Source organism: Allobosea sp. FW305-C-101 (assembly GCF_058783685.1).
The window spans coordinates 387,552-499,144 of the sequence record NZ_JBYSYT010000004.1 but is presented as its reverse complement, the minus strand read 5'-3'; the positions used below and the strand labels follow the sequence as shown (position 1 = coordinate 499,144).

Genomic DNA, 111,593 nt, shown 5'->3' with positions numbered 1-111,593 from the left:
ATGCGGCATGTCCTTCGAGAACTACCAGGACATGCGTGCCGGCGACGTGATCGAGTGCTATCGCGTCGAAGAGATCAAGCGCAGCCTCTGAGAACGGGGTGGGGCCGCCCGGGCTTGACCCGGGCAGTCCACTTCTGTTTATCGGCTCTTCCAGAGAAATGGCCGGGCTTCGTGCCCGGCCAATGACGTTAACCGTCCATCCGGTCCGATCCCGGAGAACGAGAACGAATGTTGGTATATTCCCCACGTCCGCCCCTTACGGGAGCGCTTGTCGCCGGTACGTTGCTTGTCAGTGTGTTGACGGCATCCGCGGCGTTAGCGGAGGTCTGCGATAAGATCGCAGGCGAAGGATGGACCAGAGAGAGTGGGCCGATCGGACTCTCGTTCACCTCCCGAGTCCTGCTTTTTCTTGCTTTGATCGGTTTTGCATACAAGGCAAACCGTTGGTGGCTTTCCTGGGCGCTTTTCGGTGGAACCGGTCTCCTCGTCGCGTTGGCTGTGATCGAGGGGTATGACGATCCAATAGCGCGCGCGGCGATCCTAGAGGGCTGTTTGCGCCCGGCAAAGGGAACGGATTTTATTGTGCCAGCTCTGGCCATGGTCGCCTTTGGCTGGATCGCGCTGCGCCAAAACATATCAACCGATATCAAGTCGAAAACCTGAGATATGGCTAAACCTGCAAAACCTTCCGGCCCGTCCCAGCGGCAATTGCGCGTCGGCGAATTGATCCGCCACGCGCTCGCCGAGATGCTGGCGCGCGGCGACATTCATGACGACGTGCTGGCGAAGCATGTGATCACCGTGCCGGAGGTGCGCCTCTCGCCGGATCTCAAGCTCGCGACCGCCTACATCATGCCGCTCGGCGGGCAGGATATTAAGCCTGTGCTCAAGGCGCTCGAGGCCAACAAGCGCTATATGCGCGGCGAAATCGCCCATCGCGTGAACCTGAAATACGCGCCGGATATCCGCTTCCGTGCCGATGAGAGCTTTGCCGAGGCCGAGCGCATCGACGCTTTGCTCGATACCGACGCGGTGCGCCGCGACACGCAGGTCCAGCGCCTCAGGATCGACCAGGACCACGAAGACGAAGCCCCTGAAGACGACCGCCGTGACGATGACCGCTGAGAATTCCTCCGAAACCGCCCCGAACCAGGATGCCGCGCCGGCGCCGCGCCCGAAGAAGCGCGACGTCCATGGCTGGGTCATCCTCGACAAGCCGATCGGCATGACCTCGACCCATGCGGTCAGCGTCGTGAAGCGTGCCTTCGGCGCCAAGAAGGCCGGTCATGCCGGCACGCTCGATCCGCTCGCTTCCGGCCTGCTGCCGATCGCGCTCGGCGAGGCGACCAAGACGGTTCCCTTCGTCATGGACGGCCGCAAGGCCTATCAGTTCACCGTCGCCTGGGGCTCTCAGACCAATACCGACGATACCGAGGGCAACGTCATCGCGACCTCGGATGATCGCCCCGACGAAGCAGCGATCATCGCCCTGCTGCCGCGCTTCACCGGCACGATCCTGCAGACACCGCCCAAGTTCTCCGCGATCAAGATCGCCGGCGAGCGCGCCTATGACCTCGCCCGCGACGGCGAGGAGGTCGAGCTGGAGGCGCGGCCCGTCGAGATCGACGCGCTCCGCATCGTCAGCCATGACGGCGCCACCACGACTTTCGAGGCCGAGTGCGGCAAGGGCACCTATGTCCGCGCCATCGCCCGCGATCTCGGCCTCGCGCTCGGCTGCCTCGGCCATGTCGCGCATCTGCGCCGCACCCGCGTCGGGCCGTTCACGGTGGCGGACGCCGCAAGCGTCGAGACCCTGCGCGAGAGCCCGGAAAGCGCACTGACGGCGCTGCAGCCGGTCAAGGCGGCGCTGACGCTGATCCCGGAGATCGTGCTTCACCGCGACGCCGCCGCCCGCCTCAAGCGCGGCCAGAGCGCTCTGCTGCGCGGGGCCGGCGCCCCGATCGAGCTGGAGGCCGCCTACGCCACCTGCGCGGGCACGCTGGTCTCGACGGGTTCGGTCCAGAACGGCGAGTTCGTCCCCCACCGCGTCTTCAATCTCTGATTCACAAGCGCCGTCATGCTCGGGCTTGACCCGAGCATCTCGTGCCGGAAGGGGCAACCGGCGCTTTCTCGTCCGGAGATTCTCGGGTCAAGCCCGAGAATGACGCCTTGGACGACCCTCAGGCCGCCCGCTTCAGCCCGTCCCGCGCCCAGATCGCACTGAGCGCCGCCACCAGCGCGTCGATATCGGCGTCGGAATGGAAGGGCGAGGGCGTGATCCGCAACCGCTCCGTGCCGCGCGGCACGGTCGGATAGTTGATCGGCTGGACATAGATGTCGAAGCGCGCGAGCAATTCGTCGCTGATCGCCTTGCAGGCCTTCGCCTCGCCCACCATCACCGGCACGATATGGCTGGGATTGGCGAGATGCGGGATGCCGGCCGCGTCGAGCCTGGCTCGCAAGGCCGCGACGCGGTCCTGCTGGCGCTCGCGTTCGACGGAGCTTTCCTTGAGATGCCGGATCGCGGCGATCGCGCCCGCCGCCACGGCTGGCGGCAGAGAGCTGGAGAAGATGAAGCCGGAGGCGAAGCTACGGATGAAGTCGCAGAGCGCGGCCGAGCCGGTGATATAGCCGCCGATCACGCCATAGGACTTCGCCAGCGTGCCCTGGATGAGGGTGAGCCGGTCGGTCAGGCCCTCGCGCTCCGAGATGCCGCCGCCGCGCGGGCCGTACAGCCCGACCGCATGGACCTCGTCGATATAGGTCATCGCGCCGAATTCGTCGGCGATATCGCAGAATTCCTTGATCGGCGCGATGTCGCCATCCATCGAATAGACCGACTCGAAAGCGATCAGCTTCGGCCGGCTCGGATCGAGCGCCGCAAGCTTGCGGCGCAGGTCGGCCGGGTCGTTATGGGCGAAGATATGCTTTTCGACGCGCGAATGGCGGATGCCCTCGATCATCGAGGCATGGTTCAGCCCGTCGGTCAGCACGATGCAGCCGGGAATGCGCGCGGCCAGCGTCGAGAGCGAGGCCCAGTTCGAGACATAGCCGGAATTGAAGATCAGCGCGGCTTCCTTGCCGTGCAGGTCGGCAAGCTCGCGCTCCAGCAGGACATGGTAGTGGTTGGTGCCGCCGATATTGCGCGTCCCACCAGCGCCGGCACCGCTGCCGTCGAGCGCCTGATGCATCGCGGCCAGCACCTTCGGATGCTGGCCCATGCCGAGATAGTCGTTCGAGCACCAGACGGTGACGTCGCGCGGGCCGCTCTCGCCATGATAGGTCGCGAGCGGAAAGCGGCCAGCCTGGCGTTCCAGATCGGCGAAGACACGATAGCGGCCTTCGCGGCGCAATCCGTCCAGCTCTTCGCGGAAGAAACTCTCGAAATCCATTCCAGCCTCCTGCGGCGCGCCTCTCCTAGGCCTTTCGGGCCCCTGGTGGAATGGTGCGCGGTGTCGCGGCTGGAATCGTTCTACTGTGAGTGCCCGGCCAGTTCCAGAATCGTTTCGATGAGGACGCGGATGGCGATGCCGGCATCGGCCTCGGTCATGTTCTCCAGCGGCGAGTGGCTGATGCCCTTCTCGTTGCGCACGAAGAGCATGGCGACAGGCGCGACCTGCGCGATCGCCATGGCGTCATGCCCTGCACCGGAGGGCAGGCGCCGGCCGGCGAGATTGCTGCCGCTGCGGGCGATGCCGGCGGCGAAGGCATCCTGCAGCCTCGGCTCCATCGGCACGGCTGCGGCTTTGGCATAGGGGATGATCTCCAGCCCGACGCCGCGTCGCGCCGCGATCTCGGCGAAGCGGCTCTGAATCTGCGCCTCCATCGAAGCGAGCGTCGCGTCCTTCGGTGCGCGGTAGTCGATGGTGAACTCGGCTGCGCCGGGGACGACATTGGTCGCGCCGGGCTCCGGCCGGAGCACGCCGACCGTGCCGACCGCGAGTTCATGCGCGCCCGCGATCTGCTCCAGCGCCAGCGCCATCTCGGCCGCGGCGGTCAGGGCGTCCTTGCGCAGCGCCATCGGCACGGTGCCGGCATGACCGGCCTCGCCCGTGACACGCACCCGTGCGCGACTCTGGGCATTGATGGCAGTGACGATGCCGACCGGCTCGTTCTCCGCCTCCAGCACCGGCCCTTGCTCGATATGGATCTCGAGATAGGCCTGGATCGAGCCGGGCTTGCGGGCGAGCGCCGCGATCCCGGCCGGGTTGCCGCCGAAGGCGGCGAGGGCCTCGCCGAGCTTCACGCCCTCGCTGTCGCGCGCCTCCAGCCAGGCCGGGTCATAGGCGCCCGCCAGCGCCTCGGAGGTCGAGAGATGCGTGGGAAAGCGGACATTTTCCTCGTCGCCGAAGCCGATCACCTCCACCGGGAAGGGCAGGCTGATCCCGGCATCGCGCAGGGCCTGCACGGCCAGGATACCGGCGACGACGCCGAGATTGCCGTCGAAGCGCCCGCCATCCTTGACGGTGTCGATATGCGAGCCGATCAGCACGGCAGGCGCGCCCGGCACGGTGCCTTCGCGCCGGCCCTGGACCGAGCCGGCGGCGTCGATGAAGGCGGTCAGCCCCGCGACCTCCATCGCGCCCTTGACCCATTCCGCCGCCTGCCTGTGCGCCGGTGAGAGATAAAGCCGCGTCAGCTTGCCGGGCTCGTCGCTGAAGCGATTGAGGCCGGCCAGCGCGGCGAAGGCGCGGGCGCCGAGGACGGCGGCGGAGGGAAGCGTCTGCGTCATGCCATCAAGCTAGATCAGGGTTTCGAAAACTGCGACGGGCAATTTCGCCAAGCAGCTTCTCCTTGGCAGCATTGGTGGCAGGCTCGGAATGCGCCGCAAGCGCTCAGCCGTCATGCTCGGGCTTGACCCGAGCATCTCTGACCGAAAAGGGCTCCTCATCCTGCGAGAGATTCTCGGGTCTGCGCTTCGCTTCGCCCGAGAATGACGCGCCTAGGCACTGGGTTTGCCCGGCATGACAGCGAGATGCGCGCCGGCAGTTGCCTTCAATAGGTCGCGCGGCCACCCGACAGGTCGAACACGCCGGCCGTGGTGAAGCTGTTCTCGGCCGAGGCCAGGAAGGCGACCATCGCGGCGACCTCGTCGGGCAGCAGGAAGCGCCCGCGCGGGATCTTCGCCAGCATGTAGCCGATATGCTCCTCGCTCATCTGGTCGAAGATGCGGGTGCGCGCCGCCGCCGGCGTGATGCAGTTCACCGCGATGTCCTTGTCGGCGAGTTCCTTGCCGAGCGACTTGGTCAACGCGATCACCGCGGCCTTCGAGGCGGAATAGGCGGAGGCGGTGGGGTTGCCCTCCTTGCCGGCGATCGAGGCGACCAGGACGATGCGGCCGTAATTGCGCTTGACCATGCCGGGGATCACCGAGCGGCAGCAATGCAGCGTGCCGTCGACATTGAGCTTCATGACGCGGGCCCAGTCCTCCAGCGGATATTCCCAGGTCTTGTGATTGGGGCCGGCAATGCCGGCGCTGGTGACGAGGATGTCGATGCTGCCATGCTGGGCCTCCAGCGCATCGCTTGCCTTCTGGACGGCCTCGGCATCGGTCACGTCGACACCGACGCCGATCGCGCCATGGCCGATCTCGCTGGCAGCCTTGGCAGCGAGTGCCGCGTCCACATCCCAGATCGCAACGGTCGCCCCGCTCTGGGCGAAACGCTCCGCGACGGCGCGGCCGATGCCTTGCGCCCCGCCGGTCACGATGGCGACGCGCTTCTTTAAATCGATTTGGTTCATGCCAGCCCTCCCGAATTTTATGCGGGCCACCCTAGCCGGGCGGATCGGCGCCGGCCAAGGGGGCATGGTCGTTTCGGTGCAAGGCGCAGGGCCGCCATGCATTTCGTTAAGGATGATGACAAAAAAATCGGCGAGGGATGGCCGCGTTCCTGTGTCGGATCGGGGCGTTTTGGGAGGGGGCTGTGCCGGGGTGGAGCGACGCTCGGGAGGGGGGGGCGCGATCACCGGCGCTTTCGTTCCGGTTCGGCACAAGGCCTTGTTGCTGCAAGAGGATTGCCATTAACGCGCCTTCGCGGATCACGGGAATAAGCCATTCACCTTTCAGCCGGCTTTGCCTTGACCCCGGGCCCGGATCGACCAAGGAATGGCGGCATCCGGAATGGGCCTTGTGCCCCTCATCGAGATCGCCGTGCCCGCAACCGCCTCCATCACGATCGCCAGCGAAGCCGGAAGCCGGAAGCGGCCGGGCTATGCCAAGCGCGATATCGGCGGCATCGGCATCGCGGTGATGGAGCGCGACGTGGCGATCGCGGAGGTGGTCGACGCAGTGTCGACGGGAAGCCATATGAAGATGGCTTTCTGCAACGCCAACCTGGTGAACGTCGCCGCCGGGAATGCCGCCTTGCTGCGCAGCCTTTCGACCTTCCTCGTGCTCGCCGACGGCATCGGCGTCGATGTCGGCAGCTGGATTCTCTACGGCAAGGCTTTCCCCGCGAACCTCAATGGCACGGATTTCTTCCCGTCGCTCTTCGCCGGGGCCCGGCGGCCGATGCGCGTCGCCTTGCTCGGTGGCCGCCCGGGTGTCGCGGATCGCGCCGCGGCGAACCTGACGCAACGCTATCCCGCGCATCGTTTCAGCGTGGTCTCGCACGGCTATTTCACGGCCGAAGAGGAATCCCGCCTTCTCGACGGTCTGAAGGCGGAGCGCCCCGACCTGCTGCTGGTGGCGATGGGCAATCCGCTGCAGGAGCGCTTCATCGCCGACAAGCTCGGCCCGCAGCATTGCTCGGTCGCGGCCGGCGTCGGCGCGCTGTTCGATTTCTTCGCCGATGAGGTGCAGCGTGCCCCCGAGTTCGTGCGCAAGGCACGGCTCGAATGGATATTCCGCCTTTGGCTCGAACCGCGCCGGCTCTGGCGGCGCTATGTGCTCGGAAATCCCGCTTTCCTCCTGCGCATCGCGCGGCAATATGCCGTGGGCGGTCGACGGAGCGGGTGAGTCCAACCAATTGAACGAAACTTTTGCCCTGGCGACGCCGAGCTACAGGGGCGACATCGAGCGTTGCCGGTTGCTCTGCGCCAGCATCGATCGCTTCGTCACCGGCCACGCGGTCCATTATCTTCTCGTCGAGGATCGCGATGCCGCGCTCTTCCGGGACCTTGAAGGGCCGCGCCGGCGCATCCTGACGGAATCGCAATTGCTGCCGGGCTGGCTGAAGCCGCGCCCCGATCCGCTGAGCCTGGGCAAGCGGCGCCTCTGGACGGGATTGCGGGCCCTGGCGCGCGGCATCCCGCCGCTGCGCGGCTGGCATGCCCAGCAGCTCCGGAAATTCGCCGTGGCCAAGGTCTGCGCCGAGGATGTCATCCTCTTCGCCGATTCTGACATGCTGTTCCTGCGCCCTTTCGACGTGACCAGCCTGTCGGATGACGGGGCTATCAGGCTCTATCGCAAGCCGGACGCGATCACGACAGGCATGGCGCGGCATATCCCGTGGTGCACGCATGCCTCGACCCTGCTCGGGCTCGACGCGCCGACCTTTCCGAGCCCCGACTACATCAACAATCTGGTGAGCTGGCGGCGCGACCATGTGCTGGCCCTGCTCGACCATGTCGAGGGCGTGAGCGGGCGTGACTGGGTCTCGGCCATCGCCCGTGATCGCCAGTTCTCGGAATACATGATCTACGGCTATTTCGTCGAACGCGTGCTCGGGCTCGAGGCTGCCGGCCACTGGCCCGATGAGCGCGAACTCTGCAAGGTCTACTGGTTCAGCGAGGATGTCGCCGGCATGGAGCGACTCGCTTCCTTCGAGGAGGTTCTGGAACCCTGGCAGGTCGCCGTCGGCGTCCAATCCTTCATCGGCCAGCCGCTCGACCGCATCCGCGCCCTGTTCGAGCAGCAGGCCTCAGCGTGACGGCTGTCGCGCCAGCAGGCCGTAGGTGAAGCCGGCCGAGGCGAGATAGACCGCGCCGAAGACGAGGTTCATCCAGGCGGCCCAGCTGCCGGCCTCCGGGAAGCGCGTCATCACCACCGAGATCAGCCCGGCCTTGATTGCCGTGAGCAGGCACAGGAGCGCGATGCGCGAGCCCGTGCGCTCGCGCGCATAGAGCAGCTCGGCGTGATACTCGACGAGATTGCGGAAGGCCGGGACCAGCAGCATCGGCGCGAACAGATAGGCCGCTTCCGAGACATTGCGCCCAAGCAGGTTCGGGAAGGGCATGAGCGCGACGATCACGGCGACGAGCCCGCCGACCGAAACCAGCGCGATGCCGGCCTCGTAGGCCGCAAGCCGCCTGAAGCCGCCGACGCCGCGATCCTTCATGATCTTCTGGACAAGCATCTGGTTGAAGCTGCGCACCGGCATGGCGGTGAGGTCGATCACCCTGAGCGCGATGGCATAGAGGCCGGCGGTGCGCTCGCCGGCAAGTCCCAGCACCAGCAGCTTGTCGAGTTCCGACTGGACGTAGAACACGATATCGGCCGCGCCGGCGAAGACCGCATCCGCCATGCGGCGCGGATAGAGGCTGCGCACGAAGCGCCAGCGCGCCCTCGGCAGGAAGGCGAGGAGCGCGATCAGGGCGCTCGCCATCGTGGCCCCGCAATAGGCTAAGGCCCAGATCTCGAGGTTGGCATGGCCGAAACCGGCGAAGAGCAGGGCCGCTATCGTCCGCAGTCCGGAGCCGATGATGACGAGCAGCGCCGCCTGCCGGAAGCGCCTCAAACCGTTATTGACGATGGCGACGGCCTCGACGAGCCGCCAGCCCAGCACCTCCGCGACGATGATCACCGCGAAGGGCAGGAGCGCGAGGCGCTCCGCGAAGAGCAGCAGATAGGCGCCGCCGGCCGCCGCGACGATCAATGGCAGCGACAGGGCGGAGAGGCCCGCGAAACCGGAGAGATAGGCGCCGAGCAGGCGCGGCTTGACGGTGGCGACGCGGTAGAGCGGCGAGATGAAGCCGAAGGCGAGCAGGCGCGACAGGATGAGCCCGGTCGAGGACGCCGTGGCGAACAGACCGAATTCGCCGAGGGTCAACGTATTCGCAACGATGAGGAAGTAGACAAGAGAGATCACGAGCCGGCCGGCGGAGCCGCTCAGGATGGTGAGGTAGGCGAAGATGGTGGCGCGATCCGGCAGCATGACCCGTTTCCGCGGCGGCTGGCCCGGCGCGTGCCTTTGCATTGCAACGTGACGATCACCTCTTAGACCAGAGGCGTTGAACGACCCTAAACGACACGGAAGCGTCCCGATTGACCAAACGGAAAGCTGAAACGGACCGGAATGAGGCAGCGCCGACGCGCCGCGGCGTGCTGCGTGGCGCGTCCGCTTGCCTGATGACCGGGGCCATGACCGGGACCGGCACCGCCGCTGTGCGGCCGATCCCGTTCGGCTCCGCGGCGGAGATCGGCGCCTTCCGGGAGGATGTGCGCTATCGCGACGCGCTGAAGCGCTATTGCGATGTCATCGTCCCCATGAACGACCTGAAATGGGAAGCGCTGCGGCACGACCAGCCGCGCTTCGACTTTTCCGGCGCCGATGAGCTCGTCGCTTTCGCCGAGGCGAACAAGAAGACGCTCCGGGGCCACACGCTGCTCTGGGGCGAGGCGCTGCCCAATTGGGCACGGGAAATGACGACGCGGGCCGAGGCCGAGCGCGAGCTTGTCCAGCACATCGAGACCGTTGTCGGCCGCTACAAGGGCCGGATCGCGACCTGGGACGTCGTCAACGAGGTCATCAAATACGACCCGCTGGAGGGCGGGCCGTGGCGCGATACCATCTGGCAGCGCCTGCTCGGGCCTGAGCATGTCGACATCGCCTTCCGCACGGCGGCGCGGGTCGATCCCAAGGCCAGGCTCGTGCTCAATGATTTCCATTTCGAGGAGCCGGTTCCCGGCGCCGCAGCCCGCCGCAAGGTCGCGCTCGATATCTGCCGCCGCCTCAAGGACAAGGGCATCCCGATCCATGGCGTCGGCATGCAGGCCCATCTCTATGCCGACAAGGGCATCGATGTGGAGGGCGTGCAGCGCTTCATGCGCGATCTCGACGCGCTCGGCCTCGATGTCGAGATCACCGAGCTCGACGTCATCGACTGGAAGCTGCCGGCCGATGCGGCGCAGCGCGACAAGACCGCCGCCGCCCTGGTCTCGACCTTCCTCGAAGCGGTCGTATCGGCCAAGCGTCCCAAGGCGATCATCGCCTGGGGGCTGACTGACCGCTATTCCTGGGTTCATGAAACCTTCCCGCGCAAGGACAGCGCTCGGGCCCGGCCCCTGCCGCTTGATGCCGACTACCGGCCCAAGCCGATGATGGCCGTGCTCGAACGCTATCGGCGCGGGGTCGCGTGATGCGGGACAGTGAAGCGTAGCGTCATGTTCACCACCGGGCCCGCCGCGAGCGAAGCACAGGACAAGCCGGACCGGCCGGAGCGGCCGGCCCCGGCCCTGCCTGCCCAGCTCGCGCGGCTGGCCGATCCCGTCTGGATCATCGGGACGCTCTGGGCGCGGCGCTGGCTGATCGTGCTCATGGCCGTGCTCGGCCTGGCCTTGGCGATTCTCGGCGGCCTGCTGATGACGCCGAAATACGTTTCGACCGCGCAGCTTTTCATCGACCCACGCGACCTGCGCGTGCTCCAGAACGATGTCTCCCCCAACAATGTCGGCAGCGATCCGACCTCGATCACCGGCTATCTCGAAAGCCAGGCGCGCGTGATCGCCTCCGACAGCATCAAGTCGCGGGTCGTCGAGCGTCTCGGCCTCGATCGCGATCCGGATTTCGGTGGCCCTTCGAGCAGCTTCCTCTCCCGCCTGCTGGGAACCGATACCGGCCCCTCGCCGAAGGCGACGCTCTACGCGCTGGCGGCGCTCGACCGCACGGTCACGGTGCGCCGCGGCGAGCGCACCTTCGTCATCGACATCTCGGCGACGGCGCAGGACCCGGACAAGGCCGCGAAGATCGCCAATGCGCTGGCCGAGGGCTATCTGGAGGACCAGACGGCGGTGCGCGCCGAAGCCGCGCAGAAGGCGACTGCCGCGCTGACCAGCCGCCTCGAGGAATTGCGCAACCGCCTGCGCATCGCCGAGGAAAAGGCCGAGAAATACAAGGAAGCCAACAATATTGTCGGCGTCGGCGACCGTTCGCTCGGCGAGCAGCAGCTGTCGCTGAACAGCACGCAGCTCGTCGCGGCCCGGACCCGTGCCACAGAAGCCAAGGCGAAATACGACCAGATCGCCGGTACCCGCACCTCCAGCATCGAGGCCGGGGCCATTCCGGAAGCGGTCGCCTCCAACACCATGACGGCGCTGCGCGCGCAGCTGGGTGCCGCGCTGGCGCGCGAGGCCGATCTCGTCTCTTCGCTCGGCGCCCGGCATCCGGCGCTTGCCTCGGCGCAGTCGCAGGTGCGCGATGCCAGGCGCCAGATCAATGAGGAACTCGCCCGCATCGGGCGCGCCGCCAAGGTCGAATATGACCGCGCGGTCGAGGCCGAGCGTCAGCTGGCCCGCCGCGTCGACCAGCTCACGACCGGGCAATACGCCGCCGGCCGGGCCTCCGTGCAATTGCGCGAGCTCGAGCGCGAGGTCGAATCCTCCCGTGCTATCTATGACGCCTTCCTGAGGCGCGCCCGCGAGACCGGCGAGCTCGGCGGCATCGACACCACCAACGCCCGCGTCATCAGCCCGGCCATGCCGCCGCTGGAGAAGAGCGGCATGAGTCGCCGGACGCTGGCGCTGCTCGGCGCTTTCGGCGGCGGCGGCGCGGGCGTCCTGCTGGCGCTGGGTCTCGCCGTCTTCGCCGTACCACGTCCACCGGAGCCGCCGCCGGCTCCGAAACGCAAGCCGTTCTGGCGCCGCGCGCCGCGCCCGGTCGCAACCGAGCCGGTCGAGAACGAGCGCGTAGAACCAGCCCCCGCACCAGCTGTCGCAGTCACCCCGCCTCCGCCCAGGCCGGTGACGCCAGCGGCCGCGCCTGCAGAGCCGCCTCCGCCGCCGCAGCCCGCTCAGACAGGCGCGAGGTCAGCGAACTGGCGGCGCCTGATGGCGATCCCGGGCGGCTCCGCGAAGCGCGCTGCAAGTCCTCCGGAGGCCGCGCCCATTCCCGAGGCCACCTCCGAACCTGTGTCCGAACCGGCGCCCCTGCCGATGCTCGGCACCATCCCGCAGGTGCGCAACCGCCGTTGGCGACGCGACGTGGCCGAGGCACGCTCGGTCTTCCAGGGCCAGGCCCATCTCGTCGATGTCATCGACAAGCCGCAATCCGGTTTCGCCACCGCCGTCGCCGCGACCCGCCGCGAGCTGGCCAGGGCTGCGGGTGGCGAGCAGCGTCGCCGTATCCTGGTCGTCGGCCTGGAGCCACAGGCGGGGGCGACGACGCTCGCGCTCAATCTGGCGCTCGATGCGGCCCAGTCCGGCCTGCCGGCGCTGCTTGTCGATGCCGCTGAAGGTGCTCATGGCCTGACGCCGGTCTTCGCGGCGGATGCGTCGGTCGGCCTCGGCGATGTCATGTCCGGCGAGGCGGCACTGGGCCGCGCGATCATGAAGGACGAGGGCACCGGCCTGACCTTCATGCCCTGTGCGGGGGCGATTCCGCCGGCCGGTGCGGGCTCGCTGCGGACGGGCGCTTTCGCCGCGACGCATCGCTTCGGGCCGATCATCGTGGATGGCGGCCATCTGGCGGCGGACAGCCTGCTCGGGCGCTTTGCCGAGGTGGTGGACGACATCGTGCTGGTTGTGCGTGACGGCAAATCCGCCAAGGCTGGAGCCGAACGCCTGAAGGCGCAGCTCGGGACGCATGCGGGCAAGCTGCGCGGCATCGTGGTCAACGTGGCCTGAGCAGCCCCGGTCAGTTCTTCTCGGGCTTGCGATACTGCTCGTTGGCGACACCGAATTCGGACATCAGCCGGCCGATCGCGACCTGGGCATGGTAAAGCCCGATCAGCCCGGAGCGGGTGCGGAGCCCCAGGGCAAACCCGCGCGGGACCGACGCGGCAAGCAGGGCGAGCGATTTCGCGAGCACGCGAAGCCTCCCGCCCGGTCCCGGCTTCTGCCGCCTTTCGATCGCCGCCGAGATCGCGCCGTTGCGCAGGCCGCGCGCATGGATCCAGTCGAATTCGCTGCGCCGTTCCGGCATGGTCTCGCGCTGCGCGGCCTCCTGCACCCACCAGAAGCGGAAGCCGGCCGCCTTGGCGCGGGTGAAGAAATCCGTGTCGCCGCCACCGGTGAAATCGAAGCTTTCGTCGAGGAAGGGAAAGCCCAGCTTGTCGAGCACATTGCGCCGGATGAGGTAATTCGCGCTCGAATAGAGCATCGGCACCGGGCCGCTCACGCCGTAATGCGAGCGGAATATCGGATGCGCCGAAAGCCAGGCGCGCGAGGCATCGGCAAAAACGGCCGTGACCGAGCCGCCGAACAATTCGGCAGGCGCCGTGCGGGCGGCCGTGACGAAGGCGTCGAGCCAGCCGGGCTCGGCCTCCTCGTCGTCGTCGATGCCGAGGACATGCTCTAGCGCCGGAAAGCGCGTCAGTGCGCAGCGCCAGGCCGCGTTATAGGCCTTGCAGTTGCCTTGTCGCGGTTCGACGATGACGAAGCCCTTGAACAGCCCGGCTGCGTGCAGGGCGCTGGCGCGGGCCGCGCCGGCCCGCTCTATTCCCTCGTTCTCGACCACGATCACCGCGAAATCATGCCCGCCCTGCTGGCCGGCGAGCGAGCGCAGCGTCGCTTCCAGCATGTCCGGGCGCTTGAAGGTCGGGACGCAGACGACGCTCGTGATTCCGGCCAGTGCCTCCGGCGCCGAGCCGGCCACGATCTCGAAGCTTTCGGGAACGGCGAAGACCGGGAGGGCAGAGCGGCCTCGTTCGCCCCCCGGCGCATCGTCTCTGGTCTGGCTGGCCATCGTCATCACCCGGAAAGCTAGGCCGCGGCAGCTTAAGGTTCCGTGTTTGCCGCTGTCGAAACAAGGGCGGGTCCGGCCAGCCCCCGTTGATCATAGTCAAGGACGCCGCTTGACCTGCCCGGCCAATGAGAGGAGTGGAATATCACCTGCCGACGAGCTGTCCTCCTTGCGTCTCGCTTTCCTGACCTCGCTGATCCCGGTCGCCCGGCCGGATACCGGTTTCGAGATCGCCAACGCGGCGATCCTGAAGGCGTTGCGCGATGCCGGGCATGACGTCACCGCGATCGGTTTCCTGCGTCCCGGCGAGGTTCCGGCCGATCCCGATCAGGCCGTCGTCGTCGCCGAGGCCGATATCGAAAATGCGGTCGTGACCGCCGGAGAGAAACTGCGCTGGCTCTCGGCGGCCCTGCGGCTGGGAATGCCGGTCGCCTGCGCGAAGCTCCGGCTGATCGGGGAAGGGCGCCTCGTCGAAACCGTGATGGCGCATGGACCTTTCGATGCGCTGGTCCTGAACTCGGTATTGCTGCCCGGTGCCTTCCCGGAGCTCATGCGGATCGCCCCCTGCATCCTGGTCGAGCATAATATCGAGCATGTCTCGGCCGATCAGAACGCCGACCATGCCGGGAACCCGATGCTGCGCTGGCTCTACCGGCGTGAGGCGCGATTGCTGGAACGGCTGGAGCGCGGGCTCTGGCACGAGGCGCGCTTCATCTGGACGCTCGCCGAGGAGGATCGCCAGGCACTCGGGGCTTCCTATCGGGAGAAGTCCTGCGCCCTGCCGCTGGTCTCCGGCGAGACTGCCGCTTCCATGCCCGATGATCGCGACGAGGTTCCAGCCTTCGATGTCGGGATGATCGGGACCTGGACCTGGGGCCCCAATCTGATCGGCCTCGAATGGTTCCTGCGCGAAATCTGCCCGCTATTGCCCGATGATATCCGCATCGCGGTCGCTGGCCGCGTGCCGCCGGAGCTGCGGCCGCCGCTCAGCGTGACGCTGGTCGGGCGCGTGCCGTCGGCCGAGCATTTCCTGCGCTCCTGCTGCCTCGTGGCGCTGTCGAGCCGGGCCGGCACCGGGGTGCAGCTCAAGACGATCGAGGCGATGCAGTTCGGCCTGCCGGCGGTGGCGACGACGCTGTCCTGTCGGGGGTTCACGGCCGTGCCCGCGAATTTCACGCTGGCCGATACGGCGGCCGATTTCGCCCGGGCCGTGATGGAGCGGGTCGCGGCGATCCGCGCGGGCGACTGGGAGCGCATCGATGGCGCCGCCTTCATGGCGGAGCAGCGCATCGCGCTTGCGGAAGGGCTCGCGCGGGGGCTTGCCGCCGCGCTGGCATGAGGGTTATTCCGCCGCCGCTTTGCGGTTGTGGCGGCCGATCAGGCCGAAGATCGGCCCGGCCGACACCATCACGAGGAAGACGCGGATGATGTGGTGGGCCGCCACGAAGGCGACCTCGGTATGGAGCGCCAGCGCGATCAGGCTCATCTCGGCAAGGCCGCCCGGCGAATAGGCCAGGATCAGCGGGATATGGCCGTGCACGGATACCAGCGCGACGAGCCAGGCGAAGCCCAGCGTCAGCGCTAGCAGGATCACGGTCGAGCCGACCGAGAGCAGGAGCACGCGCAGGATGATGCGCGGCGCCGTGCCGACGAAGCGGCAGCCGATCGTCACGCCGAGCACGAGCTGCGCCGCATTGACGATCTCCGAGGGCGGCATCGCGGAGCTCAGGCCGGTGACATGCACGATCGCGCTGACCAGCATCGGCCCGAGCAGGTATTTCGCGGGCATCCGCAGCCAGTGGCCGACGATCACGCCCACGATGCCGCAGCCGATCAGCCAGAGCTCGGAACCGAGTGGCGTCTGCGTGATCGACGGGCCGGCGACGCGCCCGCCGCTTAAGCTGACGCCGCCGATCCACTGCACGATGAAGGGCAGCGTCATCACGACGAGCAGGATGCGGGCCGAATGGATCAGCGCGATGATGCGGGCGTCGCCGCCCTTTTCCTCGCCGACCGTCACCATCTCGATCAGCCCGCCCGGCATGCCCGAGAAGAAGGCGGTGACGGGGTCGAACCCGGCGACGCGGCGGAAATAGCTGACGCAGCACAGCCCGCAGGCGACCATGAACAGGATGAGCCCGGCCAGAGTCGGCAGCCAGTTCGGCAGTTGCGCGACGACCTCCGGCTTGAAGGAGGCGCCGAGCATCACGCCGATCACGGCCGTCATCGGCGGGCGGATCACGGCTGGTGCGGCGACCGGCAGGCTGATCAGGGCGGCGAAGGTGCAGAACACCATCGAGCCCAGCATCCAGGGCAAAGGCAGCCTGGCCTGCACGAAAAGCCAGCCGCCGAGCCCGCCGAGCGCCAAGGCCAGCGCGAAGCGCCGGTACGGGAAGCGGCTGGGAGCCAGCGCCTTCAGGCCACCGATGAAATCGTCGAGCAGGACCTTCATCGGATCGTTCCGCCGCGCACGGTTCGGCCGCATGCGCCGGTCGGGTTGGCTTCCGCAGCGCGGCGGCAGGGATATGGGCGGTCTTGAAGCGTCAAGCGGCAGGTCCCTCTCGGGCTCGTCCTAGAATCTGTTCGCGTCCTTGCACAGCCCGCGCCGGGTATGCCGCCCCTGCGCGTCGCGCGGCCGGGACAATGCGGCCATGTGACTTTGTCATTGGCCGAATTGCCGCGTTTCCTCAATGATTTGCATCAGGGAATGAAATGCCGGGCCGGTCATCGGCCGCGACCACTGGTTGAGGGTGATGAGCGAGGATCGGCAGTCCGGCCGTCAGGAGCGGCCGGGTCTAGAGGGCGAAGTCCCGGCGTGGCATGAGCCGGCCGCTTCCGCTCCTCCCGAGTCTGGATCGCATTCCTCCGTTCCGATCGTCGAGGCTGCACCGCCGAGCGGTTCGAGCGAGGGCTGGATCGCGAACCGCCGCGGTCGCTTGCGCTATTGGTGGCGCGGCGCGAGCCCGAATCTGCGCGGCTCGGTGTTCATGTTCGCCTCCATGCTCGTCTACGCGGTGATGGTCGCCGGCATCAAGCATGTCGGGCAGGGCATCCCGCTGGTGCAGATCCTGCTGATCCGGCAGGTTATCATGACCGCGATCCTGCTGCTCTTCGCCGCCGGCAGCCTGCGACTGGCGCTGCATACCGATCGGCTCGGCCTGCAAATCTTCCGCAGCGTGGTCACATTGCTCTCCATGCTTTGCGGCTTCACGGCGGTCGTCAAAATCCCGCTCGCCCAGGCGACCGCGATCGGCTTCAGCCAGGTGCTCTTTGTCACCATCGCGGCGGTGCTCGTCCTCAAGGAAGTCGTCGACGGCCGGCGCTGGGCCGCGACGGTGATCGGCTTCGTCGGCGTGCTGATCATGCTGCGCCCGAGCTCGGAGGGACTGGACATCTACGCCCTGCTCGCGGTCGCCGGTGCGGTCTGCGGCGCCGCGATCACGGTCAGCGTCCGCAAGCTCGCGGCGAGCGAGCGCACCGATACGATCCTGCTCTACCAGGGCATGGTGCTGATCGTGCTTCTGGCCGTGCCGACCTTGCTCTGGTGGCAGACGCCGACACCCAACCAGTGGTTCTGGCTGATCACGCTCAGCCTGTTCGGCACGGCCGGGCAATGGCTGATCACCCGTGCCTATCAGGTCGGCGAGGCGGCGGCGCTGGCGCCGCTCGATTTCAGCCGCCTGCTGCTGGCGAGCTTCACCGGCTTCGTCTTCTTCGCCGAGATTCCGGCGCTCACCACCTGGGCGGGGGCGGCCATCGTGATCGGCGCGACGCTCTACACGATCCGCAAGAACGCCCGCACGGTGGCCCCGCCGCCCGCAACCGCCTGATCGCGCCCGGGATTGCGCCCGCCCCATCGCGGGCGCTATGAATCGGCGCACGCCTCTCCGCATGCGTGCCGCCGGGCCCTCGCCCGGCGACATCGACAGCCAGAGGCCGGATCATGCGCATCGAAAACGACCCGAAGCTCGACTTCCGCGACGTGCTGATTCGCCCGAAGCGCTCGACGCTGGGCAGCCGCGCCGAGGTCGATGTCGAGCGCAGCTTTCGCTTCGCCCATACCGGCAAGGAGTGGAAAGGCTTCCCGCTGATCGCCGCCAACATGGACGTGGTCGGCACGATGGCGATGGCCCGTGCGCTCTTGAAGCACGGCGCCATGGTCGCCCTGCACAAGCATTACAGCGCCGAGCAGCTGATCGCCTTCTTCCGCGAGCCGGGCTCCGCCAATGCCTTCTATTCGCTGGGCACGACCGATTCCGACCATGACAAGCTGAAGGCCGTGCACGCCCAGTCGCCGATCACCAAGATCTGCCTCGACGTCGCGAACGGCTATACCGAGAAATTCGTCGACACGGTCAAGGCGACGCGCTCGGCCTTCCCGGATGCCGCGATCATGGCCGGCAATGTCGTGACCGGCGACATGACCGAGGCGCTGATCCTCGCCGGGGCCGATATCGTCAAGGTCGGCATCGGGCCGGGCTCGGTCTGCACCACCCGCAAGATGACCGGCGTCGGTTATCCGCAGCTCTCCGCCATCATCGAATGCGCCGATGCCGCCCATGGCCTGAAGGGCTTCGTCTGCGGCGATGGCGGGCTCACCGTGCCGGGCGATGTCGCCAAGGCCTATGGCGGCGGCGCCGATTTCGTCATGACGGGCGGCATGCTCGCGGGCCACGACGAATGCGAGGGCGAGATTCGCTACGAGGAGCGGGACGGCAGGAAGGTGCCGGTCGCGATGACCTTCTACGGCATGTCCTCGGACACGGCGATGAACAAGTATTCCGGCGGTGTCGCCAAGTACCGGGCCTCCGAGGGCAAGACCGTCGAGGTGCCCTATCGCGGCCCGGTCGAGGGCACGATGCAGGAACTGATGGGCGGCGTCCGCTCGGCCATGACCTATATCGGCGCCGTCCGCCTGAAGGAGATGCCGAAGCGCACCACCTTCATCATGGTCGGCAGCCAGCTCAACACCATCTTCGGCAATTGAGGATGGTCCGATCTGCCGGCCCCTGACAGGAGCCGGCAGGGGCAACCGGGCTGGCCCTCCACACGCCTTTCGATGCGCTATCGCTTTCCCCGCGCCTGTTGCATAGTCGCCTTGCAACACAGAAAGCCGCCCGACGGCTTCGGGGAGACGGATATGACTTTCAGGATTTTGGGTGCGGCGGCTCTGCTCGCTGCGGGGGCTTCGATGGCGCAGGCGCAGCAGCTGGCGCCGAGCCCGACGCTGGACGCCGTCAAGGCGCGCGGCAATCTCGAATGCGGCGTGCATCTCGGCCTGCCCGGCTTCTCCTTCGCCAATGACAAGGGCGAGTGGAGCGGGCTCGATGTCGATTACTGCAAGGCGCTCGCCGCCGCGGTGCTCGGCGATGCCAACAAGGTGAAATACACCCCGACCTCGGTGCAGCAGCGCTGGCCGATCCTGCAATCGGGCCAGGTCGACGTGCTCTCGCGCAACTCGACCATCACCTTCTCGCGCAACGCGACGCTCGGGCTGAATTTCCAGGGCATCAATTTCTACGAGGGCCAGACCTTCATCGTCCGCAAGTCGGCCAATGCCAAGACGGCGGCCGATCTCGACGGCGCCTCGGTCTGCGTCGCTGCCGGCTCGACCGAGGAGAAGAACGCCGCCGACTGGTTCCGCGAGCGCAACCTCAAGACGACCATCACCAATTTCCAGAAGAACGACGACGCCATCGCCGCCTATGACGCCGGCCGCTGCGACGCCTATACCGCCGGCGTCGGCGCGCTCGCCGGCCAGCGTGCCAAGCTCAAGACCCCCGAGGATCACGTCATCCTGACCCAGCCGATCTCGAACGATCCGCAGGGCCCGGTGACGCGCTGGGGCGACGAGCGCTGGCAGCTGATCGTGCGCTGGGTGCTGAACGGCATGATCGCCGCCGAGGCGCTGGGCGTCACCTCCAAGAACGTCGACGACATGAAAGCGAACTCCAAGAACTCGGAAGTCCGCCGCCTGCTCGGTGCCGAGGGCGGCTTCGGCGCGATGATGGGGCTCTCCAACGACTGGATGTACAACGCCATCAAGCAGGTCGGGAATTACGGCGAGAGCTTCGAGCGTACCGTCGGCATGGGCTCGAGCCTGAAGATGGAGCGCGGCCAGAACCAGCTCTGGACCAAGGGCGGCCTGCTCTTCACCCCGCCCTTCCAGTGAGAGCGGGTTAAGGCTCGTCATGGCCGGGCTTGGCCCGGCCATCTCGGAATCCAGCCCAAGCGTCACGAGATTCCCGGGTCAAGCCCGGGAATGACGTCCGCGAACCTCGATCGAGGTGGTCGTGAGCAGCTTCCTATCCGTCATCAACGACAAGCGCGTCCGCGACTGGTTCTACCAGATCGCCCTGATCCTGCTGCTCGTCGGCCTCACCGTGTTCTTCGTGCGCAATGCTTCGGAGAACATGGTCAAGGCCGGCATCGCCTCGGGCTTCGACTTCCTCTGGCGGACCTCGGGCATCGAGGTGCCCTTCGTCCTGACCGGCTACACCCAGTCCGACGACATCTTCGCCCTGTTCTGGGTCGGCGTCGCCAACACCATGCTGGTGACGGTGATCGCGATCGCGCTGGCGACGCTGCTCGGCTTCGCGCTCGGCATCGCACGCCTGTCCTCGCACTGGCTGCTGTCGACCATCGCCGGCGCCTATATCGAGTTCGTCCGCAACATCCCGCTGCTGTTCTTCGTGCTGTTCTGGTATTTCGGCGTCATCGCCGCCCTGCCGCAGCCACGCCAGAGCATCGGCCTGTTCGGCGTCGCCTTCCTCAACAATCGCGGCCTCACCATCCCGCTGCCGGATGCGCCCGGCAATTTCCGCTGGGCGGCGCTGGCGATCCTCGTTTCCTGGCTCGGCTACTGGCTGGCCAGCGCCTGGGCGCGCCGCCGCAAGGACCGCACCGGGCAGGATGCGCCATTGCTCGCCATCGGTATCGGCCTGATCGTGGTCGTTCCGGCGCTCGCCATCGCCTGGGCGAGCCTCGCTACGCGCTGGGACATTCCCGTGCTGCGCGGCTTCAACTATCGCGGCGGCTTCGTCGTCATCCCTGAATTCGTCGCGCTGCTCGCGGCGCTCGTCACCTATACCGCAGGCTTCATCGCCGAGATCGTGCGCGGCGGCATCGAATCCGTGGCGAAGGGCCAGAGCGAGGCCGCATCGGCGCTGGGCCTGCGGCCGGGCCGAATCTTAAGCCTCGTCGTCATTCCGCAAGCCTTGCGCGTCATGACCCCGCCATTGACCAACCAGTATCTCAACGTGCTCAAGAACTCGTCCTTCGGCGCGGCCATCGCCTATCCAGATGTGGTCAGCCTGTTCATGGGCTCGGCGCTCAACAATACCGGCCAGGCGATCGAGATCATCGCCATGACGCTCGCGGTCTACCTCGTCATCGGTCTTGCCGTTTCGGCGCTGATGAACTGGTACAACGCCCGCATCGCCCTGGTGACGCGATGACCCGCACCTCCTCCCTCTCGATCTGGCGCGAGCGCCTCTTCGGCACGCCCTTCACCGGCTTCACCTCGGTGGTGCTGGTCGCGCTGATCGCCTGGATCGCGATACCGCTGATCCGCTGGGCCGTGATCGATGCGACCTGGATCGGCTCGACGCGCGCCGATTGCGCCCCCGGCGGGGCCTGCTGGGTCTTCATCCGCGCCCGCTTCGGCCAGTTCATGTACGGGCTCTATCCCATCGACCAGCGCTGGCGCGTCGACATTGCAGGACTTCTCGTCCTGGCGGGCGTGCTGTCGGTGGTCTTCGCGCCGCAGCGCTTCAGGCTGAAGCTCGCGCTCGCGCTGCTGATCATCCTGCCGCCGCTCGGCATCTGGCTGCTCTCCGGCGGTTTCGGCTTGCGTCATGTCGAGACGCGCGAATGGGGCGGGCTGACGCTGACCCTGTTCATCTCGATCTATTCGAGCCTGATCGCGATCCCGCTCGGCATCCTCTTCGCGCTCGGCCGGCAGTCGGAACTCAGGATCATCCGCCTGATCAGCGTCATCTTCATCGAGTTCTGGCGCGGCGTGCCGATCATCGCGGTGATCTTCCTGGCGTCGCTGCTGCTGCCGCTGATCCTGCCCGGCGGCATCGGCATCGACCGTCTGGCGCGCGCCGTGATCGGCCTCGGCTTCGTCATCGCCGCTTATATGGCTGAAGCGGTGCGCGGCGGCCTGCAGGCCCTGCCCAAGGGCCAGCGTGAGGCGGCGACCGCGCTCGGCCTCACCTACTGGAAGGCGACCGGCCTGATCGTCCTGCCGCAGGCGCTGCGCATCTCGCTGCCGGCGATGACCAACGAGTTCATCGCGCTGATCAAGAACACGACGCTGGTGCTGGTCGTCTCGATCCTCGACCTGCTCGGCATCGCGCAGGCCTCGCTCGCCGATCCCAACTGGGTCGGCATGAACATGGAGGCCTATGTCTTCTCGGGCGCGATCTACTGGCTGATCTGCTTCGCGCTCTCGCGCTGGAGCCGCTCGCTGGAGAAGAAGCGGAGATTGTGAGAGGTGGCCGTCATTCTCGGGCGAAGCGCAGCGCAGACCCGAGAATCTCTTCCAGGATAAGGCGCTGGTGCCTGCTTTGTCATGAGATGCTCGGGTCAAGCCCGAGCATGACGCACTCTTCCATCGGGCAACAAAAAACCGGCCTTTCGGCCGGTTTTCCTTATTCAATGCTCCGAAGCCTGATCAGGCCCGGACCTTGCTCCGGTCGCGCCGGCGATCGGCGGCGGGCTGGTAGGCGATGCGGGCGTGGTGGCTGCAATAGGGCAGGCCGGTCTGCGAGCGCGCGCCGCAGAAGCGGAACTCGGGGGTCGTCGGGTCGCCCATCGGCCAGCGGCACATATACTCGCGCAGGTCCATGATGGTGACGCGCTCCGAGAACGGGATCACCACGTCCTCGGACGGCAGCGGGGCGGCTTCCACCTCGATCTCCGCCTCGGGGGCGAATTCGGGCGCCAGCGCATGGGCGCCGCGCGTCGGGGTGGCGGCCGCACCGGCCATCGGGTGGCTCGGCGAGCGGGCCGGCGCCTTGCGCGGGGCGTTGTTACGCGGCGCGGCGGGCTGCGCCGCGCTCTTGGCCCGGCCCGAAAGGCCGAGGCGGTGGACCTTGCCGATCACCGCGTTGCGCGTGACGTTCCCCAGCTCGGCGGCGATCTGGCTGGCGCTCAGCCCGTCGCTCCAGAGCTTCTTGAGCTGCTCGACGCGCTCTTCCGTCCATGCTCCGGCTTCGTTCATCCGCATCACCTGTCTTGTCCGGCCGGTCCCTCGCGGGTCCCGCCTTTAAGGGCGCTTCGTGACGGAATCCGGGACCGGCGGCTTTGTCGCAGGGACAAGGCCGTTGCTGCCGCAACAGACGGTACAGGAGGCGCCGCACGAAATGTCGTATCTGACGAAGCCGACCATACAAGCTGCGGTGACTCGCGAACAAGAGTCGGCGAATCCCAATTCGGCTTTTCCCCAGACGATTCGCGATTGAGCGGTCAAGCGAATCCTTTCGGCAACACTGTCCCTGCGGCACTGAATTGACAGCCGCGGCCGCCTTAAGCATATTTATCCACAAGGTGACGCCGCCCCCGATCGGGCGGCGCTTATGTTTGGCGGATCAAGGCCCCGACGATGCGGATGACGGCGCGACGAGAGATCAGGAGCTGGGTGCGACGATAACGTCGTCACCGGGTCTTATCGTGGCTGCATGCCTGCAGCATCTATCCCGGATCGTCGTTCTCCGTTCAGCGCCAATCCGTTTCTCACCCGTCCCCCTCGCGAGGATCTTCGTCTCATGGCTCCCGCCCCTGTTTCCGCCAGCCAGTCCGTGCTTGTACCGACCTATGCCCGCGCCCCCGTCGCCTTCGAGCGCGGCGAAGGCCCCTGGGCGATCACGGCCGACGGCACGCGCTATCTCGATTTCGGCGCCGGCATCGCGGTCAACGCGCTCGGCCACGCCCATCCGCATCTCGTCAAGACGCTGACCGAGCAGGCCGGCAAGATCTGGCACACCTCGAACCTCTATGGCGCGCCGGATGGCGAGCGGCTGGCCCGCCGCCTCTGCGAGGCGACCTTCGCCGAGCGCGTCTTCTTCACCAATTCGGGCGCCGAGGCGAACGAGTGCGCCATCAAGATGGCGCGGAAGTACCATGCCGCGAAGGGCCATCCCGAGCGCTACCGCATCATCACCTTCGAGGGTGCCTTCCACGGCCGGACGCTGGCGACCATCGCCGCCGGCGGCCAGCAGAAATATATCGACGGCTTCGGCCCCAAGGTCGACGGCTTCGACCAGGTGCCCTTCGACGACGAGAAGGCGCTGCGCGCCGCGATCACGCCTGAAACCGCCGCGCTGATGATCGAGCCGATCCAGGGCGAGGGCGGCCTGCGCTCCGTGCCGGCCCGCTTCCTCAAGCTGCTGCGTGAGCTCTGCGACGAGCAGGGCCTGATGCTGATCTTCGACGAGATTCAGACCGGCGTCGGCCGTACCGGCAAGTTCTTCGCCCATGAGCAATACGGGGTTGCGCCCGACATCATGTCGATCGCCAAGGGCATCGGCGGCGGCTTCCCGATGGGCGCCTGCCTCGCGACCGAAGAGGCGGCCTCGGGCATGACGCTCGGCACGCATGGCACCACCTTCGGCGGCAATCCGCTCGCCATGGCGGTCGGCAATGCCGTGCTCGACGTGGTGCTCGCGCCGGGCTTCATCGATCGCGTCAGCCAGATCGCGCTCCGGCTCAAGCAGTCGCTGGCCGAGCTCAAGGACAAGCATCCCGAGGTCATCGCCGAGATCCGCGGCGAGGGCCTGATGCTCGGCCTGAAGCTGCACACGCTCAACACCGATTTCGTCAATGAAGCCCGTGCCCACGGCCTGCTCGTCGTCGGCGCGGGCGACAATGTCGTGCGCCTGCTGCCGCCGCTGATCATCACCGAGGCCGATGTGGTGGAAGCCGTTTCGCGCCTCGACAAGACGGCGGGCGCGATCGAAGCCGCGCTGAAGCGCCCGGCTGCGGAATAAGTTCACCCTCAGACCCCACCAGCGAAGCGAAGGAAGCGCCCGTGACGCGCCATTTCCTCGATCTCTCCGATTTCTCCGGCAGCGAGCTGCGCGCGATCCTGCGCACGGGCGAGGAGATCAAGGCGCGACGCCGTACGCCCGCAGCCGTTGGTGACCGCCTGCTCGAGGGCAAGGTCGTCGCGACCATCTTCGAGCAGCCATCCCTGCGCACCCGCGTCTCCTTCGATGTCGGGATCCGCGAGCTCGGCGGTTCGCCGATGATGGTCGCCGGCCATGAGATCGAGCTCGGCGAGCGCGAAACCATCGCGGACACCGCCCGCGTGCTCTCGCGCTATGTCGACGCGATCATGATCCGCATCCTGGATCATGACTCGCTGGTCGAGATGGCGAAACACGCCACCGTCCCGGTGATCAACGGCCTGACCAAGCGCCAGCATCCCTGCCAGGTCATGGCCGATGTCATGACCTTCGAGCAGCGCAAGGGCGCGATCGAGGGCAAGCGCATCGCCTGGACCGGCGACACCAACAACGTGCTGACCTCCTGGGTCCACGCTGCCGGCCGGCTCGATTTCGAGTTGTCCGTCGCGACGCCCGAGGAGCTGGCGCCGCCGCCGGCCCTGATTGCCTGGGCCAAGAAGCAGGGCGCCCGGATCAAGCTGACCCATCGCCCCGAAGAGGCGGTCGAGGGCGCCGATTGCGTCATCACCGATTGCTGGGTCTCGATGGGCGACGATGATGAAGGCACCCGTCACAACCTGCTGCGGCCCTATCAGGTCGACGACCGGCTGATGGAGCGCGCCGAGAAGGACGCGATCTTCATGCATTGCCTGCCCGCCTCGCGCGGCGAGGAGGTCACGGACGCGATCATGGACGGCCCGCAATCGGCCGTCTTCGACGAGGCCGAGAACCGCCTGCATGCGCAGAAGGGTATCCTCGCCTGGTGCTTCGGCGGAGTGGCGGCCTGATGGCCGTAGACGACACCATCGGCACCGCCGGGCTCGACGACCGGGTCATCCCCTTCGCCGTGCCCGATCTCGACGTGCGCGGCCGCGTCGTGCGGCTGGGCGCCTCGATCGACACGATCCTCGATCGTCATGGCTATCCCGAGCCCGTCTCGCGGGTGCTCGGCGAAGCGGCTGCGCTCACCGTCCTGCTCGGCACGGCGCTGAAATTCGAGGGCCGTTTCCAGCTCCAGACCAAGAGCGACGGCGCCATCCCGATGATGGTGGTCGATTTCAACGCGCCCGACAATTTCCGCGCCGTCGCCCATATCGACGAGGCCAAGCTCGTCGAGGCGATCGCGCTCGACAAGGTCTCGACGGGTGAATTGCTCGGCGAGGGCCATCTCGCCATGACCGTCGATCAGGGCTCGGCCACGACGCGCTACCAGGGCATCGTGCCGCTGAAGCGCCAGAGCCTGGAAGAGGTCGCGCACCAGTATTTTCGCCAGTCCGAGCAGATCCCGACGCGGGTCCGGCTCGGTGTCGGTACCGTCACCATGGGCGGGCGGCCGCAATGGCGCGCCGGCGGCATCCTCGTGCAGTTCATGCCGCATTCGCCGGACCGCCTGCGCGCGGCAGACATCCATCCCGGCGACGTCCCGGAAGGCCACGAGATTCTCGCCAATGCCGATCCTGACGGCATCGCCGACGATGCCTGGGCGGAGGCGCGCTCGCTGGTCGAGACGGTCGAGGATCACGAACTGCTCGACCCGACGCTGGAGAGCGAGCGGCTGCTCTATCGCCTGTTCCACGAGCGCGGCGCCCGCGTCTTCGAGCCGGTCACCGTGCACGAGGCCTGCCGCTGCTCACGCGAGCGCGTGCTCTCGATGCTGCGCGGCTTCGCCCCGGAGGATCGCAGGGCGATGATCGCCGATGATGGCAAGCTCGGCGTCACCTGCGAGTTCTGCTCGCGGCGCTACTCGTTCGATCCGGCCGAGGTCGAGGACGGGCTCTCGGCGGATTCGGAATAGAGCCTTCGTCATTCTCGGGCGCCGCGAACCGGCGACCCGAGAATCTCATGCAGGAAAAGCGCGGGAAGCTCCCTCGTCACGAGATGCTCGGGTCAAGCCCGAGCATGACGCGCTTTACCCCGCCTGGCACTCCGCCATCAGCTTGCGCATGAAGGCCTCGCCGGCCGCCAGTTGCTCCAGCGTGATGTATTCGTCCGGCTGGTGCGCCTGATCGATCGAGCCGGGGCCGCAGACCACGGTCGGAAGTCCCGCCTGCTGGAAATGCCCGGCTTCGGTCGCAAAGGCGACGGCGATCGTATGGTTGCGGCCGGAGAGCCGCATGGCGAGCCGCTCGGCCTCCGAGCCCGGATCGGGCGCCAGTCCCGGCACGTCCGAGGTCATCTGCGTCTCGATGGCCGAACTCGGCGCGGTCGAGCGCATCCGCGCCAGCACCTTGTCGGCCACCTTCGCGAAGCGCGCCGGGCCGGCTTCCGGATCGGAGCTCGGGACCGTCCGGATCTCCCAGAGGATTTCGCTGCGATCGGCCAGGATGTTGCGGGCGATGCCGCCATGGAAGGTGCCGATATGGACGGTGTCATAGGGCGGGTCGAAGCGGCCGCTCGTGTCCGGCCGCTGCTTGGCATCCTCCGCCATATGGTCGAGCTCTGCGGCGAGCAGCGCCCCCGCATGGACGGCGCTGGCGCCGAGCTGCGGCTTGGAGGAATGCGCCGCGAAGCCCTTCACCACGGTCTGGAAGGTCCGCACGCCCTTATGCGCGTCGCAGATGTCGAGCATGGTCGGCTCGCCGACGATGACGGCGCGCGGGCGCGGCAGGGTCTTGCCCATGGCAGCGATGCCGTCGACGACGCCGAGGCAAGTGACCTCCTCGTCATAGGACAGGAAGAGATGGATCGGCGTCTTCAGGTTCGCCGCCAGGAAATCCGGCACCAGGGCCAGCCCCAGCGCCAGAAAGGCCTTCATATCGACGGCGCCACGGCCATAGGCCTTGCCATTCTCGACATGCAGCGTGAACGGGTCGCGGCTCCAGGCCTGTCCCGCCACCGGCACGACATCGGTATGGCCTGAGAGCACGATGCCGCCGCGATCCTGCGGACCGACGGTCGCGAACAGCGCTGCCTTGTCGCCGGTCTCATTCGGGAAACGGACGGAGGAGACGCCCCAGCCGGTTAGGTAATCCTCGACGAAATCGAGCAGGGCGAGGTTGGACTTGTCGCTGACCGTGTCGAAGGCGACGAGGCGGGCGAGCATCTCGAGCGGCGTATAGCGCTGCCCGGCTTGAGCGGAGGCGGTCAATGCAGAACCTTCTTCACATAGGGGGAATCGAGCGGGAAGAGCGGCACTTCGACATCGAAGATCGTGCCGTTCTCGTCCTGCATGGCGTAGAAACCGTGCATCGAACCGTCCGGCGTCGTCAGCGGGCAGCCCGAGGTGTAGTTGAAGCTCTCGCCCGGCCGCAGCACCGGCTGCTTGCCGACGACGCCCTCGCCGCGGACTTCATGCACCTCGCCGCGCCCGTCGGTGATGAACCAGTGCCGGGTCATCAATTGCACGGTCTGCGTCGAGAGATTCACGATCTCGATCGCATAGGCCCAGAAATAGCGGCCCTGCGCATGCGAGGATTCCGCATCCATGAAACTCGGCGCCGCGGTCACACGCACGCCATGCGTCTGGGCCTGATACATCGAAGGCTCCGCCTTGGCCGGTCGCGGCTTCGCCGCTGCTGATGTGTTACCGGCCGGCCGGCGCCAGCGTCAATGCGGCGGTGCGGCGATTCTGGCGTGGACAACCCTATGGGCCGCGCATGCCCGGCATTCGCCATGCTTGGCCTTGGAGGCCTCGTTCGTTAGCTATGACCGATCGTCCCCTGCGGAACGCGCATGCTGACCTTCAAGCCTGGCATCCAGCCCGACAGCTCCATCCGCGCCTTCATCGAGGCCGGTGCGATCACGCTCGCCCGGCCGCCGGCCGAAGGGCAGATCCAGCCGGCGAGCCTCGACCTGCGCCTGGGTGCGCGGGCCTACCGCGTCCGCGCCTCGTTCCTGCCCGGTCCGGAGCGCACCGTTCGCAGCCGGATCGACGATCTCTCGCTCCATGAGATCGACCTGACGCAGGGCGCGGTTCTGGAGACGGACTGCGTCTATATCGCCGAACTGATGGAAGGCCTGCGCCTGCCCAAGGGCCTGCGCGCCGCCGCCAATCCGAAGAGCTCGACCGGCCGGCTCGACGTCTTCACCCGCGTCATCACCGACCGTGCCCGCGAGTTCGATCTGGTTGAGGACGGCTATGAAGGCCCGCTCTTCATCGAGATCTCGCCGCGCACCTTCCCGGTGCTGGTCCGCTCCGGCTCGCGCCTCTCGCAGATCCGCTTCCGCGCCGGCGAGACCCGCCTCGATGACCGCGCGCTCGGTGAGATCCATCAGCGCGAGACGCTGGTCAGCGCGGCCGAGCCCTCCTTCCAGGGCGGTGTTGCCGTCAGCGTCGATCTCTCCGGCTTCGACGGCCTGCTCGGCTATCGCGGCAAGCATCACACGGCGTTGATCGATGTCGACCGCGTCGGCGCCTACCGGCCCGCTGATTTCTGGGAGCCGATCCACAATGACGGCTCGGGCAGCATGATCCTCGATCCCGGCCAGTTCTACATTCTCGCTTCGAAGGAAGCGGTGCATGTCCCGCCGGACTATGCTGCCGAGATGACGCCCTTCGACGCGCTGGTCGGTGAGTTCCGCGTCCATTATGCCGGCTTCTTCGATCCCGGCTTCGGCCATCGCGCCGCCGGTGGCCAGGGCGCCCGGGCCGTGCTCGAGGTCCGCTCCCGCGACGTGCCCTTCATCATCGAGGACGGTCAGATCGTCGGGCGTCTGGTTTATGAGACGATGGCGGCGAGGCCGGAAGCGCTCTACGGCGCCGATCTCAAGTCGAACTATCAGGGCCAGGCCCTGAAGCTCTCCAAGCACTTCAAGGGCTGAGCGGATACCCGCTCCGTCTTCCCGCGATCGCCCGCGATTCCCGGATGACACCTGGGCCCGGACCCGCTATGAACGCGGGCCTGCCGCGCGTTGCTTCGCCAGCGTGAAGGGCATGCGGGCGTAGTTCAGTGGTAGAACGTCAGCTTCCCAAGCTGAATGTCGTCGGTTCGATCCCGATCGCCCGCTCCAAACTCTTTGAAAATTCAGCTTGTTGTCGTGCCGTGGCCTGTGGGTGACGGCGTGGTCGTGGCCGCCATGGCCTGTGCCGCTTTCGCGCCGTCGATCACGATCGGCGTCCAGCCGCGCTCCGGTGATTTCAGCCAGTCGGCGATATGCTCGAAGATGATGCGCTGGAAGGGCTGGATCGGCTGGCCGCTCTGCTCGGCAATGTCGATGATCCGGCCGAGTTCATCGACGAAGTCGCGCCTGATCTCGCTGCCGAGTCGGTTCTCCAGATGCTTGAACAGGATGCCGAACAGGCTGATCTGGGCGCTGGCCAGCCCGGCGATGCAGGTGCTGAGGTCATCTTGCTTCATGGTGTGGGTCTCGTCATGGCCGGGGGCATGCCGTCGCTATCGTGGCGTCGCGGCATGCTCCTTGATCGAAGGGAACAGGGCTCGGCGGCGGAGGTCAGAACTCCGACCAGTCGCCGTGGCCGCCGTTCATCGCGCGCAGAACCTTGCGCTGCAGCCGGGCGGGAGCGGTGGGGGCCGGCTCGGCATCCTCCGGGGCTGGCCGCGTGAAGGCGACCGCACCGGCCCTGTCGCTCAGCCGGTCCAGCGGGATCTGGAACGAGGTGACGAGCGTCTGGAGGCGCTTGGCCGAATCCTCCAGCGTGCCGGCGATCCCGTGGCTCTGCTCGACCATCGTGGCGTTCTGCTGCGTCATCTCGTCGAGATGGGCGACGACCTTGGCGACCTCCTCGATCCCGTTCGCCTGCTCGTGCGAGGCGGTCGAAATGTCGGCCAGCGCGTCGGAGACCTGTCGCGACGACTGCACGATCTCGGTCAGCGCGGTGCCGGCTTCCTGGACCAGCTTCACGCCGGCCGAGACCTCCTCGGCCGAGTCCGTGATCAGCTTCTTGATGTCGTTGGCCGAATCGCTGGAGCGCTGCGCCAGGGCCCGCACCTCCGAGGCCACGACGGCGAAGCCGCGGCCCGCCTCACCGGCTCGCGCCGCCTCGACGGCTGCGTTGAGCGCCAGCAGATTGGTCTGGAAGGCGATCGTGTCGATGACGTTGATGATCTCGGCGATATTGGCGGAGGCGCGCTCGATGCGCTCCATCGCGGCGATGGCCGCGGTCACGATGTCACCGCCCCGATTGGCGATGGCATTGGCGGTCTCGCCGAGGACGGTCGCATCCTGCGCCCGTGCCGCGCTCTGCTTCACCGATGCGGCGAGTTCCTCGGTCGTCGCTGCCGTCTCCTCAAGGCTGCTTGCCTGTTCCTCGGTCCGCTGCGCGAGGTTGCGGCTGTCCCGGTTGATCGCGGATGAGCCCCTGGCGAGCGTGTCCGAGATATCGGCCGTCGTCGTGACGACCTCGCACAATGTCTCGATCAGCGCGTTCACGCCCTCGCAGAGATTGCGCAGGTCGCCGGCCTTGCCGGTCATCTCGATGCGCGGATTGAGGTTCTTCTGCTTGGCTGCCGCGACGACCTGCAGCGTTTCCGCGACCGCGCGCTGGAGGGCTTCCTGCTCGCGGCGGCGGTCCGTGATGTCGGACGCGAATTTCACGACCTTGAACGGCTGGCCGGCCGAGTCGAGGATCGGATTGTAGGTGGCCTGGATCCAGATCCGGCGCCCGTCCTTGCCGATCCGCAGATACTGGCCTTCATCGTATTCGCCGCGGCTAAGCTTGGCCCAGAAGCGCTTGTAGTCCTCCGAGCTGTTCTGTTCCGGGGCGACGAACAGCCGGTGATGCTGGCCCCTGATCTCGTCGAGGCGATAGCCGACGGCGGCGAGGAAGTTCTCGTTGGCGTCGAGGATGGTGCCGTCGAGGGCGAACTCGATGACGGCCTGCGACTTCCGGATCGCGGCGATCTGCGCCTCGGAATTGGCGATCTCGGCCTTCTGCGCCGTGATGTCGGTGGCGAATTTCACGATCTTGACCGGCTTGCCGCCGCGCCCCAGCACCGGCGCATAGATCGCCTGCAACCAGAGCGGCGCGCCGTCCTTGCCGATGCGCAGGAACTGGCCCTCCTGCGGCTCTCCCTGGCGCAGCGCGTTCCAGAAGGCCTTGTAGTCGGGCGCTTCCGCCAGGTTCCGAGGCAGGAAGATCGCATGCTGGCGCCCGGTGATCTCCGCCAGCTGGTAACCGGTTGCCGCAAGGAAATTGGCATTGGCGAAGAGGATCTTGCCTTGGGTGTCGAACTCGATCACCGCCTGAGACCGATGGATCGCATCGATCTGTGCGGAAGCGTTGTCACTGCTGAAGAGGTTGAAGGCCATTGTTCGTCCCTGACGCGATGCGACGTAGGGCAGAAAAGCTCTGGCCAAGTTAAATAACGAGCCGGCGCGTCAAATCAGGTGATCAACGGTTTCTTAACCAAGGTGAACACCCGGGTTGAGATTAACGAATCATCGAGGATTTTTGCGGATTTGAGGCCGTTATTCTGGGAACCATGAGCGCTTTCTGGGAGATGGCGGCAGCGGCGAGTTAACGTGTTAAGAGGTGTAAACGCCATATTAACGCGCTGGACATAGTTTTGTTGTCGTTTGATAACTATAAGATACTATCGATCGTCGTCATCAGGAGCATCTATTCTGCCGGATAAGGTGAAATGCTGAGCGCAGCGCTCTGGGAAGACGAAGATTTCACGCAACTGAAGGTTGAGATTTCAACTTTGAGCGGTAATGTTCCACCGTCAGTGCGCGCTATGGTGGCAAGTACCGTCAAGCACTTCGCGGTGGAGTTGGTGGACGATCTCTGGCTGGATCTCGCTCGCCATGCGCGGGTCCAGGCCCTGTTCGACGACGATGTCATCGCCGGTCGGTTTCGGGGCGCCCTGTCGCAATGGCTCGTCGATGTCTTTCCGAAGGACGCGATCGACGCGACGGCCTTCCTCATGCGCCAGTCCGAAATCGGATCGACCCATGCCCGCATCCAGATTCCGACGGCGCTGAGCATGCTCGCGGCGCGGGTGCTCAAGCGCGGCATCTACAACAGCCTCAAGCATACGCGGCTGTCCCGCGACGAGTTCGTCCAGGCGGCGCTTTACGTCTCCGGGGTCATCGATGTCGCGGCTGCCGCAATCGCCGCCGCCCATATCAGCGGGCTCGACCGCAACCTGCGGGCAGAGGAAGCGCTGCGCCAGGTCTCGATAGATCACGACTTCCGCGCCGAGCGGGAGAAGCAGAAGGCCTCGCTCGCCGAATGGGCGCAGGCCGTCTTCTTCGGCTCGCATATCGTTGGCGAAGCCGATGGCTCGTTGCCGTTGAGCCGGTCCGAGTTCGGCCTCTGGTTCTCCCACCGGGCGAACCTGCTGTTCGGCCGCTCCGCCGAATATGCGTCGATCGCCCTTCTCGTCGCCGAGGCCGACGAGCATGCCCGGCAATTGCGTGACAGTGGTGAGGCGGCCCTCAGCCAGGGCCATCTCCGGGAGATCAGGCAGATCGTCAGCCAGATCAACAATCTCCTGAGCGTCCTGTTCAGCCATTCCTTCGACGTGGGCAGCGCCCGGGATCCGCTGTCGCGCCTGCTGAACCGGCGCTATCTCCGGGCCGCGATCTCCCGCGAGGTCGCCTTGCGGCGGCGGACGAGCCGGCCCTTCTCGATGATCATGCTCGAGATCTCGCAATTCGACGGCTTGCGGGCGCGCCTCGGCGAAGGCGGTGCCGACACGGTCGTCCAGCAGACGGCGGCCATGCTGCTCAACGCGGCGCGGTCGAGCGATACGGTTTTCAGCATGGGCCGCGAGACCTTCCTGATCATTCGCGTCGGGACCGATGCAAGGGAGGCGGCGGTGTTTGCCCGCAGCATCGTCGAGAGCTACGCGGCGACTCATTTCTCGATCGACGGCCAGACGGTGCTTCAGAACAGCCTGAATGTCGGCGTCATCGAATATGACGGCCACCCCGACCCGCGCCGCCTCGTCGACCAGGTTGCCAACGCCCTGCGCAACGAGAAGAGCGGCAGCTGACCGGCCCTCTGCCGCGCCTCGCGACCGGCGGGGACATGGCAATCCTGCGATCCCGCTCATGCCGCGGGATCGAATCCGCGTTTCGCGGGTTGATGCCGCGACGCCGCCAATTCGGCGCAAGGAGCAGGATATGATCACGATCAGGCAGACAGCCACCACCATCGCCGCCGTTCTGATGCTGGCTTCGCCGGCCATGGCGCAACAGCGCTCGCTCGGCCCCTCGACGGGGACCGTGCGCCTCGAGCAGGTCCAGGCCGGCTTCATCGCCTCCGGCGAGGCGGGTGGCGGGACCTTGCGCTACCAGGGCCGATCTTACCCGATCACGGTCGGCGGCCTCGGCATCGGCTCGATCGGCGCCTCGCGCTCGGTCGCCTCGGGCACGGTCTATGGCCTGCGCCGCGTCTCCGACTTTGCCGGACCTTATGTCCAGCTCAAGGAAGGCTGGGCCGTGGGCGCGGCCGGCCGCGGCACGACATGGCTGCGCAACGACAAGGGTGTGACGCTCAAGCTCGCCACCCGCCGCCAGGGGCTCCAGCTCCAGCTCGGCGCCGATGGCGTGCTGATCGGCTTCCGTAACTAGAGCATTTTCGAGCGAAGCGGACACCGGCTCGCGGAAAGAAAACGTGTTAAAACAAAGACCTGGAGCAATTCCACTATTCGGAGAATTGAGGAATTGCTCTAGCCCGGAGCCGCTTCGCGCGGATAAGCCAGGCTAGCCTCTAGGCTTTTGCATTGCCTCGACTATGGTGCGGGCACTTTGGAAAACGTGCTCCACCCCCTGATGATCTGTGCCGCCGCCGCCGTTCTGGCGGCGGTGCTCTGCGTGGCCTTGCGCCCGCTTCTCCTGCGCTATGCCCTGGCGCGGCCGAATGCCCGGTCCAGCCACAAGGTCCCGACCCCGCAGGGCGGCGGCATCGCCGTGCTGGCCGGAGCTTTCATCGCGCTGGGCGCGGCGCTCTGGCTCGCGCCGGTCGAGGGCGAGGCGACCCGTGCCGTGCTGGTGCTGGTGCTGGCCGTGACGGGGCTCGGCATCGTCGGCGCCTGGGACGACATCCGGCCGTTGCCGGCGGGCATCCGGCTCGTGCTGCAGGCGGCTTGCGTCGGCTTCGTGCTGTTTCGTGCCGCGCCGGAGCTGCGCCTCTTTCCCGAATTCCTGCCCTTGGCGGTCGAGCGCGCGATCGCGCTTCTGGCAGGCGTGTGGTTCGTCAATCTCGTCAATTTCATGGATGGGCTCGACTGGATAACCGTCGCCGGCATCGTGCCATTGACGGCCGCGCTGGCGTTCGCCGGCATGGCCGGTGCGATCGATCCGGTAACGGGCTGGCTTGCCGCCGCGCTCTGCGGCGGCCTCCTCGGCTTTGCGCCCTTCAACCGGCCGGTTGCGCGCCTCTTCCTCGGCGATGTCGGCTCGCTGCCGATCGGGCTCGCCACCGCCTATCTGCTCTATCGCCTGGCTGGGGAAGGTGCCTTCGCCGCCGCCCTGATCCTGCCGCTCTATCACATCAGTGACGCGACCATCACGCTGCTGCGCCGCCTCGCGCGCGGTGAGAAGGTTTGGGAGGCGCATCGCTCGCATTTCTACCAGCAGGCGACGACGAACGGCTTCAGCGTGATCGCAGTGGTCGGCCGCGTCGCCCTGCTCAATCTCGCGCTGGCCGTGATCGCCGGTGTTTCATTGGCCTGGCCGGCGCTCCCGGTCCAGTTCGCTTGCCTGGCAGCGGCGGCCTTGCTCACCGGCCTGCTGCTGCGCCGCTTCGCGACCGGTCCGCGCCATGGCTGAGGAACGCATCCTCGTCACTGGCGCGAGCGGCTTCGTCGGGCCGCATGTCGTCGCGGCGTTGATCCAGGCCGGCTATCGCCCGCGCCTCGCCCAGCGCAGCCCAGGGCCTGTCCCGGCCGGCGCGGAGGCGGTCGTGACCGGCGATCTCTCGGCGCCCGTCGACTGGCGCGCCGCGCTGGAGGGCGTCGACCATGTCGTGCACATGGCTGGCCTCGCCCATGCCGGACCGGGGCTCGACGAGGCGCTCTATCGCCGCATCAACACCGAGGCGACGCTGGAGCTCGCCCGGGCCGCCGAAGCGGCCGGCGCTCGCCGTTTCGTCTACCTTTCATCGATCAAGGCGCTGACCGACGCCTTCGACGGCCCGCCTTTGCGTGAGGATGGGCAGCCCGCGCCCGGCGACGCCTATGGCCGCTCCAAGCTCGCGGCGGAGCAAGGCCTTGCCGCCCTCGATCTCGATTGGGTCGCGCTGCGCCCTGTCCTGATCTACGGGCCCGGCGTGAAAGCCAATATGGCGGCTCTGCTCAAGCTGGCGCGCTTGCCTGTGCCGCTGCCTCTGGGTGGGTTGCAGGCGCCGCGCTCGCTGCTGGCCGTCGGGAATCTCGCCAGCGCCATCCGGTTCGCGCTGACGCCGGCCTGTCCGGCGCGAAAAAGCTATGCGTTGTCCGACCCCGAGCCCATCAGCGTCGCCGACATGCTCGTGGCGATGCGCTCGGGGCTGGGCCGCGGTCCCGGTCTGTTGCCCGTCCCTAAACTCTGGCTGCGCCGGCTGGCGCGCCTCGCAGGCCGCGAGGAGACATTCCTGAAGCTGGCGGGAAGCGTCGTCGCCCGGCCGGAGCGCCTGCTCAGTGCTGGCTGGCAGCCGCAGGCAGAGACGAAGACGGCGCTGGCACAGCTGGCTGCTGCGAGTCGCGCCGGCTGAAATCCGGGATCGCTTCGTCGAGCACGGCATTGGCCGCACCCTGGTCATTGGCCTTCACGGCGGCCTGGAGCTGCGTCAGCCAGGCCTCGATCCGGTCACGGCCGGCGAAGATCGGCTTGGCGGCCATGATGCCGTCGAGCCCGGTTTCCGCCATCGGCTCGTCGCGCGCGAACAGGATCTCGTTCAGGCGCTCGCCTGGCCGGACGCCGGAGACGACGATCTCGATATCCTCGCCCGGCTCGAAGCCGGCGAGGCGGATCATCCGCTCGGCCAGGTCCATGATCCGCATCGGCTGGCCCATCTTGAGCACATAGACGGCCGCCCGCTCGGCTTCGGCGTCGCTTGCGCGTGCATGGGAGGCCGCGGTCAGCACGAGGTCGCAGGCCTCGCGGATCGTCATGAAATAGCGGATCATGTCGGGGCTGGTCACCGTGACCGGCCCGCCACGGGCGATCTGCGCCTTGAACTTCGGTACCACCGAGCCGGCCGAGCCCAGCACATTGCCGAAGCGCACCGCGACGAGGCGAATGCCGGAATCGGCGGCGACGAGCTCGGCATCGCGCGACTGCGCATAGATTTCGGCGAAGCGCTTGGTCGCGCCCAGCATCGAGACGGGCTCGATCGCCTTGTCGGTCGAGATCATCACGAAGGTCTGGGCACCGGCCGCGACGGCGGCGTCGATGACGTTCACCGAGCCGAAGATATTGGTCTTGATGCCCTCGCTCCAGTCGGCCTCCAGATAGGGCACATGCTTCAGCGCCGCGGCATGGACGACGATGTCGGGCTTGAAACCGGCGAAGAGCGGCATGATCCGCTCGCGGTCGCGCACATCGGCCAGCACGCCGGAGACGGCGGTGTCCGGCGCCTGCACCGAGAGCTGCTCGCTGATCTGGAACAGGGCCGGTTCCGAGCTCTCGACGACGAGCAGCTCGGCCGCGCCGAAGGCTGCGCAGCGCAGGCAGATCTCGGAGCCGATCGAGCCGCCGCCGCCGGTGACGATGACGCGCTTGCCCTTCAGGAAGGAACCGAGTCGCTCGCGATCGATCGCGACGGTCGAGCGCACCAGCAGGTCCTCGATTTCGAGCGGCGCGACTTCGGTGTCGCGCACGCCCTCGCCGAGGCTGTCGATGCGCGAGATCGGCAAGGCGAGCTTGCGCGTGCGCGCCAGCCATTTCTCCGGCTGCGCCTCCGGCAGCAGGGCCGATGGGGTGGCGACGATGCGGCGGAAGGCCTCTCCGCGCTCGATCGCCTCGCCGGCGATCCGCTCGATATCCCCGAGCAGGCCGAGCACCGGCACGCCGCGGATCGACTGGCCGAGATCGTCAGGGCGCGGCGACAGGATGCCGGCGGGCCTGAGCCGCCGCATCGTGCCGGCTTCCATGGCGCGGATCACCATCTCGATCTCGACGCCGCGCCCGAGCAGCAGCGCCGGCAGGTTCGCCTCGCGGACCGCGCTGGTGCGGGAGCGTGCATATTTGAAATAGCGATAGGCCAGCCGCGGCCCGCCGAGCAGGGCGACCTGCACGAGCCAGTAGAGCGCGATCGAGATCTTGCCGAAATAGAAGGCGCCGTAGAAATTCGGCGCAACCAGCACATAGTCGACTGCGAGCAGCGATACCGTCAGGACGGAGACCGCCTTCACGATGTTCGAGAGGTCGGGCAGCGAGGCGAAGCGCCATTTCGAGCGGTAGAGCGAGAACAGCCAGTAGATCAGCCCGGCATAGGCCACGAAGAAGGGCAGGAAGCGCGGCAGGTAGCGCAGATGCTCGACGAGCTGCGCGCCCTCGAAGCGGACGACGAAGACGAGCCAGATCGCCAGCGCCGTGACCGCGAGGTCATGCAGGATGACGGCGAGCTTCTTGAGATTCTGTTTGGGCAGGATGGCCATGTCCGCGCGGTATCCCGCTCCCTCGGCGGCTTGTCAACGCGCTGGAGCATCGGCCCGAAAGGGGAAGCGCGGTTTTCGGCGCAGCCGATACGCGGCGCCGGGCCGCTCAGCGGGCCTGGGGTTTGGCTTCGAGCGCGCCGAGCACGAAGGCGATCATCTCGTCCGGCGTCGGACCGGGAATGCATTCGCATTGCGTGATCAGCAGCGGATGCATGAAGCGGATCATCGCCGTGCGGATGCAGCCGGTGGCGTGCGCCGGCTCCATCGGCCGGAACTCGCCGCGCGCGATGCCGTCGGCGACGACGCGGCGCAGCACGACATCGAAGCGCTCGATATGGGCGATGATCGCGTCCCAGCTTTCCTCCATCGCGGCGCAGACCATTTCCTGCATCCGGGCGTGGCCGGCGAAGCGCGCGGCGTTGAGGCGATAGGATGTCGCGAGGATGTCGCGCAGGCGCTCGGCCGCAGGCCGGTCCTCATCGGCGATTGTGGCGATCGCCTCTTCCTGCTCGCGCTTGTAGCGCTCCAGCACGGCCTCGTTGATCGACTTCTTCGAATCGAAGAAACGATAGACGTTGGCGGGGCTCATCCGCAGGGATTTGGCGATGTCCGCCACAGTCGTCTTCTGATACCCGATGTCGCGGAAGAAGCGCTCGGCGGTGTCGACGATGATCTGCCTGGTATCGCGTTCGGGATTGCTCACGGCGCCGTTGGCTGGGTTTGTTTTAAACGAAAGCGGTGAAGAATTGATCGTTATGACGAATTTCGTCATTCGTCAACATAATGGCGAATAAAGACTTTTGCCTTGATGTGCATCAATCTCCGGACGGAACCCTGCTGAAGGAACAGATCAGGGCGCTCGATGTTCCCGACCGGCTCAGGCTGCGGAATCGCGGTTCTTCGCGAGATTGAACAGGGTTTCCGTATCGAAATGATCATTCAAATGCATGGCGAGCCGATCCAGGGTCGCCTCGATCGCATCGCCATAATGCAGGCCTGACGGCTTTCGGCGCTGGCCATCGATCGCGGCGAGCCAGGTCCCGCGCACCGCGTCCGAAGCAAAGATACCATGCAGATAGCTGCCGGCGACCCGGCCGTCCGGGCTTGCGGCGCCTTCCAGCCGGCCTTCGACGCGGAACGGCGCGCGGATCGTATCGGCACCGTCCGTCCGGCCGAGATGGATCTCATAGGCCCGGCCTGCGGCCGCGCAGCCGGCATCGATGAAATCGACCTCGCGAACGGTCTTCTCGGCGTCGAGCGTGGTCTCGACATCGAGCAGGCCAAGGCCCGGCGCCTCTCCGGGCGGGCCTTCCAGTCCCAGCGGATCGCGCACCACCCGCCCGAGCATCTGGTAGCCGCCGCAAAGACCGAGGACGCGCCCGCCCCTGCGGCGATGGGCGAGGATATCGATGTCCCAGCCTTCCCGCCGCAGCGCCGCGAGGTCGCGCAGCGTCGTCTTGGAGCCCGGCAGGATGATGAGGTCGGCATCACCCGGCAGCGGCTGCCCCGGCCCGATCATGGCAAGGTCGACATCCGGTTCCAGCTTCAGCGGATCGAGATCGTCGAAATTGGCGATGCCCGGCAGCACCGGCACGGCGACCTTGAGGCGCGCACCCGCTTTCCGCCCCGATCGGATATCGAGCCCATCCTCTGCCGGCAGCCTGACCGCATCGGCAAACCAGGGCACGACGCCGAGGCAGGGCCAGCCGGTCGCCTCGGTGATCGTCGTGACGCCGGGCGCGAACAGTTCGACAGCGCCTCGGAAGCGGTTGATCGCGAAGGCGCGAATCATCGTCCTGTCTTCGGCATCGAGCACCGCATGGGTGCCAACCAGGCTCGCGATCACGCCGCCGCGGTCGATGTCGCCGACCAGCACGGCCGGGACGTTCGCCGCGCGGGCGAAGCCGAGATTGGCGATATCGCGGGCACGCAGATTCGTTTCCGCCGGCGATCCCGCGCCCTCGACGATGACGAGATCGGCGCCTTCGCTCAGGCGCGTGAAGCTGTCGAGGACCTGCGGCATGAAATCGCCGCGCCGGGCGAAGTCGCGCGACGCAAGCCGGCCGGCGACGCGGCCCTGCAGGATGATCTGGCTGCCCTGCTCGCCCTCGGGCTTGAGCAGCACCGGGTTCATATCGGGATGCGGTTCGATGCGGGCGGCGCGAGCCTGAAGCGCCTGCGCCCGGCCGATCTCGCCGGCCCCGGTCGCCGCGGCATTGTTCGACATGTTCTGCGGCTTGAACGGGCGCACTTTCAGGCCGCGATTCGCGAAGATCCGGCACAAACCGGCGACGATCAGCGACTTCCCGACATTGGAGCCGGTGCCGAGGATCATGATCGCGGGGGCGGGGGAGCGGGCCATGCGCCTGCTTAGCGCGGTTTCCGCGAGTGCGGAAACCGGTCGCGGCAATCTTCAGGCAAGGGCGCTGGGAGAGTGTGGCGCGGATTTCGCGCGCCCCGAGATGGTTCGCACCATCCTGACAAGGTTCGCCGGCCTTCTGCGGCATCCTGCTGCGCCAAAGGGGCGAAGTCGCAACAGGCGTCCGCCGAAGGCCGGCTGAACTGAATAAACACTGACCGCTGACGAATGTCAACATTCATCATTCGCTATTTTCTACCCCTCAGCCAGATCGTTTCTCCATCGCGTGCGCAGGTCGGTCCGGCATGCTAAAGCCACGGCTCCCGCCTTTGCCGAGCTGATCCGACCGCGATGAATCCGATCCTCTCCGCCCTCCCCACGACCGTTTTCGAAGTGATGTCGCAGCTCGCCCGCGAGACCGGCGCCGTCAATCTCGGGCAGGGTTTTCCGGATGATCCCGGCCCGCTCGATGTCCGCCGGAAGGCGGCCGAGGCGGTGGTCGATGGCTGGAACCAGTATCCGCCGATGATGGGCCTGCCCGAGCTGCGCGAGGCGGCGGCGAAGCATTACAGGCACTGGCAGGGTCTCGATCTCGATCCGACGACGGAGATCATGGTGACCTCGGGCGCGACGGAGGCCATCGCGGGCGCGCTGATGGCCCTGATCACGCCCGGCGACGAGGTTGTGCTGTTCGAGCCGATGTACGACGCCTATCTGCCGCTGGTGCGACGGGCCGGCGGCATCCCGAAATTCGTGACGCTGACCCCGCCGCATTTCGGCCTGACGGAGGAGGCGCTGGCCAAGGCCTTCTCGCCGAAGACGAAGGTCGTGCTGTTCAACAATCCACTGAACCCGACGGCGACGATCTTCGGGAAGGCCGATCTCGACCTGCTCGCCGATTTCTGCGTCCGCCACGACGCGATCGCGATCTGCGACGAGGTCTGGGAGCATGTCGTCTTCGACGGCCACCGCCATGCCTCGGTGCTCGGGCGGCTCGACATGCGCGAGCGCACCGTCAAGATCTCGTCCGCTGGCAAGATCTTCTCGCTGACCGGCTGGAAGGTCGGGCTCGTCATGGCGGCACCCGCGATCATGCGCGTGCTGTCCAAGGCGCATCAGTTTCTCACCTTCACCACGCCGCCGAACCTGCAGGCTGCGGTCGCCTACGGGCTCGGCAAGGAGGACGGCTATTACGAGGGCATGCGCGCCGATTTCCAGCGCTCGCGCGATCGCTTCGCGGCCGGCTTGCGCGATCTCGGCTTCGCGGTGCTGCCGAGCGCCGGCACTTACTTTCTCAATGTCGACATCGCCCCGCTCGGCGAGAGCGACGATGTCGATTTCTGCCGCAGGCTGGTGACCGAGAACGGCGTCGCCGCGATTCCGGTCAGCGCCTTCTATGCCGAGGGCGCGGTCAGGAACGTCGTCCGCTTCTGCTTCGCCAAGCGCGATGCGACGCTGGATGCGGCCTTGGAACGGCTGGCGGCACGCCGCCCGCGCTGACGCTCCGAGCCGGCTGTTCAGCCGGCGATCAGCTTGGCGGCCGTCGCGCCGGCCGCTCCGAGCCGCTTCTGCAGATCGGTGGCGACAGCGCTGCCATTCGGCGCCTGCTTGGCGGCTTCGGTTGCCGCCATCAACTGGGCGAGCGCCTGCTGCGCCAGCGTCTTGTCCTTGCTGCGCCGCGCGAGCTGAAGCATCGCCTCGGCTTGGTTGGCCCGCGTCTGCGCCCAGAGCAGCGGGGCGCGCTCCTGGCGATATTCCTCCAGCGCTGCGGCGAAGGCGGCGATCGCCTCCTCGATCACGACGGGCTCGCTGTAGCGCTCGCCCATAGCGGCGAGGACGCCGCCCATTTGGTCCTGGAGTTCGGCCCAGCGCATCGGCGTGCGGCTGCGGTCGGTCGCCTGCGAGACGCGGTTGAGCCCGTTGAAGGCGCGCTCCAGCAGGGAGAGGTCGCTGCGGCGCCGGCCGAGCGTGGCGCGGGCGCGGGAGATCATATACTCGGCTTCGAGCCAGCGGGCCTCGTCGTCGCTGCGCTTCCAGACGGCGAGCGCCGTGGCATAGGTCGCGACCGCTTCTTCGAGCAGGTTGTCGTCCTTCTGCGAGACGCCGAGATTGACCGCGAGCTTGCCCAGTCGCAGCTTCAGGGCGCGCCAGAGCGCAGGCGCCTCATCGTGGCGCAGGTCCTCGATGCCGGCCCGGCAATGAATGAGGGCCTCGTCGAGCAGCTTGGCGTCGCCGGTCAGCACGGCCAGTTTGTCGAGCGCCGAAGCCAGTGCTTCCTGGGCTCCGGCGAAGGCGATGGTATCGGCGAGGCTGTCGAGCCCTTCGAGCAAACGGCGCAGGGCGGCGATCGAGCCGTCATAGCCTTCGCGGCCGCCGAAATCCTCGCTGATCCGCGCCAGCACCTTCGCCTGTTCGAGCGCTGCCTCGCGGCTGCGGTCGATAGCGGCGAGGCCGATCAGAGCGGAGGCCTCGCCATAACGGGCGGCAGATTCGCGATAGGCCTCGGAGGTCGTGCGCAGGAAGCTGAGCGCAGCGCGATCCGCGCGGTTCTCGCCGATCAGCAGGCGGCGTTCGAGCGGCAGTGCGGACAGGTCGGTGGAGCCGCCGATGGCATGCAATTCGGCCTGGGCGAGGCTCTTGTCGGCCTCGGCGAAGCGGCCTTCGCCGATCGCCGTCGCCGCTTCATCACGCAGGCGCTTGATCTCGGCATCCCCGAGAGGCACGGCAAGGCGGTTCGACAGCGCGAGAAAATCGTTGGCCTTGCGGTCCAGCAGGTGCTCGCTCGGCAGGCCGGAGCCGGCGCGCCGCAGCCAATCCGCCATCATCGCCGCCATCGCCATCGGCGACAGGCCGCGGCGTCCGGCGACGCGTGCCAGGAGCGGAGCGATCTGGTCGGCTTGGCTGATGGTGGCCTCCCGCTCCGGTCCGGCTGGACTACAGGGATTGCCGCGCACCCGTCCGGGCGCGCGGCAATCGAAATGGACTTACTTCGCGGCGATGACCGCGATCTCGACCGTGAACTGCGGCGCGGCCAGCTTGGCCTCGACCGTGGCGCGGCCCGGCGTGGCGCCAGCGACGACCCACTTGTCCCAGACGGCGTTCATCTCGGCGAAGGTCGAGATGTCGGTGAGCCAGATGTTGACCATCAGCAGCTTCGACTTGTCGGTCCCGGCCTCGGCCAGCAGGCCGTCGATGATGCCGAGGATGTCGGCGGTCTGCTCGCCGACGCTCTTGCCGGCAGCCTTGTCCGCGACCTGGCCGGCCAGATAGACGGTGTTGCCGTGCACGACGGCCTTGGACATGCGCGGGCCCACGCCGATACGCTGAATGCTCATAGTCTGATCTCCTTGAACGGACGCTTCGCTGGTAGCCCGGCCCGGCCGCTTTCGCAAACGATATGCGGCTACCCCAGGGGAAGAGAGCGCCGAAAATCATCCGCGAGCCGCAGAGGCTCAGGCGAAACTCGCCCAGCCTGCCCAGAGCGCCGCATAGCGCCCGGCCTTGCCGATCAGGACGAGGATCGTGAATCGCCAGAACGGGTAGTTCAACGTGCCCGCCGCGAAGGTCAGGGGATCCCCGACGATCGGCACCCAGGCCAGCAGCAGGGACGGCCAGCCGAAGCGGGCGAACAGGCCCTGTGCCTGGACAAATCGCTTAGGATCGGGCCGCAGGCGGGCCGGCAGCCTGTCGACGCCGTGCCGGGCGATCATCAGGCCGAGCCACCAGTTGAGAATCGAGCCGGCGGTGTTCGCCACGCTCGCGGTCAGGAACAGCGCGAGCGGATCGACGCTCTTCGCCGCGAGCAGCCCGACGAAGACGGCTTCCGACTGTGCCGGCAGCAAGGTGGCGGCGACGAAGGCCGCGAGCGCCATCGCGCCCAGCGAGGACAGGCCGGCCATCACGCGAGCATGGCCGCCAGCGCCTTGACCGTATTCGCGTTGCGCAGCGTCCCGATGCCGAGCTTTCTGGTCGTCAGATGCGAAAGCAGCCTCGCCTCGCTCGGCTCGCCCGCGAAATCGATCCAGAGATCGCCATCCCTGAGGGCGAGGCGCATATCCGGCGTCGCGATCGCCTCCAGTTTGGCGAGGGTATCCGGGCCGAGTGGCGCCCGCATGACGCGGATACCGACATGGGCGCTATGTCCATCCGGAAATGGGTTTTGCGCAGCGAGTCGCAGCCAGCCCGGCGCCGTGCGCAGGATGATGTCGACGGGCTTGCCGAAGCGGGCATGGAAACCCGTCTCAAGCCGGGTTTCGATTTCGGCGAGCGGGGCATCCTCGTTCTCGAAGATCAGGTTGCCGGTGGCGACCCAGGTGCGCGGATGGGCGAAGCCGAGCTCCGCCGCCATCGCCTTCAGGTCCGCCATGACCAATCGCTTGCCGGGGCCGAGCACGATCGAGTGCAGCAGGGCGACATAGGTCGTCATCCCCCGGAACCCGCGCTACAGCCGCCGCAGCGCGACCTGCTGGATGCGGTGGCTCGCGCCCTTGGTCAGGATCAGGCTGGCGCGCTGACGCGTCGGCAGGATGTTCTCCTGCAGGTTCGGCAGGTTGATCCCGGTCCAGAGCTTCTCGGCGATGGCGAGCGCCTCTTCCTCGCCGATCTCCGCATATTTGCGGAAGAACGAGCGCGGATCGCGGAAGGCCGTCTGGCGCAATGTCATGAAGCGGTTGACGTACCAGCGGTGCAGGTCGTGCTCGTCGGCATCGAGATAGACCGAGAAGTCGAAATAATCGGACACGAAGGGGATGGCCGTGCCGTCCCTCGGCATCCGGCTCGGCTGCAGGACGTTGAGCCCTTCGAGGATCAGGATGTCCGGCCGCTCGACGGTCACGGTCTCGCCGGGCACCACGTCATAGACGAGATGCGAATAGACCGGCGCCGTCACCTGCGGCTTGCCGGCCTTGACGTCGGAGAGGAAGCGCAGGATCGCGCTGCCGTCATAGCTTTCCGGGAAGCCCTTGCGCCCCATCAGCCCGCGCCGTTCCAGCTCGGCATTGGGCAGGAGGAAACCGTCGGTGGTGACGAGCTCGACCTTCGGCGTGTTCGGCCAGCGTGAGAGCAGCGCCTTCAGCACGCGCGCCGTGGTCGACTTGCCGACCGCGACCGAGCCCGCGACCCCGATGACATAGGGCACCTTGGGTTCGGATTCGGCCAGCAGGAAGCGCTTCGTCGCCTTGAACAGCCCCTGCGTCGCCGCGACATAGAGCGACAGCAGGCGCGAGAGCGGCAGGTAGATCGCGACGATCTCGTCGAGCGAGATCGGGTCGTTGAGCGATTGCAGCTTGACGAGGTCGTCGACCGAGAGCGTCAGCGGCGCATCGGCGCGCAAATGCGCCCATTCGTCCCGCGAAAAGGCGCGGTAGGGCGAGACGAGGTCGCGTTCCGGGGGAGTGGTGATCAGGCGCTGGTCCATGACGCGACCCGCAATCCAGGCTTCGAGGTTCAACGCGGGTCCATCCTCGCCGTACTCAACTCAACGGGCAAGCTACCCGGGCCTTGCCGCCTTTTCCGCCAGTCCGGAGCGGGCCGTGCGAGCCTCAAGCTGGCTCAAGACGTCCTGCAATGCAACATCGCGGGCCCGAAGCACAACCAAAAGATGATAGAGCACGTCGGCACTTTCGGCGATCAGCTCGGCCCGGTCGCCCTTCACGGCGGCGATGACGGCCTCGACCGCCTCCTCGCCGAATTTCTTGGCGGCGCGCTCGGGGCCGGCGGCGAGGAGCTTCGCCGTCCAGGATTCCTCGGGCGAGGCGGCGGCGCGCTCGGCGATGCGGGCTTCGAGGTCGGAGAGAGTGAAGCCTGCCATCTCAGTCCAGCCTCATCCTGAGGCCGGCTTCCGCCATATGCGCCTTGGCCTGCCCGATCGTGTAGGTGCCGAAATGGAAGATCGAGGCGGCGAGCACGGCCGAGGCATGGCCTTGCGCGACGCCGGCGACGAGATCGTCGAGATCGCCGACGCCGCCGGAGGCGATGACCGGGACCGAGACCGCATCCGCGATCGCCCGCGTCAGGCCGAGATCATAGCCGACCTTGGTGCCGTCGCGGTCCATCGAGGTGACCAGCAATTCGCCCGCACCGAGCGAGACGACCTCGCGGGCGAAGGCGACGGCTTCGATGCCAGTGGCGTTGCGCCCGCCATGGGTGAAGATCTCCCAGCGGCCGGGCGTGGCCTGCTTGGCGTCGATGGCGACGGTGATGCACTGCGCGCCGAATTTCTCGGCGGCTTCCCTGACGAACTGGCGGTTGGTCACGGCGGCGGTGTTGATCGAGACCTTGTCGGCGCCCGCGAGCAGCAGCGCGCGGATGTCCTCGACCTTGCGCACGCCGCCGCCGACGGTGAGCGGCATGAAGCAGGCTTCGGCCGTGCGGGTGACCACGTCGAACAGGATGCCGCGATCCTCGTGGCTCGCGGTGATGTCGAGGAAGCAGAGCTCGTCCGCGCCGGCCGCGTCATAGGCCTTGGCGGCCTCGACGGGATCGCCGGCATCGACGAGGTCGAGGAATTGCACGCCCTTGACGACGCGGCCGTCCTTGACGTCGAGGCAGGGGATGATGCGGGTCTTCAGGGTCATCGTCGGCAACACGGTCCTGCGGGCGCAGGGCGGATTGATCGCAAACGGCAACCCTGCTCTGCTGGCGGGGACTGATAGCAGTCCAATGAGGGGAGTTCCATGGCTATTGCATCGATGATTCGGCGGGCCGGAATCGCGGCCGGCCTGGCTTTTGCGGCAACGACGACCGTCCTAGCGCAGACGGCGCCGAGCCTGCTCGACACCATCCAGAGCCGCGGCGCGCTGCAGATCTGCACCACCGGCGACTACAAACCCTTCACCCTGGCGAAGGACGGCTCCTTCGAGGGCATCGACATCGAATTGGCGAAATCGCTCGCCAAGGCGCTCGGCGTCGAGGCGAAGTTCGTCCAGACGAAATGGGCCGACCTGCTGACCGACATGGGCTCGGGCAAATGCGATGTCGCGATGGGCGGCATCTCGGTGACGCTCGACCGGCAGAAGAAGGTGTTCTTCTCCTCGCCCTATCTCGTCAACGGCAAGGCGCCGATCGTGCGTTGCGCCGACAAGGCGAAGTTCCAGACGGTGGCCGATATCGACAAGCCGGAGACGCGCGTCATCGTCAATCCCGGCGGCACCAACGAGCGCTTCGTGCGCGCCAACTTCAAACAGGCCAAGATCGAGGTCTATCCCGACAACGTCACGATCTTCGACCAGATCCTCGCCGGCAAGGCCGACATCATGGTCGCCGAGTCGATCGAGGTGAAGGTGCAGGAAAAGGCCAAGCCCGGCCTCTGCGCGGTCAATCCCGACGAGCCGCTGCAATATGGCGAGATGGGCTACATGCTCCCGCGCGGCGATGCGACCTTCAAGGCCTTCGTCGACCAGTGGCTGCATCTCGCCAAGGCGACCGGCGAATTCGCGAAGATCTACGACCAGTTCGTGCGTTGAGCGCGGCTGCCGTCATTCTCGGGCGCCGCAGAGCGGCGACCCGGGAATCTCGTGCAGGATGAGGCACCCTTCCGTCCTGAGATGCTCGGGTCGAGCCCGAGGATGACGGCGGTGGTTCAGGCCGCCAGCCGCTTCAGCGCAGCAGCCGGATCGATCCGCCCGTCATAGAGCGCCCGGCCGGTGATCGCGCCTTCGAGGATCGCGGCATCATCGGCGCAGAGCCGCTCGATATCGGCCATCGAGGCGAGCCCGCCCGAGGCGATGACCGGGATCGAGACGGCTTTCGCCAGCGCGATCGTGCCCTCCCAGTTGATGCCCTCCAGCATGCCGTCGCGAGCGATATCGGTGTAGATGATCGCGGCGACGCCGGCATCCTCGAAGCGCTTGCCGAGATCGGCCGCCGCCAGCGAGGAGGTCTCGGCCCAGCCTTCAACGGCCACGAAGCCGTCGCGCGCGTCGATGCCGACCGCGACCTGGCCCGGAAATTCCTTGGCCGCCTCGCGCACGAAGCCGGGATCGCGCACCGCAGCCGTGCCGATGATGACGCGGCGGATACCCTTCTCCAGCCAGCCGGCGACCGTCTTCATGTCACGAATGCCGCCGCCGAGCTGCACCGGAAACGCCACGCGCTTCAGGATCGCCTCGACAGCAGCCGCGTTCATCGGCTTGCCGGCGAAGGCGCCGTCGAGATCGACGACATGCAGCCAGTTGAAGCCCTGGCGCTCGAATTCGGCCGCTTGCGCGGCGGGATCGTCGTTGAAGACCGTGGCCTGCGCCATGTCGCCCTGCTTCAGGCGGACGCAGCGGCCTTCCTTCAGGTCGATCGCGGGAAAGAGGATCATGGTGCCCAGCTCAGGAAATTCGTGATGAGCTTCAGCCCCAGCTTCTGGCTCTTCTCGGGGTGGAATTGCGTGCCGGCGACGTTGCCATGCGCGACCATCGCGGTCACCGGCCCGCCATGCTCGGTGAGCGCCAGCACGTCCTGCGGGCGAGACGCCGCCAGCGCATAGGAATGCACGAAATAGGCATGCAGCCCCTGCGGACCGGTCTCGATGCCGTCGAGCAGCGGGTGCTCGTCCTGCTTGTGCAGGGTGTTCCAGCCCATATGCGGAATCTTGAGGGCGTCGTCCTTCGGCTGGATCAGCGTGACGTCGCCGGGAATCCAGCCGAGGCCCTGCGTCACCGTGTATTCCAGCCCGCGCGAGGCGAGCAGCTGCATGCCGACGCAGATGCCGAGGAAGGGCCGGCCCTTCTGGCGCACGACCTCTTCCAGCGTCTCGACCATGCCCGGCACGGCATCGAGCCCGCGCCGGCAATCGGCGAAGGCGCCCACACCCGGCAGCACGATGCGATCGGCTGCGCGCACCACGTCGGTGTCGCTGGTGACATGGATGGTCGAGGGGATGCCGGCCTCGGCCGCCGCCCGCTCGAAGGCCTTCGCGGCCGAGTGCAGGTTGCCCGAGCCGTAATCGATGATCGCGACGCTCTGGCTCATCGTCCCTGGGCCTCCGGAAACAGCCCGATGATCGGCAGCGGCCCGCTCGGCCGCGCTGCGGGCGCGGCCGGCGACGCTTCCACGCGCGGCGGCACGGCTTCACCGGCCAGCGCCCGCTCGAAATAACGGCGCTCGGCCTCGGCGAGGTTGCGGGCCTCGACGACATCGGCGAGCCGCCAGCCCTGGCGGGTGAGCTTGCGCATAACGAGGTTGTTGCCCTCGACGCCGAGGAACAGCGCGGCCGCCCAATAGACCAGCGAGAGCGCGCTGGCATGCAGGCCGAATCGGCTGTTCAGCCAGATCAGCACGCCCCAGAACAGCACGAAGAGCAGCGTCGCCAGCCAGAGCCGCTTGCCCAGTAGCCACAGGCCCGTGAGCAGGAAGGCCCCCGTGGCGAAGCTCTCGGGGATCAGCCGCGCCTGCTCGATTTCCTCGCGCCGGTCGCCTTCCGGCGGCGGCGTCATGACGGTGTAGAATGCCATCGAGACCTCCTACAAGGCGCCCTTGGTCGAGGGGATGCGGTCGCCCTCGCGCGGATCGACGTCCAGCGCCTGCCGCAGCGCCCGCGCCAGCCCCTTGAAGCAGCTTTCGGCGATGTGGTGGGCGTTGTCGCCATAGAGTGTCTCGACATGCAGCGTAATGCCGGCATTGATCGCGAAGGCCTGGAAGAACTCGCGCACCAGCTCGGTATCGAAGGTGCCGATCTTCTGCGCCTTGAACTCGGTGCGGAAGACCAGGAACGGCCGGCCGGAGACGTCGACGGCGACGCGCGTCAGCGTCTCGTCCATCGGCAGGTGCACGTCGGCATAGCGGCGGATGCCCTTCTTGGTGCCGAGCGCCTGCTTCAGCGCCTCGCCCATGGCGATGCCGGCATCCTCGACCGAGTGATGGTCGTCGATATGGGTGTCGCCCTTCACCTTGACCGTGAGATCGATCAGCGAATGGCGGGCGAACAGGTCGAGCATATGGTCGAAGAAGCCGACGCCGGTGGCGATATCGGCCTTGCCGGTGCCGTCGATCAGGAGCGAGACCGCGATATCGGTCTCGTTGGTGCGGCGCTTCACTTCGCCCGAACGCATGCTGGCCTCTCAAGCCTTTAGCGGGAAACGGCCCCGCTTTAGCAGGGGCGGGCGGGGATGGCCACTGGGGTGGAAACCTCAGCCGTCATGCTCGGGCTTGACCCGAGCATCTCTTGCCGGATGAGACTCTGGCGCTTCCCTTGCCGGAGATTCTCGGGTCTGCGCTACGCTTCGCCCGAGAATGACGGCGGGAACCGCCTTAAACCTTCGCCAGCGCCTGCTCCAGATCGGCGATCAGGTCGTCAGGATGCTCCAGCCCGATCGAGAGGCGGACCAGCCCGTCGCTGACGCCCATCGCGGCGCGCACTTCCGGCGTGAAGCGCTGATGCGTCGTCGTCGCCGGGTGGACGATCAGGCTCTTGGCGTCGCCGAGATTGTTGGAGATGCGGATCAGCTTGCAGGCGTCGAGCAGGCGATAGGCGCCGTCCTTGCCGCCGGGCACCTCGAAGGCGATCATCGTCGAGGGGCCGCTCATCTGGCGCTTGATGATCTCGGCCTGCGGATGGTTCTTGTGGCCGGGGAAGATCACCTTGGTCGGCTTGCTTTGCGCCGCCAGCCAGTCGGCGACCGCCGTCGCGTTCTGCGCCTGCTTGGCGACGCGCAAAGGCAGCGTCTCCAGCGCCTTCAGCATCACCCAGGCATTGAAGGGCGAGAGGATCGGGCCGGTCTGGCGCAGGTAGTTCTGGATATCGGCCTCGATCAGCTCCTTCGAGCCGAGGATCAGCCCACCGAGGCAACGGCCCTGGCCATCGATATGCTTGGTCGCGGAATAGACGACGATATCGGCGCCGAGTTCGAGCGGGCGCTGGTAGAGCGGCGTGGCGAAGACATTGTCGACGACGAGCTTGGCGCCGGCCTCCTTCGATATCTTGGCGATCGCGGCGATATCCAGCACTTCCAGCGTCGGGTTCGACGGCGATTCCAGGAAGAACAGCTTGGTGTTGGGGCGAACCGCCTTGCGCCAGGCGTCGAGATCGGTGCCCTCGACCAGCGTCGTCTCGACGCCGTAACGCGGCAGATGGTCCTCGATGATGTAGCGACAGGAGCCGAACAGCGCGCTCGCCGCCACGACATGATCGCCCGCCCGTACCGGCGCCATCATCGCTGCGGTGACGGCGGCCATGCCGGTCGCGGTGGCGCGACAGGTCTCGGCGCCCTCGAAGGAGGCCATGCGGGCCTCCAGCATCGCCGTCGTCGGATTGCCGAGCCGGCCGTACTGGAAGCCGGGATCGGTGTTGAGGAAGCGGCCCTCGGCCTGGGCGGCATTGTCGTAGACATGGCCCTGCGTCAGATACAGGGCTTCCGAGGTCTCGCCGAACTGCGAGCGCTGGATGCCGTCATGGACGAGGCGGGTCTCGGGATGCAGCTTGGCTGCGGCTTTGTCCGGTGACGGCATGGAACTCTCGATCCGTTCTTTATAACGGACAGGAGCAGTATCAGCTCCCAAGGAGTTCGTAAAGAAGAACGGAATTTCCTTTTTTAGGGAACCCCGGCGGGAGGAAACGCCTCCTGCTCAGCCTTGCTGTTCGTTCGAGCGCCCGAGCGGCTTCAGGAAGCCGGTGAGGTCGGCGGTGACGTGATGGACATGACCGGCCTCGATCGCGACCTGCTCCCAGGCCTCGCGGAAGGGGTCGGGCGTCTGCGGCACGATCAGCACGGTCTTCATGCCCAAGTCGCTTGGGACGATCAGGTTCTTCTCGATATCCTCGAACATCGCGGCCCGGCCGGGATCGACCGAATGCTTGGCGAGGAAATTCTCGTAGGTCGCGCGCTCGGGCTTCGGCAGGAAGCCGGCATGCACGATGTCGAAGATGTCCTCGAACTGGTCGAGGATGCCGAGCTTGCCGGCAACGTTCTTGGCGTGCCCGACCGAGCCGTTGGTCAGGATCAGCTTGCGACCGGGCAAGGCCGCGAGCGCCGCGCCGAGCTCCGGATTAGGCTCGAGCAGCGTCAGGTCGATGTCATGGGCGAAGTCGAGGAACTGGTCGGGATCGATCCGGTGCTCCTCCATCAGCCCCTTCAGCGTCGTGCCGTAGCGGTGATAATAATATTGCCGCAGCGCATGCGAGGACAGGCCGTCGAGGCCGAACAATTCCTGCAGGAACAGCGTGATGCGCTCGTTGACCTGCGGCCAGACGCGGCTCTCATGCGAGTAGAGCGTGTTGTCGAGATCGAAGATCCAGTGGTCGACATGCGCGAAGCCTTCCGCCGTCAGGGGCGGGGTCGCGGCAGGTGTGTCTGCGAGTATTGTCATTGGACTCCGAGATGTGGCGAGCCGGAGTCTGCGCCGCAAGTCCTTGGCGGGGGCTTAATCAGGGCGCTGCTTCACGCCGTCATGGTCGGGCTTGACCCGACCATCTCGGAAACGAGCGCCTACGTGTCGTGAGATTCCCGGGTTGGAGCGTCGCTCCGCCCGAGAATGACGTGCCAATCAACGCCGGATGATCGTGCCGGCGCCGGTATCGGTGAAGAGCTCGATCAGCGCCGCATGCGGCACCTTGCCGTCGAGGATGACGACCGCCTCGACGCCCTTTTCCAGCGCGTAGATGCAGGTCTCGATCTTCGGGATCATGCCGCCGGAGATCGTGCCATCCGCGATCAGATGGCGGCATTCCTCGACCGTGAGCTCCGGGATGAGCTGCTTGTCCTTGTTGAGCACGCCCGGCACGTCGGTGAGCAGCAGCAGGCGCTTGGCGTTGAGCGCGCCCGCGATGGCGCCGGCGAAGGTGTCGGCATTGACATTATAGGTCTGGCCATCGGCGGCGGCGCAGACCGGTGCCAGGACCGGAATCAGCTCGGCCTTCAGCACCGCGTCGAGCACGGTGGTGTTGACCGTCTCGGGCTCGCCGACGAAGCCGAGATCGAGGATTTCCTCGATCTTGGAATCGGGGTCGACGATGGTGCGCGTCACCTTACGGGCAGTGACCATGTTGCCGTCCTTGCCGCAGAGCCCGATGGCGCGCCCGCCCTCGCGGCTGATATAGCCGACGATCTCCTTGTTGACCGAGCCGGCCAGGACCATCTCGACGACCTCGACGGTCGCCTCGTCGGTGACGCGCAGGCCCTGCTTGAACTCGGACTGGATGCCGAGCTTCTTCAGCATTGCCGCGATCTGCGGGCCGCCGCCGTGGCAGACGACCGGCTTCAGGCCGGACTGCTCGAGCAGCACGATGTCCTCGGCGAAATCCTCGGCGGTGGCGGCGTCACCCATGGCGTTGCCGCCATACTTGATGACGATGATCTCCTGGTCGTAGCGCTGCATATGCGGCAGCGCCTGCACGAGTAGCTCGGCGGATTGCGACGGCGTCAGATGGGGATGGTCGGTCATTCGGGCAGGCTCCGCGCGGCCGCAGGAAAGGTGCGGTCGCGCTTCTACCCGAACTTGCGCGGCGGCGGAAGAACGCCGCGTGGCTGTCAGCTGCGCTTCGCGGTCACAGCCGCGACGGCCAGTCCTAGCCAGCCGCCGAGCATGAACCAGCCGCCGATCGGCGCTGCACGCGGAAACAGCGCCTCATTGGCGAAGCCGCGCCGGGCGAGATCGGCCGCGAACAGGGCCGCACCCACGATGATCGCCGAGAGCGCGATCCGCGCCAGCAGATCATGGAGATGTCCGCCCCTGCGCGCCGCAGTGGCGCCGATGATCACGGAGGCATGGAACAGCAGCATCTGCCCGGCCGTCTGGACATTGGCCGTGCCGGTGATGTGGGCGGCCGCCGCCAGCAAGGCGACGCCGGCGAAGCCCATCAGGGCGGCGAGAGCCAGATGCAGGCGCGTCGCGGTCATCGGGGCTCAGCCATGCTCGGCCAGCACGCGGCCGATCGCGGCGCGGAATTCCGGCATGCCGGCGCCCGTCTCGCTGGAGGTCAGCAGCACCTCGGGGAAAGCCGCCGGGCGGCGCTTGATCTCGTCGAACGTGGCCTCGGTCATGAATTTCTGGTCGGCCGGCTTCAGCGCGTCGCCCTTGGTCAGCACGACCTGGTAGGACACGGCGGCCTTGTCGAGCGTCTCCAGCACGGCACCGTCGACATCCTTGATGCCATGGCGGGCGTCGATCAGCAGGTAGACGCGCATCAGGTTCGAGCGGCCGCGCAGATAATCGTGGATCAGCCGGGTCCAGGCCGCGACCTTCTCCTTGCCGACGGCGGCATAGCCGTAGCCGGGCATGTCGACGATGGTCGGCGCATGGGGCGAATAAACCGGAACCGGCTTTTCGCGCGAGCGCTTGCTGCCTTGAGATCCCGCCCCGACGGGTTCCTCGTGCTCGACCTGCCGGAAGAAGTTGAGTTGCTGCGTCCGGCCGGGCGTATGCGAGGTCCGCGCCAGCGCGTTGCGCCGCGTCAGCGCGTTGATCAGACTGGATTTGCCGACATTGGAGCGCCCGGCGAAGGCGATCTCCTGGCCGACCATCGGAGGCAGGTCGTCGATCTTGGTCGAGGCCCAGACGAAGTCCCACGGCCCTTCGAAGAGCTTGCGGGCGGCCTCGATCTCCTCGGCGTCATAAGGCTTTGTCGTGGATGTGGTCATGGAGCCCTGCCTACACGGCTGCGCGCAATGCGTCGATATCGGCGCCCTGGATCGCGTCGATATGGCGCGCGATCCTGTCGGCCTCCCAGTCCCACCAGCGGATCGCGAGCAATTCGGCCACGATCTCGGGCGGAAAGCGCATCTTCACGATCCGGCCGGGATTGCCGGCGACCACCGCATAGGCAGGCACGTCCCTGGTCACCTGCGCCCGCGTGCCGATGATCGCGCCGTCGCCGATCGTCACGCCCGGCATGATCACCGCCTCGCGCCCGATCCAGACATCGTTGCCGATCACCATGTCGCCGCGATTGTTCGGGCCGGGGCGCTTCAGGCTCTCGGGATCGCCGAGGCCGAACATCTGGAAGGGGAAGGTCGAGAACCCGCCGATCGGATGGTTGGCGCCGTTCATGATGAACTGCGCCGCCTGCGCGATCGCGACGAACTTCCCGATGATCAGCCGGTCGCCGATGAAGTCGAAATGATAGCGCACGCAGCGGGCGACGAAATGCTCCGGACCGCGCGAGTCGTCATAGTAGCTGTAGTCGCCGACCGCGATCAGCGGATGGTCGACCACCGCCTTCAGGAAGGCCGTGCCCTTCCAGCCGGGGATCGGGTGGCGCGTGCTCGGATCGGGTAGCGGCATCGTTTCGATGGCCTTGGCGTCAAAAGCGAAGGGCGGGAAACCCCGCCTTTCGCTCACTCATTTCTTGTTGCTGTTGGCGGGGTTGGGTGCGCCGCCTGCGGCTGCCGGCTTCTTGCCGAACATGCCCTTGATGTTGTCGAACAATTCGATCTTCACCCCATGCTTGCGCATGATGTAGCCCTGCTGGATCACCGAGAGCAGGTTGTTCCAGCTCCAGTAGATCACCAGACCGGCCGGGAACGAGCCGAGCAGGAAGGTGAAGAACACCGGCATCCAGGTGAACATCATCTTCTGCACCGGGTCCGGCGGCTCCGGGTTCATCTTCATCTGGATGAACATCGTGATGCCCATGATGATCGGCCACAGGCCCAGATGCAGGAAGGCCGGCGGGGTGAACGGCAGCAGCCCGAACAGGTTGAACAGGTTCGTCGGGTCCGGCGCCGCGAGATCGTGGATCCAGCCGAAGAACGGCGCGTGCCGCATCTCGATGGTGATGAAAAGGATCTTGTAGAGCGCGAAGAACACAGGGATCTGCAGCAGCACCGGCCAGCAGCCGGCGACCGGGTTGATCTTCTGTGTCTTGTACAGCTCCATCAGAGCCTGCTGCTGCTTCATCTTGTCATCCGCGTAGCGTTCGCGGATCGCCGTCATCTCCGGCTGCAGCGCCTTCATCTTCGCCATCGAGGCGTAGGACTTGTTGGCGAGCGGGAAGAACAGGATCTTCAGCAGCACCGTGACCAGCAGGATCGCGACGCCGAAATTGCCGACATGCTTGTAGATCCAGTCGAGCACGAAGAAGAGCGGCTTGGTGATGAAATAGAACCAGCCCCAGTCGATCAGCAGCTCGAAGCGCTTGATGCCGAGATTCTTCTCGTAGCCGTCGACGGCCGCGACTTCCTTGGCGCCGGCGAAGAGCCGGGCATTGGCGGAAGCCGTGGCGCCCGGCGCGACGGCGACGCTCTCGCCGAGGAAATCGGCCTGGTAGGTATGGCCGGTGCCGGTCTGGACCGCGGAATAGCGGCCGTCATATTTGCGCTGCTGGTCGGGTATGACCGCGGCGGCCCAGTACTTGTCGGTGATCCCGACGAAGCCGCCGACGGCGTCCTTCCAGACCTTGCCGGTGGTGCCCGGCGAGAGCAGCGGCTCCTTGTCGAGCTTGTCGTAGGTGTATTCCTGCAGGCCCTGCTCGCCGAGATTGCCGACGAGGCCCTCGTGCAGCACGTAATAGCCGAGTGTCGGCGGCTTGCCCTGGCGGACGATCTGTCCGTAGGGGAACAGGTTCACGGCGGCGCTGCCCTTGTTCTCGACCTCGTCGCGGATCGTGAACATGGCGTTGTCGTCGATGCTGATGACGCGCCGGAAGGTCAGGCCCTGGCCGTTGTCCCAGCTCAGCGTCACCGGCTTGGCCGGGGTCAGCACCTGGCTGTCGGCGGTCCAGACCGTCGTCGCATTCGGCAGCGCCACATTGCTGCCTGGCGCCGCGACCCAGCCGAAATCGGAATAATAGGCGTTCGGGCCGCCGAGCGGCGAGAGCAGGACGATGTTCGCGCTCTTCGGATCGACGGTCTCGCGATAGGCCTTGAGCGAGACGTCGTCGATGCGCGCACCGGTCAGCGAGATCGAACCGGAGATTTTGGGCGTATCGATCCGGAGGCGCGGGCTCGCCGCCAGCGCCTGCTCGCGGGTGCCGAGGGCTTGCGCGGCAGCGGTGCCGGGCGCGGCCGAGCCGGCGGGCTGGCCGGGAGCGGGGACGGAGCCGGGAGTCGCGGGCGCCTGCTGGCTCTGGGCCTGCTGGTTCTGCTGCGCGATCTGCTTCTGCTTTTCCATCTGCGGCACGCCGTAGAAGAACTGCCAGCCGAGCAGCACGACCACGGACATGACGATCGCGAGAAGCAGATTGCGGTTGTCTTCTTTCATCATGGTCGGAAACGGATCTCGCTTGGTCCGGTAAAGGCGCGGCGGGGTCAGGCTTGCGAAGGCGTGCCGCGCTTGGGATGCGGGCGGCGCCTGTCGGCATGCGGCTTGTGAGGCTTTGCCCGGTCGATGGCAATCGAAAGATCGGCGACGAGCGTCTGAAATTTGGCGCCGAGCACGTCGGAGCGCGCGACGATCACGACGTCGCAGGGCCGTCCGGTCTGGCTGGCGAGCGCCTGCTTGGCCGCTTCGCGCAGGCGCCTGCGGATACGGTTGCGCTTCACGGCATTGCCGGTCTTGCGCGAGGCGGTGAGGCCGAGCCTCAAGGCCACGGGCTCGCCGCCCTTGCGGGGCTCGTCGGGCGCGGCATCGCGCACCTGCGCCATGAAGGCGGACGAACGAAAACGGCGGCCGTGATCGGCCGCCGCCAGGAATTCTTTGCGTTGCGTCAGACGGGCGAGGCGCATGGCGATTGGCCTGTCTTCCGAAACCGGCGCGCTATCGTGACGCGCCAGGGCTCGTCAGGCCGACAGGCGCTTGCGGCCGTGGGCGCGGCGAGCGGCGATGACCTTGCGGCCACCCTTGGTCGCCATGCGAGCGCGATAGCCGTGGCGGCGCTTGCGAACCAGCTTGCTGGGTTGATAGGTTCTCTTCACGGTCCGTCTCCGGGGCCTTTATGAGCACGACGGCCGCGGCTTTCCGGGGAAAGCATGGCCAACCGAGCCTGTCATGCGATAAGGGTCGGCGCCGCCTCTCGGCAGCGCAGGTCGCGGGCTTATGACGGATGGACGACACCAAGTCAACGCCAAACTGGCAGATGTGACGCCGGCTGCGACGAAGCTTCGCGGCCCTGCGATGCCGGCTTGCGATTCGCGCGGACATCCCCGATATAGCGGGCGGGAGGTTGGCGAGGGACGTCTCACTCGCCAACCGGGTCAGGTCCGGAAGGAAGCAGCCCTAACGAGACCGAACGGGTCTTCGTCCAGCCTCCCACCTCATGCGCGTCTAAAGCGCCGGACCGAACCACGGGACCGGCGCTGCGCCATTGACCCTCGCCTCCCGATTGGCGAAACCAGTTTCCATGACCGATCCGATCGACGCCGCCTCTGCTGACGAACCGGGATTTGCCGGTTTCGATCCGGTGCCCGCGCCGCAAGCCGCCGCCACGGGAGCGCCCGCGCCCTATCGCGTGCTCGCGCGAAAATACCGCCCGGCGCATTTCGGCGACCTGATCGGCCAGGAAGCGATGGTGCGCACGCTGACCAACGCCTTCGCTGCCGGCCGCATTCCGCAGGCCTGGATGCTGACCGGCGTGCGCGGCGTCGGCAAGACCACGACCGCCCGCATCCTGGCGCGCGCCTTGAACTTCCAGACGCCGGACGGGCAGGGCAGCCCGACGACGGACCTCCGCGATTTCGGCATCCATTGCCGCGAGATCATCGAAGGCCGCCATATCGACGTGATGGAGATCGACGCGGCCTCGAACAACAGCGTCGACAACATCCGCCAGATCAACGACGCCGTGCGTTATGCGCCGGTCTCGGCCCGCTACAAGGTCTATATCGTCGACGAGGTGCATATGCTCTCGACCGGCGCCTTCAACGCCTTCCTGAAGACCCTGGAGGAGCCGCCGCCGCATGCGAAGTTCATCTTCGCGACGACGGAAATCCGCAAGGTGCCGATCACGGTGCTGTCGCGCTGCCAGCGTTTCGACCTGCGCCGCGTCGAAGCCGATATGCTGGTCGACCATCTCGCCCATATCTGCCGGGCCGAGAGCGTCGATGCCGAGCAGGAGGCTCTCGCGGCGATCGCCCGCGCCGCCGAGGGCTCGGTCCGTGACTCGCTCTCGATCCTGGACCAAGCCATTGCGCATGCGGCCGGCCGCATCACGCTCGACGATATCCGCTCGATGCTCGGCCTTGCCGACCGGGCCCGCGTCATCGACCTTTTTGAAGCCGTGATGAAGGGCGACATCGCCGCGGCGCTCGGCGAATTGCGCGCGCAATACGATGCCGGTGCCGATCCGGTGGTGGTGCTGAACGACCTCGCCGAATTCACCCATCTCGTCACCCGCCTCAAGCTCGTGCCCGAGGCGGTGAAGGATAACAGCCTCGCCCAGGCCGAGCGCGTGCGCGGTGGCGATTTTGCCCAGCGCCTTTCGGTCCGCATCCTCGCCCGCACCTGGCAGATGCTGCTCAAGGGCCTTGCCGAGGTGAAGCAGGCCGACCGGCCGGTCATGGCCGCCGAGATGGTGCTGGTACGCCTTGCCCACGCCGCCGACCTGCCGACCCCCGACGAGGCGCTCAAGATGCTGCGCGACGGCATGGGCTCCGTCCCCGCCGGCAACGGTAATGGCGGCGGCAATGGCATGGGGATGCCGCGTCCGCCCTCCGGTGGCGGTAATACCGCACTCGCCGCCCGCCCGATCCTCGCCAGCGCCAATCCGGCCCCCACTCCGGTCGCGCGTGCCGTTGCCGCGCCCATGGCGATCGTCGCGACGCTGGAGGATGTCGTCGCGCTCGCCTCGCAGCACCGCGACATCACGCTCAAGATCGCGCTGGAGCGCGATATCCGCCCGGTGCGTTTCGAGCCCGGCCGCATCGAGTTCTCGCTGGCCGAAGGCGCCTCGCGCACCCTCGCTCAGGACCTCTCTCGCCGCCTCAAGGAATGGACCGGCCAGACCTGGATGGTCGCCGTCGTCAATGACGAGGGCGGCGCCACGATGCGGGAGCAGGCGGCGGCCGCGAAGGACCAGCGCGAGAGCGACGCGGCGGCTCACCCGTCGGTCAAGGCGGTGCTGGAGCGCTTTCCCGGCGCGCGCATCGTCGATGTCCGCGATCCCCGCGCCATTGCCGCGGCCGAAATGGCCGCCTCTGCGCCGAGCGAAGACGAATACCTGCCCGATGCCGAGCCCCTGTTCGACGATTCCGAACCGGATTTCGACGGCATCGATTTCTGACGATTTCGAGGAGGATTTCCGATGCGCGACATGATGGGCCTGATGAAGCAGGCGCAGCAGATGCAGCAGAAGATGGCCGACATGCAGGCCGAGCTCGACAATATCGAGGTCGAGGGCGGCGCCGGCGGCGGCATGGTCACGGTGACGATGACGGCCAAGGGCGCGCTCAAGGGCGTGAAGATCGATCCGAGCCTGATGGTGCCGGACGAGCGCGAGATCCTCGAGGACCTGATCGTCGCCGCCGCGAACGACGCCCGCACCCGCGGCGAGCGCGTCATGCAGGAGCGCATGGCCGAGATCACCAAGGGCCTGCCGATCCCGCCCGGCATGAAACTGTTTTGATGAAGCGCCGTCATGCCCGGGCTTGACCCGGGCATCTCATGCCACGAGGGCTTTCCGGCCAGAGATGGTCGGGTCAAGCCCGACCATGACGCTTCCATCGACGAGTTCAGATGTCCCGCGCGATTGCCGGTCCCGAGATCGAAAGGCTGATCCAGCTCCTGGCCAAGCTGCCGGGGCTAGGGCCGCGCTCGGCCCGGCGTGCCGCGCTGCATCTCGTCAAGAAGCGCGAGCAACTGCTCGGCCCGCTGTCCGAGGCGATGGCGGTGGCGCGCGAGCGCATCGTCGTCTGCGCCCGTTGCGGCAATGTCGATACCAGCGACCCCTGCGGCCTCTGCACCGATCCGCGCCGCGACGATTCTCTCATCGTCGTCGTCGCCGATATCTCGGACCTCTGGGCGCTGGAGCGCTCGGGTGCGGTCTCTGGCCGCTACCATGTGCTGGGCGGCGTGCTTTCGGCGCTCGACGGTATCAGGCCCGAGCATCTCTCGCTCGACGCGCTCGTGGCGCGCGCCTCCGATCCGGTGGTGAAGGAGGTCATCCTCGCGCTCAACGCCACGGTCGATGGCCAGACCACGGCGCATTTCATCACCGACCTCATGGCGCATCTGCCGGTGAAGGTGACGAAGCTCGCCCATGGCGTGCCTGTTGGAGGCGAGCTCGATTATCTCGACGACGGCACGCTGGCCGCCGCCATCCGTCAGCGCACGGGCTTCTGAGAACGCACGTCATTCTCGGGCGAAGCGAAGCGCAGACCCGAGAATCTCAGGCCGAAAGATGCGCGGAAGCCTTCTTGTCACGCGATGCTCGGGTCAAGCCCGAGCATGACGGCCAAGCCGAAGCGTCTTCAGAACTTGTAGGCGACGCTGGCGCGGGCGCTGTGGGTCGAGAGGTCCTGAGAGCCGGTCAGGCCCGGGAAGGCGCCCGAGCTGGCGAAGCGGTTCCGGCCAAAATCGGTATAGCGGTATTCGGCGCCGAGGATCAGGTTGTCGGTGAAGGCGAAGTTGACGCCGGCGCCGACATTCCAGCCGGTCCGTGCGCTCGTCAGCCGCTCGCCGAAGCCGCCGCCGGGCGTGAAGACGCGCCGCTCGTATTCGGTGAAGGAGACGCCGCCGGTGCCGTAGACCATCCAGCGGTCGAAGGCGAGGCCGAGGCGGGCGCGGGCCGAGCCCTGCCAGTCCTGGCTGACGCGGGCGGAGAGCCCGATGCCGTCGAAGCGGCTGCGGTTGTCGAGCGCTTCGACATCGCCCTCGACACCCAGCACGATGCCGCCGAGCTGGTAGTTGAAGCCGGCATGGGCGCCGCCGAAGGCCGTATCCTCGCCGGCACGGAAGCTAACGGGGGCGAAGGCGCCGCCCGGTGCATTGATCCGCACCCGGCTGTCGTCCCAGGCATAGCCGCCCTGGAAGCCGGCATAGAAACCTGTCCAGGAATAGAGCGCCGGCAGATCAGGGGCCGGCGGCAGGGCGACCTTGCGCAGGTCGGCTGCTCCGGCCGTGCCCGACAGCAGGATCGCAAGGCCCGTCAGGCCGGTTCTGAGCAGCTTCGTCATCGGGCGTATCCGGAAGGACAGACAAGCGCCTGCCGCTCGCGGCCGCGCCCCGCCATAACGAAGCATTAAGGTTAACAATCGGCTAAGTGGCGCCCTCGCAGGTTCCGCATCGGAACGATTGCGGCCGGATGCGGTTGCTCGCATGCTTGCAGGCGTGAACTGGCTGCGGAGAAACGGGTCCGACATGGCTTTCCTGAAACGGATCACGGGCGCCGCCGGGATCGGGGTCGCGCTCGGCTATCTGTCGGGATTGGTGTCCGACAAGCTCGGGCGGCGCCGGGAGGAAGCTGTACGCGGCCGTCTGGCGAGCACGCCCCTGCAGATGACCTGGCTCGGCTGGAAGGACGTGCTGTTGCGCTTCGCCGGCAATGTCGCCGAGAACCGCCTCTCGTCGCTGGCGGGTGCGGTTGCCTTCTTTACCTTGCTCTCGCTCGTGCCGGCCCTGTCGCTGATGGTCACGCTCTATCGCTACTTCACCGATCCCGCGACCATCGCCGAGCAGCTCGACACGGTGACGACGATGTTCCCGCAGGCCGCACGCGAGCTCATTCACGAGCAGGCGGTCAGGCTGTCGGCACAGTCCGGCTTCGTCCTGTCCACCACCTTCTATGTCAGCCTGCTCGTCGCGGCCTGGTCGGCGAACGCGGCGGTGAAGGCGATCTTCGATGCGCTCAACATCATCTATCGGGAGACCGAGAAACGCAGCTTCCTCAAGCTCAATGCGATCTCGCTCTTCACCACGGTCAGCGGCGTGGTCCTGCTCACCGCCGCGCTGATCGCCATCGCCAGCCTTCCGGTCGTGACCGCGCTGTTTCCCTTCCATTTTGAGCTGGAGCGCCTGATCGGGCTGGTGCGCTGGCCGTCTTTCTTCGTCGTGGCGACGTTCTCGATCGCGATCCTCTACTGGATCGGCCCCAGCCGCGAGCGGATGCGCTTCATCTGGGTGATGCCCGGCGCCATCGCCGCGGCCCTGCTCTGGGGCGCGGCCTCCTATTGCTTCTCCTGGTATGTCTCGACGCTCGGCAACTACACGGCGGCCTATGGCTCGCTTGCGACCGTCGTGGTGTTCATGACCTGGCTCTGGCTCTCGGCGATGATCGTGCTGGCCGGTGCCGAGCTCAATGCCGAGCTGGAGCACCAGACGGCGCATGACACCACCACCGGCCGGCCGAAGCCGCTCGGCCAGCGCGGCGCCACCATGGCCGACCGCGTCGGCCCGCCAAGGGCGGAGTGATGCTGGACCCACAGGCCACGCGCCAGGACGATCTGCGCACCGGCAAGGGGCCGTGGCGTCCGGCTTTGGAGCGGCCCTCGGGGCGGGCGATCGAGGCCGACATGCGTTGCGACATTGCGATCGTGGGCGGCGGCATCACCGGGGCCCTCGTCGCCGAGCATCTCACGGCGATGGGCCGCGACGTCGTCCTGATCGACCGCGAGCGGGAAGGCTTCGGCAGTACGGCGGCTTCGACCGCGATGCTGCAATGGGAGATCGATCTCCGGCTGTCGGAACTCGCTGGGCTCTACGGCTTCGCCGCAGCTGCCGAAATCTACCGATTGAGCTTCCAGGCGGTCACGGGCCTGCGCGGGCTGGTCGGTGAACTCGCGCTCTCCTGCGGGTTCTCAGCCCGCCAGACCGTCTATCTCGCGGCGGGCGAAAGCGGCCCGCGCGAACTTCGGGAGGAGGCCGCCTTACGCGAGCGGGCGGGACTTCCCGGAGATTTCATCGAACACGCTGCGCTGCGCGAGGCCTTCGGCTTCGATCGGGCGGCGGCCATCGTCTCGCCCGGTTCGGCCGAAGCCGATCCACTCAGCCTCTGCCATGGGCTGCTGGGAATATCCGTGCAACGCGGAGCGAGATTGATCCGCGACGAGGCGGTGAGCTTCGATGGCGCCGGCCGTTCGGCTGCCGTCACGCTCGCCAGCGGCCGGGTCGTCGAGGCCGACAGCATCGTGCTCGCCACGGGCTATGTCATGCCGGATATCGTCAGGGACGATTTGCATCGCGTGGCCTCGAGCTGGGCGATCGCGACGGTTCCGCAAGTGCCGCAGGCGCTCTGGCCCGGCCCCGCGCTCGTCTGGGAAGCGTCGGAAGATTACTGCTACTGCCGCACGACCACGGACGGCCGCATCGTCTTCGGCGGCGAGGACGAGGATTTCGACGATCCCGACCGGCGCGAGGCGCTCGGCCCCGAGAAAGCCAGGGCCTTGCAGGAGCGCCTGCATGCGCTGGTCCCGCAGGCCGGCCTCGACCTCGATCATGCCTGGTCCGGCGCCTTCGGCCAGACCGAAGACGGTCTGCCATTGATCGGGCGCGTGCCCGGTCATCCGCGCCTGCTCGCGGCTTACGGCTATGGCGGAAACGGCATCACCTTCAGCTTCATGGCCTCGCGCCTGATCGGGGCGCTGGTCAGCGGGCGCGAAAAACGCTGGTTCCGCCATTTCGCCATCGACCGGCCGCGCCCCGGCTGAGGCGCGTCATTGCAACCATGCAATCGCAGTCTTGCCGGCCGGGTGGGCGACAAGATCAGGCGGAAGCGCCATTTTAGCGGTGGCTGGCCGGAACGGCCGCCGCGAAAGGATTTCCCTATGGTCGCAACTGCCGAACGGACGGCTTCAGCCGCCACCCTTGAAGCCCACAAGGCGCCCGTCTTCATCGGTGCTGTGACGCTGCGGGCGCATGATCTCACCGCGCTGACCGCCTATTATCATGACGCGATCGGCCTGCGTGTCATCCGGCAGGATACGACGAGCGCCGATCTCGGCGTTGGTGAGCGCGTGCTGGTTCGTCTGGAAGCCGGCGCGGCCCGCCCCAGTTCGGCCGCCGGCCTGTTCCATCTCGCCATCCTGCTGCCATCACGACGCGATCTCGCCAACTGGCTGAGGCATGCCGCCGTGACACGCATCCCGCTCGAAGGCGCCTCCGACCACCTCGTCAGCGAGGCGCTCTATCTCTCCGATCCCGAGGGCAACGGCATCGAAATCTATCGCGACCGCAAGCGGGAGGAATGGCCGCGCAAGCCCGATGGCGGCATCGCCATGGCGACCGAGCGGCTCGATCTCGACAAGCTGCTGAGCGAAGCCGACGAGGCGACCTATGCCGGTATGCCCGAGGGCACCGGGATGGGCCATATCCATCTGCGCGTCGGCGATACGAAGGCAGCTGAAGCCTTCTACCGCGACCTGCTCGGCTTCGACCTGATGGTGCATTATCCCGGCGCCAGCTTCCTCGCCAGCGGCGGCTATCACCATCATATCGCCGGCAATATCTGGGGCAGCCGCGGCGCCGGCCCGCGTCAGCCGGGCGAAGCAGGGCTCGACCGTTTCGAGCTGGTTGCCCGCTACGAGGCCGATTTCGCGGCGATGCGCCAGCGCATCCTGGCGGCGGGCGGCAACGAGGCCGATGGTGCGCCGGCGGTCGCCGATCCCTGGAACAACCGGCTGGTTCTGGTGCGCGGATAAGACCGCCGTCATGCTCGGGCTTGACCCGAGCATCTCGGAAACCAGTGCCTTTTCGTCACGAGATTCTCGGGTCTGCGCTTCGCTTCGCCCGAGAATGACGCGCAGCTCTCAGCGCGTCAGCAGATGCGAGCGGCGCGTTCCGCTTGTATCGGGAACAAAGCCGTTCGCTTCCCAGAAGGCGCTCGCGCGCGGATCGGCGGCGCGCAATGACAGCCGCGGCGCCAGATCCAGCCCCTGCTGGATGAGCGCGGCGGCCAGCACGCGGCCGATACCGGCGCCGCGATGCAGCGGCCGGACATAGACATGCCGGACGCGCAACAGATCAGGCGCGGGGTCGTAGGGATCGGGCGTCAGCGCGCCGATTCCGGCGAGCTCGCCCTCATGAAAGGCGGCGAAGGTGACGAAGCGCTCGTCCGTGCCACCGTAATGGCCGGCGAGCCATTCCTCGCGCAACCCCTCGACGAAGCGGTAGCTTTCCGCGCTCGCCTCATGGCGCAAGGCCTCGAAATCGTCCGGCAGGCTTTCCGCCAGCCGGACGATCTGGATGGCCGTTGCGGTCACAGACCCTCGAACAGGGCGCTGGAGATGTAGCGCTCGGCGAAGGAGGGGATGATCACCACGATGGTCTTGCCGGCATTCTCCGGCTTGGCGCCGACTTCGAGCGCCGCCGCGACGGCCGCGCCGGACGAGATGCCGGCCGGGATGCCCTCACTCCTGGCGAGCGCGCGCGCCGTCTCGAACGCCGTCTGGTTGCCGACGGTGACGACCTCGTCGATGATTCCGCGATCGAGGATGCCGGGCACGAAGCCGGCGCCGATGCCCTGGATCTTGTGCGGGCCGGCCTGGCCGCCCGACAGGACCGGCGAATCCTCCGGCTCGACCGCGACCATCTTCACGCTCGCCTTGCGGGCCTTCAGCACCTGGCCGACGCCGGTGATGGTGCCGCCGGTGCCGACGCCGGAGATGACGATGTCGACCGCGCCATTGGTGTCGTTCCAGATCTCCTCCGCCGTGGTCTTGCGATGGATCTCGGGATTATGCGGGTTCTCGAACTGCTGCGGGATGATCGAGCCTGCGATCTCGGCCTTGAGCTCCTCAGCCTTGGCGACGGCGCCACGCATGCCGCCGGGGCCGGGGGTCAGCACCAGCTCGGCGCCGAGCAGGGCGAGCATCTTGCGCCGCTCCAGCGACATCGTCTCCGGCATGACGAGGATCAGGCGATAGCCGCGGGCGGCAGCGACGAAGGCGAGCGCGATGCCGGTATTGCCTGAGGTCGGCTCGATCAGCGTGCCGCCGGGCTTGAGCGCGCCGGACGCCTCCAGCGCATCGATCATGTTGACGCCGATACGGTCCTTCACGCTCGAGATCGGGTTGAAGAACTCGAGCTTGGCGAGGATCGTCGCCTTGACGCCGCGCTCGGCCGGCAGCCGGTTCAGCTTGACCAGCGGCGTGTCGCCGATCGTGTCGGTGATCGAGTTGTAGATGCGTCCGCGTCCGGGCGCCTTCGTCGTCTTCTGTGCTTCGGCCATGACATGACTCCTCTGGACGAGAGAACGTTCGGTCGAGACGCTAGATCAATTCACAGAATCTGTCGAATAAAGAAATAAATCACACAATCAGATTGTGAAATCGGGTTTGGTGCCGGGCTCGCCGAAGACGGCCCTCGCCTGCGCCCTGCGGCACAGTTCCTCGACCGTCACCGTGTCCAGCGCCGCGAGGAACGCGGCCGAAGCGTGTGCGACCTCCGGCCCGATGACCTCGTCGACCAGCCGCGATTGCGGTTCCGGCCCGAGCCCTTCCTCGATCGCTTCCTGCATCGCGGCGCGCGCGATGTCGCCGGCCGTGATCTTGCGGCGCTCGCGGGCGAGCTCGTAGCCGCCGCGCGGGCCGCGCACGCCCTTGAGGATGCCGACGCGCACCAGCGTCTGCAGCAGGGTTTCGAGATGGCGCGGCGGCAGGGCATGGCGCGCGGCGAGCAGCTTGGCCGCGACCGGCTGCGGCCTTGCATGCAGGGCGATATCGACCACGGCGGCGATGGCGAGCAGGCTGCGGCGCGAGAGCAGGATCATGGCCGCTTCTCTCCGCTGCTGCCCGTGACGCCGGTCGAGCCGAAGCCACCCGCGCCGCGCGCCGTGGCGTCGAGCCCTGCGACTTCCGTCAGGATGGCGCGCGTCACCGGCGCGATCACCATCTGCGCGATCCGGTCGCCGCGGGCGATGGCGAAGGGCTCCTGCCCGAGATTGATCAACGGCACCTTGACCTCGCCGCGATAGTCGCTGTCGACGGTGCCCGGCGCGTTGAGCACGGTCACGCCATGTTTGACGGCAAGGCCCGAGCGCGGCCGCACCTGCCCCTCGAACCCCGCCGGCAATTGCATCACGAGCCCGGTCGGCACGAGCGCGCGCTCGCCCGGGGCGAGCGAAAAGCTTTCGGCAATGGCGGCACGCAGGTCGAGCCCGGCCGCGCCTTCCGTCTCATAGGCCGGCAAGGGCAGGTCGGCGCCATGCGGGAGGCGTTGCAGCAGGACCGCGACCATCGTCACTCCGCCTGCCGGGCCGGCGCGAGCCCGGCAATATGGTCGATCAGCCGCGTAGCGACCTCCCCCTTGGGCAGGGTCGGCCAGGTCTCGACGCCGGATGCGGTGACGAGATGCACGGTATTGGCGTCGCCGCCCATCACGCCGGTGCCGCCGACATCGTTCGCGACGATCAGGTCGCAGCCCTTCCTGGCGAGCTTGGCGCGGGCATAGTCGACCACGTTCTGCGTCTCCGCCGCGAAGCCGACGACCAGCGGCGGGCGCCCGCTCTTGCGATGCGCGATCGTTGCGAGGATGTCGGGGTTTTCGACCAGCGAGAGCGGCGGCAGCGCCTTGCCGTCCTTCTTCAGCTTGTCGGAGGCCGCGTCGGCGACGCGCCAGTCGGCCACGGCGGCGGCAAAGATCGCGATGTCGGCCGGTAGCGCCGTCTCGACGGCGGCGAGCATTTCGCGCGCCGATTCGACATGGATCGTCTCGACCCCGGCCGGATCGGGCAGGTTCACCGGGCCGCTCACCAGCGTCACCCGCGCCCCGGCCGCCGCAGCGGCTGCGGCGATGGCGTGGCCCTGCTTCCCGGAGGAGCGGTTGGCAATGTAGCGCACGGGATCGATCGGCTCATGCGTCGGCCCGGAGGTGATCAGCACATGCTGGCCTGCAAGCGAGCCGGTCGCGTGCTCCCCGCCCGGCAGCCGGCCGAGGAAACCGATGGCGCGCTGTGCATTGGGCTTTTCGCCGGCGAGCGCCAGTTCGATCGCGGCGAGGATTTCCGGCGGCTCGGCCATGCGGCCCGGCCCGCTTTCGCCGCGCTCCGCCATCGCGCCGACATTCGGGCCGACGACGAGCACGCCGTCCTTTTCGAGCTGCGCCATGTTCCGGCGCGTCGCCGGGTGCTGCCACATGCGCGGGTTCATCGCCGGCGCGATCAGGACGCGCTTGTCGGTGGCGAGCAGGGCGGTCGAGGCGAGGTCGTCGGCATGCCCGTTCGCCATCTTGGCGATCAGGTCGGCGGTCGCGGGCGCAACCACGACGAGATCGGTCGAGCGCGAGAGCTGGATATGGCCGATATCGGCCTCGTCCGTCAGCGAGAACATATCGGTGAAGCAGCGCTCGCCCGCCAGCGACGAGACGGTGAGCGGCGTCACGAACTGCTCGCCGGCCTTGGTCACGATGCAGCGCGAGGCGATGCCGCGATCCTTCAGCCGGCGGATGACCTCCAGCATCTTGTAGGCGGCGATGCCGCCGCCGATGATCAGGAGAACGGAGCGGGAAGCGGACAAGGCGGCTCCTCGGGCAGCGCGAATGGCGAACTGTCCGTTACGTAGCATCTGCCGCGCCGCGCTGTCATGCGCGGCGCGTTGCCCCGCCTTCCTCAGTTGCGGGGCAGATCGGGCACTTTATAGGCTGTCGTCGCCTTGATCCGCTCCATCGCGAAGCGCGACGTCACGTTCTTGAGCGGGATCGTCTCGATCAGCTTCTTGTAGAAGCCGTCATAGGCGGCCATGTCGGCGACGACGACGCGCAGCATGTAGTCGACATCGCCGGCCATCCGGTAGAACTCCATCACCTCCGGCATGGCCGCGACCATCTGCGCGAATTTCTCCAGCCACGGGCCGGAATGGTCCGCCGTCTCGATCTGGACGAAGACGGTGAGGCCGAGCCCGATCTTCTCGGGCGCCACCAGCGCGACGCGCTTCAGGATCACGCCGGCCTGTTCGAGCTTCTGGATGCGCTTCCAGCACGGCGTCTGCGAGAGCCCGACGCGGTCGGCGAGCTCCGCGATCGAGATATTCGCGTCCGCCTGGAGCACGGTCAGAATCTTGCGGTCGATGGCGTCCATTCTCTCAAGCTCGCTATCTGGAGAAATTCGTTTCGCAGACTTCGCATGAAATAGATGGATTATCTTTTTCGAGCTAATCTATTGCATCCAGATAGAAAATCCTTTTCTCAATCTGTCAATGGGGGCTCGTTTGGGCCTGCTTTTGAAAGGGATTTGAACGATGGATCGCCGCCAGTTCCTCATCGCCGGGTCGAGCCTCGCGGCGGCCATGCCCTTCGCCGCTCCGGCCCGCGCCCAGAGCGTCGCCGCACGTGTCGGCTACATTCCGGTCGTCGGCACGGCGCCGTTCTTCGTCGCCAATGGCGAGGGCTGGCTGAAGCAGGGCGGCATCGATGTCGCGGTCACCGTCTTCGAATCCGGCCCGAACATGATCCAGGCGCTCGCCTCGGGCACGATCGACGTGTATGTCGCCGGTGTAGCGCCGCTGGCCGTCGCCCGCTCGCGCGGCATCGATATCCGCGTCGTCGCCTCGACCGCGATCGGCGAGAACGTGGTGGTCAGCGCGCCCTCGCTGACCAAGTTCTTCACGCCCGGCACCAATGCCGCCGCCGCCTTCAAGGCCTTCCGTGCCGCCAATGGCAAGGCTGCGCGCCTCGCCACCCAGCCGGCCGGCTCCGTGCCGAACACGACGCTGCAATACTGGCTCTGGGAGGTCGCGAAGGCCGACAAGGCCGATGTCGAGATCGTGCCGATGGGCATCGACGCGACCCAGCAGGCAATCCTGGCCGGGGCGGTCGATGGCGGCTCGGTCCGTGAGCCGGCGCTGACCATCATCCAGACCCGCAATCCGCAGATCAAGCTCATCGCCGGCGGCGAGGAGGTCTTCCCGGGTCAGCCCGGCACGGTCGTCGCCGTCTCCGGCGCCTTCGCCACCAAGAATCCACAGGCCGTGCAGAACCTCGTCTCTGGCCTCGTCCGGGCGGCGGCGCTGATCAAGGCCGACCCGAACAAGGCGGCCCCTCATGTCGGTGCCGCGCTCGGCAAGGGCATCGTCGATCCCGAGCTGATCCAGAAGGCGCTGGTCTCGCCGGCGAGCCGCTTCGAGATCGACCCGCGCAAGATCATCGAGCCGTCCCGTGCCATGCAGGCCTACCAGGTCAAGCTCGGCTCGCTGGAGAAGGAACTCCCCTTCGACGGATTGTTCGAGACGCAGTATTACGAGCGCGCGATCAAGACGGGCGGCTGATACTGTGAACAGACTCCGGGCTCCGGCCCTCGCCCTTCTGGGCCTCGTCGCCTTCCTCCTGCTCTGGGAGGCGATGCCTTTCTTCAGACTGGTGAATCCGGCCTTCCTGCCGGGTCCGAGCGCCCTGCCGAAGGCCTTCATGCGGGAGCTCTCCTCCGGCGCCTGGCTCGCGGCCATACTGGGTTCGCTCTGGCACTACTTCGTCGGCCTCTTCGTCGGCGCCGGCCTCGGCATCGCCTTCGGCGTTCTGATCGGTATGTCCCGCATCGCCGAGGAGGCGACGGCCTGGGTCGTTCGGGTATTACGCCCCATTCCCGGCCTTGCCTGGGTGCCCTTCGCCATCATCTGGTTCGGCGTCACGCCGGGCGCGGCGGTCTTCATCATCGCCATCGGCGTGTTCTGGATCGTCTTCTTCGCAGCGCAGGGCGCGATCCGCGGCGTCGACCGTGACCTCATCGAGGTCGCCGACGCCTTCGGCTTCCGTTCCCCCTGGCAGCGGCTGTTCAAGATCCTGCTGCCGGCGGCCTTGCCCGGCATCCTCGTCGGCATCAGGACGGCGCTCGGGCAGGCCTGGATGGCGGTGGTCGCGGCCGAAATCTTCGGCGTTGCCGGTGTCGGCCAGCGCATGATGCAGGCGTCGAGCCTGCTCGCGACCGATATCGTCGTGGTCTACATGCTGACGATGGCGGCGCTCTACGGCCTGCTCGACACCGGCTTCGTCGCCTTCCAGAAATGGGTGCTGCGTTGGAAAGCGTGATCGATATCAGGGGTCTGTCGCTGACCTTCACCCGCGACGGCGAAGAGACCGAGGTCCTGCGCAAGCTCGACCTCTCGGTGGGGCGCGGCGAGTTTTTGGCCATCGTCGGCCCCTCCGGCGTCGGCAAATCGACCCTGCTGCGCGTCATCGCCGGCCTCGCCAAGCCGAGCGGCGGCGAGGTCGTCATCTCCGCGAAGGACCGGTCGCGCCGGCCGGTCGCGCTGGTCTTCCAGGATTCGCGCCTGCTGCCCTGGCGCAAGGTCGTCTCCAATGTCGGCTTCGGCCTCGAAGGCCGCGCGCCCCGCACGGAGCGCCTCGCCAAGGCAACCGCGATGCTCGATCTCGTCGGCCTGGCGCCGCTGGCCCAGCGCTGGCCGCACCAGCTCTCCGGCGGCCAACGCCAGCGCGTTTCGCTGGCCCGCGCGCTCGCCGTCGAGCCGGAAATCCTGCTGATGGACGAGCCCTTCTCGGCGCTGGATGCCCTGACGCGCGAGACCCTGCAGGACGAGCTGATCCGCGTCTGGCAGCGCACCGGTAAGACCGTGCTCTTCGTCACCCATGATATCGACGAGGCCGCCTATCTCGCCGACCGCGTCGTCGTCCTGTCGGGCGCGCCCGGCCAGATCATCGCCGAGCACCGCATCGACGCGAGCCGTCCGCGCAAGCGCGGCGCGGCGGCGGAGGCCGAGATCGTGCGCGCGGTCCGCCAGGGCCTCGGCGCCGACATCGTCACGGACGGCGCCGCAATCTGAGATGCGTCACGGGGCGTCATTCTCGGGCGAAGCACAGCTTCGACCCGAGAAACTCAGGACAGGAACGCGCTGGTTTTCGAGATGCTCGGGTCAAGCCCGAGCATGACGGCGCTGCAGGAGCAATTCGGACAACGGAGTTCCGAGCCTCGGCGACATCATGGCACGCTGCCTCCCGGCACCGGATCGCCCAGAATGGCCCTGACCCCGCCTCACTGCCTTGTCATTGGCAGATCAACCTCGATTGGGGCATGGGGTCGGGATGATCAGGGATTGCGACGGCATCATGCGGCGATATCCAGGCAAGCGTGTCCTGCGCGCGGCGGCATTGGCGATGGGGCTGCTGGCTCCGGGGCTCGCGCTCGCCGCCGAATCCGCCGCCGTCACCTCGCCGCGCGTCACCGCGACCCTGCTGTCGAGCCGCGATGCGGTTGCGCCCGGCGAGCGCTTCAAGGTTGCGCTCGTCCAGAAGCTCGCGCCGCACTGGCATACCTATTGGCTGAATCCCGGCGATTCCGGCGAGCCGACCCAGATCAAATGGGACCTGCCGGCCGGCGCGACTGCCGGCGAGATCCAGTGGCCGGCGCCCAAGGCGATCCGCGTCGATCCGCTCGTCAATTTCGGCTTCGAAGGCACGGTCCTGCTGCCGCTCGAGATCACCGTGCCGGCCGATGCCAAGCCCGGTGAGAACTTTGCGCTGAAGGCCGAGGCGACCTGGCTCGTCTGCGAGAAGATCTGCATTCCCGAGGAAGGCTCCTTCTCGCTCGACCTCCCCATCGCCGCTGCGAGTGAGGTCGATCAAGCCGCCGAGGCACGGATCGATGCCGCCATCGCGGCGCTGCCGAAGCCGGCCTCTTTCCGCGGCAAGCTTCGCGATGACGCTGGCAAGCTCGTGCTCGACCTGCCGGGCCTGCCGGCCGGCGCGACCGATCTGCGTTTCTTCCCGGTTTCCGACACGCTCATCGAGCATGCGGCCGACCAGCCCTTCACGGCCGGCGACAAACCCGTCCTGACCCTGACCCGTTCGAGCGCCTTCAAGCTGGAGAAGCCGGAGGTGACCGCCGTCCTCACCTTTACCGAAGGCGGCTCGCCGAGGGCCGTTACGATCGTGGCCGATGCCGATCCGGCCCTGATGGCGGCCGGCGGGACGGATGCGCCTGAAGCGCGCCCTGCGGTGGTGCGGATTCCGATGCCGGCCGAAGGCGCCGACCTGACGATCTGGGCAGCGCTCGCCTTTGCCTTTGCCGGTGGCCTGATCCTCAACCTGATGCCTTGCGTCCTGCCGGTGCTGTTCATCAAGGCGCTCGGCTTCGCGCAGCTCGCGCATCGCAATCGCTCCGAAGTCCGCGAGCAGGGCCTGCTCTTCATGAGCGGGGTGCTCGTTACCTTCATGGTGCTGGCCGGCGCGGTGATCGCGCTGGGTAGCCTCGGTAGCAGCGTCGGCTGGGGCTTCCAGCTCCAGTCCCCGCCGCTCGTCATCGGGCTCGCCGTGGTGATGGTCCTGATCGGCCTCAACCTGCTCGGCGCCTTCGAGATCGGCACCTCCGTGACCGGCCTCGGCGATGGCCTCGCCAGCCGGGGCGGGCGCCTCGGTGCCTTCATGACCGGCGTGCTCGCGGTCGTCGTCGCGACGCCCTGCACGGCGCCCTTCATGGGCGCGGCGATGGGCTATGCGGTGACGCAACCGCCGGCCGTCGCCCTCTCCGTCTTCATGGCGCTGGCGCTCGGCTTCGCCTTTCCGGTGGTCGCGCTCTCCTTCGCGCCCGGCCTGCTGCGCCTGCTGCCCAAGCCCGGCCGCTGGATGCTCGTGCTGAAGCAGGCCTTCGCCTTCCCGATGTTCGCGACCGCGATCTGGCTGATCTGGGTGGCTTCCGTGCAGAGCGGCCCGCAAGGCGTGCTCGCCGCCTTGGTGGCCGTGCTGGCGGCGGGCTTCGCGGTCTGGCTCGTCGGCGTGACGCGTGGCTCGTTCGCGCGCCGCGCCTTCGGCTCGGTGCTGGCCGCGCTCGTCGTGCTCGGAGCCGGCTGGTTCACCGTCCAGAACGCCATTCCGGGCGCCGCGACCGAGGCGCGCGCCGGCGATATCGAGGCCTGGTCGCCCGAGCGGGTGGCGGCCTTGCAGGCGCAGGGCAAGCCGGTCTTCGTCAATTTCACCGCCGCCTGGTGCATCACCTGCATCGCCAACGAGCGCGTCGCGCTCTCCCGGCAGGAGGTGAAGGACGCCTTCGCGAAGCTCGGCGTCGTCTATCTCAAGGCCGACTGGACCAATCGCGACAGCCGCATCGCCAAGGCGCTCGCCGAGCAGGGCCGGGCCGGCGTGCCCCTCTATCTGTTCTACCCCGCCCGCAAGGAAGCGCAGGCCGAGATCCTGCCGCAGCTCCTGACCGTGGACGGGCTGATCGCCGCGGCCGAGCGTGCGGCAGGGCGCAACGCGAAGACGGCCGCATTGCCATAGATTTTCGACATCAACCCAGGGAGACAGACATGCAAAGCCTGACCAGACAGACTTTCATCGCCGGCCTCGCCCTCGCGGGCCTCGCCTTCCCGGCAGCCGCCTTCGCGCAAGGCGCGGCCAAGGTCGGTGCGCCCGCTCCCGCCTTCCAGGCGGTCGATGTCGAGGGCAAGACGCGCAACCTCTCCGAATTCGCCGGCAAGACGGTGATCCTCGAATGGACCAACCACGACTGCCCCTATGTCCGGAAGCACTACAACAGCGCGACCATGCAGACCCTGCAGAAGGACATGGCCAGGGAGGGCGTCGTCTGGCTCTCGGTGATCTCCTCGCCGCAGGGTGAGCAGGGCCATGTCGACGCCGCCAGGGCCAAGGAATTGACGGTCCAGCGCAATGCCGCCCCGGCTGGCATCCTGCTCGACCCGAACAGCAAGGTGGCACGCGCCTATGGCGCGCAGACCACCCCGCACATGTACATCATCGATCCCAAGGGCACCCTCGCCTATATGGGCGCGATCGACGACAAGCCGACCTCGGCCGCATCGAGCCTCGAAGGCGCCAAGAGCTATGTCCGGCAGGCCGTCGCCGAGCTGAAAGCCGGCAAGCCGGTCTCGGAAGCCAGCACCAAGGCCTATGGCTGCGTGGTGAAATACGCCCCGCTGAGCTGAGGCACGTATCCAGTTCGATCAGGAAGCGGCCGGGCCTCGCCCGGCCGTTTTCGTTAGGGGGCCTATTGCGAGCGCGGGCCGAGATCGCGGGGTGCGGCGTTGATCGTGACGATCTGGCCGTTGCGCAGCTCCAGCACGGCAAGGCCGCGCTCGACCTGTCCGTCCGGGCGGAAGCGGAAGACGCCGTCTGCTCCGGCGAAGCCCGAGCCATTGGTCAGCACGGCCTCGGAGAAGCGCTGCGAGCCTTGCGTGCGCGCCAGCGCCGCCGCCAGCGAGACCGCATCGTAGGCTAGTGTCGCGGTGCGGGTCGGCGCGCTGTTGAAGCGCTGCTGGTACCGCCCGGCGAAGGCGTTGAAGCCGGCCGTGTCGGGCGAGGCGAACCAGCCGCCCTGGATCGCCGGCACGCGCGCGATGCTCGCATCGTTCCAGACGCCCGTGCCGAGCGGCTTGACCTTGGCCGGGTTGTAGCCGGCCTCCTGCAGCAGCTGCCCCACGGTCGGCATCGTGTCGGCGGCAGCCGGCACGAACAGCGCATCGGCCTGGGCGAGCGAGGGCATCAGGCGCTGGATCGAGGCCTTCATCGCGGCCGGATCGGTGCCGAAGCGCTCGATCGCGGCGACGCGCACGCCGCGATTGGCGGCGGCCTGCTGGAAGGCGGCCTCGACGACCTTGCCATAGGCGGTGTCCGGTACCAGCGCGGCGAAGGACTTGCGGCCCTGCTGGGCGGCATAGCCGATCACGCGGTTGACGTCGTTCTCGGGCGGGAAGGAGAGCAGGTAGACGCCGCGCGAGGCGACGTTGGAATCGCTGGAGAAGGCGATGACCGGCTTGTTGGCGGCGCGTGCCACTTGCCCGACCGCCTGGACGGAGGGTGCGAAGAGCGGCCCGACGATCAGTTCGGCCCCTTCCGACAGGGCCTCCTGCGCGGCGGCGCGGGCGCCCTCCGGCGTGCCGCGATCATCCTTGACCAGCAGCATCAGGTCGGCATTCGGGAATTCGGCGAGCGCCATCTCGGCGGCGTTCTTCAGGGAATTGCCGACGACGGCGCCCTGCCCCTCGGCCGTGAGCGGCAGGATGAGCCCGACCTTGACCTTGCCGGTACCGAGGGTCTGCCCGGACGGCGCGGCGCCGGCTGCCGGCGCGCCCGAATCGAAGCCCGGCAGGCCGGACGTGCCGCCGCCGCAGGCTGCGAGCGCGAGCGGCAGCATGACGGCGAAGGCCCGTGCCTTGAACCGCAGGATCGGGGCGATGTGCCGATGGTGGAACACGGGCGATCTCCAGTCGTGGCCGGGCCGACGAAACGCGGCCCGGCGATAGGTCCTGCGGAACAGTTCTACCCCCGGACCTCTCGTGCCAGTGCGGAAGCCTATTTTCAAGTTGTTAACTATAGGTTGCAGGCGTCGGTACGCGCCTTGCCATGGCGCGGGCGCGGCCGCTGTGGCAGCGTGATCGGATGTCGACCGATGCCGCCGCCCGCCCTCCCAGCTACACCGCCTTCGGCCTGAAGGCTGAGGCCGAGCCTCTGGCGCCGGGCCTGCACATCGTCGCGACGCCGATCGGCAACCTCCGCGACATCTCTTTCAGGGCGCTGGCGACGCTCGCCGCCGCCGATGCGATCCTGGCCGAGGACACCCGGACGTCGAAGACGCTGCTGGCGCATTACGGCATCTCGACGCCGCTCCTGCCCTATCACGAGCATAATGCCGCGCAGATGCGGCCCAAGGTGCTGGCGAAGCTGCGTGAGGGCGGCAAGCTCGCCCTGATCTCGGATGCCGGTACGCCGCTCGTTTCCGATCCCGGCTACAAGCTCGTCGCCGAATTGGTGGTGGAAGGCCTGCCTGTTACCGGCATCCCCGGTCCCTCCGCCGTGCTGGCGGCGCTCGTGCTCGCCGGCTTGCCGACCGATCGCTTCTTCTTCGAGGGCTTCCTGCCGCCGAAATCGGGCGGGCGTCGCACCCGCCTGACCGAACTCGCTGCGATTCCCGGCACGCTGGTCTTCTTCGAATCGCCTCGTCGCCTCGCCGAGATGCTGACGGACGCCGCCGCTGTGCTCGGCCCGCGGCCGGGCGCCGTCGCCCGCGAACTCACCAAGTTCTACGAGACGGTCCGGCGCGGCACGCTTCCCGAGCTCGCCGCCCATTACGACAGCGAGGAGGAGGCGCGCGGCGAGATCGTCGTGATCATCGGACCGCCCGGCGCGACCGATCTCGTTCCCACCGACGAGGCGATCGACGAGCGCCTGCGCGCCGCGCTGACGAAGGTCTCGCTGAAGGAGGCCGTAGCGCAGGTCGCCGCCGAAACCGGCCAGCCGCGCCGCAAGGTCTATGCCCGCGCCCTCGAACTCACCCGCGACGATCCGTGAGCAGAGCCGGCGCCGATCCGGGTGGGCGCAGCCATAAGGCGCGTCGCTCCGGCCTGACCGGGCGCCGCGCCGAATGGCTCGCCATCCTCTGGCTGACGGCGAAAGGCTATCGCCTGCTGGAGCGGCGCTTCGGCGGCAAGGGCGGCGAGATCGATCTCGTGATGAAGCGCGGCCGCACTATTGCGTTTGTCGAGGTCAAGGCGCGGGGCCGGCTCGACGACGCCATGATCGCGATCACCGCGGAAAAGCAGCGCCTCGTCGAGCGGCGCATCCGGCACTGGCTTTCGCGCAATGCCTGGGCCGGCGAGCATTATCTGCGCGCCGATGCGGTGTTCCTGGCGCCCTGGCGCCGGCCGCGCCATGTGCCCGCCGCCTTCGCGCTTGTCCTGTGATGCAGGGCGCCCCACTTGCAGGAACCCCGCCCGCGGCCCGATAAGAACGGCCTGCAACAGGAAGCCTGTCATGAGCCTCAACGTCGCCATCCAGATGGACCCGATCGAGCGCATCCGGATCGCCGGGGATACCGGCTTCGCGCTGATGCTGGAAGCGCAGGCGCGCGGCCACTCGCTCTACACCTACACGCCCGACAAGCTCTCGATGCGCGACGGCAAGGTCACCGCGCCGATGCGCCCGGTGAAGGTGCGCGATGTCGATGGCGATTATTTCACCGCCGGCGCCGAGGAGAAGGTCGATCTCTCCACGCTCGACGTCGTGCTGCTGCGGCAGGACCCGCCTTTCGACATGGCCTATGTCACCACGACCCATATGCTGGAGCGCATCCACCCGAAGACGCTGGTGGTCAACGACCCGACCTCGGTGCGCAATGCGCCGGAGAAGATTCTCGTCACGCATTTCCCGGAATTGATGCCGCCGACGCTGATCACCCGCGACAAGGCGGAGATCGAGGCCTTCCGCGACGAGCATGGCGAGATCGTCATGAAGCCGCTTTACGGCCATGGCGGCGCGACCGTCTTCAAGACCGGCAAGGGCGACCCGAATTTCGGCTCGCTCTTCGACCTGTTCAGCAATCTCTTCCGCGAGCCCTGGGTGGTGCAGGGCTTCATCAAGGAGGTCACCGAGGGCGACAAGCGCATCATCCTGATCGACGGTAAGGCGGCGGGCGCCGTCAATCGCGTCCCGGCGGTGGGTGATCTCCGCGCCAACATGGTGCGCGGCGGCGCGGCGCGCCCGACCGACCTGTCGAAGCAGGAACTCGCGATCTGCGAGGCGATCGGCCCGACCTTGCGCGAGCGCGGCCTGCTGCTGGTCGGCATCGACGTGATCCATGGCAAGCTCACCGAGATCAACGTCACCGCGCCGACCGGCGTGCGCGCCATCAAGAAGCTCGGCGGCCCAGATCTGGCGGCGCAGCTCTTCGAGGTGATCGAGGCGAAGCGCGGGCGCTAGAGCATTTTCAAGCGAAGTGGGTACCGGTTCGCGTGAAGAAAATGCGATAAGGCAGAGACTCTAACCCGCTTTCACATAGCCCTTCCAGCAGCGCCCGAGCGCGATCTCCCGCCGGCCCGTCAGGACCGGCGCGTAGATCTTGCGCAGGGCCTCGTTCGCGACCGTGACCGGACAGAGCGGATAGAGCACGAGGTCCGCTTCGCGGGCGAGCGTGATCTCCGTGTCGTCCGGCTTCGGCACGGCGCGGAACGGGTCGGCGCCGATGGCGATGCCGCGCGGCGCGCTGCGGCCCATCACGAACGGAAACGGATTGACGAAATTGAGGCTCATGATCGTCTCGAAGCGGCGCCCGCTCGCCTGCTCATGCGCCAGGATGGCCGAGACGCCCTCGTCGACTGCCAGCAGCCAGGACGCCTGGAAGTCGAGCTCCGAATAGAGCTGCGGATTCGGCAGCATCTCGCGGGCGGTGAACTCCCGGAATGTATCGGGATGGGTGGTGTAGATGTCGAGCATCGCGCTCGCGCGGTTCATGACGTTGGCATGCTGCGAGACCAGACCGAGCCGGCCGAGATGCTGGTTCGGCAGGGCGGTATAGCCCGCCTGTGCCATCAGGGCGCGTGCCCCGCGCTGGAGCACGGTCTCGGCGGGCGGAATCGCGGTGGCCGCGACGAGGCCGCAGACCACGAGCGCGCCGCGCCGGCCGCTGCCGAGCCAGCGCGACAGGATCATCAGCAGAACCGGCCAGATGAAGATGAAGGCTTGCCCGCCGGTGTTCTGGGTCTCGAAGAACAACCCGGCGGCGAGGACGATCGCGAGCCATGCGGCCTCGCGGTCGAGCAGCCGGGCGCAGTTGGTCGTGGACGGCCGGTGGCGCAGCGCAAAGGCAGCCTCCGCGATGTCGCGCCGGTCCAGCCAGAGCAGCGCGAGGCCGAGCGCCGTTCCGGCACCGACGATGTCGAGATGCAGCGAGGCGGCCTGGACGAAGCGCGGCAGGATGCCGCCGGCATTGATCGCGATCAGCGCGAGGATGCTGTCGAGATAAGCGCTGACGAGCCCGGTCGCGAGTTCGAGTCCGATCAGGCCGAGCCCGGTGATGGCGGCGATCAGGAGGCTTTGGCGCCAGCCGATCCGCCCGGCCGCGAGCGCGAAGGCCGTGACCAGGCCGCCGGCAAGGAAGCCGGTGATCTTGATCAGGAACAGCGCGGAAAGCGTCCAGCCGATGACGGCGCCGAGCGCGGGGCCGCGCAGGAAGACCAGACCTGAAACCAGCACGTAAAGCACGATGCTGACATGCCGGTTGTAGATGCCGAACCCGTCCGTGCCGGGGAAGAAGGAGTAATGCTCGACATTGACCGGCAGGATCTGGAAGGCGAGATAGGGCAGGAGCAGCGCCAGCGCCTTGGCGCGCGATTGCCGGCTGACGGTGCGCAGGATCACGGCCATGGCCGGGGCCGTCACGGCGAACAGGCACCATTGCGCCAGCAGCAGCGGATGCGCACGCGGAAACAGCGCATCGAACCCGGCGAAGAGCCAGTAGCCGAGCGGCCCGACCGGGGCGATGAAATCGATCAGCGGGACCTGTCCGTCGCCGATCCGGTTGGCGGCGTCGAGATAGAGGACGAGGTCCCAGTACATCGGCCCGAGCGGCAATGTCAGGGGCAGCGTCAGCAGCAGCGCGCAGGCGAGGATGGCGATGCCGAGCAAGGCGAGGGGCAAATTGGGAAGCCAGGTCGCTCGCGTCGAAACGCGTGTCCCGATGGTGCTGCCGGCCTGCATGGCGCCCTTCCCCGTCCCTGTTGGCGGGGGATTGGCTAGCAGGAATCGGTTAAGATCGGCCTTCGGCTACGCCCGTGCCGTTGAGCGGATTGGCCTCGTCCCAGCCATAGCGCAGCGTCTCGAAGCGCATCGCCAGCGAATCGAGCAGCAGGAGCTTGCCGACGAGCGGTTCGCCGAAGCCGGTGATGGCACGCACCACCTCCAGCGCCATCAGCGAACCGACCACGCCGGGCAGGGCGCCGAGCACGCCGGCCTCCGCGCAGGTCGGGATCGCGCCGGGCGGCGGCGCTTCCGGGAAGAGGCAGCGCCAGGTCGGGTTCGGCTTTCCGTCAGGCCCAGCCTCATGGGCGCGGATCGTGGTGAGCGAGCCGTCGAAACGGCCGAGCGCGCCCATCACCACCGGCTTGTGCTCGTGGAAGCAGGCGTCGGAGACGGCATAGCGCGTCGCGAAATTGTCGGAGCCTTCCGCGACCACGTCGTAGAAGGCGATCATCGCGCGGGCATTATGCGGGTCGATGCGGGTGACATGTTCCTCGACCACGACATTCGGGTTGAGGTTGCGCACGAAGCGGGCAGCGGCCACAGCCTTGTGCGCGCCGATATCCTCGGTGGCGAAGATGGTCTGGCGCTGCAGGTTCGAGAGCGAGACGATGTCGTCGTCGACGATGCCGATCTTGCCGACACCGGCTGCGGCCAGATACTGGATCAAGGGCGCGCCGAGCCCGCCGGCGCCGACGACCAGCACCCGCGCGTTCTTCAGCCGCTGCTGGCCCGGCCCGCCGATCTCCGGCAGGACGATATGGCGCGCATAGCGCTCGATCTCGTCATCGTTCAGCATCATGGGCGACAGCCTAAGGCCGCTGGCGGGCGTTCGGCAATCGTCGCGCCGGTCTTGCCGGCCCTTTGCGCGGGACATGACCTTTCGCCAGCTTGGCCGCGCGCTCCTGCCATGCCATCGTGCCGCCATCGAGGGCCGGACAACGGCGCCCGGCTGCAAAAGGGGATCGGTTCGATGCGTTTGGGTTCTTTCGCGGCGGCGCTCGCCGGCGTTGCGCTTTCCAGTGTGGCCGCTCTGGCGCAGCCGCAGACGATCAAGCCCGCGATCGTCTATGACAAGGGCGGCAAGTTCGACAAATCCTTCAACGAGGGCGTCTTCATCGGCGCAGAGAAGTTCAAGAAGGAGACCAATGTCGACTTCCGCGATTTCGAGCCGACCAACGACGCCCAGATCGAGCAGGCCCTGCGCCGCTTCGCCCGTGACGGCCATTCGCCGATCATCGCTGTCGGCTTCTCGCAGGCGACGGCCCTGCAGAAGGTCGCGGCCGAGTTTCCCAACCTGAAGTTCACGATCATCGACATGGTCGTCGAATTGCCGAACGTGCAGTCGGTCGTCTTCAAGGAGCATGAGGGCTCCTATCTCGTCGGTCTGCTCGCGGCGCTGGCCTCGAAATCCGGCAAGGTCGGCTTCGTCGGCGGCATGGATATCCCGCTGATCCGCAAATTTGCCTGCGGCTATGTCCAGGGCGTCAAGGCCGGCAAGCCCGCAGCCGAAATCTTCCAGAACATGACCGGCTCGACGCCGGCCGCCTGGAATGACCCGGTCAAGGGCGGCGAGCTCGCCAAGTCGCAGATCGATCGTGGCGCGGACGTGGTCTATCACGCCGCCGGCGGCACCGGCATCGGTGTGCTCCGCGCCGTGGCGGATGCCGGCAAGCTCGGCATCGGCGTCGATTCCAACCAGAACGCCCTGCATCCCGGCAAGGTGCTGACCTCGATGCTGAAGCGCGTCGACGTCGCCGCCTACAATTCCTTCAAGGCAGCACAGGACGGCTCCTGGAAGCCGGGCGTCTCCGTGCTCGGCCTGAAGGAAGAGGGCATCGACTGGGCACTGGACGATGCCAACAAGGCCCTGATCACGCCAGAGATGAAGGCCGCCGCCGACACGGCCAAGGCCGATATCATCGCCGGCACGGTCAAGGTCCATGACTACATGTCCGACCAGAAATGCACGATGTGAGGCGCGGACCGCTCCCTTGAGTTCTGCGCCCGCCATCGAGCTGATCGGCATCTCCAAGCGCTTCGGTCCGGTCGCCGCCAACAGGGACGTGTCCCTCTCGGTCGCGGCCGGCTCGATCCACGGCATCGTCGGCGAGAACGGCGCCGGCAAGTCGACGCTGATGTCGATCCTCTACGGCTTCTACGAGGCCGATGCCGGCGAGATCAGGATCGCGGGCGAGCCGCGCCGCATCCGCTCCTCGGCCGATGCGATCGCGGCCGGGATCGGCATGGTCCACCAGCATTTCATGCTGGTGGAGACGCTGAGCGTCGTCGAGAATGTCGTGCTCGGCGCCGAGGGCGGGGCGCTGCTCAAGGGCGGCGTCAACAAGGCGCGCGCGGCGCTCGCAAAACTTTCGCAGGATTACGGCCTCGCGATCGATCCCGATGCCATCGTCGGCGAGCTCTCCGTCGGCCTGCAGCAGCGCGTCGAGATCCTGAAGGCGCTCTATCGCGGCGCCGAGATCCTGATCCTCGACGAGCCGACGGCGGTGCTGACCCCGGCCGAGGCCGATCAGCTCTTCGCCCTGCTCCGGGCGCTGAAGGCGCAGGGCAAGACGGTGATCCTGATCACCCACAAGCTGCGCGAGATCATGGATGTGACCGACCGCGTCTCGGTGATGCGCCGCGGCGAGATGGTCGCCCATGTCGTCACCGCCGAAACCTCGCCGCCGGCTCTGGCCGAGGCGATGGTCGGCCGGCGCGTGCTGCTGCGCGTCGAGAAGGAGCCACGTGAGCGTGGCGCGCCGGTGCTGGAGGCGGTCGGCCTCTCCTGTCGTGACGGGCGCGGCACCGAGACCCTGAAGGACGTCAATCTCACGCTCCATGCCGGCGAGATCGTCGGCATCGCCGGGGTCGCCGGCAATGGCCAGAGCGAGTTGCTGGAGGTGCTGGCCGGCCTGATCCAGCCGAGCCGCGGCGTGATCCGACTGGGCGGGCAGATTCTTGCCGCCGCCGATCGCCATCCGGCGCGAATGCGCGATCTCGGCCTGATGCATATTCCCGAAGACCGCCACCGCAGTGGCCTCGTCACCGCCTTCTCCGCCGCCGAGAACGCCATTCTCGGCTACCAGCACGATCCCGCCTTCGGCTCCGGCCCGTTGCTTTCGCCCGCTCGCATCGAGGCCCATGCCCGCGATGCCTTCGCGGCCTATGACGTGCGCCCGCCCGATCCGGCGCTGAAGACGGCGAAATTCTCCGGCGGCAACCAGCAGAAGATCGTGCTCGCCCGCGAGATCGAGCGCGGCCCCAAGGTCCTGCTCGTCGGCCAGCCGACACGCGGCGTCGATATCGGCGCGATCGAGTTCATCCATCGCCGGCTGGTGGCTTTGCGCGATCAGGGCGTGGCGATCCTGCTCGTCTCGGTCGAACTTGAGGAGGTGATGGCGCTGTCCGACCGGATCATCGCCATGTGCGGCGGCCGGATCACCGGCGAGCGCGTCGCGGAAGCGGCCGACGAACGCGATCTCGGCCTGCTGATGGCTGGCGTAACGGACGAGGCCGCATGAGCGCCGCTCCCGTCGAACTCCCGCGCTGGGCCGATATCGCGCTGGTGCCGCTGGTCTCGGTGATCGCGGCGCTGCTCGTCGCCGGGCTCGTCGTCGTCGGCATCGGCGAGAACCCGCTGGAGGCGACGGCCTTGCTGCTGCGCGGCGCGCTCGGCAGCACCGAGGGTATCGGCTTCACGCTCTACTACGCCACGAATTTCATCTTCACCGGGCTCGCGGTCGCCGTCGCCTTCCATGCCGGCCTGTTCAATATCGGCGGCGAAGGACAGGCGACGGTCGCCGGCATCGCCATGGCGATCGCCTGCCTTGCGCTGCCCACGCTGCCCGGTTTCCTTGCAGCGCCCTTCGCGATTCTTGGGGCGGCAGCGGGCGGCGCGCTCTGGGCCTTCATTCCCGGCTGGTTGCAGGCGAAGCGCGGCAGCCATGTCGTCATCACCACGATCATGCTGAACTTCGTTGCCGCGACGCTGATCGTCTATCTGCTGCGCGAGGTCATCGGGAAGCCCGGCTCGATGCAGCCGGAGACGCCGGATTTCCCGGCCGGCGCCATCCTGACGCCGATGCATCAATTGCTCGCGCCGTTCGGCCTGAAACTGCCCTCGACGCCGCTGAACAGCGCCTTCTTCCTCGCCTTGATGGCGCTCGTCGCGGTCTGGCTGCTGATCTGGCGAACGCGATTGGGCTACGCGATCCGCACCGTCGGCGCCAATCCGCGCGCCGCCGCCTATGCCGGCATTTCACCCGCCGCCGTCACCATGATCGCGATGGCGATTTCGGGTGCGCTCGCCGGCGGGCTCGCGGTCAACGAGGCGCTCGGCGTCCAGCACCGGCTGGTGCTCGATTTCACCGCCGGCTACGGCTTCGTCGGCATCGCCGTCGCTCTGATGGGCCGCGGCCACCCGGCCGGTGTTGGCCTCGCCGCGCTGCTCTTCGGCGTGCTCTACCAGGGTGGGGCCGAGCTGTCCTTCGACAAGCCGGCCATCACCCGCGACATGGTCGTGGTCATCGGCGGCGTGCTCGTGCTCTTCGCCGGAGCGCTGGACGGGCTGTTCCGCCGGCTGGTGGCGGGCGTGCTTGGCATAGGTCGGGGAGCGGCCTGATGGACCTGCTCCAGCTCATCGCCGTCGTCCTCGATTCGACGATCCGGCTGTCGATCCCGCTGATCTGCGCGGCGATGGCGGGCTTGTGGTCGGAGCGGGCCGGCGTCGTCGATATCGGCCTTGAGGGCAAGATGCTGATCGCTGCCTTCGCTTCGGCAGTCGCAGCCTTCGTCACCGGCTCGGCCTGGATCGGTCTCGGCGCCGGCATCCTGGCCGCTTTGGCGTTGGCGCTGGTCCACGGTTTCGCCGCCATCACCTGGCGCGGCAACCAGATCGTTTCCGGCGTCGCCATCAACATGCTGGCGGCGGGGCTCACCGTCATCCTCGGCAATGCCTGGTACGCGCAGGGCGGGCGCACGCCCTCGCTTGAAGGCCCGGCCCGCTTCGGCGAGATCACCTTGCCCTTCGCCCGCTGGGCCCGCGAGCACGTGCCCGGCCTCGGCCTGATCTATGACGAGGTCGTCTCCGGCCACGGCGCGCCGGCCTATCTCGCCCTGCTCTGCGTGCTTGTCACCGCCTTCGTCCTGAAGCGCACCCGCTTCGGCCTGCGCATCCGCGCCGTCGGCGAGAACCCGGCGGCCGTCGACACGGCCGGCATCTCCGTTGCCGGCCTGCGCTACGGCGCCGTCGCGATCTGCGGCGTGCTCTGCGGCATCGGCGGCACCTATCTCGCCGTGGCGCAATCGGCCGGGTTCCTGCCGCACATGACGGCGGGGCGCGGCTTCATCGCGCTCGCGGCGGTGATCTTCGCCAATTGGCGGCCCTGGCCCGCGCTCGGCGCCTGCCTGCTCTTCGGGCTGCTCGATGCGGTCGCGATCCGGCTTCAGGGCGTCACGCTGCCCGGCATCGGCCTCGTGCCGGTGGAAGCGATCCAGGCCTTGCCCTATCTGATGACCATTGTCCTGCTCGCCGGCTTCATCGGCAAGGCGACGCCGCCCAAGGCCTCCGGCCTGCCCTATGTCAAGGAACGCTGATGTGCCGGCCGAACCTGATTTCGAGGCCCTGTTCGCTGCCGCTGCCGCTATCCAGCCGCGCGCCTATGCGCCCTATTCGCGCTTCAAGGTCGGCGCCGCGCTTCTGGCCGATGATGGCGCGGTCCATGCCGGCTGCAATGTCGAGAATGCCGCCTATCCCGTCGGCTCCTGCGCCGAGGCCGGGGCGATCGCGGCGATGATCGCGGCTGGCGGGAAGGCGATCCGTGCCGTGCTTGTCTTCGGCGAGGGCGCCGAGCTGGTCACGCCCTGCGGCGCCTGCCGCCAGCGCATCCGCGAATTCGCTGCGCCGGAGACGCCGGTCGCGATCGCCGGGCCCGAGGGCATCCGCGCGCGCTTCACCCTGGAGGAGCTGTTGCCAGCCTCCTTCGGACCGGCCAATTTGCCGCGTTGATGTGGGGCTGCTTCGGCGGCTGGGAGGGAGTGTGCGATGGCGGCTGATCCGGCCTTCGACAAGGTGGCGTCGATCCTGGCGGAACGCGGCGTCGATGCGATCGATTGCGCGATCGTGCTCGGTACAGGCCTCGGCGCCGTCGCCGAGGAGATCGAGAATGCCGTGCGCATTCCCTATGCCGATCTGCCGGGTTTCCCGCGCGGCGAGGTTTCCGGCCACGCCCGCCAGCTCTGCTATGGCACGCTGCATGGCCGCAAGGTGCTGATCTACGAAGGCCGCGCCCACTACTACGAGGGCGGCGATTCCGCGGTGATGCGCGTGCCCCTCGGCGTGCTCACCGCCTTCGGCTCGCCGCCGCTGATCCTCACCAATGCGGCGGGCTCGCTCTCGGCGGAGATGCGCCCGGGCAGCCTTGCCCTGATCACCGACCATATCAACCTGAACGGCCCCAACCCGCTCGTCGGCGACAAGGGCGATGGCCGCTTCGTGCCGATGGTCGATGCCTATGACCCGCATCTGCGCGGCCGCTTCAAGCGCGCGGCCCAGCGGGCGGCGATCCCGCTCGGCGAGGGCGTTTACATGTGGTTCACCGGGCCGAGCTTCGAGACGCCGGCCGAGATCCGCATGGCGAAAATCCTGGGCGCCGATCTCGTGGGCATGTCGACCGTGCCGGAGGTGATCCTGGCGCGTCGCCACGGCCTGCGCGTCGCCGGCCTGTCCATCGTCACCAATATGGGCGCAGGGCTCCATGGCGGCACGCCGCACCATACCGAGACGCGCGATGTCGCGGGCCTCGCGGCGGGCGCGCTCAAGCGCCTGATGCGCGCCTTCCTGTCGGAGCTGTGACCATGTCCGATGCCGATCTCGCCCGGCGCGCGCTTGCGCTGCTCGACCTCACCGATCTCGCCGACGACGCCACGGAAGAAGGCGCCCGCGACCTCTGCCGACGCGCCGTCTCCGGCCCCGTGCCGGTCGCGGCGGTCTGCCTGTGGCCGCGCTTCGTCGCGACGGCGCGGGCCGAACTCGGCGACGGCCCGGTCCGCATCGCGACGGTCGTCAACTTTCCCGATGGCGACACGCCGATCGCTCCGGCGATGCGCGAGACGGAAGAGGCGCTTGCCGCCGGCGCCGACGAGATCGATCTCGTCCTGCCCTGGCGGGCCGTTCTCGCCGGCCATACCACAGCGGCGGCGGCGATGGTCCGCAACGTCAAGATGCTCTGCGACGAGCGGCGCCTGAAGGTCATCCTGGAGACCGGCGAATACCCCAATCTCGACAAGGTCAGGACGACGGCAGAGCTTGCCATCGCGGCCGGCGCCGATTTCATCAAGACCTCGACCGGCAAGACCGCGAATTCTGCCAGCATTCCGGCCGCCCGCGTGATGCTCAGCGTCATCGCGGAGACGGGTCGCCCCGTCGGATTGAAGCCGTCGGGCGGCATCCGGACGCTGGCCGATGCCAAGGGCTATCTCGACCTTGCCGACGCGATCATGGGGCCCGATTGGGTCTCGCCGACGAGTTTCCGCTTCGGCGCCAGTGGCCTTTATGGCGCGCTCGTCACCGCTATTGATGGCGCCGCGCCCGATGCCGCGCCGCGTGGGAGCTATTGATGCGCCTGACCCAGGAGATCATCGCCGCCAAGCGCGACGGTGCGGAGCTGTCCGAGGCCGATATCCGCCAGCTCATCGCCGGCTTGCCTGACGGCTCGGTCAGCGAGGGCCAGGCCGCTGCCTTCGCGATGGCGGTCTATTTCAACGGCATGAACGAGCGCGAGCGCGTGGCGCTGACGCTGGCCATGCGCGATTCCGGCACGGTGCTGCGCTGGGACGACCTGCCCGGCCCGGCGCTCGACAAGCATTCCACCGGCGGCGTCGGCGACACGGTCAGCCTGCCCTTGGCGGCGGCGGTCGCAGCCTGCGGCGGCCATGTCCCGATGATTTCCGGCCGTGGCCTCGGCCATACCGGCGGCACGCTCGACAAGCTCGATGCGGTGCCAGGCTACGTCACCCAGCCCGGCATCGCTCTCTTCCGCAAGGTGGTCCGCGAGGCCGGCTGCGCCATCATCGGCCAGACCGCCGATCTCGCTCCGGCCGACAAGCGCCTCTATGCCATCCGCGACGTCACCGCGACGGTGGAGTCGCTGCCGCTGATCACGGCCTCGATCCTGTCGAAGAAGCTCGCGGCCGGCCTGCACGGCCTCGCCATGGACGTGAAGTTCGGCTCCGGCGCCTTCCTGCCGGATTACGGCAAGGCGCAGGCTTTGGCGCAGGCGCTGGTCGGCGTCGCCAACGGTGCGGGCATGCCGACCACGGCCCTGCTGACCGACATGAGCGAGCCGCTCGCCTCGGCCGCCGGCAATGCGCTCGAGGTCGCCTATGCGCTCGATCACCTGACCGGACGACGCCGCGAGCCGCGCTTCCACGAGGTCACGGTCGGGCTCGCTGCCGAGATGCTGCTGCTCGGCAAGCTCGCCCCGGATCTCGACGCAGCCCGCGCCAAGATCGAGGAGGCTTTCGCCTCCGGTGCCGCGGCCGAACGCTTCGCCCGCATGATCGTGGCGCTCGGTGGCCCGGCCGATCTGCTGGAAGCGCCGCAGAAGCATCTTGCCGCCGCTCCGGTCGTGAGGCCGGTCCATCCCGAAGCGGCCGGCCCGGTCGCTTCGGTCGATACCCGCGCCGTCGGGCTCGCCGTCGTCGCGCTCGGCGGCGGCCGCGTGCGCCCGCAGGACCCGATCGACCATGCCGTCGGCATCGTCTCTCTGGCCGGGATCGGCGATGTCGTCGGGCCTGACCGGCCGCTCGGCATCGTCCATGCCCGCAATGAGGCCGGTTACCAAGCGGCCAGCGAGCGCTTGCGCAAGGCTTACCGGATCGGGGAGGGTGCGGCGCGCGGCCCGCTGGTCGCGGAACGGGTTACGGAGAGGGTTACGGGATGAGTCTGCTTCTGGCCATGACGGGCTGGCATGTCGAGGATTGGCGCGCGCGTTTCCAGGCGCTGCTGCCGGATATGCCGATCGTCGTCCTCGGCGAACCCTTCGACCGTCGCGCCGTCCACTATGTCGCGAGCTGGAAGCACCCGCCCGGCAGCCTGACCGGCCTGCCCAATCTCGCCGCGATCTTCTCGCTCGGGGCCGGCGTTGATTTCCTCTTCGCCGATGACAAATTGCCGGCCGCGCCGATCGCGCGCATCGTCGATCCCGACCTGACGACGCGGATGAGCGAATATATCGTCCTGCACTGCCTGAGCTATCTGCGCCAGCAGCGCCGCTATGACAGCCAGCAGCGCGAAAAATCCTGGGACGACGACCGCAACCAGCCGGCCGCGCGCTCGGTCCGCGTCGGTATCATGGGGCTGGGCGAGCTCGGCCAGGATGCCGCCCGCAAGCTCGCGGTGATGGGCTTCGACGTCGCCGGCTGGAGCCGCTCACCCAAGACCATCGAAGGTCTCCAGACCTTCTCCGGCGAGGACGGCATGAAGGCCTTCCTCGGCCGTACCGATATCCTCGTCAGCCTCCTGCCCCTGACCCCGGACACGCGCGGCATCATCAATGCCGAGTTGCTTGCCGGCCTTGTGCAGGGCGGGCGCCTCGGCGGGCCGTTCCTGATCAATGCCGGGCGCGGCGGCCTGCAGGTCGCGGACGATATCCTCGCCGCGCTTGATGCCGGCACGCTCAAGGGCGCGACGCTCGACGTCTTCGAGGTCGAGCCCCTGCCGGCCGATTCACGGCTCTGGAGCCATCCGGGCGTGACGGTGACGCCGCATAACTCGGCGATGTCGGAGCCGGAGGCGATCGCCACGGCGGTTGCCCAGCAGATAGGGCGGCTGGAAGCGGGCGAGCCGCTGCTCAACGTGGTCGATCCCGCACGAGGGTATTGAGCCTAGCCGGCGGGCTGTCACGGAACGGTCGCGGCGCTGTCGTCGCGGCGCAATCCGGCCGGGCGAAGCGAAGGCTTCGCCTCATCCCGGAGCCATTCCATGCGCCTGCCGCTCATCGCCGCCCTGTTGCTGTCCTCGACCATGCTCGCCGGAGCCGAGGCGCCTCAAAAGGAATTCCCCGCGAAGCTCGTCGGCCATGCCCTGCTGCCGGCGAACACCATCATCCCGGCGCCGGCCGATGCGCCGGCCGATCTCAAGGTCTCCGGCAAGTTCGTGACGCCGGGCAAGCGCGTCGAGGCGGTCGGCACCGTCATGGGCACCTCGGGCGGGCGTCCGACCGGGCTCTCCACCCCCTTCGCCGGCCAGCCCGTGCAGGGCTTCTCCGGCATCCGCTCGCTGGGGAATGGCGAGTTCCTCGTGCTGACCGATAACGGCTTCGGCGCCAAGGCGAATTCGCCCGACGCGATGCTGTTCTTCCATCGCCTCAAGGCCGATTTCGGCAAGGGCGCGGTCGAGCGTCTCTCGACCACCTTCCTGCACGATCCCGACAAGAAGGTGCCGTTCCGCATCGTCCAGGAAGGCACGGAAAAGCGCTACCTGACCGGTGCGGATTTCGATCCCGAATCGATTCAGCCGATCGGCGGCAAGTTCTGGATCGGCGAGGAATTCGGCCCCTATCTCATCCGCGTCGACGCCAGCGGCAAGGTCGAGGCCGTGTTCGAGACGCAGGTCGACGGCAAGCCGGCCCGCTCGCCGGACCACTACGCCATCACCACGCCCGGCGCGCCCGATGCGCCGATGCCGGCCTTCAACGTGCGCCGCTCCAAGGGCTATGAGGGCATGGCGCAGTCGCCGGACGGTCGCTTCCTCTATCCGCTGCTCGAAGGCCCGCTCTGGAATGCCGAGACCAAGGGCAACGAGGAGGTCGACGGCAAGGAAGTGCTGCGCATCCTCGAATTCGACGTTGCCGGCGAAAAATGGACCGGCCGTTCCTGGCTCTACCCGCTGGAGCAGAAGGGCAACGCCATCGGCGATTTCAACATGATCGATGCCACGACCGCGCTGATCATCGAGCGCGATAACGGCGAGGGCACCGCCGACAAGGCCTGCGCCGCCGGCCAGAAGGGCCCCGACTGCTTCCACGACCTCGCCAAGTTCAAGCGCATCGTGAAGATCGAGATGACCGAGGCCAATGTCGGCAAGCCCGTCCGCAAGGTCGGCTTCATCGACCTCCTGAAGATCGCCGACCCCGACGGCAAGGCGAAGCAGGGCGCCATCGACGGCGTGCTGCCCTTCCCGTTCTTCACCATCGAGAATGTCGACGTCGTCGATCGCGCGGCCGGCATCATCGTCGTCGGCAACGACAACAACCTGCCCTTCTCCTCCTCGCGCGACCCGAAGAAGGCCGACGACAACGAACTGGTGCTCCTGTCGGTGAAGGACCTGCTCGACGCGAAGTGAGGCGCGGCGCCCGCTTCTATCCCCGCAAAGCCCCCGGCCCCGCCACCGCGGCCGGCGGGCATTTGCCCGAGATGATCATGCCCAGCACCTCGTCCTGCGTGACGTCGGCGGTGCGGGCCGTGCCGACGACCTTGCCGTTCTTCATCACCGTGACCCGGTCGGCGAGGTCGAAGACATCGTGCAGGTCGTGGCTGATCAGGAAGATGCCGATGCCCTGCTTCTTGAGCTGCAGGATCAGCTCGGCGACCTGCTTGGTCTCCGCCGGGCCGAGTGCCGCCGTCGGCTCGTCCATGATCAGCACGCGGGCGTTGAAATAGATCGCCCGCGCGATCGCGACCGATTGGCGCTGGCCGCCGGAGAGCGCCTTCACCGGCTCCTTGAAGCGGCGGAAATGCGGGTTGAGCCGGCCCATCACCTTGCGGGTCTCGGCCTCCATCGTCGCATCGTCGAGCGTGCCCCAGCCGGTCAGGAGTTCGCGGCCGAGGAAGATATTGGCGGCGGCGTCGACATTGTCTGCCAGAGCGAGCGTCTGGTAGATCGTCTCGATGCCGTGGCGCTTGGCGTCGCGCGGGCTTGAGACCGCGACCTCCTCGCCATCGACCCGGATCGTGCCGGCATCGGCCTTGTAGGCGCCGGACAGGATCTTGATCAGCGTCGACTTGCCGGCGCCGTTATGGCCGAGCAGGCCGACCACCTCGCCCGGCATCAGGTCGACGCTGGCGCCATCGACCGCCTTGATGCCGCCGAAGGCGATCGAGATGTCGCGCATCTCGATCAATGGCGTGCCCTGGCCGGGGTGGGTTACGGCAATGTCTGCCGGCTCCGCGATGCTCATGGAACCTCCTCAGCTCAGCCGTTTGCGGTAGAGCCCGTCGAGCCAGACCGCGAGGCCGAGGACGATGCCGACCACGATGTTCTGCAAGGGCGCATCGACGCCGATCAGTACCATCCCGGATTGCAGCGACTGCATCACCAGCGCCCCCAGCATCGCGCCTGCGATGGTGCCGACGCCGCCGGCAAGCGAGGTGCCGCCGATCACCGCCGCAGCGATGACATAGAGCTCGTCCAGCGTACCCGCTGCATTGGTCGCCGCGTTGAGGCGGGCCGTCGAGATGCAGGCGGAGATGCCGACGAGCACGCCCATCAGCCCGAAGACCAGCATCAGCACCTTGCGCGTGTTCACGCCGGAGAGCTGCGCGGCTTCAGGATTGCCGCCGATGGCGAAGACATAGCGGCCGAAGCGCAGGCGGTTGGCGAGGAAGGTGATGACCACGCCGACGCCCAGCGCCATCAGCACCGGCACGGCCAAGCCATGGCCGATGATGAGCCCGCCTTCCGGCCATGTGCCGCCCTTCGCCTCGGTGAGGCGCCGCGCGATGCCGGCCGGCAGCGCATAGGCGTTCGCGACCATCACCATGGCGAGCACGGCCGCGCAGCCGAGCCCGGCAATGGCGATCTCGGCCCAGAGCGGGCGCAGCACGAAGCCGAAGCGCTTGCGCCGGCGCCGGATCAGCGCCGCGCCCAGGCAGATCACGACACAAAGGCCGAGGCCGATCGCCCAGGAGGCGCTGGTGCCGATCGCGCCCTCGACGCCGCCGCCGAGCGGCCGGAAACGCGAATCCATCGGCGCGATCGTCTGGCCCTGCGTGACCCACCAGGCCGCCCCGCGCCAGACCAGAAGCCCGCCCAGCGTGACGATGAAGGAGGGGATGGCGAGATAGGCGATCAGCGCGCCCTGCAGCAGCCCGACGAACCCACCCAGCGTCATCGCGAGCAGCAGGCTGACGATCCAGGTCAGCGGATGCTCCAGGCCCCAGAGCTCCGGCAGCAGCCGGACCTGCACCAGCCCGACCACCATGCCGACGAAGCCGAGCATGGAGCCGACCGAGAGATCGATATTGCGGGTGACGATGACCAGCACCATGCCGCAGGCCATGATCGCGATCGAGGCGGTCTGGACCAGCAGGTTCCACAGGTTGCGCGGCGTCAGGAAGGCGCCGTCCGACAGCCAGTTGAAGCCGAGCCAGATCACCGCGAGCGCGGCGACCATGCCGATCATGCGCGGATCGAACTCGATCTCGCGCAGACGATCGGCAAGACCGCGCGCCTCCTGCACCGGGCTAGCCGGTGCTGGCGTGGCTTCAGTCACAGGCCTTGACCTTGCCGGCCGCGACGCCCTGGCAGACCGCCGCTTTCGGCGCCCAGCCGGCATCGATCACGACATTGAGGTTCTCCTTGGTCACCGGCACCGGCGTCAGGAACAAGGCGGTCATCTTCTGCTTCGACGGACCCTGATCCCAGCTCACCGATTTCGGGATCTCGTTGAGCTTGGCGCCGCCGGCCAGCTTGAGCGCGATCTCGGCGGCGTTGCGTCCGAGCTCGCGCGCGTCTTTCCAGATCGTCACGGTCTGGGTGCCCAATGCGACGCGGTTGAGCGCCGCGCGGTCCGCATCCTGGCCCGAGACTGGCACCGAGCCGGAAAGCCCCTGCGCGGCCAGTGCCGCGATGGCGCCGCCGGCCGTGCCGTCATTGGCGGCGATCACGGCATCGACCTTGTTCTGGTTGCGCGTCAGGATCTGCTCCATGTTGCGCTGGGCATTGGCGGGCAGCCATTGGTCGGTGAAGGCTTCGCCGGCATTCTTGATCTTGCCGCCGTCGATCGCGGGTTTCAGCACCTCGATCGAGCCCTGATAGAGGAAGCCGGCATTGGGGTCCTGGCTCGAACCCTTGATGAAGACGTAGTTGCCTTCCGGCTTCGCCTTCTGGATTTCGCGCGCCATCATCCGGCCGACCTCGATATTGTCGAAGGTCAGGTAGAAGGCCTGCGGGATCTCGATCAATCGGTCATAGCCGACGACGGCGATGCCCTCGTTCACCGCCTTCTCGACGGCGGGGCGGATCGCCTGCGCATCCTGCGCCAGCACGATGATCGCCTTGGCGCCGCGCGCGATCAGGCTCTCGACATCGGTGAGCTGCTTGGCCGGCGAGGACTGGGCATCGGCCGAGAGATAGGTCCCGCCGGCCTTTTCGACCGCTGCCTTGATCGCGGCCTCGTCGGTTTTCCAGCGCTCTTCCTGGAAATTGGACCAGCTGACCCCGACGACCGGTCCCTTGGACTGGGCGAAGGCGCCGGAATGAACGGATAGGGCGGCAACGGCGATGCTCGCCGCGAGGACGAAACGCTTCATCTCGATGACCTCCTGAGCTTCCTCTGCCGCTGGCTCTCAGGCTTCTCCGAGCCTCCAAGGCGACCGGCGCGCGAAGCTCATCTCAGCCGCCAAGGACTGTCAAGCAGACGAAGGGAGGGCTCTCGCAGCGTCAGGCCACAAGCTCAGGCGATGCGCTTGTCGGCGGAATCGCACAGGTCGTTCTGGATGCAGCGCAGGCATTCGGGCCGCAGCGCCTTGCAGGTATAGCGCCCGTGCAGGATGAGCCAGTGATGGGCGTGCCGGCCGAACTCGGGCGGCACCGCCTTTTCCAGCCCGAGCTCGACCTGCAGCACGTTCTTGCCCGGCGCGATGCGCAGGCGGTTGGCGATGCGGAAGACATGGGTGTCGACCGCATGGGTGATCTCGCCGAAGGCGATGTTGAGCACGACATTGGCGGTCTTGCGGCCGACGCCGGGCAGGCTCTCCAGCGCCTCGCGCGTCGTCGGCACCTCGCCTCCGAATTCGGCGATCAGCTTCTCGCAGAGCGCGATCACGTTCTTCGCCTTGGTGCGGAAGAGCCCGATCGTCCTGACGAGCTCGCGCACGGTCTCCTCGCCGAGCGCGAGCATCTTTGCGGGCGTGTCGGCGATGGCGAAGAGCGCGCGGGTGGCCTTGTTGACGCCTACATCGGTCGCCTGCGCCGACAGGACAACCGCGACCAGCAGCGTGAAAGCGTTGGTGTGGTCGAGCTCGCCCTTGGGTTCGGGATTGGCGGCCTGGAAGCGGCCGAAGATCTCGCGGATCTCGGCCGGCTTGCGGGCGCGCGGCAACGTGATGCGCTTTGCCGGCGCCACGGCGCGAGGGGGCCTGTTCCGCTGATCCATGACGGCGTTATAATCGCCCGATGACCACCGGCAATAGTCCTGGCAGCGAGATCGCGGACGCCTCGCAGCGGCCGGTCTTCGACGCGACGATCACGCCGCATCGCTCGCTCGGCCAGAACGGCTTCCGCATCGTGATGACGCTGGTCTGCTTGGCGAGCGTCGTCTCCTCAATTCCTTTCGTCGTGCTCGGCGCCTGGCCGGTCGCCGGCTTCTTCGGGATAGACGTCATCGCGCTCTTCGTCGCCTTCCACGTCAATTTCCGGCATGCGCGTGCCTTCGAGCGTATCGTGGTGACGCCGCTGGAGGTCTTCCTGCGCAAGGTCTCGCATCACGGCCGCGAGACGATCTGGCGCTTCAACCCGATCTGGACCCGGCTCGAGCGCCAGACGGACGAGGATTACGGCCTGCTCGGCCTGAAGCTGGTCTCGCGCGGGCAGAGCGTCGCGATCGCCTCGGCGCTCTCGCCGCATGAGCGCTCGGGCTTCGCCGACGCACTGGGCTCGGCCCTGTCGAGCGCTCGCCGCGGGCCGGATTACGGCGCGCCCTGAACCGTCCCCGCCTGAGCGAGCCAGATCGTATGCCCGCCGCAGCTTGGGTCCTCGACGACGTGTTCAACGACAGAGAAGCCGTTCTCGGCCAGTAATGCCCGGTATTCCCCGGGGGCGAGGCTGCCATGGTAGAGCGGCTCACCCTCGAACGTGCCGATCGCCTCGCCATGGGCCGGTCCGCTGGTGAAGAGCAGGGCGGCGCCCGGTGCGGCATGCGCGGCGAAGACCGCGAACATCCCGCGCTGGTCCTCCGGCGTCAGGTGGAAGAACGAATCCCAGGCGATCAGCCCGCCGAAGCGTCGCCCGAGCGCGAGCTTGCGCATGTCGGCGACCTGCCAGTCGCCCTCGGGAAAACGCGACCGGCACAGGGCGATCATCGCCGGGGCGGAATCGACGCCGGTGACGGCATGACCCTGCTCGCCGAGATGACGGGCGATCGGCTGGCCGGTGCCGCAGCCGATATCGAGGATCGCTGCGTCGGGCGCGAGCAGGGCCCGGAAACGGGCGAGCCAGGGGCCTTCCATCAGCAGTTTGCCGCGCAAGCCGTCATAGGTCGCGGCATGGCGCTGGTAGAGATCGATGATGGCGTCGGCGGGGGAGCTCATGGCCCTCGTTAGAAGCTTCGCCGGGCTGCTGCGCAACCCCGCCCTTGCCAGCTTTCGGGTGGGAACGGCATGGTGGGCGCCCTAGATTCGCATCATGACGAATGATGCGAGGCTTCCATGAACGCTCATGCTTCCATGAAAACGGCGATGACCCCGACGCGCTTCTCCAATGCGGTGCTGGCGCGCGCCACCGATGCGATGCCGAGCGAGGCCGATTTCCCGGCCGTCGCGCCCGGCTCGGACTACGACACGGTCCGGCGCATCCTCTCCTTCATCACCCATAACTGGCGCGAGCAGCCGACGATCGAGGCGATCGCGGAGGCCGCCGGCGCGACCCCGACCGATGTCCACCATCTCTTCCGGCGTTGGTGCGGGCTGACGCCCAAGGCCTTTCTGCAGGCGATCACGCTCGACCACGCCAAGGGCTTGCTCTCGTCTTCGGCCAGCATCCTCGACACGGCGCTCGAAGTCGGCCTTTCCGGCCCCGGCCGTTTGCACGATCTCTTCGTGACGCATGAGGCGATGTCGCCCGGCGAATGGAAGACCGGCGGCGAGGGCCTCAAGCTCTCCTACGGCTTTCATGCTTCGCCCTTCGGCGAGGCGCTCGTGGTGATCACGGAGCGTGGCCTCGCCGGGCTCGGTTGGGTCTCGAACAGCGCCGATGGCGGCAAGGTCGTCGGCGGTCGGGCCGAGGCGCTGGCCGACATGATGCGGCGCTGGCCCCATGCCGACTACCATTACGATCCCGTCCAGACCGCGCCCTATGCCGGCCGTATCTTCGAGCCCAAGGCCTGGTCGCCGGAGACGCCTTTGCGTGTCGTGCTGATCGGCACCGATTTCGAGGTCCGAGTCTGGGAGACGCTGCTGCGCATCCCGGTCGGCTGCGCCACCACCTATGGCGAAGTCGCCAACCATATCGGCAAGCCCAGTGCGGCGCGGGCCGTCGGCACGGCGGTCGGCAAGAACCCGATCTCCTTCGTGGTGCCCTGCCATCGCGTCATCGGCAAGTCCGGCGCGCTGACCGGTTATCACTGGGGCCTGACACGCAAGCGCGCCATCCTCGGCTGGGAGGCCGGGCAGACGGCGACTGGCTGATCCATAGAGCGTGCCCGTGTTTCTTCGAAACCCAGGCACGCTCTAATTCTTTGTTTTATCGCATTTTCGCTGACGCGGACCTCCGGTTCTTCACGCGAACCGGTATCCACTTCGCTCGAAAATGCTCTGGCACCTATTTTCGCAGGTACATGTCCCAGCAGGGCGCGAGGGCGATCCGTTCGCGCCCTTCGAGCGCGGCGGCGAAATGGCTGCGGATCATCTCGCGCGGCGTCGTCACCGGGCATTTCGGCATCAGCATCGCGTCCGTCTGCCTGAGCGCCTCGATGGTGCCTGGCTGCAGGTCCGGCGTGCTGCGGCCGGGGTCCACACCGACGGGGACCACCCGCGGTGGCGAACGCTCCAGCAGGCGGTTCAGCGGATCGACGAAATCGAAGGTGAAGAAGCCGTTGAGCTCGCGCTTGTTGGCGGCTTCCCAGGCCTTGATCGCGGTGATCGCCTGCTGGATCTCGAGCATCCAGGTCGCCTGATAGTCGATCTCCGAATAGAGGATGTAGGATGGCAGGATGTCGCGCCGGATCAGGTCGCGATACCCCTCGGGCTGTGTCGCGTAATGGTCGAGCATCGCGGCAGCGCGCGCGGCGATGTCGCGCTTCACGCTGATGCGGCCAAGCGGACCGAGATCGGGCAGGTCGAGGGCGACATAGGTCGGCGCGCTCATCACAGCGCGCATGCTGCGCTCGATGCAGATGATGGCGCTCGGCAGCGTGACCGTGAGCACGAGCCCGAGAACCACGGGGCGCAGCCGGTCGTCGCGCCGCTGCCACCAGTCGGCCACGAGCGGCAGCAGGATCGGCCACAGGCCGATGAATTCGAGCGAGCCCGTGTTCTGGGTCTCGAACAGCGCGAGCGCGAACAGACCGGCAGCGAACCAGCCGATCGGCGCGTCGATCAGCGCCCGCCAGCCGGCGAGCGTCGCCGGCAAACCGTCGCGCCAAGACGCGTAGGCGAGCGTGGCGAGCAGGATCAGCGACGGCCCGATCACATTGAACTTGACCGAGGCCACGGTGAGGAAGCGCGGCAGCAGCGTATCGGTGTTGAGGCTGAGCAGGGTCAGGATATCGATGATGTAGGCCGAGCTCAGACCCGTCGCGATTTGCAGCACGCCGAGTGCGAGGATCACGAAACCGGCGGCGATGACCGCGTCGCGGAAGCGCATCCGGCCGCTGAGCGTGGCATAGCCGACGAGCAGCGTGCCGGAGACCGCGCCGGTGATCTTGGTCAGGAACAGCGCCAGCATCAGCACGGCGACGAGCGCGATCCTGAAGCCGCGCCGCTCGGCGAAGATCAGGGTCGCGATCAGCAGGTAAAGCAGCAGCGCGACATGGCGGTTGTAGAAGCCGTAGCCGTCGAAGCCGGGCGACGGATAGAGCGCATGCAGGTTGATCGGGAAGGTCGCGAACAGCAGGAAGGGCAGGACGAGCGCCAGGGCCTGCGGGCGCGAGCGCCGCGAGACCTCGCCTGCGAGCAGGGCGAGCACCGGCAGCATGATCGGCAGCAGCGCCCAGTTGATCAGCAGCATCGGCTGGGCGTTGGTGAAGATGATGTCGAGAGCCGCGGCCATATAGAAGCCGAGCGGGCCGATCGGCGCGAAGAAATCGATGGTCGGGACCTGGCCGAGCTCGATGCGCTGGATCGCGTCGAGATAGACGACGGTGTCCCAGGCGTTCGGGCCCAGCGGCAGGCGCAGCGGCAAGATCAGGCCGGCGATGGCTACCAGCGCGAACGCCACGATCCAGGCGAGGGGTGAACCGGCTATCCTTGCCATCGCGCCCTTGCCGCTCACACTCTTGGTGCCGACCTGGGAGTTCTGCCTCCCGATCTCGCTCATCGCCACGCCGAACCCTCCTGGTCCAGCCCGCTCTCTGGCAGAAAATTCTTACCATCCGCCTGATAAAACCGCTGCTTCTTGCGGTTTTCGGTCAAGAAAGCCGGCAGGAACGGCGCAGCGTCCGGCGTCGGCTATCGCCTCACAGCAGTCCGTGCTTGGCGAGATGGCGCATCAGATGTGAGGCGCCATAGGTCCAGGGCGCGCAGGCGTCAGTGCGCTTCATCCGGTTGACGAGGCTGCCGAGCTCGGGCGCGGCGATGGTGACGATGTCCCCGTATTTATGGGTGAAGCCGCCGCCGGCTGAATCGCGATCCTTGATCGGCGCGAACATGGTGCCGAGATAGAGCGCCGCGCCGTCCGGATACTGGTGATGCGGGCCGATCATCTGCGCGGCGAGATCGGCGGGGTCGCGGCTGATCTTCGCGATCGAGGATGAGCCTTCCAGCCGGAAGCCATCCTCCCCCTCGACAGTCAGCGTCACCGTGGTCCGGCGGACATGGTCGAGCGTGAAGCCGGCATCGAACAGGCGGATGAAGGGGCCGACCGCGGCGGCGGCATTGTTGTCCTTGGCCTTGCCGAGCAGCAGGGCCGAGCGGCCCTCGACATCGCGCAGGTTGACGTCGTTGCCGAGCGTGGCACCGACGATCCGTCCGTCGGAGGCGACGATCAGCACGATCTCGGGCTCGGGATTGTTCCAGCTCGAGGCTGGATGCAGCCCGGCATCCGCCCCGGTACCGACCGTCGACATCGGCGGGGCCTTGGTGAAGATTTCGGCGTCCGGCCCGATTCCGACCTCGAGATACTGGCTCCAGGCGCCCTGCTTGATCAGGACCTCCTTGAGATGCATCGCCTCGGGTGAGCCGGGCTTCAGCTTGGAGAGGTCGTCGCCGATCAGCTTGCCGATCTCCTCGCGGATCGTCGCGGCGGCGGCAGGGTTGCCCCGCGCCTTCTCCTCGATCACGCGCTCCAGCATCGAGACCGCGAAGGTGACGCCGGCCGCCTTCACCGCCTGCAGGTCGAGCGGCGAGAGCAGCCAGGGGCGCTTGGGATCGCGGCCATCCACAGGCGTGTTGGCGAGGACCTCCGCGAGTGAGCCGATCGCCTCGCCCTGAGCTGCGCCTAGCGCGGCGGCCGGGTCGGCGCTTTCGCAGAGGTCGCGGCTGGTCGGGAAGCTCCGGGTCACGTCGATGACCTGCCCGTCGCGCAGCGTTACCACGGCCGGCCCGCCGAGATCGGGCCGCCAGACGCGGCCCGCCAGCGCTGCGGCATCGGCATCCCCCGGCAAGGTCGCGGTCACGGCAAGATCGAGGCTGGGCATGGCGGCATCCATGGACGGATTCGGATCGGGAGCGCAGATCAGCCGGTTATGCACAATTGCGCAAGCGAGGAGCCGTCATGCGTCAGCGCTACCGCTTGACCGCGACGATAGGCGGATTGCACTGACCGTCATCGATTTGTCATTGAAATGTCGCCTGCGCTTCATGCTAGCTTGCGCACCAACGACAAGAACCGCGGCGGCGCTCGCCCGCGGAAGGGAGATATTCCATGAGCATCAAATCGCGCATCCTGATGTCGGTCGCCGCCTTTGCGCTCGTCGGCGCCTCGCCGGCCCTGGCGCAGACCGAGATCCAGTGGTGGCACGCGCTGACCGGCGCCAACAATGACGTCGTCGTCAAGCTGTCCGAGGACTTCAACGCCTCGCAGAAGGACTACAAGGTCGTACCCGTCTACAAGGGCTCCTATCCCGACACGCTGAACGCCGGCATCGCCGCTTTCCGCGCAGGCCAGGCGCCGCATATCCTGCAGGTCTTCGAGGTCGGCACCGGCACGATGATGTCGGCCAAGGGCGCGATCAAGCCGGTCCACGAGGTCATGAAGGAAGCCGGCGAGAAGTTCGACCCGACCGCCTATCTGCCCGCGATCACCGGCTACTACTCGACGGCCAAGGGCGACATGCTCTCGATGCCGTTCAACTCCTCGTCGATGGTGATGTGGTACAACAAGGACGCCTTCAAGAAGGCGGGCCTCGACCCCGAGAAGCCGCCGAAGACCTGGCCCGAGACCTTCGCCGCAGCCAAGAAGCTGAAGGCTGCCGGCTACGACAAGTGCGGCGTTTCGAACGCCTGGGCGACCTGGGCCAATATCGAGCAGTTCGGCGCCTGGCATAACGTGCCGCTCTCGACCAAGGTCAACGGCATGGCCGGTTTCGACGCCGTGCTGAACTTCAACAAGAGCCCGGCCTTCCTGAAGCACTGGACCAATCTGGTCGAGCTGCAGAAGGACAAGACCTATGATTACTCGGGTCGCACCAACAATGGCGAAGGCCGCTTCACCTCGGGCGAATGCCCGATCTTCCTGACCTCGTCGGGCTTCTTCGGCAACGTCAAGGCGAACGCCAAGTTCGACTGGGGCAATGCCGCGATGCCGTATTATCCCGACGTGCAGGGCGCTCCGCAGAACTCGATCATCGGCGGCGCTTCGCTCTGGGTCATGGGCGGCAAGAAGGCCGACGAGTACAAGGGCGTCGCCAAGTTCTTCACCTTCCTCTCGAATGTCGATCGTCAGGTGAAGCTGCACACCGAGTCGGGCTACCTGCCGATCACCAAGGCGGCCTATGAGAAGGTCAAGGCGTCCGGATTCTACAAGGACAAGCCCTATCTCGAGACCCCGATCCTGGAGCTGACCAACAAGGCTCCGACCGACAACTCGAAGGGCCTGCGTTACGGCAGCCTCGTCCAGATCCGCGACATCTGGTCGGAGGAGCTGGAAGCGGCGCTGAACGGCCAGAAGTCGCCGCAGGCGGCGCTGGACGCGGCGGCCGATCGCGGCAACCAGATGCTGCGCCAGTTCGAGCGCACCGCGGCCCGCTAAGCGCTTAGCTCTTGCAAACCTAAGGCCATCCCGGACACTCTCCGTCCGGGATGGCCGTCTCGTTCCAGGGAAGCCGATGCAGAAGAACGCATACTTCAAGGGGCTCACGATCCCCTTCCTGCTGCTTCTGCCGCAGCTCGCCATCACCGTCGTGTTCTTCTACTGGCCGGCGACCCAGGCGGTCTGGCAGAGCTTCCTGCTGGAGGATGCCTTCGGCACCTCGACGGAATTCGTCTGGTTCGAGAACTACCAGATGCTCTTCGCCGACCCCGGCTATCTCAAGGCCTTCATCAACACGATCATCTTCTCGACCTTCGTCTGCGTGTTCTCGCTCTCGATCGCGCTGCTCTTCGCGGTGATGGCGGACCGGCAGCTTCGCGGCGGCGAAATCTACAAGACCCTGCTGATCTGGCCCTATGCGGTGGCGCCCGCCATCGCCGGCGTGCTCTGGATCTTCATGTTCGATCCCTCGCTCGGCATGCTCGCGCGCGGCCTGCAATCCCTGGGCATTCCGTGGAACCCGCGCCTCAACGGCAACCACGCCATGCTGCTGGTCATCCTGGCGGCGACCTGGAAGCAGATCAGCTACAATTTCCTGTTCTTCCTCGCCGGCCTGCAATCGATCCCCAAGAGCGTGATCGAGGCGGCGGTGATCGACGGCGCCCGGCCGATGCGCCGGTTCTGGACCATCGTCTTCCCGCTGCTCTCGCCGACGACCTTCTTCCTGCTCGTCGTCAACATCGTCTACGTCTTCTTCGACACCTTCGGCATCATCGACACCGTCACCGGCGGCGGCCCCTCGGGCGCGACCGAGACGCTGGTCTACAAGGTCTTCTCCGACGGCAAGGGCGGCTCGAATCTCGGCGGCTCGGCGGCGCAGTCGGTGCTGTTGCTGATCATGGTGATCGGGCTGACCGCGGTGCAGTTCCGCTTCATCGAGCGCAAGGTGAGCTACTGATGGCGTGGCCGGCCGGTGCCATCGTCGTCGCGCTTCTCGGCCTCCTGCTGCTGCCGGCGACGGCTGCTGCGCAGGGGCGCCGGATCGACGCCTGGTCCGGCATCGTGCTGAATTGCGGGCCGGCCACGACGCTGGCCTGGGCCGAGCGCATCTGCAGCCAGCTGATCGGCGAAATGCGCAGGCAGGCCGAGCAGGCCAAGGTCCCCTTCGTCGCCGTCCCGGTCTTCACTGATGACGCGGCGCTGGACCGCCGGGCATCTGATGAAGGGCTGGACATGTTCAGCGTGCTCCATGTCCGCTTCGACGTCTCGCCGCCGACGGGCAGCCTGAAGAGCCGGGACCTCACGCTCGTGCTGCGCTCGATCGTTCCCGGCTCGCTCTTCGAGCGGCGCAAGGATGGCCCCTACCGGCTGCTGACCCATACGCCGATGATCATCGTCAACGAGGGCGAGGCGGCGGCGCGCGCGCCCTTCCTGGCGAAGACGCTGACCGAAGCCTTCTTCTTTCCGCTGCTGAGGCCCGCACCGTGACCCGATCCTCCTCCGTGCTCTGGATGGACCTCACCGCCGAGGAATTACGCGCCAAGGCAGCGGCGGACGCGATCGTCGTCCTGCCGGTGGCCTCGATCGAGCAGCATGGCCCGCATCTGCCTGTCGGCGTCGACACCATCCTGTGCAGCGGCGTCTGCAAGGCGGCGGCCGAGCGCGCCGGTGATGTCGATGTCGTCGTGGCGCCGACGCTCTGGTGCGGCATGGCCGAGCATCACATGGCCTTCGGCGGCACCTTCACCTTCGACATCCCGACCTATCGCGCGGTGCTGCTCTCCTTCCTGAAGAGCATCGAGCGCCACGGTTTCCACCGCGTGCTGATCGTCAACGGTCATGGCGGCAATATCGCCGCGCTCACCGCCTTCCTGCCCGATTTCGCCCGCGCGACCCGGCTGCATGTCGAGGCGACCACCTATTTCATGCTGGCGCAGGACGCGTTCCCGCCGCTGCTCCAGGACCAGAAGGGCGTCCAGCATGCCTGCGAGGTCGAGACCTCGATGATGATGGTGCTGGCGCCGGGTTCTGTCCGCGAACCGCGCTTGTCCGAAGCCTTCGGCGCCCGCGACGGCCTGCCGGGGCGGCCGACCGTCTCGCGCCACCGCTCCTTCCGGGAGATGACCGAGACCGGTGTGGTCGGCGATGCGCGCCGTGCCACGCCTGAGAAGGGGCAGGCCTGCCTCGATGCCTGCGCGGATGCGCTGGCCGGATTGCTGCGCGAGATGGGAAGGGCCGCCTGATGGTCGAGGACCGCCGCCTGGGCGACGCGATCGCCTATGTCATCCTGACGATCGGCGTGCTGATCGTCGCCTTCCCGGTCTGGCTGACCTTCGTCGCCTCGACCTGGGACGCGGCGACCGTGATCAACGGCCAGATGCCGCTCTATCCCGGCCCGTATTTCCTGGAGAACTACAACCGCATCCTCTTCGTCGGCACGTCGAGCACGACGCGTGAGCCGGTGATCGGCATGATGATCAACTCCTTCATCATGGCGATCACGATCGCGCTCGGAAAGATCTTCATCTCCGTGCTCTCGGCCTATGCGGTGGTCTATTACCGCTTCCCGTTCCGCATGGCGGCGTTCTGGATCATCTTCATCACGCTGATGCTCCCGGTCGAGGTCCGCATCTTCCCGACCTTCAAGATCGTCTCCGATCTCAACATGCTCGACACCTATCAGGGCCTCGCCGTGCCGCTGATCGCCTCGGCGACGGGCACGCTGCTGTTCCGGCAGTTCTTCATGACGATCCCCGACGAGCTGCTCGAAGCCTCGAAGATCGACGGCGCCGGACCCTTCAAGTTCTTCAAGGACACGCTGATCCCGCTCTCGATGACGACGATCGCCGCGCTCTTCGTCATCCAGTTCATCTATGGCTGGAACCAGTATCTCTGGCCGCTTCTGGTGACGACGAAGGACTCGATGCAGACCATCGTCATCGCCATCAAGAAGATGATCGTCACCGCCGACGCCCTGACGGAATGGCAGCTCGCCATGGCCACCGCCATGCTGGCGATGCTGCCGCCCGTCTTCGTCGTCATTGCCATGCAGAGGCTCTTCGTGAAGGGCCTGGTCGAAACCGAGAAGTAATCCGCGAATGGCCCAGGTCACTCTCAGCAACGTCAAGAAGGTCTATGCCGGCGGCGTCGAGGCCGTCAAAGGCGTCTCCTTCGACATCCCCGATGGCGGCTTCTGCGTCCTCGTCGGCCCCTCCGGCTGCGGCAAGTCCACGCTCCTGCGCATGGTCGCCGGGCTGGAGACGATCTCGTCCGGCGAGGTCGCGATCGGCGACCGCGTCGTCAACCAGATCGAGCCGGCCGACCGCGACATCGCCATGGTGTTCCAGAACTATGCGCTCTACCCGCATATGAACATCTACGACAACATGGCCTATGGCCTGCGCAACCGCGGCACGCCGAAGGACGAGATCGACAAGCGCGTGAAGGAAGCTGCGCGCATCCTCGCGATCGAGCCCTTCCTGGAGCGCCGGCCGCGCCAGCTTTCCGGCGGCCAGCGCCAGCGCGTCGCGATGGGCCGCGCCATCGTGCGCAAGCCGCAGGTCTTCCTCTTCGACGAGCCGCTCTCGAACCTCGACGCGAAACTCCGCGTCCAGATGCGCGTCGAGATCAAGAAGCTGCAGCGCGCGCTCGGCGTCACCGCGATCTACGTCACCCACGATCAGGTCGAGGCGATGACGCTCTCCGACAAGCTCGTGGTGATGAATGCCGGCCAGGTCGAGCAGATCGGCCTGCCCGCAGAGGTCTACCGCAAGCCGGCGAGCAAGTTCGTCGCGACCTTCATCGGCTCGCCGCCGATGAACATCCTGCCCGGCGCGGTCGATGGCCCCGGCATCGTCGCGCTGGGCGACGCCATCATCGAGGTCCGCGACCTGCGCGAGGATCTGGCTGTGCAGGCACCGGTCGAGGTCGGCCTGCGGCCCGAGGATGTCGAGATCGCCTCGGAAGGGCAGGCGGGTTCGCTGCCCTTCGACGTCGAGTTCATCGAGGAACTGGGCGCGACCCAGCTCTTCCACGGCAAGCTCGCCGGCCAGCCCTTCGTGATGCAGGCGGCGACCGGCGAGGTCGCGGCGCAGGAAGGCCGGCTTTGGATCACCGTCGATCCCGACAAGGTCCATGTCTTCGACCCGAAGACCGGCGTGCGGCTGGGGAAGGGCTGACGCCCGAGAATTGCCGTCATGCTCGGGCTTGACCCGAGCATCTCGTGACGCGGAGGCTCCAGCGCCTCTTCCTGAAGGAGATTCTCGGGTCTGCGCTTCGCTCCGCCCGAGAATGACGGCAGGCTTCAAGCCGCCAGATCGGCCACCAGCGCGTCGAGCAACAAGGCGCCGTCCGGCGTCGCCGCGAGCCGGCCGCCCGCGCGTTCCATCAGCAGCTTCTCGTCGATCAGGCTGGTCACGCGCTGGGCATTGAGCGCGCGTCCCGCCAGCGCCTTGAACACCTGGGGATCGATGCCCTCGACGAGGCGAAGCCCCATCAGCAGATACTCATCGCCTTGCGCTTCTTCGCTGAGACGCTCGTCCTCGACCAGAGCATGACCCTCGGCCTCGACGCGTTCCAGCCAGACCTCCGGCCGCTTCTCGGTCGAATGCGCCATACGGCCCTGCGTTGTTACGAGCCGTCCATGGGCGCCGGGGCCGATTCCAGCATATTCGCCATAGTGCCAGTAGACGAGGTTGTGCCGGCACTCGGCGCCGGGCCGGGCATGGTTCGAAATCTCGTAGACCGGCAGGCCGTGCTTCGCCGTGATCTCCTGCGTCGTCTCGTAGAGCGCGGCGCCGGCATCGTGATCGGGAATGGCGAGCTTGCCGGCGCGGAACAGTCGCTCGAAGGCGGTGCCCGGCTCGATCGTCAGCTGGTAGAGCGAGAGATGCTCGGCTGCGTGGCTGATCGCCAGCTCCAGCTCGGCGCGCCACAAGGCGGGCGTCTGCAAGGGCGAGCGGGCATAGATCAGGTCGAAGGAATAGCGCTCGAAATATTGCCGCGCGATCGCGACGGCGGCGAGCGCCTCCTCGGCCGAATGCATCCGTCCGAGCGCCTTGAGATCGGTATCGTTCAGCGCCTGCACGCCGAGCGAGACGCGGTTGACGCCGGCTGCCCGGAAATCGCGGAAGCGCCCGGCCTCGACGCTGGTCGGGTTGGCCTCCAGCGAGACCTCGCAATTGGGATCGACCGTCCAGTATTCGCCAATTGCATCGAGGATCGCACCGACGGTGCGGCCCTCCATCAGCGAGGGCGTGCCGCCGCCGAAGAAGATCGAGGAGACCGTGCGGCCCGGCACCAGCGCCGCCCGATGCGCGATCTCGCGGCGGAAGGCAGCGATATAGCGCTGCTGGTCGGGCGGCTGCAGCCGCACGTGGCTGTTGAAGTCGCAATAGGGGCATTTGGCCAGGCAGAACGGCCAATGCACATAGACGGCGAAGCCCGCATCCGCGGTCGGATGCAGGAGCGATGGCCGCTCGGACAAGGCGGCCGGGTCGCTCACGCGGACTTCCTCAGGCAGGCGGCGGCCAGCACATGGAAGGCGCGCGCGCGATGCGACAGGCCGGGCGAGCCGTCGGCCGGAATGCCGTGCTTCTCCTGCGCCGTCATCTCGCCGAAGGTCTTGTCATGGCCCTCGGGCAGGAAGATTGGATCGTAGCCGAAACCGCCCAGGCCACGGGCCTGCTCGGTCACCGTGCCGAAGACGCGGCCTTCGAACAGCTCTTGGTGTCCGTCCGGCCAGGCGATCACCAGTGCCGAGACGAAATGCGCCTTGCGCGTCTCGGGCGTGATGGCGCCGCGCTTGGCGAGTTCCATCTGCACGCGTCCGATCGCGAAGGCGAAATCCTTAGCCTGTCCGGCCCAGTTGGCCGAGAACAGGCCTGGCGCGCCGTCGAGCGCGTCGATGCAGATGCCGGAATCGTCGGAGAGCGCCGGCAGGCCGCTGGCGGTCGCGGCGGCGACCGCCTTGATCGCCGCATTCTCCGAGAACATATAGCCATCCTCGACCGGCTCGGGCAGGCCGAGCTCCCCGGCCGAGACGAGCTCGATGCCATAGGGCGCCAGCAAGTCACGCATCTCGCGCAACTTGCCCTGGTTATGGGTCGCGATCACGACCTTGCCGGTGAGGAGGCGATGCTCCGACATCTCTTCTTATCCTCTGGAACCACGCCGTCATCCCGGGCTTGACCCGGGATCCATCGAAGGGCGTCGCACTCTACGATGGATCCCGGATCTCCGCTTCGCTGCGTCCGGGATGACGCCGTGTTCTATGACGATGACTACGCCACCGCCGCCTTCTGCAGCGTGACGAGCTTGGAAACGCCGCCCTTTGCGAGCTTCAGCAGCGACAGGAGCTCCTCCTCGGAGAAGGGCGCCCCCTCGGCCGTGCCCTGCACCTCGACGATGCCGCCCGAGCCGGTGATGACGAAATTCGCGTCGGTCTGCGCGCCGGAATCCTCGACATAGTCGAGATCGATCACCGGGTTGCCGGCGACGATGCCGCAGGAGATCGCGGCGACATGATCCTTCAGCGGGTTGGTGCCCTTGAGCAGGCCGCGCCCTTCCATCCATTTCAGCGCGTCGTGCAGCGCGACCCAGGCGCCGGTGATCGAGGCCGTGCGGGTGCCGCCATCGGCCTGGAGCACGTCGCAGTCGACGACGATCTGGCGCTCGCCGATCGCGGTGAGATCGACGACGGCGCGCAAGCTGCGCCCGATCAGGCGCTGGATTTCCTGCGTGCGGCCGGAGGGCTTGCCGGAGGTGACCTCGCGGCGCGTGCGCTCATGCGTGGCGCGCGGCAGCATCGAATATTCGGCGGTGACCCAGCCCTTGCCGGTGCCGCGCAGCCACGGCGGCCCCTTTTCCTCGACGGTCGCGGCGCAAAGCACCTTCGTCTCGCCGAACGTCACCATGCAGGAACCCTCGGCATAGCGCACCACGCCGCGTTCGAGCGTGACCTTGCGCATCTCGTCGGCGGCGCGTTTGGAGGGTCGCATGAAATATTCCTGTCTTGCGGGGGAGTGGCGGCTTGTAGGCGTTTGCGCCGCGCGCGGCAAGGCGCGGGCAGGCACGCCCCCTTGATCCTTGCGCTTTGCATGACGACAATAGGACGAGACCGACGGTTCGCCTGAAAAAGGTTCATGAGCGCCCATACGCCCCGCCCCGAGACGATGAGCGGCCTGGTCGAGACCG

111 protein-coding genes, 1 tRNA gene and 1 other RNA gene (2 of these 113 cut by a window edge) are annotated in these 111,593 nt (G+C 67.3%); 59 read left to right on the top strand and 54 right to left on the bottom strand.

The annotated features are described in order from the left end of the window. The 4 genes from infB to truB all read left to right on the top strand — a co-directional run. Positions 1-91, top strand: the final stretch of a protein-coding gene (gene infB, locus AC3WMA_RS19915; RefSeq protein ID WP_492287070.1) for a translation initiation factor IF-2. Its footprint begins 2,735 nt before the window's first position; 91 of the gene's 2,826 nt are visible here — the last part of the coding sequence; its start codon lies beyond the left edge, outside the window; its stop codon occupies positions 89-91. A gap of 137 nt (positions 92-228) precedes the next feature. Further along, the gene (locus AC3WMA_RS19910; protein ID WP_492287069.1) at positions 229-663 is read left to right on the top strand and encodes a hypothetical protein; all 435 of its coding nucleotides are present in this window, start codon (positions 229-231) and stop codon (positions 661-663) included. 3 nt (positions 664-666) lie between these two features. Continuing rightward, positions 667-1,125, top strand: a complete 459-nt coding sequence (gene rbfA, locus AC3WMA_RS19905; protein WP_492287068.1) for a 30S ribosome-binding factor RbfA — start codon at positions 667-669, stop codon at positions 1,123-1,125. Further along, positions 1,115-2,062, top strand: coding sequence for a tRNA pseudouridine(55) synthase TruB (gene truB / locus AC3WMA_RS19900; protein WP_492287110.1), 948 nt, complete (start codon positions 1,115-1,117; stop codon positions 2,060-2,062). The genes rbfA and truB overlap by 11 nt, the downstream gene beginning before the upstream one ends. Positions 2,063-2,180: 118 nt before the next feature. On the opposite strand, the gene hemA is transcribed toward truB, so the two are convergent. From hemA to AC3WMA_RS19885, 3 genes are all read right to left on the bottom strand, one after another. After that, positions 2,181-3,392 carry a 5-aminolevulinate synthase gene (hemA, locus tag AC3WMA_RS19895; protein ID WP_492287067.1) on the bottom strand — a complete coding sequence of 404 codons (1,212 nt, stop codon included), beginning with the start codon at positions 3,390-3,392 and terminating at the stop codon, positions 2,181-2,183. Positions 3,393-3,472: 80 nt separating this feature from the next. Beyond that, positions 3,473-4,732 carry an allantoate amidohydrolase gene (locus AC3WMA_RS19890; protein ID WP_492287066.1) on the bottom strand — a complete coding sequence of 420 codons (1,260 nt, stop codon included), beginning with the start codon at positions 4,730-4,732 and terminating at the stop codon, positions 3,473-3,475. 263 nt (positions 4,733-4,995) lie between these two features. Next, on the bottom strand, positions 4,996-5,742 hold the full coding sequence (locus tag AC3WMA_RS19885) for an SDR family NAD(P)-dependent oxidoreductase (RefSeq protein ID WP_492287065.1): 747 nt from the start codon (positions 5,740-5,742) through the stop codon (positions 4,996-4,998). Positions 5,743-6,106: 364 nt separating this feature from the next. Here AC3WMA_RS19885 and AC3WMA_RS19880 point away from each other — a divergent pair, with 364 nt between their 5' ends. Together AC3WMA_RS19880 and AC3WMA_RS19875 are read left to right on the top strand one after the other, a co-directional pair. Beyond that, positions 6,107-6,958, top strand: a complete 852-nt coding sequence (locus tag AC3WMA_RS19880) for a WecB/TagA/CpsF family glycosyltransferase (protein WP_492287064.1) — start codon at positions 6,107-6,109, stop codon at positions 6,956-6,958. A 10-nt stretch (positions 6,959-6,968) separates the two neighbouring features. Then, entirely contained in the window at positions 6,969-7,871 is a 903-nt protein-coding gene (locus tag AC3WMA_RS19875; RefSeq protein ID WP_492287063.1) for a DUF6492 family protein, read from the top strand. Here the strand turns inward: AC3WMA_RS19875 and AC3WMA_RS19870 are convergent. Next, a complete protein-coding gene (locus AC3WMA_RS19870; RefSeq protein WP_492287062.1) occupies positions 7,863-9,095 on the bottom strand; it encodes a lipopolysaccharide biosynthesis protein in 1,233 nt (410 codons plus the stop codon). The genes AC3WMA_RS19875 and AC3WMA_RS19870 overlap by 9 nt on opposite strands. 206 nt (positions 9,096-9,301) lie before the next feature. Between AC3WMA_RS19870 and AC3WMA_RS19865 the strand changes: the two genes are divergently transcribed. Both AC3WMA_RS19865 and AC3WMA_RS19860 read left to right on the top strand, forming a co-directional pair. Then, positions 9,302-10,300 carry an endo-1,4-beta-xylanase gene (locus AC3WMA_RS19865; protein ID WP_492287061.1) on the top strand — a complete coding sequence of 333 codons (999 nt, stop codon included), beginning with the start codon at positions 9,302-9,304 and terminating at the stop codon, positions 10,298-10,300. Between the two features lie 24 nt (positions 10,301-10,324). Next, positions 10,325-12,781 (top strand): exopolysaccharide transport family protein, encoded by a 2,457-nt coding sequence (locus AC3WMA_RS19860; RefSeq protein WP_492287060.1) that lies wholly within the window; start codon positions 10,325-10,327, stop codon positions 12,779-12,781. 10 nt (positions 12,782-12,791) lie between these two features. On the opposite strand, the gene AC3WMA_RS19855 is transcribed toward AC3WMA_RS19860, so the two are convergent. Continuing rightward, entirely contained in the window at positions 12,792-13,841 is a 1,050-nt protein-coding gene (locus tag AC3WMA_RS19855) for a glycosyltransferase family 2 protein (RefSeq protein ID WP_492287059.1), read from the bottom strand. Between the two features lie 166 nt (positions 13,842-14,007). Here AC3WMA_RS19855 and AC3WMA_RS19850 point away from each other — a divergent pair, with 166 nt between their 5' ends. Beyond that, a complete protein-coding gene (locus tag AC3WMA_RS19850) occupies positions 14,008-15,177 on the top strand; it encodes a glycosyltransferase (protein ID WP_492287058.1) in 1,170 nt (389 codons plus the stop codon). Positions 15,178-15,180: 3 nt separating this feature from the next. Here the strand turns inward: AC3WMA_RS19850 and AC3WMA_RS19845 are convergent, their stop codons facing one another. After that, positions 15,181-16,290 (bottom strand): AbrB family transcriptional regulator, encoded by a 1,110-nt coding sequence (locus AC3WMA_RS19845; protein ID WP_492287057.1) that lies wholly within the window; start codon positions 16,288-16,290, stop codon positions 15,181-15,183. Between the two features lie 301 nt (positions 16,291-16,591). On the opposite strand from AC3WMA_RS19845, the gene AC3WMA_RS19840 reads away from it, so the two are divergent. From AC3WMA_RS19840 to AC3WMA_RS19820, 5 genes are all read left to right on the top strand, one after another. After that, positions 16,592-17,668 carry a DMT family transporter gene (locus AC3WMA_RS19840; RefSeq protein WP_492287056.1) on the top strand — a complete coding sequence of 359 codons (1,077 nt, stop codon included), beginning with the start codon at positions 16,592-16,594 and terminating at the stop codon, positions 17,666-17,668. Between the two features lie 113 nt (positions 17,669-17,781). Continuing rightward, positions 17,782-18,825 carry a GMP reductase gene (locus tag AC3WMA_RS19835; protein WP_492287055.1) on the top strand — a complete coding sequence of 348 codons (1,044 nt, stop codon included), beginning with the start codon at positions 17,782-17,784 and terminating at the stop codon, positions 18,823-18,825. Positions 18,826-18,978: 153 nt separating this feature from the next. Further along, entirely contained in the window at positions 18,979-20,010 is a 1,032-nt protein-coding gene (locus AC3WMA_RS19830; protein WP_492287054.1) for an amino acid ABC transporter substrate-binding protein, read from the top strand. A gap of 121 nt (positions 20,011-20,131) precedes the next feature. Next, positions 20,132-21,295, top strand: coding sequence for an amino acid ABC transporter permease (locus AC3WMA_RS19825; RefSeq protein WP_492287053.1), 1,164 nt, complete (start codon positions 20,132-20,134; stop codon positions 21,293-21,295). Then, positions 21,292-22,335: an amino acid ABC transporter permease gene (locus AC3WMA_RS19820; RefSeq protein ID WP_492287052.1), complete on the top strand. Its 1,044-nt coding sequence runs from the start codon at positions 21,292-21,294 to the stop codon at positions 22,333-22,335. Before AC3WMA_RS19825 ends, AC3WMA_RS19820 begins: the two co-directional genes overlap by 4 nt. Before the next feature lie 183 nt (positions 22,336-22,518). Here the strand turns inward: AC3WMA_RS19820 and AC3WMA_RS19815 are convergent, their stop codons facing one another. Next, positions 22,519-23,067, bottom strand: coding sequence for a GcrA family cell cycle regulator (locus AC3WMA_RS19815; protein ID WP_492287051.1), 549 nt, complete (start codon positions 23,065-23,067; stop codon positions 22,519-22,521). A 544-nt stretch (positions 23,068-23,611) separates the two neighbouring features. On the opposite strand from AC3WMA_RS19815, the gene AC3WMA_RS19810 reads away from it, so the two are divergent. From AC3WMA_RS19810 to AC3WMA_RS19800, 3 genes are read left to right on the top strand one after another with little or no spacing between them, the layout of a single operon-like run. Further along, a complete protein-coding gene (locus AC3WMA_RS19810; RefSeq protein WP_492287050.1) occupies positions 23,612-24,832 on the top strand; it encodes an aspartate aminotransferase family protein in 1,221 nt (406 codons plus the stop codon). Positions 24,833-24,873: 41 nt separating this feature from the next. Next, positions 24,874-25,797 (top strand): ornithine carbamoyltransferase, encoded by a 924-nt coding sequence (gene argF / locus AC3WMA_RS19805; protein ID WP_492287049.1) that lies wholly within the window; start codon positions 24,874-24,876, stop codon positions 25,795-25,797. After that, positions 25,797-26,804, top strand: coding sequence for an Hsp33 family molecular chaperone (locus AC3WMA_RS19800; protein ID WP_492287048.1), 1,008 nt, complete (start codon positions 25,797-25,799; stop codon positions 26,802-26,804). The genes argF and AC3WMA_RS19800 overlap by 1 nt, the downstream gene beginning before the upstream one ends. Before the next feature lie 114 nt (positions 26,805-26,918). Here AC3WMA_RS19800 and argE read toward each other — a convergent pair whose 3' ends face one another. Further along, the gene (argE, locus tag AC3WMA_RS19795) at positions 26,919-28,097 is read right to left on the bottom strand and encodes an acetylornithine deacetylase (protein ID WP_492287047.1); all 1,179 of its coding nucleotides are present in this window, start codon (positions 28,095-28,097) and stop codon (positions 26,919-26,921) included. Then, on the bottom strand, positions 28,094-28,486 hold the full coding sequence (apaG, locus tag AC3WMA_RS19790) for a Co2+/Mg2+ efflux protein ApaG (protein WP_257733099.1): 393 nt from the start codon (positions 28,484-28,486) through the stop codon (positions 28,094-28,096). The genes argE and apaG overlap by 4 nt, the downstream gene beginning before the upstream one ends. Before the next feature lie 195 nt (positions 28,487-28,681). On the opposite strand from apaG, the gene AC3WMA_RS19785 reads away from it, so the two are divergent. Beyond that, positions 28,682-29,770: a 2'-deoxycytidine 5'-triphosphate deaminase gene (locus AC3WMA_RS19785; protein WP_492287046.1), complete on the top strand. Its 1,089-nt coding sequence runs from the start codon at positions 28,682-28,684 to the stop codon at positions 29,768-29,770. Positions 29,771-29,884: 114 nt separating this feature from the next. After that, positions 29,885-29,959: transfer RNA gene (locus AC3WMA_RS19780), tRNA-Gly, on the top strand. 14 nt (positions 29,960-29,973) lie between these two features. Here the strand turns inward: AC3WMA_RS19780 and AC3WMA_RS19775 are convergent. Beyond that, positions 29,974-30,306, bottom strand: a complete 333-nt coding sequence (locus AC3WMA_RS19775; protein WP_492287045.1) for a hypothetical protein — start codon at positions 30,304-30,306, stop codon at positions 29,974-29,976. 94 nt (positions 30,307-30,400) lie between these two features. Then, a complete protein-coding gene (locus AC3WMA_RS19770; protein WP_492287044.1) occupies positions 30,401-32,218 on the bottom strand; it encodes a methyl-accepting chemotaxis protein in 1,818 nt (605 codons plus the stop codon). 428 nt (positions 32,219-32,646) lie between these two features. Here AC3WMA_RS19770 and AC3WMA_RS19765 point away from each other — a divergent pair, with 428 nt between their 5' ends. The 4 genes from AC3WMA_RS19765 to AC3WMA_RS19750 all read left to right on the top strand — a co-directional run bounded on the left by AC3WMA_RS19765 (position 32,647) and on the right by AC3WMA_RS19750 (position 36,611). Continuing rightward, positions 32,647-33,909 carry a GGDEF domain-containing protein gene (locus AC3WMA_RS19765; protein WP_492287043.1) on the top strand — a complete coding sequence of 421 codons (1,263 nt, stop codon included), beginning with the start codon at positions 32,647-32,649 and terminating at the stop codon, positions 33,907-33,909. 130 nt (positions 33,910-34,039) lie between these two features. Further along, on the top strand, positions 34,040-34,489 hold the full coding sequence (locus AC3WMA_RS19760; RefSeq protein WP_492287042.1) for a hypothetical protein: 450 nt from the start codon (positions 34,040-34,042) through the stop codon (positions 34,487-34,489). A gap of 201 nt (positions 34,490-34,690) precedes the next feature. Further along, on the top strand, positions 34,691-35,689 hold the full coding sequence (locus AC3WMA_RS19755; protein WP_492287109.1) for an MraY family glycosyltransferase: 999 nt from the start codon (positions 34,691-34,693) through the stop codon (positions 35,687-35,689). Beyond that, positions 35,682-36,611, top strand: coding sequence for an NAD-dependent epimerase/dehydratase family protein (locus AC3WMA_RS19750; RefSeq protein WP_492287041.1), 930 nt, complete (start codon positions 35,682-35,684; stop codon positions 36,609-36,611). Before AC3WMA_RS19755 ends, AC3WMA_RS19750 begins: the two co-directional genes overlap by 8 nt. Here AC3WMA_RS19750 and AC3WMA_RS19745 read toward each other — a convergent pair. The 3 genes from AC3WMA_RS19745 to AC3WMA_RS19735 all read right to left on the bottom strand — a co-directional run bounded on the left by AC3WMA_RS19745 (position 36,535) and on the right by AC3WMA_RS19735 (position 40,861). Then, on the bottom strand, positions 36,535-38,490 hold the full coding sequence (locus tag AC3WMA_RS19745; protein WP_492287108.1) for an SDR family NAD(P)-dependent oxidoreductase: 1,956 nt from the start codon (positions 38,488-38,490) through the stop codon (positions 36,535-36,537). The two genes, AC3WMA_RS19750 and AC3WMA_RS19745, sit on opposite strands and share 77 nt — an antisense overlap. 115 nt (positions 38,491-38,605) lie before the next feature. Continuing rightward, positions 38,606-39,202, bottom strand: coding sequence for a TetR/AcrR family transcriptional regulator (locus tag AC3WMA_RS19740; RefSeq protein ID WP_492287040.1), 597 nt, complete (start codon positions 39,200-39,202; stop codon positions 38,606-38,608). Between the two features lie 174 nt (positions 39,203-39,376). Further along, a complete protein-coding gene (locus AC3WMA_RS19735) occupies positions 39,377-40,861 on the bottom strand; it encodes a cobyric acid synthase (RefSeq protein WP_492287039.1) in 1,485 nt (494 codons plus the stop codon). A 348-nt stretch (positions 40,862-41,209) separates the two neighbouring features. On the opposite strand from AC3WMA_RS19735, the gene AC3WMA_RS19730 reads away from it, so the two are divergent. Beyond that, positions 41,210-42,358 carry an aminotransferase gene (locus AC3WMA_RS19730; protein WP_492287038.1) on the top strand — a complete coding sequence of 383 codons (1,149 nt, stop codon included), beginning with the start codon at positions 41,210-41,212 and terminating at the stop codon, positions 42,356-42,358. A 17-nt stretch (positions 42,359-42,375) separates the two neighbouring features. Here AC3WMA_RS19730 and AC3WMA_RS19725 read toward each other — a convergent pair whose 3' ends face one another. The 7 genes from AC3WMA_RS19725 to hisF form a co-directional block, all read right to left on the bottom strand. Beyond that, positions 42,376-43,812: a hypothetical protein gene (locus tag AC3WMA_RS19725; protein ID WP_492287037.1), complete on the bottom strand. Its 1,437-nt coding sequence runs from the start codon at positions 43,810-43,812 to the stop codon at positions 42,376-42,378. Between the two features lie 30 nt (positions 43,813-43,842). Then, positions 43,843-44,193, bottom strand: coding sequence for a RidA family protein (locus AC3WMA_RS19720; RefSeq protein WP_454654278.1), 351 nt, complete (start codon positions 44,191-44,193; stop codon positions 43,843-43,845). Positions 44,194-44,310: 117 nt separating this feature from the next. Further along, a complete protein-coding gene (locus AC3WMA_RS19715; RefSeq protein WP_492287036.1) occupies positions 44,311-44,757 on the bottom strand; it encodes a YqaA family protein in 447 nt (148 codons plus the stop codon). Further along, a complete protein-coding gene (locus AC3WMA_RS19710) occupies positions 44,757-45,284 on the bottom strand; it encodes a DUF1697 domain-containing protein (RefSeq protein WP_492287035.1) in 528 nt (175 codons plus the stop codon). The genes AC3WMA_RS19715 and AC3WMA_RS19710 overlap by 1 nt, the downstream gene beginning before the upstream one ends. A 15-nt stretch (positions 45,285-45,299) precedes the next feature. Then, positions 45,300-46,274, bottom strand: a complete 975-nt coding sequence (coaA, locus tag AC3WMA_RS19705; RefSeq protein WP_492287107.1) for a type I pantothenate kinase — start codon at positions 46,272-46,274, stop codon at positions 45,300-45,302. Between the two features lie 72 nt (positions 46,275-46,346). Then, the gene (locus AC3WMA_RS19700) at positions 46,347-46,667 is read right to left on the bottom strand and encodes a phosphoribosyl-ATP diphosphatase (protein ID WP_492287034.1); all 321 of its coding nucleotides are present in this window, start codon (positions 46,665-46,667) and stop codon (positions 46,347-46,349) included. Position 46,668: 1 nt separating this feature from the next. Beyond that, positions 46,669-47,433: an imidazole glycerol phosphate synthase subunit HisF gene (gene hisF, locus AC3WMA_RS19695; RefSeq protein WP_492287033.1), complete on the bottom strand. Its 765-nt coding sequence runs from the start codon at positions 47,431-47,433 to the stop codon at positions 46,669-46,671. A gap of 99 nt (positions 47,434-47,532) precedes the next feature. Here hisF and AC3WMA_RS19690 point away from each other — a divergent pair, with 99 nt between their 5' ends. Beyond that, positions 47,533-48,321, top strand: a complete 789-nt coding sequence (locus AC3WMA_RS19690) for a transporter substrate-binding domain-containing protein (RefSeq protein WP_492287032.1) — start codon at positions 47,533-47,535, stop codon at positions 48,319-48,321. Between the two features lie 116 nt (positions 48,322-48,437). On the opposite strand, the gene hisA is transcribed toward AC3WMA_RS19690, so the two are convergent. The 13 genes from hisA to rpmH form a co-directional block, all read right to left on the bottom strand. Further along, a complete protein-coding gene (gene hisA / locus AC3WMA_RS19685; RefSeq protein ID WP_492287106.1) occupies positions 48,438-49,172 on the bottom strand; it encodes a 1-(5-phosphoribosyl)-5-[(5-phosphoribosylamino)methylideneamino]imidazole-4-carboxamide isomerase in 735 nt (244 codons plus the stop codon). Beyond that, the gene (gene hisH, locus AC3WMA_RS19680) at positions 49,160-49,816 is read right to left on the bottom strand and encodes an imidazole glycerol phosphate synthase subunit HisH (RefSeq protein ID WP_492287031.1); all 657 of its coding nucleotides are present in this window, start codon (positions 49,814-49,816) and stop codon (positions 49,160-49,162) included. Before hisH ends, hisA begins: the two co-directional genes overlap by 13 nt. Next, positions 49,813-50,298, bottom strand: a complete 486-nt coding sequence (locus AC3WMA_RS19675) for a DUF2628 domain-containing protein (RefSeq protein ID WP_492287030.1) — start codon at positions 50,296-50,298, stop codon at positions 49,813-49,815. The genes hisH and AC3WMA_RS19675 overlap by 4 nt, the downstream gene beginning before the upstream one ends. Before the next feature lie 9 nt (positions 50,299-50,307). Continuing rightward, a complete protein-coding gene (gene hisB / locus AC3WMA_RS19670; protein ID WP_336813923.1) occupies positions 50,308-50,895 on the bottom strand; it encodes an imidazoleglycerol-phosphate dehydratase HisB in 588 nt (195 codons plus the stop codon). Positions 50,896-51,094: 199 nt separating this feature from the next. Beyond that, positions 51,095-52,291, bottom strand: a complete 1,197-nt coding sequence (gene metZ / locus AC3WMA_RS19665) for an O-succinylhomoserine sulfhydrylase (protein WP_492287029.1) — start codon at positions 52,289-52,291, stop codon at positions 51,095-51,097. A 117-nt stretch (positions 52,292-52,408) separates the two neighbouring features. After that, on the bottom strand, positions 52,409-53,149 hold the full coding sequence (locus AC3WMA_RS19660) for a pyrimidine 5'-nucleotidase (RefSeq protein WP_257733127.1): 741 nt from the start codon (positions 53,147-53,149) through the stop codon (positions 52,409-52,411). Positions 53,150-53,326: 177 nt separating this feature from the next. Further along, positions 53,327-54,223, bottom strand: a complete 897-nt coding sequence (gene argB / locus AC3WMA_RS19655) for an acetylglutamate kinase (protein ID WP_492287028.1) — start codon at positions 54,221-54,223, stop codon at positions 53,327-53,329. A gap of 86 nt (positions 54,224-54,309) precedes the next feature. Next, complete coding sequence (locus AC3WMA_RS19650; protein WP_492287027.1) at positions 54,310-54,678, bottom strand: DUF423 domain-containing protein; 369 nt, start codon at positions 54,676-54,678, stop codon at positions 54,310-54,312. 6 nt (positions 54,679-54,684) lie between these two features. Next, a complete protein-coding gene (locus AC3WMA_RS19645) occupies positions 54,685-55,419 on the bottom strand; it encodes a GTP-binding protein (RefSeq protein ID WP_492287026.1) in 735 nt (244 codons plus the stop codon). A 10-nt stretch (positions 55,420-55,429) separates the two neighbouring features. Next, positions 55,430-56,071: a CatB-related O-acetyltransferase gene (locus AC3WMA_RS19640; RefSeq protein ID WP_492287105.1), complete on the bottom strand. Its 642-nt coding sequence runs from the start codon at positions 56,069-56,071 to the stop codon at positions 55,430-55,432. Positions 56,072-56,119: 48 nt separating this feature from the next. Next, positions 56,120-57,979 carry a membrane protein insertase YidC gene (gene yidC / locus AC3WMA_RS19635; protein WP_492287104.1) on the bottom strand — a complete coding sequence of 620 codons (1,860 nt, stop codon included), beginning with the start codon at positions 57,977-57,979 and terminating at the stop codon, positions 56,120-56,122. A gap of 47 nt (positions 57,980-58,026) precedes the next feature. Beyond that, positions 58,027-58,443, bottom strand: coding sequence for a ribonuclease P protein component (gene rnpA / locus AC3WMA_RS19630; protein WP_492287025.1), 417 nt, complete (start codon positions 58,441-58,443; stop codon positions 58,027-58,029). 54 nt (positions 58,444-58,497) lie between these two features. Beyond that, positions 58,498-58,632, bottom strand: coding sequence for a 50S ribosomal protein L34 (gene rpmH, locus AC3WMA_RS19625; protein WP_038364779.1), 135 nt, complete (start codon positions 58,630-58,632; stop codon positions 58,498-58,500). A gap of 242 nt (positions 58,633-58,874) precedes the next feature. Here rpmH and ffs point away from each other — a divergent pair. From ffs to recR, 4 genes are all read left to right on the top strand, one after another. Continuing rightward, positions 58,875-58,971, top strand: an RNA gene (gene ffs, locus AC3WMA_RS19620) — signal recognition particle sRNA small type. A gap of 86 nt (positions 58,972-59,057) precedes the next feature. Next, entirely contained in the window at positions 59,058-60,935 is a 1,878-nt protein-coding gene (locus AC3WMA_RS19615) for a DNA polymerase III subunit gamma/tau (protein ID WP_492287024.1), read from the top strand. A gap of 21 nt (positions 60,936-60,956) precedes the next feature. After that, complete coding sequence (locus AC3WMA_RS19610; RefSeq protein WP_047572605.1) at positions 60,957-61,277, top strand: YbaB/EbfC family nucleoid-associated protein; 321 nt, start codon at positions 60,957-60,959, stop codon at positions 61,275-61,277. Between the two features lie 110 nt (positions 61,278-61,387). Beyond that, on the top strand, positions 61,388-61,993 hold the full coding sequence (gene recR / locus AC3WMA_RS19605) for a recombination mediator RecR (protein ID WP_492287023.1): 606 nt from the start codon (positions 61,388-61,390) through the stop codon (positions 61,991-61,993). 128 nt (positions 61,994-62,121) lie between these two features. Here recR and AC3WMA_RS19600 read toward each other — a convergent pair whose 3' ends face one another. Beyond that, positions 62,122-62,826, bottom strand: a complete 705-nt coding sequence (locus AC3WMA_RS19600) for an outer membrane protein (RefSeq protein WP_492287022.1) — start codon at positions 62,824-62,826, stop codon at positions 62,122-62,124. Between the two features lie 184 nt (positions 62,827-63,010). Between AC3WMA_RS19600 and AC3WMA_RS19595 the strand changes: the two genes are divergently transcribed. The 3 genes from AC3WMA_RS19595 to AC3WMA_RS19585 all read left to right on the top strand — a co-directional run bounded on the left by AC3WMA_RS19595 (position 63,011) and on the right by AC3WMA_RS19585 (position 66,285). Then, on the top strand, positions 63,011-64,060 hold the full coding sequence (locus AC3WMA_RS19595) for a YihY/virulence factor BrkB family protein (RefSeq protein WP_492287021.1): 1,050 nt from the start codon (positions 63,011-63,013) through the stop codon (positions 64,058-64,060). Next, positions 64,060-65,295, top strand: a complete 1,236-nt coding sequence (locus AC3WMA_RS19590) for an NAD(P)/FAD-dependent oxidoreductase (RefSeq protein ID WP_492287020.1) — start codon at positions 64,060-64,062, stop codon at positions 65,293-65,295. Before AC3WMA_RS19595 ends, AC3WMA_RS19590 begins: the two co-directional genes overlap by 1 nt. Before the next feature lie 117 nt (positions 65,296-65,412). Next, the gene (locus AC3WMA_RS19585; RefSeq protein WP_492287019.1) at positions 65,413-66,285 is read left to right on the top strand and encodes a VOC family protein; all 873 of its coding nucleotides are present in this window, start codon (positions 65,413-65,415) and stop codon (positions 66,283-66,285) included. 108 nt (positions 66,286-66,393) lie between these two features. On the opposite strand, the gene AC3WMA_RS19580 is transcribed toward AC3WMA_RS19585, so the two are convergent. The 6 genes from AC3WMA_RS19580 to AC3WMA_RS19555 form a co-directional block, all read right to left on the bottom strand. Next, on the bottom strand, positions 66,394-66,846 hold the full coding sequence (locus tag AC3WMA_RS19580) for a GNAT family N-acetyltransferase (protein WP_492287018.1): 453 nt from the start codon (positions 66,844-66,846) through the stop codon (positions 66,394-66,396). Then, positions 66,843-67,814, bottom strand: a complete 972-nt coding sequence (cysK, locus tag AC3WMA_RS19575) for a cysteine synthase A (protein ID WP_257733141.1) — start codon at positions 67,812-67,814, stop codon at positions 66,843-66,845. The genes AC3WMA_RS19580 and cysK overlap by 4 nt, the downstream gene beginning before the upstream one ends. Before the next feature lie 87 nt (positions 67,815-67,901). Beyond that, a complete protein-coding gene (locus tag AC3WMA_RS19570; RefSeq protein ID WP_492287017.1) occupies positions 67,902-68,354 on the bottom strand; it encodes an RrF2 family transcriptional regulator in 453 nt (150 codons plus the stop codon). Next, positions 68,351-68,821: a dUTP diphosphatase gene (gene dut / locus AC3WMA_RS19565; RefSeq protein WP_492287016.1), complete on the bottom strand. Its 471-nt coding sequence runs from the start codon at positions 68,819-68,821 to the stop codon at positions 68,351-68,353. The genes AC3WMA_RS19570 and dut overlap by 4 nt, the downstream gene beginning before the upstream one ends. 2 nt (positions 68,822-68,823) lie before the next feature. After that, positions 68,824-70,146 carry a phosphopantothenoylcysteine decarboxylase domain-containing protein gene (locus tag AC3WMA_RS19560; RefSeq protein ID WP_492287015.1) on the bottom strand — a complete coding sequence of 441 codons (1,323 nt, stop codon included), beginning with the start codon at positions 70,144-70,146 and terminating at the stop codon, positions 68,824-68,826. Between the two features lie 44 nt (positions 70,147-70,190). Further along, positions 70,191-70,658: an Lrp/AsnC family transcriptional regulator gene (locus AC3WMA_RS19555; protein ID WP_052232492.1), complete on the bottom strand. Its 468-nt coding sequence runs from the start codon at positions 70,656-70,658 to the stop codon at positions 70,191-70,193. A 160-nt stretch (positions 70,659-70,818) separates the two neighbouring features. Here AC3WMA_RS19555 and AC3WMA_RS19550 point away from each other — a divergent pair, with 160 nt between their 5' ends. The 5 genes from AC3WMA_RS19550 (at position 70,819) to AC3WMA_RS19530 (ending at position 76,467) form a co-directional block, all read left to right on the top strand. Next, positions 70,819-71,844, top strand: a complete 1,026-nt coding sequence (locus AC3WMA_RS19550; RefSeq protein WP_492287014.1) for an ABC transporter substrate-binding protein — start codon at positions 70,819-70,821, stop codon at positions 71,842-71,844. 73 nt (positions 71,845-71,917) lie between these two features. Then, positions 71,918-72,601, top strand: coding sequence for an ABC transporter permease (locus AC3WMA_RS19545; RefSeq protein WP_492287103.1), 684 nt, complete (start codon positions 71,918-71,920; stop codon positions 72,599-72,601). Further along, positions 72,577-73,353 carry an ABC transporter ATP-binding protein gene (locus AC3WMA_RS19540; RefSeq protein ID WP_492287013.1) on the top strand — a complete coding sequence of 259 codons (777 nt, stop codon included), beginning with the start codon at positions 72,577-72,579 and terminating at the stop codon, positions 73,351-73,353. The genes AC3WMA_RS19545 and AC3WMA_RS19540 overlap by 25 nt, the downstream gene beginning before the upstream one ends. Positions 73,354-73,636: 283 nt before the next feature. Continuing rightward, a complete protein-coding gene (locus tag AC3WMA_RS19535; protein WP_492287012.1) occupies positions 73,637-75,802 on the top strand; it encodes a protein-disulfide reductase DsbD family protein in 2,166 nt (721 codons plus the stop codon). Positions 75,803-75,831: 29 nt separating this feature from the next. Beyond that, a complete protein-coding gene (locus AC3WMA_RS19530; RefSeq protein WP_492287011.1) occupies positions 75,832-76,467 on the top strand; it encodes a thioredoxin family protein in 636 nt (211 codons plus the stop codon). 62 nt (positions 76,468-76,529) lie between these two features. On the opposite strand, the gene AC3WMA_RS19525 is transcribed toward AC3WMA_RS19530, so the two are convergent. Next, entirely contained in the window at positions 76,530-77,735 is a 1,206-nt protein-coding gene (locus tag AC3WMA_RS19525) for a penicillin-binding protein activator (RefSeq protein WP_492287010.1), read from the bottom strand. Between the two features lie 185 nt (positions 77,736-77,920). Between AC3WMA_RS19525 and rsmI the strand changes: the two genes are divergently transcribed. The 3 genes from rsmI (at position 77,921) to gshB (ending at position 80,236) form a co-directional block, all read left to right on the top strand. Continuing rightward, positions 77,921-78,829, top strand: a complete 909-nt coding sequence (gene rsmI / locus AC3WMA_RS19520) for a 16S rRNA (cytidine(1402)-2'-O)-methyltransferase (RefSeq protein WP_492287009.1) — start codon at positions 77,921-77,923, stop codon at positions 78,827-78,829. Next, the gene (locus AC3WMA_RS19515; RefSeq protein WP_492287008.1) at positions 78,826-79,221 is read left to right on the top strand and encodes a YraN family protein; all 396 of its coding nucleotides are present in this window, start codon (positions 78,826-78,828) and stop codon (positions 79,219-79,221) included. The genes rsmI and AC3WMA_RS19515 overlap by 4 nt, the downstream gene beginning before the upstream one ends. 70 nt (positions 79,222-79,291) lie before the next feature. Further along, the gene (gene gshB / locus AC3WMA_RS19510) at positions 79,292-80,236 is read left to right on the top strand and encodes a glutathione synthase (protein ID WP_492287007.1); all 945 of its coding nucleotides are present in this window, start codon (positions 79,292-79,294) and stop codon (positions 80,234-80,236) included. A 60-nt stretch (positions 80,237-80,296) separates the two neighbouring features. Here gshB and AC3WMA_RS19505 read toward each other — a convergent pair whose 3' ends face one another. Further along, positions 80,297-82,012, bottom strand: a complete 1,716-nt coding sequence (locus tag AC3WMA_RS19505; protein ID WP_492287006.1) for a hypothetical protein — start codon at positions 82,010-82,012, stop codon at positions 80,297-80,299. A gap of 49 nt (positions 82,013-82,061) precedes the next feature. Continuing rightward, the gene (locus tag AC3WMA_RS19500) at positions 82,062-82,853 is read right to left on the bottom strand and encodes a HesA/MoeB/ThiF family protein (RefSeq protein WP_492287005.1); all 792 of its coding nucleotides are present in this window, start codon (positions 82,851-82,853) and stop codon (positions 82,062-82,064) included. A gap of 171 nt (positions 82,854-83,024) precedes the next feature. Here AC3WMA_RS19500 and AC3WMA_RS19495 point away from each other — a divergent pair, with 171 nt between their 5' ends. From AC3WMA_RS19495 to AC3WMA_RS19450, 10 genes are all read left to right on the top strand, one after another. Further along, entirely contained in the window at positions 83,025-84,029 is a 1,005-nt protein-coding gene (locus AC3WMA_RS19495) for a BMP family lipoprotein (protein ID WP_492287004.1), read from the top strand. A 16-nt stretch (positions 84,030-84,045) separates the two neighbouring features. Then, complete coding sequence (locus AC3WMA_RS19490) at positions 84,046-85,575, top strand: ABC transporter ATP-binding protein (RefSeq protein ID WP_492287003.1); 1,530 nt, start codon at positions 84,046-84,048, stop codon at positions 85,573-85,575. Beyond that, positions 85,572-86,675: an ABC transporter permease gene (locus AC3WMA_RS19485; RefSeq protein ID WP_492287002.1), complete on the top strand. Its 1,104-nt coding sequence runs from the start codon at positions 85,572-85,574 to the stop codon at positions 86,673-86,675. Before AC3WMA_RS19490 ends, AC3WMA_RS19485 begins: the two co-directional genes overlap by 4 nt. Further along, entirely contained in the window at positions 86,675-87,649 is a 975-nt protein-coding gene (locus AC3WMA_RS19480; protein WP_492287001.1) for an ABC transporter permease, read from the top strand. The genes AC3WMA_RS19485 and AC3WMA_RS19480 overlap by 1 nt, the downstream gene beginning before the upstream one ends. A gap of 1 nt (position 87,650) precedes the next feature. Next, positions 87,651-88,061, top strand: coding sequence for a cytidine deaminase (locus AC3WMA_RS19475; RefSeq protein WP_492287000.1), 411 nt, complete (start codon positions 87,651-87,653; stop codon positions 88,059-88,061). A gap of 36 nt (positions 88,062-88,097) precedes the next feature. Beyond that, complete coding sequence (locus AC3WMA_RS19470) at positions 88,098-88,907, top strand: purine-nucleoside phosphorylase (RefSeq protein ID WP_492286999.1); 810 nt, start codon at positions 88,098-88,100, stop codon at positions 88,905-88,907. A gap of 2 nt (positions 88,908-88,909) precedes the next feature. After that, complete coding sequence (gene deoC, locus AC3WMA_RS19465; RefSeq protein WP_492286998.1) at positions 88,910-89,671, top strand: deoxyribose-phosphate aldolase; 762 nt, start codon at positions 88,910-88,912, stop codon at positions 89,669-89,671. Then, the gene (gene deoA / locus AC3WMA_RS19460) at positions 89,671-90,996 is read left to right on the top strand and encodes a thymidine phosphorylase (protein ID WP_492286997.1); all 1,326 of its coding nucleotides are present in this window, start codon (positions 89,671-89,673) and stop codon (positions 90,994-90,996) included. The genes deoC and deoA overlap by 1 nt, the downstream gene beginning before the upstream one ends. After that, on the top strand, positions 90,993-91,937 hold the full coding sequence (locus tag AC3WMA_RS19455) for a 2-hydroxyacid dehydrogenase (protein ID WP_492286996.1): 945 nt from the start codon (positions 90,993-90,995) through the stop codon (positions 91,935-91,937). Before deoA ends, AC3WMA_RS19455 begins: the two co-directional genes overlap by 4 nt. A 99-nt stretch (positions 91,938-92,036) precedes the next feature. Beyond that, on the top strand, positions 92,037-93,398 hold the full coding sequence (locus AC3WMA_RS19450; protein ID WP_492286995.1) for an esterase-like activity of phytase family protein: 1,362 nt from the start codon (positions 92,037-92,039) through the stop codon (positions 93,396-93,398). Between the two features lie 16 nt (positions 93,399-93,414). Here the strand turns inward: AC3WMA_RS19450 and AC3WMA_RS19445 are convergent, their stop codons facing one another. From AC3WMA_RS19445 to nth, 4 genes are all read right to left on the bottom strand, one after another. Further along, entirely contained in the window at positions 93,415-94,233 is an 819-nt protein-coding gene (locus AC3WMA_RS19445) for an ATP-binding cassette domain-containing protein (protein ID WP_492286994.1), read from the bottom strand. Between the two features lie 9 nt (positions 94,234-94,242). Next, positions 94,243-95,547, bottom strand: a complete 1,305-nt coding sequence (locus tag AC3WMA_RS19440; protein WP_492286993.1) for a sugar ABC transporter permease — start codon at positions 95,545-95,547, stop codon at positions 94,243-94,245. Continuing rightward, complete coding sequence (gene xylF / locus AC3WMA_RS19435) at positions 95,540-96,586, bottom strand: D-xylose ABC transporter substrate-binding protein (RefSeq protein ID WP_492286992.1); 1,047 nt, start codon at positions 96,584-96,586, stop codon at positions 95,540-95,542. The genes AC3WMA_RS19440 and xylF overlap by 8 nt, the downstream gene beginning before the upstream one ends. Before the next feature lie 143 nt (positions 96,587-96,729). Beyond that, a complete protein-coding gene (gene nth / locus AC3WMA_RS19430; protein WP_492286991.1) occupies positions 96,730-97,431 on the bottom strand; it encodes an endonuclease III in 702 nt (233 codons plus the stop codon). Between the two features lie 20 nt (positions 97,432-97,451). Here nth and AC3WMA_RS19425 point away from each other — a divergent pair, with 20 nt between their 5' ends. Continuing rightward, positions 97,452-97,979 (top strand): DUF2244 domain-containing protein, encoded by a 528-nt coding sequence (locus tag AC3WMA_RS19425; RefSeq protein WP_492286990.1) that lies wholly within the window; start codon positions 97,452-97,454, stop codon positions 97,977-97,979. Here AC3WMA_RS19425 and AC3WMA_RS19420 read toward each other — a convergent pair. Then, positions 97,964-98,584 (bottom strand): class I SAM-dependent DNA methyltransferase, encoded by a 621-nt coding sequence (locus AC3WMA_RS19420; protein WP_492286989.1) that lies wholly within the window; start codon positions 98,582-98,584, stop codon positions 97,964-97,966. The two genes, AC3WMA_RS19425 and AC3WMA_RS19420, sit on opposite strands and share 16 nt — an antisense overlap. Positions 98,585-98,782: 198 nt before the next feature. Here AC3WMA_RS19420 and AC3WMA_RS19415 point away from each other — a divergent pair, with 198 nt between their 5' ends. Further along, positions 98,783-99,679: a methylated-DNA--[protein]-cysteine S-methyltransferase gene (locus AC3WMA_RS19415; protein ID WP_492287102.1), complete on the top strand. Its 897-nt coding sequence runs from the start codon at positions 98,783-98,785 to the stop codon at positions 99,677-99,679. Positions 99,680-99,812: 133 nt separating this feature from the next. Here AC3WMA_RS19415 and AC3WMA_RS19410 read toward each other — a convergent pair whose 3' ends face one another. Beyond that, positions 99,813-101,534, bottom strand: coding sequence for a hypothetical protein (locus AC3WMA_RS19410; RefSeq protein ID WP_492286988.1), 1,722 nt, complete (start codon positions 101,532-101,534; stop codon positions 99,813-99,815). A gap of 133 nt (positions 101,535-101,667) precedes the next feature. Then, positions 101,668-102,846, bottom strand: a complete 1,179-nt coding sequence (locus AC3WMA_RS19405) for a fumarylacetoacetate hydrolase family protein (RefSeq protein WP_492286987.1) — start codon at positions 102,844-102,846, stop codon at positions 101,668-101,670. A gap of 227 nt (positions 102,847-103,073) precedes the next feature. Here AC3WMA_RS19405 and ugpB point away from each other — a divergent pair, with 227 nt between their 5' ends. The 6 genes from ugpB (at position 103,074) to AC3WMA_RS19375 (ending at position 108,577) form a co-directional block, all read left to right on the top strand. Further along, a complete protein-coding gene (ugpB, locus tag AC3WMA_RS19400) occupies positions 103,074-104,399 on the top strand; it encodes a sn-glycerol-3-phosphate ABC transporter substrate-binding protein UgpB (protein WP_492286986.1) in 1,326 nt (441 codons plus the stop codon). A 76-nt stretch (positions 104,400-104,475) separates the two neighbouring features. Further along, positions 104,476-105,357, top strand: a complete 882-nt coding sequence (ugpA, locus tag AC3WMA_RS19395; RefSeq protein WP_492286985.1) for a sn-glycerol-3-phosphate ABC transporter permease UgpA — start codon at positions 104,476-104,478, stop codon at positions 105,355-105,357. Further along, entirely contained in the window at positions 105,357-105,887 is a 531-nt protein-coding gene (locus AC3WMA_RS19390; RefSeq protein ID WP_492286984.1) for a hypothetical protein, read from the top strand. The genes ugpA and AC3WMA_RS19390 overlap by 1 nt, the downstream gene beginning before the upstream one ends. Beyond that, positions 105,884-106,642, top strand: coding sequence for a creatininase family protein (locus AC3WMA_RS19385; RefSeq protein ID WP_492286983.1), 759 nt, complete (start codon positions 105,884-105,886; stop codon positions 106,640-106,642). Before AC3WMA_RS19390 ends, AC3WMA_RS19385 begins: the two co-directional genes overlap by 4 nt. Further along, positions 106,642-107,490, top strand: coding sequence for a sn-glycerol-3-phosphate ABC transporter permease UgpE (ugpE, locus tag AC3WMA_RS19380; protein WP_492286982.1), 849 nt, complete (start codon positions 106,642-106,644; stop codon positions 107,488-107,490). Before AC3WMA_RS19385 ends, ugpE begins: the two co-directional genes overlap by 1 nt. Positions 107,491-107,497: 7 nt before the next feature. Beyond that, a complete protein-coding gene (locus AC3WMA_RS19375; protein WP_492286981.1) occupies positions 107,498-108,577 on the top strand; it encodes a sn-glycerol-3-phosphate import ATP-binding protein UgpC in 1,080 nt (359 codons plus the stop codon). 125 nt (positions 108,578-108,702) lie between these two features. Here AC3WMA_RS19375 and hemW read toward each other — a convergent pair whose 3' ends face one another. From hemW to rph, 3 genes are all read right to left on the bottom strand, one after another. Next, positions 108,703-109,902: a radical SAM family heme chaperone HemW gene (gene hemW, locus AC3WMA_RS19370; protein WP_492286980.1), complete on the bottom strand. Its 1,200-nt coding sequence runs from the start codon at positions 109,900-109,902 to the stop codon at positions 108,703-108,705. Next, positions 109,899-110,546, bottom strand: coding sequence for an RdgB/HAM1 family non-canonical purine NTP pyrophosphatase (rdgB, locus tag AC3WMA_RS19365; protein ID WP_492286979.1), 648 nt, complete (start codon positions 110,544-110,546; stop codon positions 109,899-109,901). The genes hemW and rdgB overlap by 4 nt, the downstream gene beginning before the upstream one ends. A 134-nt stretch (positions 110,547-110,680) precedes the next feature. Then, a complete protein-coding gene (rph, locus tag AC3WMA_RS19360) occupies positions 110,681-111,397 on the bottom strand; it encodes a ribonuclease PH (protein ID WP_492286978.1) in 717 nt (238 codons plus the stop codon). A gap of 144 nt (positions 111,398-111,541) precedes the next feature. Here rph and hrcA point away from each other — a divergent pair, with 144 nt between their 5' ends. Continuing rightward, on the top strand, positions 111,542-111,593 hold the start of the coding sequence (gene hrcA, locus AC3WMA_RS19355) for a heat-inducible transcriptional repressor HrcA (RefSeq protein ID WP_492286977.1). The gene runs 1,034 nt beyond the window's last position; only the first 52 of its 1,086 coding nucleotides appear in the window; its start codon is at positions 111,542-111,544; its stop codon lies beyond the right edge, outside the window.

Coding starts and splice junctions, on each gene's coding strand:
- AC3WMA_RS19660 (WP_257733127.1), bottom strand. CDS start 53,149: ATGACAATACTCGCAGACACACCTGCCGCGACCCCGCCCCTGACGGCG.
- hisF (WP_492287033.1), bottom strand. CDS start 47,433: ATGACCCTGAAGACCCGCATCATCCCCTGCCTCGACGTCAAGGACGGC.
- deoA (WP_492286997.1), top strand. CDS start 89,671: ATGCGCCTGACCCAGGAGATCATCGCCGCCAAGCGCGACGGTGCGGAG.
- AC3WMA_RS19720 (WP_454654278.1), bottom strand. CDS start 44,193: ATGAGCATTCAGCGTATCGGCGTGGGCCCGCGCATGTCCAAGGCCGTC.
- AC3WMA_RS19910 (WP_492287069.1), top strand. CDS start 229: ATGTTGGTATATTCCCCACGTCCGCCCCTTACGGGAGCGCTTGTCGCC.
- apaG (WP_257733099.1), bottom strand. CDS start 28,486: ATGTATCAGGCCCAGACGCATGGCGTGCGTGTGACCGCGGCGCCGAGT.
- AC3WMA_RS19390 (WP_492286984.1), top strand. CDS start 105,357: ATGGCGTGGCCGGCCGGTGCCATCGTCGTCGCGCTTCTCGGCCTCCTG.
- AC3WMA_RS19590 (WP_492287020.1), top strand. CDS start 64,060: ATGCTGGACCCACAGGCCACGCGCCAGGACGATCTGCGCACCGGCAAG.
- AC3WMA_RS19505 (WP_492287006.1), bottom strand. CDS start 82,012: ATGCAGGCCGGCAGCACCATCGGGACACGCGTTTCGACGCGAGCGACC.
- AC3WMA_RS19445 (WP_492286994.1), bottom strand. CDS start 94,233: ATGAGCATCGCGGAGCCGGCAGACATTGCCGTAACCCACCCCGGCCAG.
- AC3WMA_RS19690 (WP_492287032.1), top strand. CDS start 47,533: ATGGCTATTGCATCGATGATTCGGCGGGCCGGAATCGCGGCCGGCCTG.
- AC3WMA_RS19615 (WP_492287024.1), top strand. CDS start 59,058: ATGACCGATCCGATCGACGCCGCCTCTGCTGACGAACCGGGATTTGCC.
- AC3WMA_RS19820 (WP_492287052.1), top strand. CDS start 21,292: ATGACCCGCACCTCCTCCCTCTCGATCTGGCGCGAGCGCCTCTTCGGC.
- AC3WMA_RS19535 (WP_492287012.1), top strand. CDS start 73,637: ATGCGGCGATATCCAGGCAAGCGTGTCCTGCGCGCGGCGGCATTGGCG.
- AC3WMA_RS19885 (WP_492287065.1), bottom strand. CDS start 5,742: ATGAACCAAATCGATTTAAAGAAGCGCGTCGCCATCGTGACCGGCGGG.
- AC3WMA_RS19495 (WP_492287004.1), top strand. CDS start 83,025: ATGCGTTTGGGTTCTTTCGCGGCGGCGCTCGCCGGCGTTGCGCTTTCC.
- rbfA (WP_492287068.1), top strand. CDS start 667: ATGGCTAAACCTGCAAAACCTTCCGGCCCGTCCCAGCGGCAATTGCGC.
- AC3WMA_RS19730 (WP_492287038.1), top strand. CDS start 41,210: ATGAATCCGATCCTCTCCGCCCTCCCCACGACCGTTTTCGAAGTGATG.
- dut (WP_492287016.1), bottom strand. CDS start 68,821: ATGGTCGCGGTCCTGCTGCAACGCCTCCCGCATGGCGCCGACCTGCCC.
- AC3WMA_RS19600 (WP_492287022.1), bottom strand. CDS start 62,826: ATGACGAAGCTGCTCAGAACCGGCCTGACGGGCCTTGCGATCCTGCTG.
- AC3WMA_RS19650 (WP_492287027.1), bottom strand. CDS start 54,678: ATGACCGCGACGCGCCTGCATCTGGCTCTCGCCGCCCTGATGGGCTTC.
- AC3WMA_RS19765 (WP_492287043.1), top strand. CDS start 32,647: ATGGTGGCAAGTACCGTCAAGCACTTCGCGGTGGAGTTGGTGGACGAT.
- AC3WMA_RS19800 (WP_492287048.1), top strand. CDS start 25,797: ATGGCCGTAGACGACACCATCGGCACCGCCGGGCTCGACGACCGGGTC.
- yidC (WP_492287104.1), bottom strand. CDS start 57,979: ATGAAAGAAGACAACCGCAATCTGCTTCTCGCGATCGTCATGTCCGTG.
- AC3WMA_RS19865 (WP_492287061.1), top strand. CDS start 9,302: ATGACCGGGACCGGCACCGCCGCTGTGCGGCCGATCCCGTTCGGCTCC.
- AC3WMA_RS19570 (WP_492287017.1), bottom strand. CDS start 68,354: ATGATCCTGCTCTCGCGCCGCAGCCTGCTCGCCATCGCCGCCGTGGTC.
- AC3WMA_RS19405 (WP_492286987.1), bottom strand. CDS start 102,846: ATGCCCAGCCTCGATCTTGCCGTGACCGCGACCTTGCCGGGGGATGCC.
- AC3WMA_RS19700 (WP_492287034.1), bottom strand. CDS start 46,667: ATGGCAGGCTTCACTCTCTCCGACCTCGAAGCCCGCATCGCCGAGCGC.
- truB (WP_492287110.1), top strand. CDS start 1,115: ATGACCGCTGAGAATTCCTCCGAAACCGCCCCGAACCAGGATGCCGCG.
- coaA (WP_492287107.1), bottom strand. CDS start 46,274: ATGGACCAGCGCCTGATCACCACTCCCCCGGAACGCGACCTCGTCTCG.
- AC3WMA_RS19880 (WP_492287064.1), top strand. CDS start 6,107: ATGGCGGCATCCGGAATGGGCCTTGTGCCCCTCATCGAGATCGCCGTG.
- AC3WMA_RS19830 (WP_492287054.1), top strand. CDS start 18,979: ATGACTTTCAGGATTTTGGGTGCGGCGGCTCTGCTCGCTGCGGGGGCT.
- AC3WMA_RS19550 (WP_492287014.1), top strand. CDS start 70,819: ATGGATCGCCGCCAGTTCCTCATCGCCGGGTCGAGCCTCGCGGCGGCC.
- AC3WMA_RS19540 (WP_492287013.1), top strand. CDS start 72,577: ATGGGTGCTGCGTTGGAAAGCGTGATCGATATCAGGGGTCTGTCGCTG.
- rnpA (WP_492287025.1), bottom strand. CDS start 58,443: ATGCGCCTCGCCCGTCTGACGCAACGCAAAGAATTCCTGGCGGCGGCC.
- hisH (WP_492287031.1), bottom strand. CDS start 49,816: ATGAGCCAGAGCGTCGCGATCATCGATTACGGCTCGGGCAACCTGCAC.
- AC3WMA_RS19560 (WP_492287015.1), bottom strand. CDS start 70,146: ATGCTACGTAACGGACAGTTCGCCATTCGCGCTGCCCGAGGAGCCGCC.
- nth (WP_492286991.1), bottom strand. CDS start 97,431: ATGGATCAGCGGAACAGGCCCCCTCGCGCCGTGGCGCCGGCAAAGCGC.
- AC3WMA_RS19710 (WP_492287035.1), bottom strand. CDS start 45,284: ATGACGACCTATGTCGCCCTGCTGCACTCGATCGTGCTCGGCCCCGGC.
- AC3WMA_RS19415 (WP_492287102.1), top strand. CDS start 98,783: ATGCCGAGCGAGGCCGATTTCCCGGCCGTCGCGCCCGGCTCGGACTAC.
- AC3WMA_RS19890 (WP_492287066.1), bottom strand. CDS start 4,732: ATGACGCAGACGCTTCCCTCCGCCGCCGTCCTCGGCGCCCGCGCCTTC.
- metZ (WP_492287029.1), bottom strand. CDS start 52,291: ATGCCGTCACCGGACAAAGCCGCAGCCAAGCTGCATCCCGAGACCCGC.
- ugpE (WP_492286982.1), top strand. CDS start 106,642: ATGGTCGAGGACCGCCGCCTGGGCGACGCGATCGCCTATGTCATCCTG.
- rph (WP_492286978.1), bottom strand. CDS start 111,397: ATGCGACCCTCCAAACGCGCCGCCGACGAGATGCGCAAGGTCACGCTC.
- AC3WMA_RS19595 (WP_492287021.1), top strand. CDS start 63,011: ATGGCTTTCCTGAAACGGATCACGGGCGCCGCCGGGATCGGGGTCGCG.
- AC3WMA_RS19470 (WP_492286999.1), top strand. CDS start 88,098: ATGGCGGCTGATCCGGCCTTCGACAAGGTGGCGTCGATCCTGGCGGAA.
- ugpB (WP_492286986.1), top strand. CDS start 103,074: ATGAGCATCAAATCGCGCATCCTGATGTCGGTCGCCGCCTTTGCGCTC.
- cysK (WP_257733141.1), bottom strand. CDS start 67,814: ATGGCCGAAGCACAGAAGACGACGAAGGCGCCCGGACGCGGACGCATC.
- hemA (WP_492287067.1), bottom strand. CDS start 3,392: ATGGATTTCGAGAGTTTCTTCCGCGAAGAGCTGGACGGATTGCGCCGC.
- AC3WMA_RS19500 (WP_492287005.1), bottom strand. CDS start 82,853: ATGATGCTGAACGATGACGAGATCGAGCGCTATGCGCGCCATATCGTC.
- gshB (WP_492287007.1), top strand. CDS start 79,292: ATGAGCCTCAACGTCGCCATCCAGATGGACCCGATCGAGCGCATCCGG.
- AC3WMA_RS19775 (WP_492287045.1), bottom strand. CDS start 30,306: ATGAAGCAAGATGACCTCAGCACCTGCATCGCCGGGCTGGCCAGCGCC.
- AC3WMA_RS19375 (WP_492286981.1), top strand. CDS start 107,498: ATGGCCCAGGTCACTCTCAGCAACGTCAAGAAGGTCTATGCCGGCGGC.
- AC3WMA_RS19675 (WP_492287030.1), bottom strand. CDS start 50,298: ATGGCATTCTACACCGTCATGACGCCGCCGCCGGAAGGCGACCGGCGC.
- AC3WMA_RS19840 (WP_492287056.1), top strand. CDS start 16,592: ATGAGCGAGGATCGGCAGTCCGGCCGTCAGGAGCGGCCGGGTCTAGAG.
- AC3WMA_RS19735 (WP_492287039.1), bottom strand. CDS start 40,861: ATGGCCCGCTCCCCCGCCCCCGCGATCATGATCCTCGGCACCGGCTCC.
- AC3WMA_RS19715 (WP_492287036.1), bottom strand. CDS start 44,757: ATGGCCGGCCTGTCCTCGCTGGGCGCGATGGCGCTCGCGGCCTTCGTC.
- AC3WMA_RS19645 (WP_492287026.1), bottom strand. CDS start 55,419: ATGACCACATCCACGACAAAGCCTTATGACGCCGAGGAGATCGAGGCC.
- AC3WMA_RS19420 (WP_492286989.1), bottom strand. CDS start 98,584: ATGAGCTCCCCCGCCGACGCCATCATCGATCTCTACCAGCGCCATGCC.
- AC3WMA_RS19530 (WP_492287011.1), top strand. CDS start 75,832: ATGCAAAGCCTGACCAGACAGACTTTCATCGCCGGCCTCGCCCTCGCG.
- AC3WMA_RS19750 (WP_492287041.1), top strand. CDS start 35,682: ATGGCTGAGGAACGCATCCTCGTCACTGGCGCGAGCGGCTTCGTCGGG.
- AC3WMA_RS19545 (WP_492287103.1), top strand. CDS start 71,918: ATGCCTTTCTTCAGACTGGTGAATCCGGCCTTCCTGCCGGGTCCGAGC.
- AC3WMA_RS19815 (WP_492287051.1), bottom strand. CDS start 23,067: ATGAACGAAGCCGGAGCATGGACGGAAGAGCGCGTCGAGCAGCTCAAG.
- rdgB (WP_492286979.1), bottom strand. CDS start 110,546: ATGTCGGAGCATCGCCTCCTCACCGGCAAGGTCGTGATCGCGACCCAT.
- AC3WMA_RS19480 (WP_492287001.1), top strand. CDS start 86,675: ATGGACCTGCTCCAGCTCATCGCCGTCGTCCTCGATTCGACGATCCGG.
- xylF (WP_492286992.1), bottom strand. CDS start 96,586: ATGAAGCGTTTCGTCCTCGCGGCGAGCATCGCCGTTGCCGCCCTATCC.
- AC3WMA_RS19785 (WP_492287046.1), top strand. CDS start 28,682: ATGCTGACCTTCAAGCCTGGCATCCAGCCCGACAGCTCCATCCGCGCC.
- AC3WMA_RS19860 (WP_492287060.1), top strand. CDS start 10,325: ATGTTCACCACCGGGCCCGCCGCGAGCGAAGCACAGGACAAGCCGGAC.
- recR (WP_492287023.1), top strand. CDS start 61,388: ATGTCCCGCGCGATTGCCGGTCCCGAGATCGAAAGGCTGATCCAGCTC.
- AC3WMA_RS19755 (WP_492287109.1), top strand. CDS start 34,691: ATGATCTGTGCCGCCGCCGCCGTTCTGGCGGCGGTGCTCTGCGTGGCC.
- AC3WMA_RS19845 (WP_492287057.1), bottom strand. CDS start 16,290: ATGAAGGTCCTGCTCGACGATTTCATCGGTGGCCTGAAGGCGCTGGCT.
- deoC (WP_492286998.1), top strand. CDS start 88,910: ATGTCCGATGCCGATCTCGCCCGGCGCGCGCTTGCGCTGCTCGACCTC.
- AC3WMA_RS19770 (WP_492287044.1), bottom strand. CDS start 32,218: ATGGCCTTCAACCTCTTCAGCAGTGACAACGCTTCCGCACAGATCGAT.
- AC3WMA_RS19870 (WP_492287062.1), bottom strand. CDS start 9,095: ATGCTGCCGGATCGCGCCACCATCTTCGCCTACCTCACCATCCTGAGC.
- argB (WP_492287028.1), bottom strand. CDS start 54,223: ATGACCGACCATCCCCATCTGACGCCGTCGCAATCCGCCGAGCTACTC.
- AC3WMA_RS19555 (WP_052232492.1), bottom strand. CDS start 70,658: ATGGACGCCATCGACCGCAAGATTCTGACCGTGCTCCAGGCGGACGCG.
- AC3WMA_RS19760 (WP_492287042.1), top strand. CDS start 34,040: ATGATCACGATCAGGCAGACAGCCACCACCATCGCCGCCGTTCTGATG.
- AC3WMA_RS19610 (WP_047572605.1), top strand. CDS start 60,957: ATGCGCGACATGATGGGCCTGATGAAGCAGGCGCAGCAGATGCAGCAG.
- AC3WMA_RS19835 (WP_492287055.1), top strand. CDS start 17,782: ATGCGCATCGAAAACGACCCGAAGCTCGACTTCCGCGACGTGCTGATT.
- AC3WMA_RS19810 (WP_492287050.1), top strand. CDS start 23,612: ATGGCTCCCGCCCCTGTTTCCGCCAGCCAGTCCGTGCTTGTACCGACC.
- ugpA (WP_492286985.1), top strand. CDS start 104,476: ATGCAGAAGAACGCATACTTCAAGGGGCTCACGATCCCCTTCCTGCTG.
- hisB (WP_336813923.1), bottom strand. CDS start 50,895: ATGCGTTCGGGCGAAGTGAAGCGCCGCACCAACGAGACCGATATCGCG.
- AC3WMA_RS19485 (WP_492287002.1), top strand. CDS start 85,572: ATGAGCGCCGCTCCCGTCGAACTCCCGCGCTGGGCCGATATCGCGCTG.
- AC3WMA_RS19425 (WP_492286990.1), top strand. CDS start 97,452: ATGACCACCGGCAATAGTCCTGGCAGCGAGATCGCGGACGCCTCGCAG.
- AC3WMA_RS19585 (WP_492287019.1), top strand. CDS start 65,413: ATGGTCGCAACTGCCGAACGGACGGCTTCAGCCGCCACCCTTGAAGCC.
- AC3WMA_RS19455 (WP_492286996.1), top strand. CDS start 90,993: ATGAGTCTGCTTCTGGCCATGACGGGCTGGCATGTCGAGGATTGGCGC.
- AC3WMA_RS19855 (WP_492287059.1), bottom strand. CDS start 13,841: ATGGCCAGCCAGACCAGAGACGATGCGCCGGGGGGCGAACGAGGCCGC.
- AC3WMA_RS19450 (WP_492286995.1), top strand. CDS start 92,037: ATGCGCCTGCCGCTCATCGCCGCCCTGTTGCTGTCCTCGACCATGCTC.
- rsmI (WP_492287009.1), top strand. CDS start 77,921: ATGTCGACCGATGCCGCCGCCCGCCCTCCCAGCTACACCGCCTTCGGC.